We start from the raw sequence: 111,909 nt of genomic DNA on the forward strand, positions 1-111,909 counted from the left end.
TAGTTGCGCCATGTCGCCGGCGCGATCTGCATCAGGCCGATCCATTTGCCACCGCCGCCGGCGGCCTGCGGGTTGAAGGTGCTTTCATGCCGCGCGACGGCCGACAGCAGCCCCGCCCAGAACGCCTTGCGGCCGGTGGGGGCAAGCTGGCGATAGTTGGGGCAGAATTCCGCGATGTCATGAGGGACGCTGGACAGCATCGTCACGCCTTCGCGGTCAAGCGCCTCCATCGTGGCGCGGGTCCATTCGTCAGAGCCATTGCGCTCTCCCCACCGCATCGGGGGCACCTGGGCCAGGGCCATCTCCTGTGCCTCGACCTGGGCGTCGGTCGGACCCGACGGGGTCGTGGAACAGGCGGCCACCAGGGCTAGGGCGGCAAGGGAAAGCGCGGCGCGCATGGTTACCTCAAAGGGTGGTTTCGTCGTCCTCTGCCATAGCGTGTGTCGAATATGCTGCAAGAAGAACGATTTGCCTCGGCGGGAACCTGCCGCGGCGCGGACGGCGCGTGGTCGGAAATCCGCCGACGGCCATGGCCGAACGCCGCCGTTCATTCGAATTTTACGCATTGCACGGCGCCCATGATGATTCGCGCGGCAGTGGCGGGCGGGGCCGTGACAATGCCGCGGCCTTGCCCTAAAACCGCCGCCAGACAGTTTGCCGCCAAAGAGGCCCGCCATGCTTGACCTGACCTTCACCGCCCCGCAGCCGAAAGTGATCCAAGGCGCGCAAGGCGATTGGGAGCTGGTGATTGGGCTGGAGGTTCACGCCCAGGTCGCATCGAACGCCAAGCTGTTTTCCGGCGCCTCGACCCGTTTCGGGTCCGAGCCCAACAGCAACGTGGCCTTCGTCGATGCGGCCATGCCGGGCATGCTGCCGGTCATCAACGAATTCTGCGTGGCGCAGGCGGTCCGTACCGGCCTTGGCCTGAAGGCCCAGATCAACCTGCGCAGCGCATTTGACCGCAAGAACTATTTCTATCCCGACCTGCCCCAGGGCTATCAAATCAGCCAGTTGTATCACCCCATCGTGGGCGAGGGAGAGATCATCGTCGACATGGCCCCCGGCGTCGCCCGCCGCGTCCGCGTCGAGCGCATCCACCTTGAACAGGACGCGGGCAAGTCGATCCACGACATGGACCCGACCATGTCCTTTGTCGATTTGAACCGCACCGGCGTCGCCCTGATGGAGATCGTCAGCCGCCCCGACATCCGCGGCCCCGAGGAGGCCGCCGCCTATGTCGTCAAGCTGCGCCAGATCCTGCGCTATCTGGGCACCTGCGACGGCAACATGCAGAACGGCAACCTGCGCGCCGACGTCAACGTCAGTGTCTGCAAGCCCGGCGATTACGAACGGTTCCAGAAGACCGGCGATTTCGGCCATCTGGGCACGCGCTGCGAGATCAAGAACATGAACTCAATGCGCTTCATCCAGGCGGCCATCGACTATGAGGCCCGGCGCCAGATCGCGATCCTGGAGGATGGCGGAAAGATCGTCCAGGAGACGCGCCTCTATGATCCCGACAAGGGAGAGACGCGGTCGATGCGGTCGAAGGAGGAGGCGCATGATTACCGCTACTTCCCCGACCCCGACCTGCTGCCGCTGGAGATCGAGCAGGCTTGGGTGGACGACATCGCGGCATCCATGCCCGAACTGCCCGATGAGAAGAAGGCCCGCTTCGTGCAGGGCATGGGCCTGTCGGAATACGATGCGGGCGTGCTGACCGCAGAAGTCGAGAACGCCGATTACTTCGAGGCCGTGGCATCGGGCCGCGACGGGAAGATGGCCGCGAACTGGGTCATCAACGAACTGTTCGGCCGCTTGAACAAGGAAGGTCTGACCATCGCGACCTCTCCGGTGTCCGCCGCGCAGTTGGGCGGCGTGATCGACCTGATCGCATCGGACGCGATTTCCGGAAAGATCGCCAAGGACCTGTTCGAGATCCTGTGGACCGAAGGCGGCGACCCCGCCCGGATCGTCGAGGAACGCGGCATGAAGCAGGTCACCGACCTTGGCGCGATCGAGGCCGCCGTGGACCAGATCATCGCCGACAACCCCGCCCAGGTCGAAAAGGCACGCGCCAACCCCAAGCTGGCGGGCTGGTTCGTGGGCCAGGTGCTGAAGGCCACCGGCGGCAAGGCGAACCCCGCCGCCGTCAACGACATGGTCGCCCGGAAACTGGCTCTGTGACCCTTACCCCCTCGCGACAGGACGCCGACATGCGCTTTGAATATTCCGTCATCCCCGCGCCGACCAAGACGGAGAAGGCCCGCGAGGCAAAGACGCCGACCGACCGGTATGCCCTGTCGCTGACGGCAGAGCTGAACCGCATGTCGGCCGAGGGCTGGGAATACGTGCGCGCCGATGTCCTGCCAAGCGAGGAGCGCAGCGGCCTGACCGGGCGCACCACGGTCTATCATAATGTGCTGGTGTTCCGCCGCCCGCACAGCGTCGATCCTGAACTGCGCCGCCTGCCCCAGCCCGAGGCACCCGAGGCCGCGCCCGCGGCCCCCGATGCGATGACCGACCGCCCGTGAGGGTCAGGCAGCCGCGCTGAGCGGTTCGGGGCAGAACGGCACGACCTCGACCCGGCCACGCTCGAACGTGCAGAAGCTGCCGGGGGGAACCTCGGTCCAGTCCGCCTCGTCACTCTCCAGCGGTTCGGACACGACGGCCCAACCCTGACGGCTTTCCGACCACCGATGGTACAGCGACGGCGCCTGGTCGTCGCTGCTGTAGCGCAAAGCGTACAGCCGCTCTCCGTCCGACAGGGCGCAGGCGGCGCGGACATGCGGTGCGCAGCCGCGCTGACGCGCCAATGTGCCCAGCAGCCCAAGCGCCCGTTCCATCGCAACCTTGGGGTTCTGGTCCAGCCCGCATCCCAGGGCGACCAGGAACAGCGCCTCGCTGTCGGTCGCGCCCTTACGGTGGGGATAGTATTCGTCCGGGATCAGCACGTCGGCATGACGTCGGAAGGCGTCATAGCCGCCGAACTGGCCATTATGCATGAAGCTCCATCGACCGACGGCAAAGGGATGACAGTTGTTGCGGCTGGTCGCCGTCCCCGTCGACGCCCGCACATGCGCCATGAACAGGCCGGACCGCACCTGCGCCACAAGGCTGCGCAGGTTCGGGTCGGACCAGGCCGGCATGACATCGCGGTACAGCCCCGGTTCGGGACGTTCGCCGTACCACGCGATGCCGAAGCCGTCGGCATTCACCGGCGTATGGCACCGCATTGCACCCTGGCTTTGCCGGATCAGCGAATGCGCTGGCCGGCTGACGATATCCTCCAGAAAGATCGGTGCGCCCAGATAGGCGGCCCAACGACACATGCCCTGCCCCTTCACGTCTCTTTTGTGACAGGACTAGCACGAAAGTCTGAAGGTTTCACCTATTCCGTGGGGGGTGCGGCCTCTTCCACGATGACAAGATCGCGTTCGCTGGCCCCTTTGGCATGCGCAAGCGCCGCCTGGTACTCGGTGCTGTGATAACAGGCAACGGCCGCATCAAGCGACGGGAACCGCGCGACCACGTGGCGGGCGCGGTCCGCCCCCTCCAGTACGTGATAGCGGCCGGCGCGGGCCAAAAACACACCGCCATGGGCAGCGATCGCAGGGCCCGCCGCCTTGGCATAAAGGCCATAGGCGTCCGGGTCCGTCACGGTCACATGGGCAATCCAAAGCGCTGTCATTTGCTGTCCTCGATGATCTTGCGGGCGTCCTGGAACGCCGATTCCGCGGCCGCCAGAGAGGGCGCGCCACCCTGTGCCCGGTCGGGGCGGCCGCCACCACCCTTGCCGCCCAGTGCGGCGGTCGCAGCCTGCACCAGCGCCACGGCACTGATGCGACCGGTCAGATCAGGCGTGACGCCCGCGGCCACGGTGGCCTTGCCGCCATCCTCGGCCAGCACCAGAACGGCGCCGCTGCCAAGGGATGCCTTCATCTCGTCGACCAGCGCACCCAGTTCCTTGCCGCCCACGCCCTCGACCTTGCGGGCGATGAACTTGACGCCCGCGATCTCCTCGGCCTCGTCACCGCCGCCCATCGCCAGCTGCCGCTTCAGCTGCGCGACCTCGTTGGCCAGCGCCTTGCGTTCGTCGGCCAGCGCGCGGACGCGGGTCACCACCTCGGCGGACTGAGCCTTGAGGATGCCCGCGATCTCGGCCAGGCGGCTGTCCGCATCGCGCAGATGCGCCAGCGCCGCCTGTCCGGTCAGCGCCTCGATCCGCCGGACACCCGCGCTGGAGGCCGCGTCGCCCAACAGCACGAACGCTCCGATATCGCCGGTCCGCGCGACATGCGTGCCGCCGCACAGCTCCAGCGAATAGGTCGCCCCGTCGGCGCCCTTGCCGCTGCCGGGCTGCGCGCCCATCGACACGACGCGAACCTCGTCGCCGTATTTCTCGCCGAACAGGGCCTGCGCCCCTAGGGCGCGTGCATCGTCAGGCGTCATGATCCGGGTCTCGACCGGGCTGTTCTGGCGCACATAGCCGTTCACCTCGGCCTCGATCGCCGCAAGCTGCTCGGCCGTGACCGCATGGTTGTGGCTGAAGTCGAACCGCAGCCGGTCCGGCGCGTTCAGGCTGCCCCGCTGCGCGACGTGATCGCCAAGGGCCCCGCGCAGCGCCTCGTGCAGCAGGTGCGTCGCCGAGTGGTTCGCGCGGATCGCCGACCGGCGGTCGTGATCGACCGACAGCTGCGCCCCCTGGCCACGGCTGATCGTGCCCATCGTGACCTCGGCCTGATGGATAAAGACGCCGGCAACCTTCTTGGTGTCGGTGACGCGCGCCGCCCCCGTGTCGGTGCGGATCAGGCCGTGATCGCCGACCTGCCCGCCGCTTTCGGCATAGAAGGGCGACTGGTTCACCACGATGGCGACCTTGGCCCCCTCGCCCGCCTCGACCGCGTCGGCGCCGTCGATCACCAGCGCGGTGATCTGGCCCTCGGCCTCCTCGGTGTCATAGCCCAGGAACTCGGTGGCGCCGTGCTTTTCGGCCAGCTCGAACCAGATGGTCGCATCCGCGGCCTCTCCGGAACCCGACCATGCGGCACGGGCCATGCGCTTCTGCTCGGCCATCGCCGCGTCGAACCCTTCGGTCTGCACCGCGCGGCCCTTTTCGCGCAGCGCGTCCTGTGTCAGGTCCAACGGAAATCCGAACGTGTCGTACAGCTTGAACGCGGCCTCGCCCGGCAGGTCGGCCCCTTCGGGCAGGCGCGCCAGTTCGTCGTCCAGCAGGCGCAGACCCCGGTCCAGCGTCTGGCGGAACCGCGTCTCCTCGGACCGCAGGGTCTCCTCGATCATCGCCTGCGCGCGTGTCAGCTCCGGATAGGCCGCGCCCATCTGGCGCACCAATGCGGGCACCAGCTTGTGCATGACAGGGTCCTGCGCGCCCAGCATGTGCGCGTGGCGCATCGCGCGGCGCATGATCCGGCGCAGCACGTAACCGCGGCCCTCGTTCGACGGCATCACCCCGTCCGCAATCAGGAAGCTGGTCGACCGCAGGTGATCCGCGATTACCCGGTGATGCACCTTGCCCGGCCCGTCGGGATCCGCGCTGGTCGCATGGGCCGAGGCCTCGATCAGCGACCGCATCAGGTCGGTGTCATAGTTGTCGTGCTTGCCCTGCAGCAGCGCGCCGATCCGCTCCAGCCCCATGCCGGTGTCGATGGACTGCATGTCCAACGCGCGCATCGAGCCGTCCTCGAACTGCTCGTTCTGCATGAAGACCAGGTTCCAGATCTCGATGAAGCGGTCGCCATCCTCGTCCGGGCTGCCCGGAGGGCCGCCCGGGATCTTGTCGCCATGGTCGAAGAAGATCTCGGTGCAGGGGCCGCAGGGACCGGTCGGGCCCATCTGCCAGAAATTGTCCGACGTCGGGATACGGATGATGCGGTCGTCGGACAGGCCCGCGACCTTCTTCCAGATCTGAACGGCCTCATCGTCGGTGTGATAGACCGTGACCAGAAGGCGATCCTTGGGGATCGCGAAATCGCGGGTCAGCAACTCCCAGGCATGCGCGATCGCCTGGTCCTTGAAATAGTCGCCGAAGCTGAAATTGCCCAGCATCTCGAAGAACGTGTGGTGCCGCGCCGTATAGCCCACATTGTCCAGGTCGTTGTGCTTGCCGCCGGCACGAACGCATTTCTGCGCGCTGGTGGCGCGATTGTAGTCGCGCGTCTCGACCCCGGTGAACAGGTTCTTGAACTGCACCATGCCGGAATTGGCGAACATCAGCGTGGGGTCGTTGCGCGGGACCAGCGGGCTGCTGTCCACGACCCGGTGGCCGTTCCTTTCGAAATAGCCAAGGAAAGTCGAGCGGATGTCATTCAGACTGGGCATGGCGGGCCTTCATCGCAAAAGTGTCTCCGGCCAAGCCGGGCTGCCGATGGTCTATCGCCCGGCCGCTGCCCTGTCCAGCAACCGGCATGCGAAAAGGCGCAGGGTCTCCCCCGCGCCCGTCGTCGTGATGGCAGCGACCTTATTCGGTCAGCGAGTCGTCGTCGCCGCTGTCCGACCCTTCGCCGACGCCGAATTCCAGGCCATGACTGGCGCGGATCTTGTCTTCGATGGCAAAGGCCACCTCGGGGCGGTCGCGCAGGAACTGCTTGGCGTTCTCGCGGCCCTGGCCGATGCGCTCGTCACCATAGGAGTACCAGGCGCCCGACTTCTCGACCACGCCGGCCTTGACGCCAAGGTCGATCAGTTCGCCGACCTTGCTGATGCCCTCTCCGTACATGATGTCGAACTCGACCTGCCGGAAGGGGGGCGCGACCTTGTTCTTGACCACCTTGACGCGGGTGGCGTTGCCCACGACCTCGTCGCGGTCCTTGACCGCGCCGGTGCGGCGGATGTCCAGACGAACCGAGGCATAGAACTTCAGCGCGTTGCCGCCGGTTGTGGTCTCGGGGTTGCCGAACATCACGCCGATCTTCATGCGGATCTGGTTGATGAAGATCACCATACAGTTCGAACGCCCGATGCTGGCGGTCAGCTTGCGCATGGCCTGGCTCATCAGGCGGGCCTGGCTGCCCATCTGCATGTCGCCCATGTCGCCCTCGATCTCGGACTTGGGCGTCAGCGCCGCGACCGAGTCGACCACGACCAGGCTGACCGCGCCCGACCGCACCAGCGTGTCCACGATCTCCAGCGCCTGCTCGCCCGTGTCGGGCTGGCTGATCAGCAGTTCGTCCAGATTCACGCCCAGCTTGCGCGCGTAAAGCGGGTCCAGCGCGTGTTCCGCATCGACAAAGGCGCAGACGCCGCCCTTCTTCTGCTCCTCGGCAACGACATGCAGGGTCAGCGTGGTCTTGCCAGAACTTTCGGGCCCGAAGATCTCGATAATCCGGCCCTTGGGCAGGCCGCCGATGCCCAACGCGATGTCCAGGCCCAGCGACCCGGTCGATGTCGACTCGATCTCGGCCACGGGATTGTCCTTGCCCAGCTTCATGATCGAGCCCTTGCCGAACTGCCGTTCGATCTGGGCCAGGGCGCTGTCCAGCGCCTTCTGCTTGTCCGCCGCGCGTTTGTCCGTCATGTCGAAGATGCTCGCCTGTGCCATGTGATCCCCACGTTATTTCACAGCCCTCCGGGCGGGGCAATCAATTCGACCGACCGGATGTTCTTGTCTTGTTCACCACTAGATGCGTCATCCTTAACCGGTTTTCAAGGATGTTGTGGACGATTGTCGATTCGTCTGCGCCAGCATCGCGCGGACAGGGTTAACAAAGCGTTTACAGCCTTTGGCAGGCCCGCTATCCAACGCCTCCGTGCATCTGAAACACCATGATCGGACGACAGGCATGCTGATATTCTGGGACCAGAGACTGGTGTTTCTCGCCACGCCCAAGGCCGGCTCGACGGCGATCGAGGTTGCGCTCGAGTCGCTGGCCTCTGCGTCGCTGCTGCGACCGGACGCGCTCAAGCACACCGATATCGCCACCTATCGCCGTTTCGTCGGCCCCTGGCTTTCCGCGCAGACCGGTGCGGATTTCACCACGGTCGCCCTGATGAGAGAGCCGGTGGACTGGCTGCGCAGCTGGTACCGCTTCAAGCTGCGCGACGATCACGACGATCCGCGCCATGCCATGGACGGCATCAGCTTTTCCGATTTCGCAACGCGTTACGCCGCAGGCCAGCATCCCGAAATCGGCAGCCAGAGCGCCTTCCTGACGGACGGCGATCATCGCGTCGACTGCATCTTCCGCTATGAGGACATCGCCAGCTTCGTGGATTTCCTGGAGACGCGACTTGATTGCGCGATCGAGCTGCCGCGCATCAACGTGCCGCCCAGTGTCGACGTCCATCTGCCCGCACCGGCCGAGGCGCAGCTGCGCCACGCGATGGCCCGCGACCTGGACGTCTACGCGTCCTTGCACAGCCGCGGCTGATCCGCGCGTCAGTGCAGCCGGTCGCTGCCCGAGGGGCGCGTCAGCTGCATCTCGACCATCTGCGTCAGCTCGGTCAGCGTGAACGGCTTGGCCAGGAACGATGCGTCTGCAATGGGCACCTGTCCGTCCACAAAAATGTCCTCGGTATATCCGGACATGAAGATGACCTTGGCGGAAGGCAGCATCCGCCGCCCCTCGCGGACCCAGGTGGGGCCGTCCATGCCGGGCATCACGACATCGGTGACGAAAATGTCGACCGGACCGTCGCGCCCCTCCAGAAGGCTCAGCGCGGCCTCTCCCGATCCGGCCTCAAGGACGTCATACCCCTTCAGCTTCAGGGCACGCGCGGCAAACGCGCGGACCGGCGCCTCGTCCTCGACCAGCAGCACGGTCGCCTTGGGGCCGGTCTGCAGCTGCGGGGTGGGCCGGGGGGCCGAACGCGCGGCGGGAACCGCCGCGATCTGGGCGCGGGCATGGGCCGGGAAATAGAGCGAGAAGGTCGTCCCTTCGCTCAGCACGCTGTCACAGAAGATGAAGCCGCCGGTCTGCTTGACGATGCCATAGGCCGTCGACAGGCCCAGTCCCGTCCCCTCGCCCGTGCGCTTGGTGGTGAAGAACGGCTCGAAGATCTTGCCAAGATGATCCGGCGCGATGCCGCAGCCGTGGTCGCGCACGATGATGCGGACATAGTCGCCCTTGGGCAGCGTGACCTGGTCACGGGTCATCGCCTCGGACAGGTGAAGGTTTTCGGTGCGCACGGTGATGTCGCCGCCTTGCGGCATGGCATCGCGGGCGTTGACGACGAGGTTCATGATGACCTGCTCCAGTTGCCGCTTGTCGGCGCGGATGGCGCGCAGCGCCGGATCGTAGGTGATGGTCAGGCCCACCCGTTCCCCCACCAGCCGGTTCAGCAGGTGGGTCAGGTCGGCCAGCGTGTCGCGCAGGTCCAGCGTCTCCAGCCGCAGCGTCTGCTTGCGCGAGAACGCCAGCAGCTGTCCGACCAGCGCCGCAGCGCGGTTGGCGTTCTGGCTGATCTGGTCCAGGTCGGCATAATCCGGATCGCCCTTGTCGCGCTTGAGCATCAGCAGGTCGCAATGCCCGCTGATCGCGGTCAGCAGGTTGTTGAAATCATGCGCGACGCCGCCCGCCAGCTGGCCGATGGCCTGCATCTTCTGGCTTTGCACGAACTGGGCCTCCAGCGTCTTGAGGGCGCTGGCATCGGTCAGCACGGCGATCATGCGGCCAGCTTCGGCCGGATCGCGCGCCAGCGACAGCTGGAAATAGCGGTCGCGCATCTCTCCCTGGCGGCTGTCGGGGTGGCGCAGGCGCAGCATTTCCGTTCCGTTGGTGGCGCGCCCGGCGCACATGTCGGAAAGCCAGTCCGCCAGCGGGCGTCCCGGCCCTTCCAGCAGTTCGGCCAAATTCTGGCCCTCGTCCGCCAGCATGCCGTCCAGCAGATGACGGGCCGCGGCGTTGGCGCGGCAGATGCGGCCGTCGGTCGCCAGACGCAGCAGCGCGACGGGAATGGCGTCGAAATCATCGGCGGGGGGCTGGTCCTCCTCCATCGCCAGGGCCAGTTCGAACCCGTCAGGCTGGACCCCGGCGCGGTGCAGCGACCAGATCTGCAGCGGCGCGTCGGGCAGGCAGGACAGCGACAGGATCTCTCCCTCGGCCAGTTCCAGATCGGCATTGCCCACCCGCAGCGCACGGGCGGTCAGGTCGGCCAGCTGCCCTTCGGCATCGGCCCGCAGGCGCGCGATCAGCGACAGGACCGGGCGACCGGTCAGGTCCTCGAACTCGGTCCGGGCGGCCTCGTTCTGGAACAGCACCTGGCCGCGGGCATCGCACATCCAGATCGGGTCGGCGGCGGTCGCCACCTCTCCCCTGATGGCGCGCAGGGCCTTGCGGGCCGATAGTCCGCGCGCCAGATGGCCCACGGCGACCGCGCCCCCCAGCAGGTACCACGCCACCGCGACCGTCGAGGCAAGCACGGCCGCCGTCCCGGTCGCGGCGCCCGGTCGCGCCATCAGCACGGCCGCCCCCAGCACCATCGGCGCCAGCAGCAGCGGCAGCGCCGCTAGCGCCCCGCGCGGCAGGCCCGCCTGTTCGTCAAGATGCGCCATCGCGAATCGTCCCTTGTTCCGTCCGATCCTGCGCAGGGTAACGTGGCTTTGCTTAAATTTGCGTTAACCCTGTCGCAGCTGGGCCAGAAAGAACCCGTCGCCCCCGGTCAGGGGTGTCCATGCCTGCTGGTCGATGCGCCGGAAACCGGGATGGCGCGACAGGAACGCGTCCACCTGATCGCCGTTCTCGGCCTCAAGAACGGAACAGGTCATGTAGGCCAGCAGACCGCCGGGCGCGACCAGTGCCGCCACCTGATCCAGGATGCGGGCCTGCAGCGCCACGAGGTCGCTCAACTGCGCCGCGGTCAGACGCCATTTCGCGTCGGGCGTCCGCCGCCATGTCCCCGATCCTGAACAGGGAACGTCGGCGACCACCAAGTCGAATGTCCCGCGCGGCTGCGTCTGGATCTGGACCTTGGCCCCCGCGCGGGCGGCACGGGCGGGCAGATCGGCCATGCGGGCCGGGGCCACGTCATGGGCGGACACCTGCATGCCAGGCTGCCGCGCGGCCAGGGCCAGCGCCTTGCCGCCGCCCCCCGCGCAATAGTCCACGACCCGCAGGCCGGGAGCCAATGGCAGCCGCGCGCAGGCCATCTGTGGCGACAGGTCCTGCAGCTCGACCAGGCCGTCCAGATAGGCGCTGGACCGCGCGATTAGGCGGTCGCCCGACACGACCCGCAGGGCCGATGTAAGCTGGGGCGCGGCCTCGACCGTGATCCCGTCGGCGGCCAGCACCGCCGCCGCCTGCTCGGGCGTCGCGCGCGACCCGTTCACGCGCAGCCAGACCGGCGCACGCTGCGTCATGGCCAGCGCCACGGCATCGGCCTGATCGCCCAGGGCCTGCCGCCAGGCCGGGCGCAACCAGTCGGGCAGGTCGTCGGGCAGCGGGTCGGGGGGAACCACGGCGGCCTCGGCCTCCGTCAGGGGTGACGGTGCGTGGCCTTCTCCGGTAAAGATCGCGTCCAGCGACGGACCGGATTGGCGGACATGGCCGATCATCAGCCCCCGCCCCGTCAGACCCCCGCCCAAGGCGGCAAGACTGTCTCGCTGCCGCAGGGCACCGAAGACCAGATCGCGCAGGGCGGCCCGGTCGCCCGACCCCGCAAAGCGACTGGCACGCGACCAGCGCAACAGCGCCTGTTCCGCGGGGCTGCCGGCAAGGATCTGGTCCAGAACGGTGATGGCGGCGCTGATGCGGGCGGCGGGCGTCACGATGTCGCCCGTCCGAAAAGGGTGTGATGGGTCATGGGTGCCCTTGGCTGATCTGTCAGGTCATTTGCCTATCATGATGACACGGGACCGGGCCAGCCCCATCAGCATTCCTGACGGTGTCGATCAGTTAATCGAAATTTACCTGATGCGTTGACCAAGCTACTGTCTGGCAATGACGAATCGCCCGCGATGCGACCGGTCCGCGGAATGCCGCCGGACCGCCCGCATGGCCCGCAAGATGGAGATGATGATGGACGGCAACCCGATGAACAGCGCCGGCAAATGCCCGGTGATGCATGGCAGCCATACCTCGACCGCAGCGTCGAACACCGACTGGTGGCCCAGTGCGCTGAACTTCGACATCCTGCACCAGCATGACCGAAAGACGAACCCGCTTGGCCCCGATTTCAACTATCGCGAACAGCTGAAGTCGCTGGACGTCGAGGCGCTGAAGAACGACATCCGCGCCCTGATGACCGACAGCCAGGAGTGGTGGCCCGCCGACTGGGGCAGCTATGTCGGCATGTTCGCGCGCGTCACCTGGCACGCGGCGGGGTCCTATCGCCTTGGCGACGGTCGGGGCGGTGCGGGCACTGGCAACCAGCGTTTCGCGCCGCTGAACAGCTGGCCCGACAACAACAACACCGACAAGGGTCGCCGCCTGCTGTGGCCGATCAAGAAAAAGTACGGCAACAAGATCAGCTGGGCCGACCTGATCGTGCTGGCCGGGACCATCGCCTATGAGCAGGCAGGCCTGAAGACCTTCGGCTTTGCCTTTGGCCGCGAGGACATCTGGCATCCCGAGAAGGACATCTACTGGGGCGCCGAGAAGGAGTTCCTGGAGGGATCTGAAAGCCGCTATGCGGACGTGACCAAGCCCGACACGATGGAGAACCCGCTGGCCGCCGTGCAGATGGGCCTGATCTACGTGAACCCCGAGGGCGTGAACGGTCAGCCCGACCCGGCGGCCACCGCCCAGCACATCCGCGAGACCTTTGCCCGGATGGCCATGAACGACGAGGAGACCGTCGCCCTGACCGCCGGCGGCCACACCATCGGCAAGAGCCACGGCAACGGCCGGGCCGAGAACATGGGGGCCGAGCCAGAAGGCGCGGCGCTGCACGAGCAGGGCCTGGGCTGGAACGCGCAGGAAGGCCGCCGCGGCATCGGCCGCGACCAGATGGTCAGCGGCATCGAGGGCGCCTGGACCAGCAACCCCACCAAGTGGGACATGGGCTATTTCGACATGCTGTTCGGCCATGAGTGGGAGCTGCGCAAGTCGCCCGCAGGCGCCTGGCAGTGGGAGCCCGTGGACATCAAGCCCGAGGACATGCCCGCCGATGTCGAGGATCCGTCGATCCGGACCATGCCGATCATGACCGACGCGGACATGGCGATGAAGGTGGACCCCGTCTATCGCGCCATCTGCGAGAAGTTCATCGCCGATCCGGCCAGCTTCGACGACGCCTTCGCCCGCGCCTGGTTCAAGCTGACCCACCGCGACATGGGTCCCAAGGCACGCTATGTCGGGCCCGACGTGCCGTCCGAGGACCTGATCTGGCAGGACCCGGTTCCCGCCGGCCGGACCGATTACGACGTCGAAGGCCTCAAGGCGCGGATCGCGGCGACCGACCTGACCGTGGCCGATATGGTGGCGACGGCCTGGGACAGCGCGCGGACCTTCCGCGGGTCCGACCTGCGCGGCGGTGCCAACGGCGCCCGCATCCGTCTGGCCCCGCAGAAGGACTGGGCCGGCAACGAACCCGCGCGCCTGGCCCGCGTCCTGTCCGTCCTGCAGCCCATCGCCGACGAGGCCGGCGTGCCATTGGCCGATGTCATCGTGCTGGCCGGCAATGTCGGCATCGAGAAGGCCGCGCAGGCGGCAGGGCACGCGATCACCGTGCCCTTTGCCCCCGGCCGCGGCGACGCGACCGAAGAGCAGACCGACGCGGCATCCTTCGACGCGCTGGAGCCGGTGCATGACGGGTTCCGCAACTGGCTGAAGGCCGATTTCGCCGTCAACGCCGAGGAACTGCTGCTGGATCGTGCGCAGCTGCTGGGCCTGACCGCGGCCGAGATGACCGTCCTTCTGGGCGGGCTGCGGGTGATCGGCGCCAACCATGGCGGGTCCAAGCTGGGCGTGCTGACCGACCGCGAAGGCGCGCTGACGCAGGACTTCTTCGTCAACCTGACGGACATGGCCAACCGCTGGACCAAGGCCCAAGGCGACGCCGAGGTCTATGAGATCCGCGACCGCAAGACCGACGCCGTCCGCTGGCAGGCGTCGCGCGTGGACGTGACCGTGGGCTCGAACTCGATCCTGCGCAGCTATGCCGAGGTCTATGCCCAGGACGACAACGCCGAGAAGTTCGTCCGTGATTTCGTCGCCGCCTGGGTCAAGGTGATGAACGCCGACCGCTTCGACATCGCGGCGTGATCCGGCAGGGGCGCATCCGTGCGCCCCGACCGCCCATGACAAAGGCGGCCCCCTTTGCGGGGGCCGCCTTTTCGCTGTGATGCCGATGTTCAGCCCAACCGGTAGTTCGGGCTTTCGCGCGTGATCTGCACGTCGTGGACGTGGCTTTCCTTCAGCCCTGCCCCGGTGATGCGGACGAACTGGCAGTTGGTGCGCATCTCGGCGACGGTGGCGCAGCCGGTATAGCCCATCGCGGCGCGCAGGCCGCCGACCAGCTGGTGCACCACGGCGTTGGCCGTCCCCTTGTAGGGCACCTGCCCCTCGATCCCCTCGGGGACCAGCTTGTCGCTGGCCGCGTCCTTCTGGAAATAGCGGTCGGCCGATCCGCGGGCCATCGCGCCCAGCGAGCCCATCCCGCGATAGGACTTGAAGCTGCGGCCCTGGTACAGGATCACCTCACCGGGGCTTTCGTCGGTGCCGGCGATGGCGCTGCCGACCATGGCGCAGCTGGCGCCCGCGGCGATGGCCTTGGCGAAATCGCCGCTGAACTTGATCCCACCGTCAGCGATGATCGGGATGTCGCCCGCACCGGCCACGGCATCCATGATCGCGGTCAGCTGCGGCACTCCCACGCCCGCCACGATCCGCGTGGTGCAGATCGAGCCCGGCCCGATGCCGACCTTGACCGCATCCGCGCCTGCGCCGATCAGCGCGCGCGTGGCCTCGGTCGTGGCGACGTTGCCGGCAACCACCTGCACGCCCTCGCGGAACGCCTTGACCCGTTCGACCGCGCGCGCGACGCCTGCGGAATGGCCGTGGGCCGTGTCGATCACGACCATGTCCACGCCGGCCTCGATCAACGCGCAGCTGCGCTCGAAGCCCTCGTCGCCCACGGTGGAGGCTGCCGCTACGCGCAGGCGGCCCAGGTCATCCTTGCAGGCCTGCGGGTTCAGCACGGCCTTTTCGGTATCCTTCAGCGTCAGAAGGCCGGTCAGCTTGCCCGACCCGTCGGTGACCAGCAGCTTTTCGATCCGGCGCGCCTTCATCAGGCTGATCGCCTCGGCCCGGTCGGCCGGTTCGCGCAGGATGGCCAGGTTGTCCGACGACATCATGGCTCGCACCGGGGTGCGCATGTCGCTGGCGAACCGCATGTCGCGGTTGGTCACGATCCCCAGCACGCGTCCGTCCGCATCGACGACCGGAAAACCGGTGACGTTGTATCGGTCCTGCAGCGCCTTGGCATCGGCCAGGGTCTGGTCCGGCGTCAGGGTGATCGGGTTGTAGACGATACCGCTCTCAAAGCGCTTGACGCGGCGGACCTCGTCGGCCTGCTGCTCGGTCGTCAGGTTGCGGTGGATCACGCCCATGCCGCCGGCCTGCGCCATCGCAATGGCCATGCGGCTTTCGGTGACCGTGTCCATGGCGGATGACAGCAGCGGAATGTTCATCCGGATCGACCGGGTGACATGGGTGGTCACGTCAGCGGTCGAGGGAAGCACCGTCGATGCTGCCGGAACCAGAAGAACGTCGTCGAATGTGAGGGCCTCACGAATCTGCATGGGGGGTGTCCTTGCGGCAATCTCGTTTGGCAGTTTCCCCTTTCACGCCCTGTCCGCTTTGTCCAGCCCGCACGCAGGCGTTGCACGGACGACACGGCATACGAGCTGACATGACGCGGACGTCACGTCAGCGTGTTTGGGTAATTGATCGATAACGTTCGTGCGCTACGGTGGGTTCCGGGGGCGGTTCGCCCGACCGAGGGAGGATGACATGAAATTCGCAATCACGAGCATGGCCGCGCTGCTGGCGGGAACCGCGCCACTGCTGGCCGGGGGGATCGAACGCGCGCCCCAGTCACTGAACATCCTGTTCGAACAGGGCAATTACGCGGAACTCAGCTTCGGCGGCGCCGACCCGACCGTCGAAGGCCCGGACAGCCCTCCCGTGGGCGCACCGATCCCGCAGCGTGACACGGGTGACGTGGCAAACGGCTATGGGTTCGTGGGCCTGGGCTACAAGCACCAGTTCAACGACGCGCTGTCGGCCGCATTGATCATCGAACAGCCCTTCGGCGCGGACGTGACCTACACCCCTGCCGCCGATGGGGGATCGTTCCTGCTGGGCGGCACCCGAGCGCGCGTCGATTCGACGACCGTCACCGCCCTGATGCGCTACAAGCTGCCCAACAACCTGTCCTTCCATGGCGGCCTGCGCGGCTCGCGCGCCGATGCCGAAGTGACGCTGAGCGGCGCGGCCTATGGTCCGATCAGCGGCTACAACGTGCAGCTGGACCAGGACTGGGGCGTCGGCTTCGTGGTCGGTGCAGCCTATGAGATTCCCGACATCGCGGGTCGCGTCTCGCTGACCTACAACTCCAAGGTCGAACATCAGTTCGACACGGTCGAGAGCGTGAACGGCACCATCCTGGGACGTTCCACCACGACCGTCGACACCCCGGAATCGCTGACCCTCGAAGCGCAGACCGGCGTCGCTGCGGACACGCTGGTCTTCGGCAGCATCCGCTGGGTCAACTGGTCGGAGTTCACCGTGAACCCGCGCATCTTCTCCCGCGCACCCACTGCGACGGATCCACTGGGCTTCAACGTCACGGACGGCCTCGTATCGCTGGAGGACACGACGACCTATACGCTCGGCGTCGGCCGCAAGTTCAACGAGACATGGTCCGGCTCCGCAGCGCTGGTCTACGAGCCCGAGAACGACGATCTGGTCTCGCCCCTGGCGCCGACCAACGGTCGCCTCGGCCTGACATTGGCCGCCGTCTACACCATGGACAACATGAAGATCACCACGGGGATCAACTACTCCAAGCTGGGCGACGCGCGTCCCCAGACCGGCGGCGAACCCCGTGCACAGATGGAAGACAGCGACCTGCTGGGGATCGGCATCCGCATCGGCTACAGCTTCTGATCGCCGCCTGCCCGTTCTTCATCACCGATCGGCCCTGTCTCCGTGACAGGGCCGTTTTTCGTTGGACGTCAACCCTGTGGTGGTGGGCGGCGACATCGTCCAAACGCCCCTGCGCGGGGGCCAGGCCGACGATGCGCAACGAACTGGCGGAATATCGTGACGGCGGGGGGTCCGGGGGGCTGGCCCCCCGGCCTGCGCGGGACGCAGAGGGTCCTGCGCGACGCGGCGTGGTACGCCCGTGCGGTCGGCCTCTTTCCATGCCGCATGCATGCGATTACCTAGGGGCCGAGCAGGGAAAGGGCATCGGATGATCTATGGCAGCGCGGATGAATGGCGGGCCGCCGCGGGCAAGCGGGTCGTGCTTTTCGGCATGTCCGGCCTGGGCAAGACCTATCTGGCCTCGATGCTGCGGGACACGGGCGACTGGTTCCACTACAGCGTCGATTACCGGATCGGCACGCGCTACATGGGTGAATACATCGCCGACAATTTCAAGCGCGAGGCGATGAAGGTGCCGTTTCTGCGCGAATTGCTGATGTCTGACAGCGTGCATATCGCCAGCAACATCACCTTCGACAACCTGGCGCCGCTGTCCACCTATCTGGGCAAGCCCGGCAGCCCGTCGCGCGGGGGGCTGCCCTTCGACGCCTATTGCCAGCGTCAGGACCAGCATCGCCGGGCCGAGATCGCCTCGCTTCTGGACACCCGACATTTCATGGACCGCGCCGGCGACATCTATGGCACGCCGCATTTCGTCTGCGACAGCGGCGGCTCGATCTGCGAGGTTGTGGATCCGGACGATCCCGACGACCCGGTCCTGACCGCCCTGTCGCGCGACCTGCTGCTGGTCTGGATCAAGGGCAGCGACGCGCATACCGCCGAACTGGTCCGCCGCTTCGACCGCGCGCCGAAGCCGATGTATTACCAGCCGCAATTCCTGGAACGCGCCTGGATCGCCTATCGCGTGGAAAAGGGGCTGGAGGCTGACCAGGTGAACCCCGATGACTTCATCCGCTGGACCTATGCCCGGGCGCTGGCCCATCGCCAGCCGCGCTATGAGGCGATGGCCCGGCGCGGCGTCACCATCCTGGCCGAGGAGGTGGCGCAGATCCGCACCCCTGACGATTTTACCGACCTGATCGCGACCGCCATCGCGCGCAAGGATAGCTGACATGCCCATCACGTTGAACGAAAGCCTGCCCGCCTATCGCATCCTGTCCCAAGAAGGGGTGATGGTCATGTCGCCGGGCCGTGCCGCGACCCAGGACATCCGTCCCCTGCGCATCGCGCTGCTGAACCTGATGCCCAAGAAGATCCAGACCGAGAACCAGTTCGCCCGGCTGATCGGCGCCACGCCGCTGCAGATCGACTTTCAGCTGATCCGCATGTCGGACCATGAAAGCCGCAACACCGCTGCCGACCACATGGAAAGCTTCTATCGACCGTTCCGCGACGTCGAGGCCAGCGGAGAGAAGTTCGACGGCCTGGTCATCACCGGCGCTCCGATCGAGCATCTGCCGTTCGAGGACGTGACCTATTGGGACGAACTGACCCGCGTCTTTGCCTGGACGCAGACCCATGTTCATTCGACCTTCGGGGTCTGCTGGGGTGGCATGGCGATGGCGGCGCATTTCCACGGCCTGCCAAAGCACCCCCTGCCGGCCAAGGCGTTCGGCTGTTTCCGGCACACCAATCTGGCACCGGCATCGCCCTATCTGCGCGGGTTCTCGGACGAGGTGCTGGTCCCGGTCAGCCGCTGGACCGAGGTGCGTCAGGACGACGTGGACGCCCGCCCGGCGCTGACCACCCTGCTGGCCAGCGCCGATGTCGGGCCCTGCCTGCTGGCCGATCCGGGGCACCGCGCCCTCTATGTCTTCAACCATTTCGAATATGACAGCTCCACGCTCAAGGAGGAATACGACCGGGACGTGGCGGCGGGGAAACCGGTGAACGTGCCCGCCAACTATTATCCCGGCGACGACCCGACGCGGGCGCCCGCGAACCGCTGGCGCAGCCATGCGCACCTGCTCTACGGTAACTGGATCAACGAGATCTATCAGACGACATGGTACGACATGTCGCGCATCGGAGAGGGCTGAGCACATGGGCGCCGAACTGCCGGACCTGCCGCTGGTGGGGAAGATCACCGCCTATCTGCAGGACGAGGCCCCCGCGCCGATCCGCAAGGCGGTTCAGAAGGGGTCGTCCAAGGACATCCTGGACCCGGACTTCCCCTACAGCGCAGAGATGCCCAAAGCGGAATACGAACCGCAGATGGCTGCGTTGCAGATGCAGCTGGTTCGCATGATGCACGACGTGATCGACAGCGGAAAGCGGCTGGTGGTCCTGTTCGAGGGGCGCGACGCCGCCGGCAAGGGCGGCACGATCGAGCGTGTGCGCGAAAACCTGAACCCCCGGTCGGCCAGCATCGTGGCCCTGCCCAAGCCGAACGAGCGCGAGGCGGGCCAGTGGTATTTCCAGCGCTATGTCGATTGGCTGCCCGGCGCCGGAGAGATCGCCCTGTTCGACCGCAGCTGGTACAACCGCGGCGTGGTCGAACGGGTCTTCGGCTTTTCGACCGACACGCAGCGCGCGGCGTTCTTTCGCCAGCTGCCGGGGTTCGAACAGATGCTGGTCGACGACGGGATCATCCTGGTCAAGCTGTGGCTGAACGTGGGCCGCGCCGAACAGTTGCGTCGCTTTCTGGACCGCGAGAAGGACCCGCTGAAGCAGTGGAAGCTGAGCGGCATCGACGTGGACGGGCTGGCCCGGTGGGACGACTATACCGCGGCGATCCGCGACACGCTGGCGGCGTCCCATTCGCCGATCGCGCCCTGGACCGTGATCCGGTCGGACGACAAGCGCCGCGCCCGGATCGCCGCGATCCAGACCATTCTGGGCGCGGTCGATTACGCAGGCAAGGATCAGGCCGCCATCGGAACGCGCGACCCCTTGATCGCCGGCGGGCCGGAACTGCTGCGCGACTGATCTTGGCGCGCGCGCGCCCACGTGCCAGAACCCGACCGGAACATCCTGGGAGGGGATCATGGATCTGTCGAACTGCCGCGCCGTCGTGACCGGGGGCGCATCGGGCCTGGGCGCCGCCACCGCGGCGCATTTCCGCGACATGGGGGCGCAGGTCACCGTGCTGGACCGCGACCCGGCGGGGGCCGAAGCCGCATCCGCCATCGGCGCGCATTATGCCGTGACCGACGTCACCGACGAGGCCAGCGTGACGGCGGCGCTGGATCATGCCGTGGCGCGGATGGGGGGCATCGATGTCTGCGTGAACTGCGCGGGCGTGGTGGTGGGAGAAAAGACCCTGGGCCGCGACGGTCCGCACCGTCTGGACAGCTTTCGCCGCACGATCGAGGTCAACCTAATCGGCAGCTTCAACGTGCTGCGCCTGGCCGCCGAACGCATGGCCGCGAACGGGCGTGCCCAGAACGGCGTGATCGTGAACACGGCGTCCATCGCCGCCTTTGACGGGCAGAAGGGCCAGGCCGCCTATGCTGCCTCCAAGGCCGGCATTGCGGGCATGACGCTGCCGCTGGCGCGCGATCTGGCGGGACAAGGCATCCGGGTCTGCGCCATCGCACCCGGCATCTTTGGCACGCCCATGCTCAAGGGCCTGCCCGCGGACGTGCAGGACAGCCTGGCGGCCGAGGTGACCTATCCCAAGCGGCTTGGCGATCCGACCGAATTCGCGCGGACCTGCGTCTTCATCGTACAGAACGACTATCTGAACGGAGAGACGATCCGCGTCGACGGCGCATTGCGGATGCGCTAGGCACACAGGCCCATCACGGGCGCGCGAAACCCTTGCGCGCGCCCGCAGCCCGCCTTAGCGTTGTCGCAAATCCGACAACAGAGAGGCCAGTTTTCATGCGCTTGCTGACCACCACCATCCTGGCCGCGGCGGCCCTGCCCGCCTATGCCGCCGACCGCGAACTGACGGTTTTCGATTGGGCCGGGTTCGAGGAACCCTCGATCTTCCAGGCCTATGTGGACAAGCACGGCGACAGCCCGACCTATGCCTTCTACGGCGATGACGACGAAGCGTTCCAGAAGGTCGCGTCGGGTTTCAAGGCGGACGTGATCCACCCCTGCAGCCAGATGGTCGGCAAGTACCGCGATGCCGGTTTGATCGAGCCTTGGGACACGTCGCGCATCCCGAACTTCGAGCAGATCGAGGAGCGATTCTTGGACAGCGAGGTCTTCCGCGACGATCAGGGCGTGTGGTTCATCCCGACCGACTGGGGCGCGACCGCCATCGCCTACAACACCGAGACCGTCCCGGCCGAGGACGTGGCCAGCCTGAGCGTGTTCACCAACCCGAAATATCAGGGCCGCACCTCGCTGCCCGACAGTTCGGATGATGTCTGGGCGCTGGCCTATCTGGCGACCGGCGTGACCGACTGGTCCGAGGTGACCGACGAACAGTTCCAGGCCGCCGCCGCCTGGCTGCGCGAGGCGCATGTCAATGTTGCGGCCTACTGGGCCGACCCGTCCGAGCAGGCACAGCTGATGGCGTCGGGTGCGGTGGACGTGGCTTGGTCGTGGAACGACGGTGTCGTCTATCTGCAGGCCGACAATTATCCGGTGGGCTTTCAGCGTGAGCCGGCCGAAGGGTCGTCGACCTTCTTTTGCGGCTACGTGAACGTCAAGGACGGTCCGGGCAGCGAAGACAAGGCCTATGACTTCATCAACGCCTGGCTGGAGCCGTCGGCCGCCAAGGCGCTGCTGGACACGATCGGTTATGGCCATACCTCGGCCGCGGCCATGGCGACCATTGCCGACGAACCCGCCGTCGCCGAAGGTCTGGCCGAGATCGACGCACCCGTCCTGGCCCAGACCCCGAATGACCCCGAACTGCGTCAGCGCCAGTTGGCCGAGTTCGAGAAGATCAAGGCCGGCTTCTGATCCCGGTCAGGGACCGCGCATGAAATTTGTCAGGGGGCGATCACGATGTGGTCGCCCTGTTGCATGATCGGGACCGCATCCAGCCCGCATTCCGCACCGGCCACGACGCTGCCGGTCGACTTGTCGAAGCTTGCGCCATGTGCGGTGCACAGCAGCCGCAATCCATCCGCAGAAAGCAGCATATCGCCGCGGTAATCCAGCGGCAGGTACTGATGCGGACAGGCGTTCACATAGGCACGCAGCACGTCGCCGTCGCGCAGCACGATCATCGGGAACGACCCGCGGTCGGTCGTGACGGTCAGCGGATGGACGTCGGTGACCCGGGTCGCCGCGCAGACGCGCGTGCCAGGCGCCGGGGCGCTGCTGTAATCGGTCCAGGCCATGATGATCGGCGCGGCGGCCTCCCCGCCGCCGCGCCGCTCCTCCCTACTCGGCCGGGGTGGCGTCGAGAACGCCGCGCCGGATCTGGTCTTCCTCGATGGACTCGAACAGGGCGCGGAAATTGCCCTCTCCGAACCCGTCGTCGCCTTTGCGCTGGATGAACTCGAAGAAGATCGGCCCGATCACCGTCTTCGAGAAGATCTGCAGCAGGATGCGCGTCTCTCCGCCACCCACGACGCCTTCGCCGTCAATCAGGATGCCGCGCGCCTTCATGCGGTCCAGCGGTTCGTCATGGTCCTTCACGCGGCGGTGCGACATCTCGTAATAGGTGTCGGGGGGGCCGGGCATGAACTCCATCCCGGCCTCGGCAATGCGGTCGGTTCCGGCATAGATGTCGTTCGAGGCGATGGCGATGTGCTGGATGCCCTCGCCCTTGTACTCGCGCAGATATTCCTCGATCTGGCTGTGATCGTCGGTGCTCTCGTTGATCGGGATGCGGATCTTGCCGCAGGGCGATGTCAGGGCGCGGCTGACCAGACCGGTCTGCTTGCCCTTGATGTCGAAGAAGCGGATCTCGCGGAAATTGAACGTGTCGTGATAGAACTTGTACCACGTGTCCATGTTGCCGCGGATCACGTTGTGGGTCAGGTGATCCAGATAGAAGAAGCCGAACCCTTCGGGGCGCGGGTCGGCCTCGCCGATCCAATTGTAATCCGCGTCATAGGCACTGCCCGCGTTCCCATAGCGGTCGATGAAATACAAAAGCGACCCGCCGATCCCCAGGACAGCCGGTGCCTCGATCGACTTGCCGGGCCCGGTGTATTCGGTGGCGCCAAGCTCCAACGCGCGCTTCAGGGCGACCTGCGCGTCCACAACCCGCCACGCCATGGCCGGCGCGCAGGGGCCGTGTTCCGCGACAAAGCCGGCTGCATGGCTGTCCGCCTCGGCATTCAGCAGATAGTTGATGTCGCCCTGACGATAGAGCGTGATCGCCTTGGTCTTGTGGGTCGCCACGGGGTTAAACCCCATCTGCCGGAAGATGCGGTCCAGGACGGCCGGGTCCGGATGGGCGTATTCGACAAACTCGAACCCATCCGTTCCCGCGGGGTTCGCGGCACTGATCGTGGCCTTGGGGGCATCGTGGGGAAAGGGTCCCATGGCATTCCTCCTGCTTGTTGCCACCATGATGCGCGCGGGCCGCTGCAATGTGCTTGCAAAGAGGATCGCCAAGCGGTCAAAATTGCACGAAACGCGCATCGATGGCGCAAATGACGCACGGGTGACGCATGGACCGGTTCGACAGTGCAATCCTGGCTGCCCTGCAGCGCGACGGGGCCCTCAGCAACGCCGCATTGGCACAGGTCGCGGGGCTGTCTGCCAGCCAGATCTCGCGCAGGCGCGCGGCCCTGGAGGAGGCCGGCGTGATCGAGGGCTATGCCGCACGGCTTTCGGCCGCCAAGCTGGGGCACGGGTTCCGGGCGGTGATCCGCGTCAACCTGCGCGGCCATGGCCAAGGGCGCGAGGACGAATTCGCCCGCTTCGTGACGGCACAGCCGATGATCCGGCAGGCGTTCTCGGTATCCGGCGATGCCGATTACGTTCTGGACGTGCGCGCCCGCGACCTAGAGGCCTTTGCCGATTTCGTCCATCGCCACCTGCTGCCACACCCGCAGGTGGCGCAGGTCCGCTCCGAGATCGTTCTGAAGACACTCAAGGACGAAGGCGGCGTTCCGGTCTGACCATGCGCCTCGCTCATGATCTTGTCGAATACTATGAATTTGCCGATGGGACGCGGAACGCCTATATCACGGGCTGAAACCGAAAGGCCTGATCCCATGTCCCTGCCCCCATCCCCCGCCTTTGCGGCCCTGAACAAGGCCGCATCCGAACGCATCCTGATCCTGGACGGCGCGATGGGCACGCAGATCCAGGCCCTTGGCCTGGGAGAGGACGACTATACCGGCCACGGATCCGGTCATGTCTGCCGTCATCACACCGACCACCCCCAGCAGGGCAACAACGACCTGCTGATCCTGACCCAGCCCGAGGCGGTCGAGGAGATCCATTACCGCTATGCGATGGCCGGCGCCGACATCGTCGAGACCAATACATTTTCCGCGACCACCATCGCGCAGGCCGATTATGGTCTGGGCGAGGCGGTCCACGACCTGAACGTCGAGGGTGCCCGCGTCGTCCGCCGTGCCCTGGACCGCGCGACGGCCCAGGACGGGCGGCCCCGTTTCGTCGCGGGCGCCATCGGGCCGACGAACCGCACCGCATCGATGAGCCCGGACGTCAACGACCCCGGATACCGCGCCGTGACGTTCGAGGACCTGCGTGCCGCCTATCTGCAGCAGGCCAAGGGTCTGATCGCTGGCGGTACCGACATCCTGCTGATCGAGACGATCTTCGATACGCTGAACGCCAAGGCCGCGATCTTTGCCTGCATCCAGGCGATGGAGGATCACGGCCAGCGTCTTCCCATGATGATCTCGGGCACGATCACCGACGCGTCGGGGCGCACCCTGTCGGGCCAGACGCCGACTGCGTTCTGGCATTCGGTTCGCCATGCGAACCCCTGGACCATCGGCCTGAACTGCGCGCTTGGCGCCTCGGCCATGCGGCCGCATCTGGTCGAGCTGTCGGGCGTGGCCGACACGCTGATCTGTGCCTATCCCAATGCCGGCCTGCCCAACGCCTTCGGCCAGTATGACGAAGGCCCCCATGACACCGCCCCGCAGGTCGCCGAATTCGCGCGCGCGGGGCTGGTCAACGTGGTTGGCGGCTGCTGCGGCACCACGCCCGATCATATCCGCGCCATCGCCGATGCCGTGGCCCCCTTCGCCCCCAGAAAGGTGCCCGCCTATGCCTGATCGTTACCTGCGCCTGTCGGGGCTGGAGCCCTTTGTCCTGACGCCGGACATCCCCTTCGTGAACGTGGGCGAACGCACCAACGTCACCGGCTCCGCCCGTTTCCGAAAGCTGATTAAGGAGCGCGACTATGCCACCGCCCTGGAGGTCGCCCGCGATCAGGTCGAGAACGGCGCCCAGATCATCGACATCAACATGGACGAGGGCCTGATCGATTCAAAGGCCGCGATGGTCGAATACCTGAACCTGCTGGCGGCCGAGCCCGACATCGCCCGCGTGCCCATCATGATCGACAGCTCCAAATGGGAGGTGATCGAGGCCGGCCTGCAATGCGTGCAGGGCAAGCCGGTCGTCAACTCGATCAGCATGAAGGAGGGAGAGGAGCAGTTCCGCCATCAGGCGCGACTGTGCCTGGCCTATGGCGCGGCGGTCGTGGTCATGGCCTTCGACGAGCAGGGCCAGGCCGACACCGCCGCCCGCAAGATTGAGATCTGCCAGCGTGCCTACGACATCCTGGTGAACGAGGTGGGCTTTCCGCCCGAGGACATCATCTTCGACCCGAACATCTTCGCCGTGGCGACGGGCATCGAGGAGCACAACAACTACGGCGTCGACTTCATCGAGGCGACGCGATGGATCCGCCAGAACCTGCCCCATGCGCATGTGTCGGGCGGCGTGTCGAACCTGTCCTTCAGCTTCCGCGGCAACGAACCGGTGCGCGAGGCGATGCATGCCGTGTTCCTGTACCATGCCATCAAGGCGGGGATGGACATGGGCATCGTCAATGCGGGCCAGTTGGCCGTCTATGACCAGATAGACCCCGATCTGCGCGAGGCCTGCGAGGATGTCGTCCTGAACCGCCGCCCCGACGGCACCGAACGCCTGCTGGAGATCGCCGAGCGGTTCCGCGGCGACGGTCAGGGGGCCAAGCGCGAAAAGGATCTGTCCTGGCGCGAATGGCCGCTGGACAAGCGGCTGGAACATGCGCTGGTCAATGGCATCACCGAATATATCGAAGCCGACACCGAGGAAGCCCGGCAGGCCGCCGAACGTCCGCTGCACGTGATTGAAGGCCCGCTGATGGCGGGGATGAACGTGGTGGGCGACCTGTTCGGCGCGGGCAAGATGTTCCTGCCGCAGGTGGTGAAATCCGCCCGCGTGATGAAGCAGGCCGTGGCCGTCCTTCTGCCCTATATGGAGGAGGAAAAGCGCCTGTCCGGCGGGACAGAACGCGAGACCGCGGGCAAGATCCTGATGGCGACCGTCAAGGGCGACGTCCATGACATCGGCAAGAACATCGTCGGCGTCGTGCTGGCTTGCAACAACTTCGAGGTCATCGACCTGGGCGTGATGGTCCCGGCGCAGAAGATCCTGCAGGTCGCCCGCGACGAGAACGTGGACATCATCGGCCTGTCCGGCCTGATCACCCCGTCCCTGGACGAGATGGTGCACCTGGCCTCCGAGATGGAGCGCGAGGGAATGGACATTCCCCTGCTGATCGGTGGCGCGACGACATCCAAGATCCATACGGCGGTCAAGATCTCGCCCCGCTACACGCGCGGCCAGGCGGTCTATGTGACCGACGCCAGCCGGGCCGTGGGCGTCGCCTCCAACCTGCTGTCGACCGACCGCAAAGCCGCCTATGTCGACGAGATCCGGGCCGACTATGCCGCCGTCGCCGAGCGGCACGAGCGGTCCGAGGCATTGAAATCACGCCTTCCGCTGGCCAAGGCGCGCGACAATGCGCTGAAGATCGACTGGAGCGGCTATGTGCCCACCGCACCGACCTTCACCGGCGCGCGGGTGATCGAGGATTGGGACCTGGCCCAGATCGCGCGCTATATCGACTGGACGCCGTTCTTCCAGACCTGGGAGCTGAAGGGCGTCTATCCGCGCATCCTTGACGACGAAAAGCAGGGCGAGGCCGCCCGCCAGCTGTTCGCCGAGGCGCAGGAGATGCTGGCCCAGATCATCGACGGCCAATGGTTCAAGCCGCGGGCCGTGGTCGGTTTCTGGCCCGCGAACGCGGTCGGCGACGACATCCGCCTGTTCACCGGCGACGATCGGTCGGAGACGCAGGCCATGCTTCACACGTTGCGCCAGCAGGTCACCAAGCGTGGCGACCGGCCCAACGTGGCCCTGTCCGACTTCGTGGCACCCGAAGGCATCCCCGACCATGTCGGCGGTTTCGTCGTGACGGCAGGCCCCGAGGAGGCAGAGATCGCTGCACGCTATGAACGCGCCAATGACGACTACGGCGCGATCATGGTCAAGGCGCTGGCTGACCGTATCGCCGAGGCCATGGCCGAGATGCTGCACGAACGCGTGCGGCGCGACTATTGGGGCTATGCCAGGGACGAGGGCTTTGCGCCGGAGGAACTGGCGGCGGAACCCTATACCGGCATCCGTCCCGCGCCGGGCTATCCGGCCCAACCCGACCACACCGAAAAGCTGACGCTTTTCAAGTTGCTGGACGCGGAAGCTGCGACCGGCGTGACGCTGACGGAAAGCATGGCGATGTGGCCGGGATCGTCGGTTTCGGGCCTCTATATCAGCCATCCCGACAGCTATTACTTCGGCGTCGCCAAGATCGAGGAGGATCAGGCCCGCGATTACGCCGCGCGCAAGGGCTGGACCCTGGAAGAGGCCGAACGTTGGCTGGCCCCGGTCCTCAACTACACCAAGCGTCAGGCAGAGGCCGACGCGGCATAGGGAAAGGCCCGCATCGCTGCGGGCCTTTCTTTGTCAGGCGCGCAGCATCTGGCGGCCCAGGATGTGATCGGCGGCCTTTTCGCCGGTCATGATCGACGGGCCGTTCAGGTTGCCGTTGGTGATGCGCGGAAAGATCGAGCTGTCCGCGACGCGCAAGCCCTCGACCCCGATCACACGCAGTTCGGGGTCCACGACCGCGTCGGGATCGCTGGCCGCACCCATGCGGGCGGTGCTGCAGGGATGATAGGCCGATTCCGCATGTTCGCGGATGAACGCGTCGATCTGTTCATCGGTCTGCACGGCATCGCCCGGCTGGATCTCGTCGCCGCGATATTCCTTGAACGCGGGGGCGTCAAAGATGCGGCGCGTATGGCGGACGCATGCCCGGAACTCCTCCCAATCCTCGGGTTGGGACATGTAGTTGAAGCGGATTTCGGGCGCCACGGATGGGTCACCCGATGCCAGCCGGATTGTGCCGCGCGATTTCGACCGCATCGGCCCCACATGGGCCTGGAACCCATGACCCTTGGCCGCCGATTTCCCGTCATAACGGACCGCCAGCGGCAGGAAGTGATACTGGATGTCGGGATAGTCCTTCGCATCCGACGACCGGATGAAACCGCAGCTTTCGAACTGGTTCGATGCGCCAAGGCCGGTCTTCTGCAGCAGCCATTCGACACCCACGCGGCCTTTGCCCAGCAGGTTGTAATAGGTATACAGCGTCACCGGCTTCAGCGACTTGTACTGCATGTAGATCTCAAGATGGTCCTGCAGGTTGCCCCCGACGCCGGGACGATCCGCAAGTGGCGTGATGCCATGCTGGCGCAGGTGATCCGCAGGCCCGATGCCCGACAGCATCAGCAGCTTGGGCGTGTTGATCGTGCTGGCCGAGATGATGACCTCGCGGTTCGCCAGAACGGCCTCGACCTTGCCGTTGCGTTCGATTTCAACACCATAGGCGCGTTTTCCTTGAAACAGGATGCGGTTCGCCAGACCACGCACGACGGTCAGCAGGCCGGTCTTTTTCGCAGGACGCAGATAGGCATTGGCGGCGGACCAGCGGCGGCCCTTCCAGATGGTGGCCTCCATCGGGCCGAAACCCTCCTGCTGGGTGCCGTTGTAATCGTCCGTGCGTGGCCATCCTGCCTGGTGACCCGCCTCGATGAAGGTGTTGAACAACGGGTTCTTGCGCTTGCCGCGGGTGATGTGCAGCGGGCCGCTGGTGCCGCGCACCGGCGACGTGCCGCCGTGCCAGGTCTCCATCCGCTTGAAATACGGCAGGACGCCCGCATAGTCCCAGCCCGCGGCGCCGCTGTCGGCCCAATGCTGGAAATCCTTGGGGTTGCCGCGCACGAAGACCATGCCGTTGATCGACGACGATCCGCCGATGACCTTGCCGCGCGGCGTCGCCAGTTTGCGCCCGCCCAGATGCGGTTCCGGTTGGCTGGCAAAGCCCCAGTCATAGCGGCTCATGTTCATCGGATAGGACAGCGCGCCTGGCATCTGGATGAAGGGGCCGACATCGCTGCCGCCGAACTCGATCAGCGTGACGGTGCGTCCCGCCTCGGTCAGGCGATAGGCCAGGGCACAGCCGGCGCTGCCCGCGCCGATGATGACGTAATCCGCGTCCTTGGCGGCTTTCGGAAGATCAGTAGGGTGCATCGACGCCTCCCATGCCCACATAGACGGATTTCAACTGGCTATAATGCTCGATCGCGGCGGCGGAGTTCTCGCGGCCCAGACCGGACAGCTTGACGCCGCCAAAGGGCATCTCGACCGGCGTCAGGTTGTAGGTGTTGATCCAGCAGGTGCCGGCCTCCAGCGCGGCGACCACGCGATGGGCGCGGGACAGGTCCTGGGTAAAGACCCCCGCGGCCAGGCCAAAGCCGGTGCCGTTGGCACGGGCGATCACCTCGTCCTCGTCGGCAAAGCTGAGAGCAGTCAGGACGGGCCCAAAGATCTCGTCCGTCGCGATGGTCATGTCGTCGGTGGCATCGGCAAAGACCGTGGGCGGGATGAACGGCCCCTCGCCCTCTCCGCCGCAGACCAGCCGGGCACCGGCGTCACGCCCGGCGCGGATGGCGGCGCGGATCTTGTCGGCTTGGGCCGCATTGATGATCGGACCGTGATTGGTGTCCGGGTCCAGCGGATCGCCCATGCGCACGGCCTTCACACGTTCCGCCAGGCGGGCCAGGAAGTCCTCCTTGATGCCCTCCTGCAGGAAGACGCGCGTCCCGTTGGAGCAGATCTGCCCCGAGCTGTAGAAGTTCGCCAGGATCGCGGCACTGACCGCGTCCTCAAGGTTCGCGTCGTCAAAGACGATCAGGGGCGACTTGCCGCCCAGCTCCATCGTGACATGGCGCATTCCTTCGGCGGCGGCCGCATAGACGCGGCGGCCGGTGGGCACCGAACCGGTCAGGGACACCTTGGCCACGTTGGGGTCGGTGACCAGCGCGGCACCGACATCGCCCCGGCCCTGCACCACGTTGAACACGCCCGGAGGCATACCCGCCTCGATGAAGATTTCCGCCAGTTTCAGGGCCCCTAGCGGCGTTTCTTCGGACGGTTTGAAGACCATGGTGTTGCCCATGACCAAGGCCGGCGCGGCCTTCCAGCAGGCGATCTGGCTGGGATAGTTCCAGGCCCCGATGCCTGCACAGACACCCAGGGCCTCGCGGCGGGTATAGGCCCAGTCCGCCCCCAGGGGGATCATCTGGCCGGTCAGTGTCGCCGCCAGGCCCGCGAAATATTCCAGTGCCGCGGCACCCGACGGCCAGTCCGCCACCAACGTCTCCTGGATCGGCTTGCCGGTGTCCAGGGTCTCAAGGCGCGCCAGTTCGTCGTTGCGCTCAAGGATGATCGCGGCCGCGCGGCCGAGAATGCGGCCCCGCTCGACGGGCGCCATCGCGGCCCATGCGGGCTGGGCGGCCTTGGCGGCGGCGCAGGCCTGGGACACCTGGTCGGTCGACGACTCCTTCAGCGTCGCAATGGTCTCGCCGGTCAACGCATAGCGGACGGGCAGGTCGGCACCCTGCCCTTCGACCGGCTTGCCGCCGATGAACAGGGATGCGGTGGGTTGTGCGGAAAGGCTCATGCAAGGGCCTCCTTCAGATAGGTCATGATGGTGTTCAGCGCCACATCGGCATCGGTCGGACCGGGGGTCAGGACCGCGCGCAGATAAACGCCGTCGATCAGCGCACCCAACGTCTCGGCGGTGCGCTCGGGGTGGTCGGTCAGGCCGCGCAGCGCCACGATCAGGTTCGAATGCAGCCGGCGGTGATAGACCCGCAACAGGCGCGCGGCCTCGGGAGAGTTCAGCGCAAGTGCATAAAAATTGAGCCACGCACTGACCGTCTCGCGCTGAAAGTTCTGGGGCGCAAAGCTGGCGTGGATGATCGCATCCAACCGCCCCCGCGCACCCCGCCCCGGCAGGCGGTCATGGACCGATTGCCCATAACTGCGCAGGATATACCGCATCGCCGCCAGGAAGATCTGGTCCTTGGATCCGAAGTAATGGTGGGCCAACGCCGGCGACATGCCGGCACGCTTGGCGATCTGTGCGACGGTGACGTCCAGCGACCCCGCGCGCCCCACCTCGAAGATCGCGGCATTGATCAGCGCTGCTTTTCGGATAGGCTCGGCCCCGAGTTTCGGCATGATTGCACCTGCGGCGGAAGATTTCTGTTGCGTTGCCGTTTCCATGTAACGTTAATTGACTGAACAATCAAGAACAGGGAGCCCATCATGACCCTTTCCCGCATCCTCGCGGTCCTTGCGATGACGCCCGCGCTGGCGCTGCCCGCCGCCGCGCAGGAACCCGACAGCTGCCGAGAGGTGGTGTTTTCCGACGTGGGCTGGTCCGACATCACCGCGACCACGGCCATCGCGTCGACGGTCCTGCAGGCCCTGGGATACGAGACCGAAACACGCATCCTCTCGGTTCCGGTGACCTATACGGCGCTGTCCACGGACGACGTGGACGTGTTCCTGGGCAACTGGATGCCCACGATGGAGGCCGACATCGCCCCCTATCGCGACGCGGGCACGGTCGACACGGTGCGCACCAACCTGACCGGCGCGAAGTACACGCTGGCCACAAACAAGGCCGGTGCCGACCTGGGGATCGCCGATTTCGCAGACATCGCCGCGCAGAGCGAGGCGCTGGACGGCAAGATCTATGGCATCGAGCCGGGCAACGACGGCAACCGCCTGCTGCTTGAGATGGTGGCGATGGACAAGTTCGACCTGGGCACCTTCGAGGTCGTCGAATCCAGCGAACAGGGCATGCTGGCCCAGGTCCAGCGCGCGACCAACAGCGATCAGCCGGTGATCTTCCTGGGATGGGAGCCCCACCCCATGAACGCCCAGTTCGAGATGACCTATCTGACCGGCGGCGATGAGATCTTCGGCCCCGATCTTGGCGGCGCCGAGGTTCGCACCAACACCCGCGCGGGCTATGTCGCGGAATGTCCGAACGTGGGCAAGTTCCTGACCAACCTGGAGTTCACCCTGACCATGGAGAACGAGGTTATGGGCGCGATCCTGAACGACGGTCAGGATCCGATGGACGCCGCCCGCGACTGGCTTGCGGCCAACCCGGACGCGGCCACCCCCTGGCTGGTCGACGTGACCACCGCCGACGGCAACGACCCCCAGACCGCGCTGACCGAGGCGCTGGCGCAATGACCCCCCGCCCCGGCGCTGTGCCGCCGGGGCCCCCAACGTCATAGAGGGTGCAGGCATGGAACAGCTGACCGATTGGGTCACCGACACCAAGATCCCCGTGGGACGGACCGCAAAGACGGTCTTTGACTGGCTGAACGCCAATGCGGCCGGGCTGTTCGATGCGATCTCGACCGGGATGGAGGCGCTGATCGACGCCATCCTGACGGGGCTGGAGGCGCCGAACCCGTTCCTGTTCATCGCACTGGCCGTGGCGCTGACCTGGGCGCTGCAACGTCGGTTGGGCACCTGCCTGTTGGTGATGTTCGGGCTGCTGTTCGTGCTGAACCAGGGCTACTGGTCCGAAATGCTGCAGTCGCTGACGCTGGTCCTGTCGGCCTGCATCGTCTGCATGGCCGTGGGCGTGCCCATCGGCATCGCCTGCGCGCACCGGCCGCGGCTTTATGCCTGGATGCGCCCGGTCCTGGACCTGATGCAGACGCTGCCGACCTTCGTGTATCTGATCCCGGCGATCGTGTTCTTTGGCATCGGCATGGTGCCGGGCCTGCTGGCCACCGTGATCTTCGTGCTGCCCGCGCCGATCAGGCTGACGCAACTGGGCATTGCCTCGACCCCGCCCGCACTGGTCGAGGCCGCGACTGCATTCGGTGCCACCCCCCGGCAACTGCTCTGGAAGGTGGAACTGCCAAGCGCCCTGCCCCAGATCATGGCCGGGCTGAACCAGACCATCATGCTGTCGCTGTCGATGGTCGTCATCGCCGCGCTGGTCGGCGCATCGGGGCTGGGCGTGCCGGTGGTGCGGGCGCTGAACAGCGTCAACACCGCACTAGGCTTCGAATCGGGCATGGTGATCGTCGTCGTCGCCATCCTGCTGGACCGGATGCTGCGCATGGAGGGCCGCAAATGAACGCCGTCGAATTCGACCGGGTCTGCATCGTCTTCGGCGACCACCCCGACCGCGCCCTGCCCCTGATGGACGAGGGTCTGGACCGCGGCCCCATCAAGACCGAAACCGGGCAGGTGCTGGGCGTCCACGATTGCAGCCTGTCTGTCGCCGATGGAGAGATCCTGGTCCTGATGGGCCTGTCGGGATCGGGCAAGTCCACGCTGCTGCGGGCGGTGAACGCGTTGAACCCCGTCTGCCGCGGAGAGGTCCGCATCAAGCGCGGCGGTCAGATGGTCAGCGTGACCGCAGCCAGCAGCCGGGCGCTGCGCGACATCCGCCTGCGCGACGTGGCGATGGTGTTCCAGGCCTTCGGCCTGCTGCCATGGCGCACGGTGCGCGACAATGTCGGCCTTGGGCTGGAGCTGGCGGGCATGTCGCAGGCCGAACGGCGCAGCAAGATCGAGGGCCATCTGGCGACCGTAGGCCTGTCGGAATGGGCCGACCGCAAGGTCGGAGAGCTGTCCGGCGGCATGCAGCAGCGCGTCGGCCTGGCCCGCGCCTTTGCGACCGAGGCGCCGATCCTGCTGATGGACGAACCGTTCAGCGCGCTGGACCCGCTGATACGCGCCCGGCTGCAGGACGAACTGCTGGAGCTGCAGGCCAAGACCGGGCGGACCATCATCTTCGTCAGCCATGACCTGGACGAGGCCTTCAAGCTTGGCAACCGCATCGCGTTGATGGAGGGCGGACGCATCGTGCAGATCGGAACCGCCAGAGAGATCATTGCCAACCCGATCAACGACTATGTCGCCGATTTCGTGGCGCACATGAACCCGCTTGGCGTGCTGACAGCTGAAGATGTTGCCGAACCCGGCACCGCCGAGGGAGAGCCTGTGCCCCGCGACATGCCGGTGCGCGCGGTCATGGGCCTCTTGGCGGATCGCACGGCCCTGCCCGTACAGGGCGGCGGGCGCATCACACAGGCCGCGGTCCTGGCGCGCCTGATCGACCCACGGGGCTAGCTGTTCTGCAGGTCGCGGTGGTACCGGACCAGCAGCGCCAACCCCAAGGCGAACAGCCCCAGGCCAAGCCCGAAGACATAGGTATAGCTGACGTATTCGCCGGCATATTGCGGATAGAACGACCGCCGCATCTGTCCGATGACATGGATCAGCGGGTTCCACCACAGCCAGTCCTGATAGGGCTGGGGCACATCGTCGAACATGAAGAAGATGCACGAGAGCAGGAAGAACGGCTTCATGAAGATTGCCCACAGGGGCTGCCACCAACTGACCGCCTCGAACAGGAAGCAGTTCATGACGCCAATGGCGGCACCCGTCAGGATCATCATCGCCAGGCCGATCGCGATCAGGTCCATCTGCGGGTCGGTCCGGGTTTCCGACGTCATCATGATCGCGGTGAAGATCACTGTGGCCACCATAACCTGGGTGATCGCATTGAAGGCGATCCGTGCCAGCAACGCGTCCATGAAGGTCACCGCCGGATAGCTGAGGAGCGCCATCGAATAGCGCACAGAGGACGCGACCTTGTTCGAGATGTCCATGTATCCCAGGAACGGCACCATCCCGGTGGCATAGAACATCGCAAAGCTTGTCCCGATCGGCGGCAGCGCGAAGGTGACCGAGAAGATCAGTGTCAGCAACATGATCCCGCCCGCAGGTTCCGCGACCGCCCAGAAATACCCCCCCGAGGCGCGGCCGTTGCTGGTCTGGACCTCGCGCAGGATCAGCGCCGTGATGGCGCGCAGGCTGGCGAAGCTGCGGTGCTTTCGCACCTCCTTGAGGACGCGCGGGCCCTGCGCGGCGGTCTTGCGCTGCGGCAGGGGGGCGGCGGGCGGGCCGTGTCGGGGCGTGGTGGACTGGGACATGCGGATCACGGATGGCGCCGGGGGCGCGTTTGCGCTGCTCACGATCCTGGCAACGGATCGGTGCTGGAACTGTTCTGCGCGCTTATGTATGACGGCGCCAGCAAGATCAACAAGGCAGGCGGGGTAAGCGCATGTCCGCCCAGGATTCCAACTCCGGTCCCCACAGGAACACGCCCCCCGGTGCCACCGCACCGCAGGAAGGCCCCCAGGGCCCCGCACAGGGCCAAGGGGCAACCCAGGGTCAGGCAGGACAGGGTCAACCGCTGCAGCCCCAGGGACCGGGCGCAGGTCAGCCCCGTCCGCAGGGCCAGCAGGGTGGCCAGATGGTCCATCGCCCCGGTCAGGGCGCAGGCCAGCAGGTGATCCGCCCCGGCCAGCACAATCCGCAGATGCAGGCCCGCATCCAGGCCGCGATGCAGCAGCCCGTTCTGCCCCCGGCCGGTCCGGCGCGCCTGCATCGGCGCCATTACGGCATGGCCATCAGCTTTGTCCTGATGGTGATCATTCCTGTCCTCCTCAGCGCCGTGTACATCTATACGCGCGCATCGGACCAGTACGCGTCCTATGTCGGCTTCTCGGTCCGCAGCGAATCCGCGCCCAGCCCGGCGGACGTTCTGGGTGGGCTGGGGTCTCTGGTGGGGGTCACGTCCAGTTCGACCAGCGACACCGACATCCTCTACAAGTTCATCCAGAGCCGTGACCTGGTCGAACGGGTCAATGCCCGCATCGACCTGCGCGAGGTCTGGTCCAAGGCCCCGGGCGATCCGATCTTCGGTTTCAACGGCGGGCCGTCGCTGGAGGATCTGGTCGAGGAATGGGAGCGGAAGGTCCGCATCCATTACGATTCCGGGATGATCGACCTGCGCATCCTGGCCTTCGATCCTGTCGATGCCCAGACCATCGCCAACGCGATCCTGGAAGAGGGCGGCATCCTGATCAACCGTCTGAACGACATCGCCCGCGAGGATGCCCTGCGCTATGCCCGCGACGAGCTGGATCGGGCGCAGGATCGCCTGCGCGAGGCCCGCCAGGAGGTGACCGAGTTCCGCAATCGCTATCAGCTGGTGGACCCGGTGGCCGACGTGCAGGGTCAGATCGGCGTCGTCACATCGCTGCAGCAGCAACTGGCCGAACAGCTGGTCGGCCTGGGCCTGCTGCAGGCGAACGCGCAGCCCGAGGACCCGCGGATCGGCCAGGCCGAACTGCGCATCCAGGTCATCCGCGACCAGATCGAGGCCGAGCGGCAAAAGTTCGGGTCGACCGGCGGCGAGGAGGCCCTGTCCGATGTCGTCGGCCAGTTCGAGATCCTGACCGTCGACCGGCAGTTCGCCGAGGCCACCTATACCGCGGCCCTTGCCGGCTTCGAGACCGCGCGGGCCGAGGCCGTGCGCCAGTCGCGTTACCTGGCACCATATATCCGCCCGACGCTTGCACAGGAGGCCGAGTTCCCCGAACGCGCCAAGCTGCTGCTGATGATCGCCGGGTTCCTGACGGTGCTGTGGGTGATCGGCAGCCTGATCTTCTACAGCCTGCGCGACCGGCGATGATCTATCTGCAGAACCTCTGCAAGACCTACACGCTAAACGGCAAGCACAAGGTGGTGGCCGACGACATCACCGCAATCTTTCCGTCCGGCGTGTCGGTCGCGCTGCTGGGGCGCAACGGCGCGGGCAAGTCGTCGCTGCTGCGGATGATCTCGGGGGCCATGCTGCCGTCGTCGGGCAAGGTGCTGTCCACGGGGACAATCAGCTGGCCGGTGGGCTTTGCCGGTTCGTTCAGCGGAGAGCTGACGGGAGAGCAGAACTGCCGCTTTGTCGCGCGCATCTATGGCGTGGACACCGAGGAACTGCTGTACTTCGTCCAGGATTTCGCCGAACTGGGCGATCACTTCAAGCTGCCGATCCGCACCTATTCCTCGGGGATGCGGTCCCGGCTGGCCTTCGGCCTGTCGATGGCGGTGCCCTTCGACACCTACCTGGTGGACGAGGTCTCGGCCGTGGGCGACGCGGCCTTCCGCACCAAGTCCAACCGCGTCTTCAACGAACGCATGTCGAATGCCGGGGCCATCGTGGTTGCGCATTCGATGGGAATGCTGCGCGAGACCTGTCATGCAGGGGCGGTTCTGGAACAGGGCAAGCTGACCTTCTATCCCGACCTGGAAGACGCCATCGCGGCGCATATGGTCAACATGCAGCAGGCCCAGACAGGCTGATTGCCGCCGGTTTCATGACACCCGGATGACGCAACCCCTGCGGGGGTGGCGCTTGCATGTGCGCATGGATATTGATTTGAATGAATTCAGCGCATCATTCGGCAAGGCATATCATGAAGATCATCGTTCTGGGCGGAGACGGTTTCTGCGGCTGGCCCACGGCCCTGCACCTGTCCGCCCGCGGTCACGACGTCGTGATCGTCGACAACCTCTCGCGCCGCAAGATCGATGTGGAGCTTGAGGTCGCCTCCCTGACGCCGATCCGCCCCTTGGGCGAGCGCGTCCGTGCCTGGGCCGAGGTGACCGGCAACCACATCCGGACAGAGGATCTGACGGTCGGTCAGGATTACGACCGGCTGCTGGCGCTGTTGGAGCGTGAACGGCCCGATGCGATCGTGCATTTCGCCGAACAGCGCGCGGCGCCCTATTCCATGAAATCGGCCCGACACAAGCGGTACACCGTCAACAACAACCTGAACGCGACGCATGACGTACTGGCCGCGATCGTCGAATCAGGTCAGGACATCCATCTGGTGCACCTTGGCACGATGGGCGTCTATGGCTACGGCACCGCCGGCATGAAGATCCCCGAAGGTTATCTGGACGTGACCGTGCAGACCGCGCAGGGACCCCATGACCAGCAGATCCTGTACCCGGCCAATCCGGGCAGCATCTATCACATGACCAAGACCCAGGATGCGCTGTTCTTCTTCTACTACAACAAGAACGACGGCCTGCGGATCACCGACCTGCATCAGGGCATCGTCTGGGGCACGCAGACGGCCGAAACGCAGATGGACGAGCGATTGATCAACCGGTTCGATTACGATGGAGACTATGGCACGGTACTGAACCGGTTCCTGATGCAGGCGGCCATCGGCTATCCGATGACCGTGCATGGAACGGGCGGTCAGACGCGCGCCTTCATCCACATTCAGGACACCTGCCGCTGCATCGAACTGGCCATCGCGAACCCGCCCAAGCGCGGCGACCGGGTGCAGATCCTGAACCAGATGACCGAGACGCACCGCGTCCGCGACCTGGCGCAGATGATCTCGGACCGCACGGGGACCGAGGTCGCGTTCCAGAAAAACCCTCGCAACGAGGCTGACGAGAACGACCTGCATGTCGTCAACGACAGCTTTCTGGGGTTGGGCCTGCAGCCGATTACCCTGGCCGAGGGTCTGCTGTCAGAGGTCCGTGACATCGCCCGCAAATACTCCGACCGCTGCGACCGCGACAAGATCCCCTGCGTGTCTCAGTGGCGCGCGGCGCAGGCGGCAGAATAGGCGACAGGGGGCGGACGGTCCGCCCCCTGCCCCCGATCAGGCCAGAAACGCCTTGAGGTCGTCCAGCAGACGCTCGCCATGCGTGGCGGCCAGGCCGTGCGGGGCGTTGTCGTATTCGATCAGTTTTGCGGTCGGGACCATCTTGGCCATCCGGTGCGCGGTGGCGGCGATGGGCACGATCTTGTCTGCCGTGCCATGCACGACCAGCGTGGGCAGGTTGATCTGCGCCACGTCCGCGGTGAAATCGGTCATCCCGAACGCTGTCACGCATTCGATCGTGGCGCGTGGGCTGGCCATCATCGCCATGCCCTGTGTCCAGTCCAGAACGGCCTGACTGACGCCGCCCAGAAGGCCCTGGCCATAGAACTGCTTGGCGAAATCCTGCAGGAAGGCCGGACGGTCCTTGCGCAGCCCGTCGCGCATCCCCTCGAACAGGTCGGCCGGGGCACCGTCGGGATTGGCGTCGGATTTCAGCAGCCCCGGCGCGACAGACGAGATGAACCCCAACCGGCTGGCCCCCTTTGCGCCGTGGCGCGAGACATAGCGGGCGACCTCTCCGCCGCCCATGGAAAATCCGATGATGGCCGCGTCGGTCAGTTCCAGCCCGTCGATCACCGCGGCCAGATCGTCCGACAGCGTGTCGTAATCATAGCCGTTCCAAGGCTGTTCGGACCGCCCGAATCCGCGGCGGTCATAGCTGATGACGCGGTATCCGGCCTCTGCCAGGCCCAAGGCCTGCGTCTCCCAGCTGTCGGCGGTCAGGGGCCAGCCGTGGATCAGGACGACCGGGCGGCCCTGCCCCCAGTCCTTGACGTAAAGCTGCGTGCCATCTTTCGCGGAAATCATCGGCATGGTGCGTTCCTTGATTGCTGTTTCGCCCAGGGAACGCGTCGGGGCCGCGGCAGGTTCGCCCGGCCCCGATCACTGTTCTGTCGGTGCTACTGCACCCGCACCCAGGTCTGGCTGCTGCACAGCAGGCCACCGGCGATGCAGCCCGACAGGCTCATCCGGTCGCCCGCGACCGAGGCCTTGCCGGCATAGATCTTGTCGTTGGACGGCCGCCAGACGCGACCTGCATAGTTGCCGCCGCCCTGGGGCGCCATGTCGATGACGATCTGGCGGCCCAGGTTGGGCGACTGGTATTCGGCCGTGTCGCGATAGGTCCGGGTGATCGTGCCGCAGAACGCGCCGCCGCAGGGCGCGACGGTGACATGGGCGAACGCGCCCTCGTCGGGCTGGGTCTGCCAGACCCCTTCGATCGGGTCGGCGCTGGCCGCCCCTGCAGCCAGCGCGAACGTGGCGGCCAGAATGATGTGACGCATGGGTCCCTCCTCCTCAGGGTGCGACCAGATTGCGCGGGCTGCCCCCGTCCGGGCAAGCATGACGTCAGGTCCCTTGCCGTTCCCGCCCGCCCCGTGGCAAAGGGGGCGCAACCCTTGAGACCGGAGCGTGCCGCCATGATCCTCTATCCCGCCATCGACCTGAAGGACGGCAACTGCGTGCGCCTGCTGCGCGGCGACATGGAGGCCGCGACCGTCTTCGGCACCGATCCCGCGGCCCAGGCCCGTGCGTTCCAGGATGCGGGTGCCGAATGGCTGCACCTGGTCGACCTGAACGGCGCCTTCGAGGGCAAGCCCGTGAATGCCGCGGCGGTCGAGGCGATCCTTGCGGCCACCGACATTCCGACCCAGCTGGGCGGCGGCATCCGTGACATGGCGACGATCGAATCCTGGCTGGACCGCGGCCTGACCCGCGTGATCCTGGGCACCGTCGCGGTCGAGAATCCCGACCTGGTGCGCGAGGCCGCCGACGCCTTTCCCGGCCGCATCGCGGTCGGTATCGACGCCCGCGCAGGCAAGGTCGCGACGCGGGGCTGGGCCACGGAAACCGACGTGAACGCCACCGACCTGGCCCGCCGGTTCCAGGACGTGGGCGTCGCCGCAATCATCTATACCGACATCGACCGTGATGGCGCGATGGGCGGCCCCAACATCCACGCGACCGAGGCGCTGGCCCGCGCCGTCACCATTCCTGTGATCGCATCCGGCGGGGTCTCGTCGCTGGCCGACCTGAAGGCGCTTGACGACACCAAGGTGATCGCGGGCGCGATCTCCGGGCGCGCGCTTTACGACGGCGCGCTGGACCTGCGCCAGGCGCTGGCCGCGCTGGCCTGACACGGGCGGGCGCGGACCACTGGTCCCGCCGCCGCCGCTGCGCTAGAACCCAGGGCTTACCAGCCCCAGCCAAAGGCCCCGACGATGCTCAAGACCCGGATCATTCCCTGCCTGGACGTCGCCGACGGGCGCGTGGTCAAGGGCGTGAACTTCGTCGACCTGGTCGATGCCGGCGACCCGGTCGAAGCCGCACGCGCCTATGACGCCGCCGGCGCGGACGAGATCTGCTTTCTGGACATTCATGCCACCCATGAAAATCGCGGCACCATGTTCGATCTGGTGACCCGGACGGCGGAACAATGCTTTGTCCCGCTGACCGTGGGCGGTGGCGTGCGCACGCATAACGACGTTCGGGCGCTGCTGCTGGCTGGGGCCGACAAGGTCAGCTTCAACTCCGCGGCCGTGGCCGACCCGGACGTGGTGGCCGCCGCCGCCGACCGGTTCGGCAGCCAGTGCATCGTCGTGGCGATCGACGCAAAGACCGTGGAAGACGGCCGGTGGGAGATCTTCACCCATGGCGGCCGCAAGCCCACCGGCATCGACGCGGTGGAGTTCGCGCGAGTGGTCGAAGCCAAGGGCGCAGGAGAGATCTTGCTGACCTCGATGGACCGGGACGGGACGCGGTCGGGGTTCAACCTGCCGCTGACGCGGGCCATCGCCGATGCAGTGAACGTTCCGGTCATCGCATCCGGCGGCGTCGGCACGCTGGACCACCTGGTCGAGGGCGTGACCGAAGGTCATGCCAGCGCCGTTCTGGCCGCCAGCATCTTCCATTTCGGCACGCATACCATCGCCGAGGCCAAGGCCCACATGGCCGCCGCCGGCATTCCCATGAGGCTGACATGACCGCCCTGCACCGCCTGGCCGCGACCGTCCAGGACCGCAAGACCGCCGACCCCGATAGCAGCTGGACCGCCAGACTGCTGGCCAAGGGCCCCGAGAAATGTGCGGAGAAGTTCGGCGAGGAGGCCGTCGAGGCGATCATCGAGGCGGTCAAGGGCGACCGCGCCCGCCTGACCGCCGAGGCCGCCGACGTGATGTTCCACCTGCTGGTCATGCTGGCCGCGCGCGACATCACGCTGGAGGACGTCGAGGCGGAGCTGACGCGGCGCGAAGGCACCTCTGGCCTGGCAGAAAAGGCCGCGCGCCCCGGCGCCTGAGCGCGCAAAGCGCGACGGGACCCTTCCCCTTGGGCAGGCACAGGGGCTATAAGCCCTGCAATCGCCGCGCGTGGACGCGGCCCGACCAGAACACGTCAGAGGATGGCATGAGCAACGATTCCCACCACGACAAGCATCACGAGGGCGACGTGGCCTTCATCCGCTCGCTGGCCGAGCTGCTGAACTCCAGCGAGCTGAACGAGATCCAGGTCAAGCGCGAGTACGGCGAGCATGACCGCCTGACGGTCAGCCTGACCAAGCAGGGCAAGCAGGTCGTCTATGCCCAAGGCCCCGCGGCGCCCTCCGCCCCGGCACCGCAGGCATCCGCCCCGGCGCCCGCCGCGGCCACTGCGCCCGCCCCTGCCGCCGCCAGCGCCGATCCGGCCAGCCTGCCCGGCGCCGTGACATCGCCCATGGTGGGCACCGCCTATCTGTCGGCTGAACCAGGCGCCGCGGCCTTCGTCACCGTCGGTCAGACCGTGGCCGAGGGCGACACGCTGATGATCGTCGAAGCCATGAAGACGATGAACCACATTCCCGCGCCCCGCGCGGGCACGGTGCGCCGCATCCTGGTCGATGACGGCAATCCGGTCGAATTCGGCACCCCCCTGATGATCGTCGAGTAAGCCCATGTTCGACAAGATCCTCATCGCCAACCGGGGCGAGATCGCGCTGCGCGTGATCCGCGCCTGCCGCGAGATGGGCATCGCATCGGTCGCGGTCCATTCGACCGCCGATGCCGACGCGATGCATGTCCGAATGGCGGACGAATCGGTCTGCATCGGTCCGCCGTCCTCGGCGCAGTCCTATCTATCGATGCCGGCGCTGATTTCGGCCTGCGAGATCACGGGCGCGCAGGCGATCCACCCGGGCTACGGTTTCCTGTCCGAGAATGCGGGTTTCGTGCAGATGCTGGAAGATCACGGCATCACCTTCATCGGTCCGCGTGCCGAACACATCCGCATCATGGGCGACAAGATCACCGCCAAGGACACGATGAAGGCGCTTGGCGTGCCCTGCGTGCCCGGCAGCGACGGTGGCGTGAACGACGTGGAACAGGCCAAGGCGGTCGCGGCCCAGATCGGCTATCCGGTCATTATCAAGGCTACGGCGGGCGGCGGCGGTCGCGGCATGAAGGTCGCCGAGAACGAGGCGGGCCTTGAGGTCGCCTTCCGTACCGCGCGGTCCGAGGCCAAGGCTGCCTTCGGCAACCCCGACGTCTATCTGGAGAAATACCTCCAGCGTCCACGCCACATCGAGATCCAGGTCTTCGGTGACGGCAAGGGCCGCGCCGTGCATCTGGGCGAACGCGACTGCTCGCTGCAGCGCCGACACCAGAAGGTGCTGGAGGAGGCCCCCGGCCCCGCCATCACCGCCGAACAGCGCGCCCGGATCGGAAAGGTCTGCGCCGATGCCGTCGCCAAGATCGGCTATTCCGGCGCCGGCACGATCGAATTCCTGTTCGAGGACGGAGAGTTCTACTTCATCGAGATGAACACCCGCCTGCAGGTGGAACATCCGGTCACCGAAGCGATCTTCGGGGTCGATCTGGTGCGCCAGCAGATCCGCGTCGCCGCCGGCCTGCCGATGGAGTTCCACCAAGAGGACCTGGTGATCAACGGCCATTCGATCGAGGTGCGGATCAACGCCGAGAAGGTGCCCAGCTTCTCTCCCTGCCCCGGCAAGATCACCCAGTATCACGCCCCGGGCGGTCTGGGCGTGCGGATGGATTCGGCGCTGTATCAGGGCTATTCGATCCCGCCCTATTACGACAGCCTGATCGGCAAGCTGATCGTTCACGGTCGGGACCGGGACGAGGCGCTGGCCCGTCTGTCGCGCGCCTTGGGCGAACTGATCGTGGACGGGGTCGACACGACCGTGCCGCTGTTCCGTGATCTGCTGGCGGAACCTGACATCCAGTCGGGGAACTACTCGATCCACTGGCTGGGACGCTGGCTGGCCCGGCACTACGCGTAAGGGCCCGATGCTGACGCCTGCGCAGTTGCTGACCGGTTATGCGCGCGGCGTCTTTCCGATGGCCGAAAGCGCGGATGACGACCGCCTGTACTGGTTCGACCCCCCGATGCGGGGGGTCCTGCCGGTGGGGGGCGTCCATGTCGCGCGCTCTCTGCGGCGAGACCTGCGGCGTGGGGGATGGTCCGCACATCTGGACGGTGATTTCGCAACCGTGGTCGCCGCCTGTGCAGACCGCGAAACGACGTGGATCAACGCTCCGCTGGCGGACCTGTACCAGGCGCTGCACGGCGCGGGCCATGCGCATGCCATCGAGATCCGCCATGACGGGGCCTTCGCGGGCGGTCTGTTCGGCGTGACCCTTGGTGGGGCGTTCTTCGGCGAATCCATGGTTTCGGCCCGCGAGAACGGATCGCGGATGGCGCTGTGGTGGCTGTCGACGCACCTGAAGCGATGCGGCTTCACCTTGTTCGACACGCAGTTCCTGACGCCGCATCTCGCCCGGATGGGTGGGATCGAAATTCCGCGCAAGACCTATCACACGCGGCTGACCGCGGCCCTCCGCCGCAAGGCCGACATCCGTGCGGCGCCACTGCCCTCAGCCGAGATGCTGTCCGCTCAGCCCTGACAGGACATGACCCAGACATCGTAGCGCGCGTCATCCAGCGCCGACAGCGCGGGCGAGCTGGCGATCATCCAGCCGCTGAAGACCGTCGCGTTCTGCCGCAGGTCGGTGATGGTCAGTTGCGCGAAGGCGTCCGAGCTGGGATCGCCTGCAGGATAGCGGCATTCGCCCAGCCTGATCTCCAACCGCCCGTAACGGACGGCCTGACCGATCTGAAGCGGCAGGTCTGTCGTCCGCCCCGACACCTTGTCCAGACCCCGCAGCATCGCCCCCGATGCGCGCACGGTATCCTGTGCGGCCAAGGGTGTTGCCATCAGCATCAGGCAAAGCGCGGCACGAATCACGGCGCGGACTCATCGGCCGATTGGCTGTCGACGAATTTCAGCATCAGTTGCAGCAAACTGACCGCGCCCTGCACATCCTCGATCTCGTCCCCTGGGGCGAGATTGTCCATCGCTCCGCCAGGCTGCAGCTGGATATATGCGCCGCCCAGCAGTCCGTCGGACTGGATCAGTGCGGCACTGTCCGTGGGCAGCGCGATGTCGTATGGGATCGTCAGGACGGCATCGGCCAGATAGGTCTGCGGGTTCAACCGAACCTCACTGACGCGGCCAATACGAACACCGGCCAAACGGACCTCTGTCCCGACCGCGACCCCGTCGACATCCGGAAACGATGCGATCAGCGGATAACCCGATCCGCCGCCCCATTGGCCCTGCGCCGCCCAAGCAAGAAAGCCCGCGGCCACCGCAAGGACGATGCCACCGGCGATCAGTTCGGCCCGCGCCTCGGTCCCATGGGCGATGTCGGTCGACATCCTATTCCGGGCGCCACGCGTCATAATCGCTGCGCACCGCGGGTGCCGCGCGATACAGCGACCCGGCCGGCACATAGGCGCCAGGCGTGCCGGTCAGGTTGGCCTGGTGCGGCTGTTCCCACGCCTTGCGCGGGACGGCCAGTTCGGTCGGCGCCTCGTTCCAGGTGTGGTGCAGCCAGCCGTGCCATTCCGGCGAAATCTGACTGGCCTCGCATTCGGATTTATAGATGACCCAACGGCGCTTGCCGTCCTTGGTCTTGTAGAAGATGTTTCCGGCCGCATCCTCACCGACCTTGACGCCGTTTCGCCAGGTCCAGAACTGAGTGTTCAGCGTCTGGCTGTTCCACCAGGTCAGAAAGCGCAGCAGGAACGACATCGGCAGGACCCTCAACGATCAGTTTTGCCCTTGGGATATGCCCCAGTTTCCGCGCAAGGTCCAGCCTTGCGCGGACGCCCCGATCACCCTGCCGAGGCGGTTTCCTTCTTGGGATCGACATGGATCAGCAGGGGCTTGGCAGTGGGGTTGTCCACGGCCTCGTCGTTGACCACGACCTCCTGAACGCTGTCCAGTCCGGGCAGTTCAAACATGGTGTCCAGCAGGATCTCCTCCATGATCGACCGCAGACCGCGAGCACCGGTCTTGCGCTTGATCGCGCGCTTGGCGATGGCGGTCAACGCGTCGTCGGTGAAGGTCAGCTGAACGCCCTCTAGGTCGAACAGGCGCTGGTACTGCTTGACCAAGGCGTTCTTCGGCTTGGTCAGGATGATGATCAGCGCCTCTTCGTCCAGGTCGGTCAGGGTCGCGATGACCGGCAGACGTCCGACGAATTCCGGGATCAGGCCGAACTTCAGCAGATCTTCGGGCTCCAGTTCCTTGAACAGCTCGCCGACGCCCTGATCACCCGTTTCCTTGACCGACGCGCCAAAGCCCATCGCCGTGCCCTTGTTGCGCTGCGCGATGATGCGGTCCAGACCGGCAAAGGCGCCACCGCAGATGAACAGGATGTTGGTCGTGTCGACCTGCAGGAACTCCTGCTGGGGATGCTTGCGCCCGCCCTGCGGGGGAACCGAGGCGACCGTACCCTCCATGATCTTCAGCAAGGCCTGCTGCACGCCCTCGCCGGACACATCACGGGTGATGGACGGGTTGTCCGACTTGCGGGTGATCTTGTCGACCTCGTCGATATAGACGATGCCGCGCTGTGCCCGTTCGACGTTGTATTCGGACGACTGCAGCAGCTTCAGGATGATGTTTTCGACATCCTCACCGACGTAGCCCGCCTCGGTCAGCGTGGTCGCGTCCGCCATCGTGAAGGGCACGTCCAGAATGCGCGCCAAGGTCTGCGCCAGCAGCGTCTTGCCGCAGCCGGTCGGCCCGATCAGCAGAATGTTCGACTTGGCCAGTTCGATGTCGGTCTTGGAGCCGTGGTTCAGACGCTTGTAATGGTTGTGCACGGCCACGGACAGCACGCGCTTGGCATGCTCCTGCCCGATGACGTAATCATCCAGCACACCGCAGATTTCCCGCGGGGTGGGCACGCCGTCGCCGGACTTCAGACCGCTGGTCTTGGTCTCTTCGCGGATGATGTCCATGCACAGTTCGACGCATTCGTCGCAGATGAACACGGTCGGTCCCGCAATCAGCTTGCGGACCTCGTGCTGGCTCTTGCCGCAGAAGCTGCAATAGAGCGTGTTCTTGCTGTCGCTGCCGGACTGGTTCGCCATCGTCCATTTCCTTGACTGCCGTCCCGCAAGGACGCGGGGCGGGCGACGGCGGGATCGGGTTTCCGCGCGCCGCATCTTCGGGTTTCCGCGGCGGATCGGCCGCCGCGGGTCATTCACGCCATGTTACGGGCCAGTCCGGCCCGTCACAATCCCCATCAAAGCTATTTCTTTTCCGGGACGGCCTTGCCGCGCGGAGCCACGACCTCGTCGATCAGGCCCCAGTTCTTCGCCTCGTCCGCGGTCATGAAGCGGTCGCGCTCCAGCGCTTCCTCCACCTCGGTCAGGGATTTGCCGGTGTGATGGACATAGATCTCGTTCAGGCGACGCTTCAGCTTTTCGGTTTCGCGTGCGTGGATCAGGATGTCGGTGGCCTGGCCCTGGTATCCGCCCGACGGCTGGTGGACCATCACGCGGCTGTTCGGCAGCGAATAGCGCAGCCCCGGCTCTCCGGCCGCCAGAAGAAGCGAGCCCATGCTGGCCGCCTGCCCCACCACCAGCGTCGAGACGCGCGGCTTGATGTACTGCATGGTGTCATAGATCGACAGACCCGAGGTCACGACACCGCCGGGACTGTTGATATACATGCTGATATCCTTGGACGGGTTCTCCGCCTCAAGGAACAGCAACTGCGCGCAGATCAGCGTCGACATCCCGTCGTGGACGGGACCCGAGACGAAGATGATGCGCTCCTTCAGCAGACGCGAGAAGATGTCATAGGCCCGTTCCCCGCGCGAGGTCTGTTCGACCACCATCGGCACCAGGGTGTTCATGTAGAATTCTGCCGGATCGCTCATCTTCTGTCCTTGCCTGTTCGCCCCTGTCCCCGCGATTCGACCGGGCACTTGTCCCTGTCTTACCCGCGAAGTGTTGACAGAGTCTTAGTAACGGGCAAGGACAGCCGCAAGGGATGGAACGCAAATCGCCCCGGCGGGCGGACAGGAGGCAGCCGTGAAGCTGATCGTGGGGCTGGGCAATCCCGGCGCGAAATATGCGGCCAATCGTCACAACATCGGGTTTCTCGCCTTGGACCGGATCGCCGCGGACCACGATTTCACCCCTTGGCGCGCCCGGTTTCAGGGCATGGCCGCCGATGGCCGCCTTGGCGAAACGCGGGTGACGCTGCTCAAGCCTCAGACCTTCATGAACTTGTCCGGCCAGTCCGTCGGAGAGGCCGCGCGCTATCTGAAGCTGACGCCCGCCGACGTCATCGTGCTGCATGACGAACTGGACCTGGCGCCCGGCAAGTGCCGCGTCAAGCAGGGCGGCGGGCATGCGGGCCATAACGGGCTGCGCTCGATCCACCAGCATATCGGCGCGGAATACGGACGGGTGCGGTTGGGCATCGGGCATCCAGGGCACAAGGACAAGGTCGCGTCCTATGTGCTGTCCGACTTTGCCAAGGCAGAGCAGGACTGGCTGGACGACCTGTTGCGCGGCATCTCGGACGGCGCCCCGGCGCTGGCGGCCGGCGATGGCGGCCGGTTCCAGAATGCGGCGGCGAACCGCACCGCACCGGCGCGCAACAGCGGGACCGAGGCCCCGACCCCGAAACCCGCACCCCCACCGGCGCCGAAACCGGACCCCGCGCCCCAGCCCGTCACCCTGACCGACCGCCTGCGCGCGCTGAGCGACCGGTTCAAGTGACGGTCGCCGCGACCTTTGCCCATCAGGCCCGCGCCTGTGCCGCGCTTGGCTCACCGCTGACGGCACAGCTGTGCCGGACCCTGCCCCAGGTTCTGGCCGACGGACCGGTCGCCGACCGCGTGCTGGGCTGGACGGGCGATCCGTCCACCGCGGCGGATTCGCTGCCCCTGCGCCTGTGCGGGGCGCTGCATGCGCTGGTGCTGACCGGGCAGGCCCCTGACCTTGCACGCGCTTATGACGGCGGCGTTGTGGACCCGGCCCTGCTGCGCCGCGTGCTGGACGATCATGCGGAAACCATCCTGTCATGGCTGGACAGCCCCCCGCAGACGAACGAGGTCGCCCGTGCCGCGGCCCTGATCGCCGCGGCACGGTTCCTCAGCGCGGTGTCGCCCCTGCCACTGCGGCTGCTGGAGCTGGGGGCATCGGCCGGATTGAACCTGAATTTCGACCGCTATCACCTGGGTACGGGGGAAACCGGCGTGGTGCTGACACCCGAATGGCGGGGCGCGATGCCGCAAGGGTCGGTGACGGTTGCCAGCCGTCGCGGCGTCGACCTGAACCCGCTGGACCCGGATCGCGACGGGCTGCGGCTGATGGCCTATTGCTGGGCCGATCAGCATGACCGCATGGCGCGCCTGCGGGCGGCGCTGGTCCTGGCCCGGCGGGACCCGCCGCAGGTCGACCGTGGCGATGCGGGCGCCTGGCTGGCCGACCGGTTGGCCAAGCCGGTGCCGGACCGGCTGACGCTGGTCTATCACACCGTCGCGGCCCAGTATTTTCCGCCCGCGACGGCGCAGGCCTGCACTGACGCACTGTCCCACGCAGGCCGGACCGCGACCCCGTCGGCCCCCGTGGCCCATCTGCGGATGGAGGCCGATGGTGGCGAGGGCGCGGCGCTGGACCTGACGCTGTGGGACGGCACCCGGCGCGACTGGTCGCTTGGCCGCGCGGATTTTCACGGGCGCTGGATCGACTGGCAGCCGAAGCAGTTGTGACTTTCCCCGGCGCCCGGCTGGGCCTAGGCTGGGCGCAAAGGAGACCCCATGGACGCTTCGATCAATGTGCTGGGCGGCGTCTTGCAGCCCTGTTCGACCAAGCCGATGACCGGATTCTTTCGCAACGGCTGCTGCGACACCGGGCCCGAGGACCGGGGCAGCCACACGGTCTGCGTGATCCTGACCGACGAATTCCTGGCGATGTCGCGCTATCTGGGCAATGACCTGACGACCCCGCGGCCGGAATACGGCTTTGCGGGGCTGAAGACCGGCCAGCGCTGGTGCCTGTGCGCCAGCCGCTTTCTGCAGGCGGCACAGGAATTCGCCGCGCCGACCGTGGTGCTGGAATCCACGCACAAACGCGCGCTGGAGATCGTGCCGCTGGAGTTGTTGAAGCGCCATGCCGGGACCGATGCGGACTAGGACGGCGATCCTGATCGCGGCACTGGCCGCGACACCCGCCGCGGCCTTCGGCCCCGACCTTGCACCCATCATCCGCGCCGAAGACCGCATCCGGCTGGAATACGTCGATACGGTGGCCGGACGCACGCTGAGGGGCGCCCTTGCGCAGGGAACCCCGGACGATCTGGCCGTGCTGATGCAGGGTCTGGCAGGCCGCCCTCTGCCCGCCGATCAGGCCGCGGCCCTGCTGCCCGGCGACTGGTCGTGCCGGATGCTGAAGCTGGGCGGCGGGTTGCCTCTGGTTGTCTATCAGCCGTTCCGCTGTCGCATCGACACCGACGGCGGGTTCGTGAAACTGACCGGGTCACAGCGGATGCAGGGCATGATCGGCGATCTGGACGGGGCACAGGCCTATCTGGGCACAGGCTACATCGCCGGCGATACCGCCCTGCCCTATGCCGACCTGCCCGACAGCATCGACCCCGCGGCCACGCCGCAGCGCGTCCCCGAGGTCGGCATGGTCGAGGTCGTCAGCCCGACGCAGGCGCGCATCCTGATGCCCCTGCCGATGCTGGAATCGGACCTGAACATCCTGCTGCTGACGCGCTGATCAGGTCTTCAGGTCCTGGCCCAGATGCTTGGCAACGGTGAAGATGTCCTTGTCGCCGCGCCCGCACATGTTCATCACGATGATGTGGTCGGCGGGCAGGTCCGGCGCGATCTTGATGACATGCGCCAGCGCATGGCTGGGCTCCAGCGCGGGAATGATGCCTTCCAGCGCGCAGCACAGCTGGAACGCGCCAAGCGCCTCGTCGTCCGTGATGCTGACATATTCGGCGCGGCCGATGTCCTTCAGCCAGGCATGTTCCGGCCCGATCCCCGGATAGTCCAGGCCCGCGCTGATCGAATGACCCTCCAGGATCTGGCCGTCATCGTCCTGCAGCAGATAGGTGCGATTCCCGTGCAGGACGCCCGCGCGGCCGCCCGACAGGCTGGCGCAATGCTCCATCCGGTCGTCCACGCCCTTGCCTCCGGCCTCGACGCCGATGATGCGCACGTCCTTGTCATTCAGGAACGGATAGAACAGGCCCATCGCGTTCGACCCGCCGCCGATGGCCGCGATGATCGTGTCGGGGAAACGCCCCTCGCGCGGCATGATCTGCTCACGCACCTCCTTGCCGATGATCGACTGGAAATCGCGCACCATCGCCGGATAGGGATGCGGCCCCGCGACCGTGCCGATGCAATAGAACGTGTCGCGCACGTTGGTCACCCAATCGCGCAGCGCGTCGTTCATCGCGTCCTTTAGCGTGCCGCGCCCCGACGTGACCGGGATCACCTCGGCCCCCAGCAGGCGCATGCGGAAGACGTTGGGCGACTGGCGTTCCACGTCATGCGCGCCCATGTAGACCACGCATTTCAAGCCGAACCGCGCGCAGACGGTGGCCGTCGCGACCCCGTGCTGGCCCGCGCCGGTTTCCGCGATGATGCGCGTCTTGCCCATGCGGATCGCCAGCAGAATCTGGCCCAGCACGTTGTTGATCTTGTGCGCGCCGGTGTGGTTCAGCTCGTCGCGCTTCATGTAGATCTTGGCGCCGCCCAGGTGCTGGGTCATGCGTTCCGCGAAATAGAGCGGGCTGGGCCGGCCGACGTAATGCGTCCACAGGTCGTCCATCTGCGCCCAGAAGGACGGGTCGGTCTTGGCGCGTTCGTATTCCGCCTCCAGGTCCAGGATCAGCGGCATCAGCGTCTCGGACACGAAGCGGCCGCCATAGATGCCAAAGCGCCCTTGTTCGTCGGGGCCGGAGGTAAAGCTGTTCAGCAGATCGTCGGCCATGGGATGCGCCTTTGGGTTATTTGCGTGTCTGGGCAACCGGAATGCCCCTTGCCCCCGTTCTAGCCGCCATCGCGCGCAGGGTGAAGCCCGTGCAGGCAGGCGGCCCGCGAAACCGCCCGATTTGCGCGCGACGTCGTGACGCGGACAGGTTTGGCGGTTGACGCCCGGCGGATGACGGTCAAAACCTGCGCCCGACACGCCACACCGGAGGGATGATGCCCAAGGCCCGCACCCTGTCGCTGAGCGATCACCACGTCGCCAGCGTCGCCCCCGCCGAGGGGCTGCTTTACAACCCCGCCTGGCGGATGCTGGAGGATGGCGACCTGGACGCGCTGGCCCTGCGGCTGACGCAGGGGCGGACGGGCCCGATACCGATCTTCGCCTATGGGTCGCTGATCTGGAATCCGGGCTTTGCGGTTCAGGATCGCCGCCGCGCCACGGCGATCGGCTGGCACCGCGATTTTTCGCTGACGCTGGACCATTTCCGCGGAACGCCGGAACGGCCCGGCCTGATGCTGGCGCTGGCATCGGGCGGAACCTGCGAGGGGCTGGTGCTGGACATCGCCGAAGGGACCGAGGTCGAATCCATGCGCGCCATCCTGCGCCGCGAACTGGTCGCGCACGAGCTGGCCGCGAATGCCTGCTGGATCCAGGTGCGCACCGATCGCGGGGTCGAATCCGCGCTGACCTTCTATGCCGATCCGGTCGACGCCCCCGTGGCGCGCCTTCCGGTCGAGGAGCAGGCGCGGCTGCTGGCGACCGCTGCAGGCGCTGCGGGCTCGGGCGCCGAATATCTGCTGCGCACCGCGCGCGGACTCGCCGAATGGGGCATCGAGGACGATTACATCTGGACGTTGCAGCACCTGGTCGCCGAACGGATCGAGGCCGAGGCGGGCTTTGTGCCCCCGACTGGCCGCTAGCCCATCCCGCGCCCTTTGCGCAGATAGCCGTGGGGCTCTCATGATCCCCTAAAGCGGCGACAGCAGGTGGCCGCCATCGGCCACCAGGACCGATCCGGTCATGAACGCCCCCGCGTCAGAGGCAAGCAGCAGCAGCGGCCCGGCCAGATCGCCGGCCTGCCCCAACCGCCGCTGCGGAATGCGGCGGATCTGGGCCTGGCCATGGTCGGTGGCAAAGAAATCGCGGTTGATGTCGGTCTCGACATAGCCGGGGGCCAATGCGTTCACGCGGATGCCGTGGCGCGCCCATTCCAGGGCGTGCTGTTTGGTCAGCTGGATCAGTGCGGCCTTGGACGTGGCATAGGCGGAGACCCCCGCGCCCTGCCGCAGCCCCAGGATCGAGGCGACATTGACGATGGCCCCGGGCCGCCCCGCCTCGACCAGCCTTGCGGCCACCGCCACCGACATCCGCCGTGCCCCGTCCAGATTGACGCCCATCACCCGCGCCCAGTCCTGGTCGGACTGTTCCAGCGACGCACCGGGAATGGCAATGCCGCTGTTGTTCACCAGCAGGTCGACCGGGGTGCCGGCCCAGGCCTCGGCCCCGTCTAAGGCGCGACGCACGCTGTCCGGATCGGTCACGTCCAACGCGACGACATGCACATCGGTCAGCTGCCGCGCCAGCACCTGCATGGCCTCCACCCGCCGCGCGGCCAGGACCACCCGCGCGCCGGCATCGGCCAGGACGCGCGCGAATTCCGCGCCAAGCGCGCCCGATGCCCCGGTCACCAACGCCACGCGCCCGTCCAGGCGGAAACGATCCATGCTCATGCGCGCTCCTCCGCGGTGGTGGGGTCGGTGATCCAGGCGCGCAGCCGGGCGGCGGCCAGCAGGCGGGCATGCAGGTCGGCGTCATGGTCATGCGCACCCGCCCGGATCGCGGCCACGTCGGCGGCCACGTCCTGCGACGGGCGGGCCAGCTCTCGCTGCACCATGGCAAGGGCATTGGCAGCCAGCAGTGCGTGGTATCGTGCATCCGGCCCGCCAGGGGCGATGTCCCGGCGCAGGGTCGTCTCGGCCTCTGCGATCAGGTCCAGTGCGTCGCTCATGCGGCCTCCGGCGCGGTCATCTGCAGCAGGCGGTATTCCAGCGTGTCGGCGATGCGCCCCGTCAGCGCCAGGTGCAGCGAGCGTTCGGCCCCGCTGTCGTGGCGGTCGCCCTGCTGGAGGGCGATCACGGCCCACCGGATATGGGCCATGACCTCCCACCACCGCACACGGTCGGGGTCGGGGACCGTGCCCCCGGCGGCGGCATAGCCCGACAGGACGGCCGCACGGCTGGCGATGCCGCCACCCTCCAGATCGGGGCGCGAAAACCGCCAGCATTCCGCGCAGAACCACCCCAGATCGCAGGCCGGGTCCGACCAGGCGGCGAATTCCCAATCCAGAACGGCCGTCAGCCCATCGGCATCGACCAGGAAATTGCCGGTGCGGAAATCCTGATGTGTCAGGGTCACCCTGTCGGGCGCCGGCGCGTGGCGTTCGGCCCAACGCAGCGCCCATTCCAGGCCCGGTCGCGGCGCGGGCCGCGCATCCAGCCAGCCGCGCAGCCCCGCCACCGCCTGCAGGGCCGGATCGGCGGGGCGCGGCCCCAGGACCCTTGCCAGCGCCGGGTCGGGATCGATCCTGTGGATCAGCGCCAGCTGGCGACCCAGGTCGCGACCCAGGGCCTCGCGGTCGCCGCCCAGGCTGGCGTCGCGCACGACCTTGGGGCCATAGCCGGTGCCGCCCACCCAGGCCATCGCCGCGAAGGGCGCGCCGATGACCGAGGCGTCATCGCAGAAGCCTAGGGGTTCGGGCACGCGCACACCCGCGCGGTGGGCCGCGGCGATGATCGCATATTCCTCTGCCCGAGACCGGCTGGCGGCGATGGTCGCGGGGGCGTCGCGCCGGATCACCAGGCGGCGCAACATCCCGTCCGCCGTGACCGTCACCGCCCAGTTCTCCTGGATCGCGCCGCCAGACAGCTTGTCCGCGGCGGTGACCCGCGCGCCGGGCAGGTCCAGCGTCATCGCCAGCCAGGCGTCAAGTGCGGCGTTATCCGTCAGGCTCATGCGCCCCAGCCCCAGAAGTCGTCCCCTTCGCGCGCGTAGGCATCGGCCAGCACCATCCGGTGCACCTCGGAGGCGCCGTCGACCAGCCGCGCCTGCCGGGCATAGCGATAGATCCATTCCAGCACCGTGTCGCGGCTGTATCCCCGCGCGCCGTTCAGCTGGATGGCCACGTCGGCGGCCTGATGCAGCGTGTCGGCGACATGCAGCTTGGCCATCGACACCTCCTTGCGGGCATGGCTGCCCTGGTCCAGCGCCCAGGCCGCATTCATCGTCAGCAGCCGCCCGATCTGAATGTTCAGCGCCACGCCGCCCAGCATCAGCCGCACCGATTCCCGGTCGGCCAGCCGGATGCCGAAGCCCTCGCGCGCGTCGACATAGGCCTGCGCCTCGGCCACGGCGCGCTTGGCCAGGCCCAGCCAGCGCATGCAATGGGTCAGCCGCGCGGTGCCAAGCCGGATCTGCGTGACCTTCAGCCCGTCGCCCACGCCCATCAGGCGGTTCTCGTCGGGGATCTCAAGCCCGTCGAATTCCAGCTCGCAATGGCCGCCATGCTCCTCGGGGCCCATGATGGCGATGCGGCGCAGGATCTTCCAGCCGGGCTGGTCGCGGTGGAACAGGAACGCCGTCAGATGGCGGCGGCGTTCGTCGGGGTTGGGGTCGGTGCGCGCGATCAGGATGAAATGTGCCGCCCCCTCGGCCCCGGTGATGAACCACTTGCGGCCCGTCACGCGCCAGACATCGCCATGCCGCACGGCGGTCGTGCCGATCATGCCGGGGTCGGACCCGCCACCCGGCGCGGGTTCGGTCATCACGAAGCTGGACCGCACCTCACCCGCGACCAGCGGCGCCAGCCAGCGCGCCTGCTGATCGGGGGTGCCCACGCGGGCCAGGATATCCATGTTCCCGTCATCGGGGGCCGCGCAGTTGAAGACCGCAGGGCCGAAGATCGAGCGGTTCGCCTCCTCGTACATCACCGCGCGGCCGGTGACGGGCAGGCCCATGCCCCCCAGGGCCTGCGGCACCTGCGGGCACCACAACCCCGCCGCCCGCGCGCGCGCGCGCAGCGCCTGCAGGGGCGCGTCGGCAATGTTGTCATGATCGTCCCAGTTGGCGCGGTCGGCCTCGACCGGCAGGATATGGGTGTCCACGAAATCACGGGTAAGGCGGCGGATGTCCTCCAACCGGGGGTCCAGGGTGAAATCGATCATGTCAGTCATCTCCTCGCGCCATCCGCGTCCTGCCGGGGCCCACCATCCACCAGCCTCCGCGCGATGTCGATGCCGGGCGATCCAGACCCGGCGCCGCGTCAGATCAGCAGTTGCTGACCCAGGACGATCACGCGGCTGCTGGGCAGATGATAGAAGTCAGTGGCGTTCGCAGCGGATTTGGACAGGGACACGAACAGCGTCTCCTGCCAGGCGGGCAGTTCGCGCGTCTTGCCGGGGCGGAACGTGCGGCGGCTGAGGAAGAAGGACGTCGACATGATGTCGAAGCGCACGCCTTCCTTGCGGGCCAGGGTCAGCGCCTTGGGCAGGTTCGTCTCCTCCATGTAGCCGAAACACATGTCGATGCGGATGAAGCGGTCGGACAGGCGCGTCACCGTCAGGCGATCGTTGTCGGCGACATAGGGGCGCGTCGCCATGGTCACGCAGACGATGATGTTCGTCTCGTGCAGGACATGGTTGTGCTTGAGGTTGTGCAGCAGCGCGGCCGGCGCGATGTCGGGTTCCGCGGTCAGGAAGACGGCGGTGCCGGGCACCTCGACCAGCCGGTCAGACCGGGCCAGCATCTCGATCAGCGCGGCCGTGGGGGTGGCGCTGCGCCGGGCCTGGGCCTGGACGTGACGGGTGCCGCGGATCCAGGTCCACATCAGCACGATCATCACGGCGGCCATCATGATCGGCACCCAGCCCCCGTTCGGGATCTTGATCGCGTTCGATCCTAGGAACAGCAGTTCCAGCGCCAGCAGCGGCGTGACCACCACGGCGACCACCATCAGGGGCCAGCGCCAGACCCGCAGGAACACGACCGAGGCCAGGATGGTGGTGATGACCATGTCCCCCGTCACCGCGATGCCGTAGGCCGCAGCCAGGTCCGAGGACGATCCGAACACCACCACCAGCACGACCACGCCGATGGCCAGGATCGCGTTGATCTTGGGCAGGTAGATCTGCCCCTCCTGGGTCTCGGAGGTGTGCAGGATCTCCAGCCGGGGCAGCAGGTTCATGCGCACCGCCTGCTTGATCATCGAAAACGCGCCCGAGATGACCGCCTGGCTGGCGATGACCGTGGCCATCGTCGCCAGGATCACCAGGGGCAGCAGCGCCCAGGGCGGCGCCATCAGAAAGAATGGATTCGTCACCCGGTCGGGATGGGCCAGGATCATCGCCCCCTGCCCCAGATAGCTGAGCGTCAGGGCGGGCCAGACCAGCAGCACCCAGGCCATGCGGATCGGGCGACGCCCGAAATGGCCCATGTCGGCATAAAGCGCCTCTCCTCCGGTGACGGCCAGGAAGACCGATCCCAAGACGATCAGCGAGGCCAGCTTGTTCGTGACCAGGAACGCCCCGGCATGCACGGGGCTGAGCGCGCGCAGGATCGACCAGTCGTCGCCGATATGGGACAGCCCCATCACCGCCATGACGACGAACCAGGTGACCATGATCGGCCCGAACAGGATCGACACCGCCCCCGTGCCCCACCGCTGGACGATGAACAGCCCGGTGATGATGGCCAGCGTGACGGGCACCACGTAGGGGCCGAAGGCGGGGGCCACGATGGTCAGCCCCTCGACCGCGGACAGGACCGACATGGCGGGTGTGATGATCGCGTCCCCGAAAAACAGCGATATGCCGATCATCCCCAGCACCATCAGCCAGACGGGCCGCTTGCCCAGTGCCTGCTGGATCAGGGTCACCAGGCTCAGCGTGCCGCCCTCGCCCCGGTTGTCGGCGCGCATGATCAGCGCCACGTACTTGAAGCTGACGATCGAGATCAGCGTCCAGATCAGCAGCGAGATCACCCCCACCACATCATCCGGCGACAGCCCGTCGCGCGACGCGGCATGCAGCGATTCGCGCATCGCATAGATCGGAGAGGTCCCGATGTCGCCATAGACGACCCCGATCGCCCCCAGGACCAGCCCGCCCAGGTTGCTGGAACCATGCTGCCCCGCGGTGGGAAGATCGGACAGGTGCGCCGATGCGGCGGCAGGTTGCGCCGGACCGTCGGGGGTGACGTGATCGCTCATGTGTCGACAACTCTCTTGGCAGCGCCGTGGCCTGCAGGCGCTGCCGCCTCTAGCAGGCACGCGTCGCATTGAGAAGAACGGCCCGCGTTCATCTGACATCCACGAAGGCGATCACGTCAAACCCTAGCCCGGCAAGACCGGCACCATGCGTGCCGCCTGCCCATCGTTCAATCAGAACGGCACGATTCTGCCAAGCTGGATCGGGTGGCAGGTTCGATCTGTCGTTGGGTCACATCGTTAGGGGCCGAAACACGCCTGTCCCCGGCGCGACGCGTGCAGGCATAGCCGGACGTCGCCCGGCTGCCAGAGGTGCATCAACCCGTCTTCTGCGGGCGACCGGCGACATAGGTCTGGGCCACCGCGCGGTCGTCGCCCATGATCTGCAGGATGAACAGCTCCTGCGCCAGGGTCTCGGCCTTTTCCATCCGCAACGCCATGGCGGGGGTGGCACGGGCGTCGAGGACCACCAGGTCAGCGGCGCTGCCGGGGGCCAGGGTGCCGATCTCGGCCTCCATGCCCAGGGTCAGCGCGTTGCCGCGCGTGGCCCAGTGGAACGCCGCCAGCGGATGCAGTTTCTGCCCGCGCATCTGCAGGATCTTGTAGCCCTCGGCCAGGGTCTGCAGCATCGACCAGCTGGTGCCGCCGCCCACATCCGTCGCGATGCCGCTGACGATGCCCGCGGCGCGCAGCCCGTCGGCGTCGAACAGCCCGGACCCCAGGAACAGGTTCGAGGTCGGGCAGAACACCGCATGGCTGCCGGTCTCTGCCATCCGGGCGATTTCGCGGGGTTCCAGATGGATCGAATGGCCCAGCAGCAGCTTGTCGGACAGCAGGCCGTAGCCCTCGTAGATGTCCAGATAGTCGCGCGCCTTGGGATAGAGCGACAGGGTGTATTCGATTTCGTCGACGTTTTCCGACAGATGCGTCTGGACGTGGCAGTCGGGATGGGCGCGGGCCAGTGCGCCGGCCGCTTCCATCTGTTCGGGGGTCGAGGTGATCGCAAAGCGCGGCGTAATCGCATAGCGCTGGCGGCCCTTGCCGTGCCACGCCTGGATCAGCGCGGCGCTGTCGTCATAGCCCTGCTGTGGCGTGTCCAGTACGGCGGCCGGCGCATTGCGGTCCATCATCACCTTGCCCGCGATCATGGCCATGTCGCGATCATGGGCGGCAGCGAACAGCGCCTCGGCGCTGGCCTTGTGGCTGGAGCAGAAGGCAACGGCGGTGGTCGTGCCGTGCGCGGTCAGCTGGTCCAGGAACAGCCCCGCCATGCGGGTGGCATGCGCGGGGTCGGCGAATTCCGCCTCGGCCGGGAAGGTATAGGTGTTCAGCCAGTCCAGCAGCTGCGCACCCCAGCTGGCAATGACCTGCAACTGGGGAAAATGGATATGCGGGTCGATGAAGCCCGCCAGGATCAGATGTGGGCGATGGTCGATCTCCTCCAACCCGTCGCGGGTCAGTTCGGCATGATCGCCGACGGCGACGATGCGCCCGTCATCGACCAGGATGGCCCCGTCTTCCCAGAAGCGATGATTGTCGGCCGTGTCGTGGGGGTCGGCATAAAAGTCGAGGACGCGGCCCCGGATCAGCTGGTGCATGGGTATTTTTTCAAAGAAGAAGAGGTGAGGCGCGCCATCAGTTCAGCGGCGGTGAAGGCGGCGATGATTTCGGGGCGCTTGTCGCGCGAGAAGCCCGCCCCGATGGGACAGGTCAGGCCGGCGGCGTCGATCCCGCGCGAGGCGGCGAAGCGTTCGAACTGGGCCCGCTTGGTGGCGCTGCCGATCATCCCGACATAGGCCAGGTCGGTGCGGGCAAGCGCCTCGGCCGCCAGCAGGAAATCCAGTGCGTGATCGTGGGTCACGATCACCACGGACGTGCCGGGCCGGGCTGCGCGGATCTGCGCCTCGGGCAAGGGGGTCAGCAGGGTCGGGCCGCTGGCCTGCGCCAGCTCCTCTGCCCGGCTGTCGATTAGCAGGGCGTTGACCGGCAGCGGTTCCAGCGCCCGGGCCAGGGCGCGCCCGACATGGCCCGCGCCAAAGATCAGCGCGTCGGCGTATTCCTGTGGCGCAGGGCCGTGCCGGTCCAGCGTCAGCACCACCCGCCCGCCGCAGCACTGGCCGATCTGGGGGCCCAACGGCACGTCCATGGTGGCATCGGCCTCGTCCCGCGCCAGCATCTGCCGCGCGCGGTCGATCGCCATGTATTCCAGCTGTCCACCGCCGATGGTGCCGGTGACCCGGTCGGGGGTCACGAACATCTCGGCCCCCGCCTCTCGCGGGGTCGAGCCCAGGGCCCGGGTGACGCGGACGCGGATCATCCGCGCAGCCGCTCGACCGCCATCAGCACGCGTTCGGGCGTGGCGGGCGCATCCAGACGCGCGGGCGTGCGATAGTCGGCGACCGAGGCCACGGCCATGTTGATCGCCTCGAACACGCTGATGCCCAGGACGAAGGGCGGCTCTCCGACGGCCTTGGACCGTTTGATGGTCCGCTCGCTGGCCTCGGACCAGTCGGCCAGCGCGACGTTGAAGATGCGCGGGCTGTCGCTGGCAAGAGGCACCTTGTAGGTCGACGGCGCATGGGTGCGCAGACGGCCCTTGGCATCCCACCACAATTCCTCGGTCGTCAGCCAGCCGGCACCCTGGACGAACGCGCCCTCGACCTGACCGCGATCCAACACCGGGTTCAGGCTGCGGCCCACGTCGTGCAGGACGTCGGCGCGGTCGATGACGTATTCGCCGGTCAGCGTGTCCACCGACACCTCGGCCACCGCGGCGCCATAGGCGAAATAGTAGAACGGCCGCCCCTGCCCCGTCGTTCGGTCCCAGTGGATCTTGGGCGTCTTGTAGAAGCCTGCCGCCGACAGCTGGATGCGCGCCATGTAGGCCGCGCGGATCACCTGGGCAAAGGGGATCATCTGATCGCCCGCCCGCACGTGACCCGGCACGAAGGCCACCTGGTCGGGGGCGACCTGCCATTTCTCGGCCACGAAGGTTACCAGGCGCGCCTTGATCTGTTCCGCCGCATCCAGCGCCGCCATGCCGTTCAGGTCGGTCCCCGACGATGCCGCCGTGGCCGAGGTGTTCGGCACCTTTTCCGTAGTGGTCTTGGTGATCTTGATGCGGCTCAGGTCGCACTGGAACGCCTCGGCGACCACCTGGGCCACCTTGGTGTTCAGACCCTGCCCCATCTCGGTCCCGCCGTGATTCAGATGGATCGAGCCGTCGGAATAGACATGGATCAGCGCCCCTGCCTGGTTGAACCAGGTCGCGGTGAAGCTGATGCCGAACTTGACCGGGGTCAGCGCGATGCCCTTGCGGATCACCCCACCCTTGGCGTTCCAGTCCAGCACCGCCTGCCTGCGGGCGTGATAATCGCTGCTGGCCTCCAGCTCATCGAAGATGCGCGGCAGGATCTGGTCCTGCACCGTCTGGTGATAGGGCGTCAGCTGGCCGTTCTGGTACAGGTTGCGCTTGCGCACCTCCAGCGGGTCCATGCCCAAGGCATAGGCGATCTCCTCGACCATGCGTTCGGCCACGATGGCGCCCTGGGGGCCGCCGAAGCCGCGAAAGGCGGTGTTGCTGACGGTGTTCGTCTTCATCGGGTGGCTGCTGATGCGCACGTCGGGATAGAAATAGGCGTTGTCGGCGTGAAACAGCGCCCGGTCCGTCACCGGCCCCGACAGGTCCGCCGAAAATCCGCAACGGGCATAGAAATCGCCCTCCACCGACCGGATGCGGCCGTCATCGTCAAAGCCCACGGCGTAATCCACCACGAAATCGTGCCGCTTGCCCGTGGCGATCATGTCGTCGTCCCGGTCGGGGCGGATCTTGACCGTCCGGTTCCAGCGCTTGGCCGCGACGGCCGCGACACAGGCGAAAAGGTTCATCTGCGTTTCCTTGCCGCCGAAACCGCCGCCCATGCGCCGCACGTTCACCACAACCGCGTTGCTGGGCACCCCCAGGACGTGGGCCACCATGTGCTGCACCTCGGACGGGTGCTGGGTCGAGACGTGCAGGACGACCTCGTCATCCTCGCCCGGCACGGCCATCGCGATCTGGCCCTCCAGATAGAAGTGGTCCTGCCCGCCGATGGCAAAGCGACCCTCGATCCGGCGCGGCGCGGCGGCCATCGCCGCAGGCGCATCGCCGCGCTTGAGGGTCAGGGGGTCGGTCACATAGCCCATGCCCGCGTCGCGCGCCGCGATCGGGTCCAGCGTGTGGGGCAGCACGTCATAGTCGATCCGCGCCTTGTGCGCCGCGCGGCGCGCCTGGTCGCGCGTTTCGGCGATGACCGCAAAGACCGGCTGGCCCCAGAACTGCACCACGCCTTCGGCAAAGATCGGGTCGTCGTTCTTGCCGTTGGGCGACACGTCGTTGACGCCCGGCAGGTCGGCCGCCGTCAGGATGCCCAGCACGCCCGGCTGCGCCAGCGTGTCGGTGAAATCCATGCCCGTGATGCGGCCATGGGCGCAGGACGACAGGCCCAGATAGGCGTGGATCGTGCCGGTGGGCTCGACCAGATCGTCGGTGTATTCGGCACGGCCGGTGACATGCTTGGCGGCGCTGTCATGGGCGGTGTCCTGATGGGCCTGGCCCGTGATGGTCGCGGTGTCGTCCTTCATGGCCTAGACTCCTTCGCTCTGGCGCAGCCGCACGGGCAGGCCGGGTTCGGATTGCTCCAGCCAGAACCGCCGGATCAGGTTGCGTGCGACGGTCGCGCGGTATTCCGCACTGGCGCGCATGTCGGACAGCGGCTGGAAATCCTCCGCGATCGCGCGGGCGGCGGCATCGAAGCTTGCCGCCGCGAAGGGCTGCCCCTGCAGCGCGGCCTCGGCACGGCGGGCGCGCTTGGGCGTTCCGGCCATGCCGCCGAAGGCCAGCCGCGCACGGGTGATCATGCCGTCCGCAACGTCGATGCAGAACCCCGCCGCGACAGAGGTGATATCGCTGTCGCGCCGCTTGCTGACCTTGTAGGCGGCGATGCGCGCCTGGGGCTGCGTAGGGATCAGGACCTCCTCGACGAACTCGCCCTGCTGGCGGTCCTGCTTGCCGTAGTCGATGAAGAAATCCTCCAGCGGCAGTTCGCGGCGCGTGTCGCCCCGACGCAGGACGATCCGCGCGTCCAGCGCGATCAGCAAGGGCGGCGTATCCCCGATCGGAGAGCCGTTGGCGATGTTCGCCCCGATGGTGCCGGCATTGCGCACCTGCCAGCCGCCGATGCGCGACCAGTACTCGGCGGCCTGCGGAACATGGCGGGCGATCAGGGGGGCGGCCTCGCTGTAGGTCACGCCGGCACCCAGACGGATCATGCCGTCCTCGACCGTGATGTCCTTCATCAGGTGACCGATAAAGATGGCCGGGCTGATGTCGCGCATGAACTTGGTGACCCACAACCCGACATCGGTGGCACCCGCGACCAGCGTCGCCTTGGGTTCGTCCAGCAGCAACTGGGCCAGATCGTCGGTATCGGCGGGGACCAGTGCCCGGTCCGCGCCGCGCGCAAGCGAAACCCGTGCGCCACGCATCCCGGCCAGGCGCGCGGCCACCGCGTCGCGTTCGCGGGACAGCGCGTCCTGGGCCTGCCCTCCGGCCGCGCCCGCGGCCAGGGCCGCGCGGATGATCGGCGCATAGCCCGTGCAGCGGCAGATGTTGCCCTGCAGCGCGGTCTCGATCTCGGTGGCATCGGCATCGGGATTGGTCATCCATAGCCCGTAGAGCGCCATCACGATGCCCGGCGTGCAGAAGCCGCACTGGCTGCCGTGATGGTCCACCATCGCGGCCTGGACCGGGTGCAGACCGCCATCGGGGCCGCGCAGATGCTCGATCGTGACGATATGGGTGGCATGGCACGAGGCCAGCAGCCGGATGCAGGCGTTCACCGGCTCATAGACCAGCCCCGTGGCGGTCAGGCGTCCCGCAAGCACCGTGCAGGCGCCGCAATCGCCCTCGGCGCAGCCCTCCTTGGTGCCGGTCATCCGGCGCGCAAGGCGCAGATGATCCAGCAGCGTGTCCGAAGCGCCGACCTCTGTCAGGGCGATCTCGGTGTCGTTCAGAAGAAACCGCAGCTGGGTCATGATAGCCTTTCCTTGCCTTGGTCCAAGTCTACGGCCTGGCGGTGCGTTTCGAAATCGGCTGTGATCTAGAAGACTTTACACGTTCCGTTGAAAGCGGGCCACCGTCACATGGCGTCAGGCGCGAAAGCCGCGCCATCTGCGACAATCTTCGGCAGCCCTTTCCCACGGTGGCCGGACCTTGCCGGGGGCGCAGAAAGGCGCAGCGGCCCCCCATCGAGGGGGACCGCCGCGCCCGGGGGACTGCGCCCCCGTGTCCCGCCGTTGCGCGAGCCGTTGTCACTCAGTGGGGAACGGCCCTACAGGCCCGCAACCCCCAGGGGTCCGACCTCGCGGAACCAGCGCAGGATCGCGTCGCGTTCGGCGTCCTCCATCCCGGTGACGTTCGCAGGGGGCATCGCGTCGGTCAGTCCCGCCTGTACATAGACCTGATGCGCGGCGCGGGCGATGTCGGCGGGCGTCTCCAGCAGGACGCCCTTGGGCGCGGTGCGGATACCGTCCCAGACCGGTTCGCGCGCATGGCACATCGAACAGCGGCCGATGACGGCCTGGCTGGCATCCTCGAACCCCTCGGCCTCGGCGAAGCGCGTCTCGACCGGGGTCAGGGGCCGGGCCATCGCCTCGTCATAGCTGTCCTGGTTCACGCCGATCGACGCCAGCCACATCACCCCGATGAACAGCATCGTCGTGACCGCCCAGGTCCACCACTGGTATCCCTTGCGGGCGTGCATGGTGTTGAAGAAGTGCCGGATGGTCACACCCATCAGGAAGATCAGCGCCGCGATCAGCCAGTTGTACTGGCTGGCGAAGGCCAGCGGGTAGTGGTTCGACAGCATCAGGAAGATGACCGGCAGCGTCAGGTAGTTGTTGTGTGTCGACCGCAGCTTGGCGATCTTGCCGTATTTCGGGTCGGCGGGGCGCCCGGCCTTCAGGTCGGCGACCACGATGCGCTGGTTCGGCATGATGATCAGGAACACGTTCGCGGTCATGATCGTCGCGGTGAAGGCGCCCAGATGCAGCAGCGCCGCGCGGCCCGTGAAGATCTGGTCATAGGCCCAGCCCATCGCCACCAGCGCCGCGAAAAGCAGCAGCATCAGCACCGTGGGACGGTTGCCCAGGGGCGACTTGCACAGCCCGTCATAGATCAGCCAGCCCACCGCCAGCGACCCGCCCGAGATCAGGATCGCCTGCCAGATCGCCAGGTCGGCCTTGGCGGGCTCGATCAGATACAGGTTGGCGCCGGCCCAATAGGTGACCATCAGCAGCGCAGCCCCAGACAGCCAGGTCGCATAGCTTTCCCATTTGAACCAGGTCAGATGCTCGGGCATTCGCTCGGGCGCGACCAAGTACTTGCGGATGTGATAGAATCCCCCGCCGTGGACCTGCCATTCCTCGCCATGCGCGCCCTTGGGAAGGTCGGGTGCCTTCTGCAGGCCCAGGTCCAGCGCGATGAAGTAGAACGACGACCCGATCCACGCGATGGCGGTGATCACGTGCAGCCAACGGACAGCAAAGGAGAGGAACTCCCACAGGATGGCGATTTCCGGGATCATCTCAGCTGCCCCGATAGGTGGAATAGCCGAACGGAGAGACCAGCAGCGGCACGTGGTAATGGTCGTTCTGCGACATGCCGAAGCGGATCGGGATCACGTCCAGAAAGCGGGGGCTTTCGGGAGCCACGCCCGACGCGTCCATCCAGGCGCCGGCGTGGAATTCCAGCTCGTAGGTGCCGGTGGCGAAATCGCCTGCCGGCAGGATGTGCGCATCGGTGCGCCCGTCGTCATTGGTCACCATGCGCGCGATCTCCTCGCGCGCGGGCGACAGCCGGAACAGCACGACCTGCATCCCGCGCGCAGGCAGCCCGCGCGCCGTGTCCAGAACATGCGTTGTCAGAAAACCCGACATGAAATCCCCCCGTCTTGATGGTTCCTGCGCCGTGATACCCGATTTGCCCAAGGGCGGCAGGGGCTTGATGGACAAGGCAGTCTTAAGAAACCGTGCATAATCGACCCTCAGTGATCGGCCAGCCGACCGGCCTCGGCCAGTTCAGCCTCGTCCGCGGGGGCTGCACCGTTGTAGAACCAGTTCAGCGCCACCGCGCTGACCGCGGCCAGCAGGATGCCCGAATGGATCAGCGGATGGATCGCGTGGGGCAGCCACTGCTTGAAGTTCGGCGCGACCAGCGGGATCATCGCCATGCCGATGCTGATGGCCACGACGAACAGATTGTGGCGGTTGGCGGTGAAGTCGACACGGCTCAGGATGCGGATGCCGGTGGCGGCGACCATCCCGAACATCACCAGCCCGGCCCCGCCCAGGACGGTGGTCGGCAGGCTTTCGACCAGCGCGCCCATCTTGGGGATCAGGCCCAGCACGATCATGATGATGCCGCCTGCCACGCAGACGAACCGCGACCGGATGCCCGTGACCCCCACCAGCCCGACGTTCTGCGAGAACGAGGTATAGGGGAAGGTGTTGAAGATGCCGCCCAGCATCGTGCCCAGACCGTCGGCACGCAGGCCCGCGGCCAGGCCGCGCGAATTGATCGGACGGCGGCACATGTCCGACAGCGCCAGGAACATGCCCGTCGATTCGATCATCACCACGATCATCACCAGGACCATCGTGACGATCATCACCGGGTCAAAGGTCGGGAGACCGAAATGGAACGGCTTGATGACGGCGAACCAGGCGGCCTCTCCGACCTTGTCGAACTGCATCAGCCCCATCGCCGCCGCGGCGACGCCGCCCACGGCGATGCCCAGCAGCACGGCGATGTTGGCCATGAAGCCGCGGGCAAAGCGCGACACCAGCAGGATCGTGCCCAGCACCAGCACCGCGATCAGGATGTTCGTCCCCGAAGCATAGGCGGGGTTCGGCACGGCGGGCGCCAGGCGCAGCCCCTCGGGCACGCCGCCCGCGGCGATGGCGCCGTCCAGCCAGGCCTGCTGCGCGGGATCGACCAGCAACGGTGCGGTCGGACCGACCGGCAGGCCGAAGATCCAGTTGATCCCGATGGGCATCAGGCTGATGCCGATGGCCAGGATGACCGTGCCGGTGACGACGGGCGGAAAGAACCGCAGGACCCGCCCGATCAACGGCGCCAGCAGGATAGCGATGAGGCCCGCCGCGATGATCGCCCCGAACAGCGCGCGCGCCCCGTCGGTGCCCGGCGTCTGGCCCGCGATGGCGACCATCGGCCCCACGGCCGCAAAGGTCACGCCCATCATCACCGGCAGGCGGATGCCGAAATACTGGGTCATGCCCAGGCTTTGGATCAGGGTCGCCAGTCCGCAGACGAACAGGTCGGCCGAGATCAGGAAGGCCACCTCCTCGGGCGGCAGCTGCAGGGCGCGGCCGACGATCAGCGGCACCGCGATGGCGCCCGCATACATGACCAGCACGTGCTGGAACCCCAGCGTGATCAATCGCCCCGTGGGCAGTATCTGGTCGACGGGATGGACCTGGGTCCGGGAAAGGCTGTCTGTCATGGCGGGCTCCCCTTCTGATGTCGCGTCGTGGTTGCGCGACTGACCCAGACCTAGCTTGGCCCGTCATTTTCCCGAAACGGATTTTCAGGGCGACGTCGGCCCCCTACCCCCGGCTGCCCGAAATCCCGGCACCGAATCCGCCCCTGCCCAGCCCGTGCCGGGAGCCCGCAGCGACCTAAAATGGAAATGTTTTCTAAGCGTTGGCTTTTTGGCTTGCGAGACGTCATTTTCGCCCGCATCTAAAGGCAGCATTAACAAGGGACGCATAATGGCCGACCCGACCCGCAAGCGGGGGCGCCCCCGCAAGACCCTGCCCGACGCGCCGGGCACCGTGCAGTCGCTGGACCGGGCGCTGGACCTTCTGGACCTGCTGGCGGCCCATCCCGGCCTGACCTTGTCCGAGGTGGCGGACCGATCGGCGCAGCCGCCCTCGACCGTGCACCGGGTGCTGCACACGCTGGCCGCGCGCGGCATGGCCGAAAGCGACCCCGCGACGCAGGCCTGGAACATCGGGCCGCAGGCGTTCCGCCTGGGGTCGGCCTTCATGCGCCGGTCGGGCCTTGTGGAACGCGCCCGCCCGATCATGCGCGCGCTGATGGAACATACCGGCGAAACCGCGAACCTGGGCATCCTGCAGGGCGACAGCGTGCTGTTCCTGTCCCAGGTCGAGACGTCCGAGACGATCCGCGCGTTCTTTCCCCCCGGCACCCGGTCGCCCCTGCACGCATCGGGAATCGGCAAGGCGCTGCTGGCGTTCCGGCCCGACAGCGTCGCGGCACTGGGTCCCCTGGCGCGGTTCACCGACACAACGCTGACCGACCCCGCGGCGCTGGAGGCGGACCTGGCCCGCATCCGGCACCGCGGCTTTTCCTTCGACGACGAGGAACGCAGCCGGGGCATGCGCTGCATCGCGGCCCCCGTCTTCGATCTGTCCGGAGAGGCGATCGCCGGGATAAGCGTCAGCGGCCCCACGCACCGCATCGGGGCCGAACACGTCAAGACCCTGGGCGCGGTGGTGGCCGCCGCGGCGGCCAACCTGTCCGATGCTCTGGGCGGCCCGACCCGCTGACCGGGGTCAGTGCGCGCCGAACAGCGCGAACTTTGCCACGAACAGGGCCGCGATGATCCAGGTCGCGGCATGCACCTCGCGCGCGCGGCCGGTCAGCAGCTTGATCACGGCATAGCTGATGAAGCCGAAGGCCAGGCCGTTGGCGATGGAATAGGTCAGCGGCATGGCGATGGCGGTCAGCACCGAAGGCGCGGCCTCGGTCACGTCGTCCCAGCTGACCTCGGCCAGCTCGCGCACCATCAGCGTCGCGACATACAGAAGGGCGGGCGCGGTCGCATAGGCGGGCACCGACCCGGCCAGCGGCGCAAAGAACATCGCGGCCAGGAACAGCAGGCCCACGACCACCGCGGTCAGGCCGGTCCGGCCCCCCGCCTGCACGCCTGACGCGCTTTCCACATAGGCGGTCGTCGAGGACGTGCCCAGCAGCGCACCGGCCGTGATCGCGGTCGAATCCGCCATCAGCGCGCGGCCCAGGTTCTTGTTCTTGTGGGTCGGCCCCTCGGTCAGCAGGCCCGCGCGCTTGGCCACGCCGATCAGCGTGCCGGTGGCGTCGAAGACCTCGACCAGGACCATGACCAGAACGACCTGGAAGATGCCGAAGGTCAGCGCGCCCATCAGGTCCATCTGCAGGAAGGTCGGCGCGATCGACGGCGGCATGGACATGACGCCCGAAAACTGGCTGACGCCAAGAACGATCGCCGCGACCGTCACCACCAGAATGCCGATCAGGATCGCCCCCGTGACGCGCAGCGCGTCCAGCGTCACGATCAGGAAGAACCCGCAGATCGTCAGCAGCGTGCCCGTGGCGGTCAGATCGCCCAGCGCGACCAGCGTTGCGGGGTTGCCCACCACGATGCCCGACGACTGCAGCGCGATGATCGCCAGGAACAGCCCGATGCCCGCCGCGATGGCGCTGCGCATCGACGCGGGGATGCCCGCGATCAGCCAGCGCCGGATGCCCGTCAACGACAGGAACAGGAAGATCATCCCGCTGATGAACACCGCGCCCAGCGCCTGCTGCCAGGTAAAGCCCATGACGCCCACGACGGTGAACGCAAAGAAGGCGTTCAGCCCCATGCCCGGCGCCATGCCGATGGGCCAGTTGGCCCACATCCCCATGATCAGCGAGCCCAGCGCCGCGGCAAGGCAGGTCGCGACGAAGACCGCGTCGCGGTCCATCCCGGTTGTGGACAGGATGTCCGGATTGACGAAGATGATATATGCCATCGTCAGGAAGGTGGTGATCCCGGCGATCACCTCCGTCCTGACGCTGCTGCCTTTTTCGGCAAGTCCAAAATAGCGTTCCATGCGTCCCCCCTTGGCGGACCCCCCGTCCGCCGTTGGGCCGGACAGTGGGCGGCGCGGCCTCATGCCGCAATTGTCCCCGGCGCGTAAGTCTTTCAACGCGATTTTGAAAGACCCGACCATTGTCGCGCATTCCTTGATACAGAATTCCGCCCCTGACCGCTTGTCCTTGGGCGGCCGCCGCGCTTTGCTGACGCAACGACAGGCACAAGGGGAGACAGATGCGCTACAGCCGAGACCTGACCGGATATGGCCGGACCACCCCCGATCCCCGCTGGCCGGGCGGTGCCCGCATCGCGGTCCAGATCGTCCTCAACTATGAGGAAGGCGGAGAGAACAGCATCGAGCATGGCGATCCCGCCTCGGAGGCGTTCCTGTCCGAGATCATCGGCGCCCAGCCCTGGCCCGGCCAGCGGCACTGGAACATGGAATCGATCTATGACTATGGCGCGCGGTCCGGGTTCTGGCGGATGCACCGCATGCTTTGCGACCTGCCGATCACCGTCTATGGCGTCGCCACCGCGCTGGAGCGCAGCCCCGAACAGGTGGCCGCCATGCAGGAGGCCGGGTGGGAGATCGCGACCCATGGCCTGAAATGGATCGACTATCGCAACGTCCCACGCGAGGTCGAGGCCGACCACATCGCCCAGGCCGTGGCCCTGCACACCGCCATCACCGGCGAACGCCCGCACGGTTTTTATCAGGGGCGCACGTCGATGAACACGGTGGCCTTGGGCTGCGAGGAAGGCGGGTTCGCCTATCTGGCCGACACCATCGCGGACGAACTGCCTTATTGGCACGTCCACAACGGCCGGCCGCAGCTGATGGTGCCCTATACGATGGACGCCAACGACATGCGCTTTTCCAGCGGACAAGGGTTCGGAACGGGGACCGACTTCTTCGACTATCTGCGCGACAGCTTCGACATCCTCTATGCCGAAGGGGCCGCCGGCGCGCCCAAGATGATGTCCATCGGCCTGCATTGCCGTCTGGCCGGGCGCCCCGGTCGGGCGATGGCGATCCAGCGGTTCCTGGACCACGCCCGTAGCCATGAGGGCGTCTGGTTCGCCAGCCGCCTGGACATCGCCCGCCATTGGGCGGCCGAACATCCGTTCCAGCCCCGCACGCGCCCGTCGCAGATGGACCGCGACGCCTTTGTCGCACGGTTCGGCGGCGTCTATGAACATTCGCCCTTCATCGCCGAACGCGTCTGGGATGCCGAGATGGGTGCCGTCCACGACACGCCCGGCGGCCTTGCCGGACGCATGGCACAGATGTTCCGCGCGTCAGGCGACGACGAACGCCTTAGCGTGCTGCAGGCCCACCCCGATCTGGCGGGCAAGCTGGCGCAAGCCAAGCGTCTGACCGCCGACAGCACTGCCGAACAGGCCAGTGCCGGCCTGGACGCGCTGACCGATGCGGAACGGGCCGAATTCACGCGCCTGAACGACGCCTATGTCGCCAAGCACGGCTTTCCGTTCATCATCGCGGTCCGTGACCACGACAAGGCGGGCATCCTGTCCGCCATGCAGGCGCGCGTCGACAACGACACCGCCACCGAACGCGCCACAGCCGAGGCGCAGGTCACCCGCATCGCCACCCTTCGCCTGAAAGAGATCCTGAAATGACCCAGACCGGCCCCGCGGGCGCCCCCACCGGCGACATCGCACAGCTTCCCACCGATGATGCCACCGCGCCGCGCATCCGCTATGCCGGCCCCGTGGCGGGCCTGCCGCCCCAGACGGGGATGACCACCGACACGGCGATCTTCACCGAGGCCTATGCCGTCATCCCGCGCACCGTGATGCGTGACATCGTCACCAGCTATCTGCCCGGCTGGCAGGGGATGCGGTTCTGGATGCTGGCCCGCCCGCTGACCGGATTTGCGGAAACCTTCAGCCAGTACATCGTCGAACTGGCCGAAGGCGGCGGCAGCGACACGCCTGACGACGACCCCGAGGTCCAGCACGCGATCTTCGTCACCGGCGGCGACATGCAGGTGGTGATCGACGGGACCGAGCATCTGCTGTCACCGGGCGGCTTTGCCTATATCCCGGCTGGCACGCCGTGGCGGGTCCGGAACCGCACCGCAGGCCCCGCGGGCTTTCACTGGTGGCGCAAGCGCTGGCAGCCCTTTGCCGGCACGGACAAGCCCAACCCCATCGTGGTGCAGGAACAGGACATCGCCCCGTCCATGATGCCCGACACGGACGGGGCATGGGGCACCACGCGCTTCATGGACCCGGCCGATCTGCGCCATGACATGCACATCACCGTCGTGACGTTCAAACCCGGCGGCTCGATCCCCTTCGCGGAAACGCACGTGATGGAACACGGCCTGTTCGTGCTGGAAGGAAAGGCCGTCTATCGCCTGAACCGGGATTGGGTCGAGGTTGGTCCGGGCGATTACATGTGGCTGCGCGCCTTCTGCCCGCAAGCCTGCTACGCCGGCGGCCCGGGGCCGTTCCGTTATCTTCTGTACAAGGACGTCAACCGCCACGCGACGCTGTGGCCGAACCGCTAATTCGCCGGGGCCGCGATCACTTCAGCGGATCGTGGCCCCAGTTCATCAGGGAATAGCGCCAGTCGCTGTGTTCCTTGTCCTTTTCGGGGCCACCCTGTGCCAAGTGGCGCTTGATGTAGCCCGCGACCTTGGCCATGTGCGACCAGTCGTCGTCGGTCAGGTCGGCCTTCTTCTTGTCCTTGATGCGCAGGATGTGGCGGCCTGACTTGTGGCCGGTGCTTTCGCCCTGCCCGCCGGTGTCGCCCACCGACTTGCTGTCGTCAGTGTCCAGCCAATCCTTCAGCTGGGACGGCGTCATGTTCACCAGCTTCTGCCAGTCGTCCCAAACCTGTTCATGCGATGCCATTGAATCCTCCTGCGATCGGCGGAAAAACTCTTGGCGCCAATGCGCGGTTCCAATCGGGCGGCATTCTGCTATGACCCCGCGTTGCACAGAATGCAAACTAATAACGTGGTAAACAGATGCGGATCATTGGCCTTGATGCGGCGCGAAGCCTGGCGATCGTGCTGGCGATGTCGTCGCATGTCTTTGCGGATGTGGGCCTTTACGCCCACATGTCCGAACCGCTGACCCGCGTTGCGGGATTTGCCTTCCAGATCGCCACACCGACCTTCATCCTGCTGTTCGGCACGATGCTGGAGGTGGTCTATCGCCCACGCTGGACCACGCGTCAGGCGCGCCATGGGGTTGCCATGCGGCTTTTGTCGCGGGCGTTCCAGTGCTGGGTTCTCTATGCGCTGACGATCCTGACATTGACCTTGACCGATGACGGCTACTCGGTGCCCTACAGCACCGCGACGATCCTGTTCATGGGAAATTCACCCTATACGGAAATTCTGAAGTTCTATGCCATCGTCCTCGCCATCGCGCCGATCCTGTTGTGGATCCGGGCGCGGACCGGGCTGCTGCCGCTGGCGGTCGCCGCGCTGGCCTGTCACGCGGCGTGGCCCCTACTCAGCGGCCTTCCGGACGTCCAGAACGATCTGGGCGCGCCCACCCCCGTGGCCAGCCTCATGCAGTTTCTGACCGGTTTCGGCGACCTGCCGCTTGCAGGTCCGTCCGTGCTGCACGGACTGACGCTGGTCATCGCCGGACAATGCCTGGGCCGCTATCTGACCGGCCGGTCGCCGGCGGGATCGACAGACCCCTTGGCCGATCCGGGCTTTGGCCGCCGGGTGCGTGCGCTGCTGGTCGGGGGCGCGGGGGTCGCGCTGATCGGCGGGCTGTTCGTTAGCGTCGACGTGATCGACGGCCTGGCAGATGGCAGCCTGCGCCGGGACAGCAATCCGCTCTATTTCGCAACTGGCATCCTGTCGGCCACGCTGATGACGCTGTTCTTCGTCTGGATGATCGACATCCGAAAAGTCGGAAGCATCGGGGCATGGTCCCGCGCCACCTTCTTTGGCCGCACCAGCATGTTCACCTTCGCCTGGGGCAATGTCCTGCTGTATCTGGTCGCCCCCCAGCCCACCGACGTGACCGGGGCAGTGGCATGGACCGCCGCCCTGCTGGCCGCGCTGTGCGTGATGAGCCTTGGTTTCGACCGCGCCGCGCGCCGCTCGACGACGGTGGCGACCACGCTGACGCGGCTCAGATGGCCCGCCGACTGGCTGGCCGAACGGCTGCTATGGGGGATGGGCCGACTGCGCGCGGCCTAGCTCAAACCTTGGTGGCGCTGACCGGTGGCGTGACGGTGCGGGCGCGGATGCGCGCCTCGCGCCAAGTGATATAGCTGATCGCCCCGATCATCAGACCGCCGCCCAGGATCACCCATGGGTCCAGCGGCTCATGAAAGACCAGCACGCCGATTAGGCTGGCCCAGATCAGCTGCAGGAACGTCACCGGCTGCGTGACCGTCAGCGGCGCAGCCGCAAAGGCCCGCGTCATCGTGTAATGGCCAAGCGTCGCAAAGACCGCGACCAGCGCCAGCCAGCCCAGCTGGCCCATCGTCGGCGGCACCCACTGCGCGATGGCCAGCGGTGCCAGGCCGACTGATACCGTCAGCGACATCATCGCCACGACTACCGCCGCGGGCACGCGATCCGACAGCTGCTTGGCGATCAGATAGGACAGACCGAAGGCGACAGCGGCCAGAACCTGGCTAAGATGCCCGGGGTCCAGCTCCCGCAACCCCGGCCGCAGTACGACCAGCGCGCCCATAAGCGCCACCGCCACCGCCGCGATCCGCCGCGAGGCCAGCTTTTCACCCAGGAAAAGCGCGGCGCAGATCGTCACGATGATGGGGTTCAGAAAGCCGATGGCCGTCACCTCGGCCACGGTGATGCGCGACATCGCATAGAACCACGCGACCACCGCCACCACGTGCAGCGCGCCACGCAGCGCGAACAGCCCCCAGATCCCCCGCGAAAACCCGCCCCGCAAGGCGCTGGTGATGACCGGGGCCAGAAACACCAATCCGAACAGAAAGCGGATGAACGCTGCCTGTGCCGCGGGCAGCGCGCCGTCCAGCCCGCGCACGATGGTGTTGACCGCGACAAAGCACAGCCCTGTCGCCAGCATCCATCCGATGCCGATCAGGTCGCGGCGTGTCTCGCTTTGCATCTGCATGATCTGCAATTGCCGCCTTTCCCGGCGGCGCGCAAGGCGCAAAACGCAAGACGGGCCGCCCCCGATGGGAACGGCCCGCCCGCGCGATCGACGGCGATTACAGTTGCGCCGCGATCTCTTCCGAGATGTCGAAATTGCCGGTGACGGTCTGGACGTCGTCGTCATCCTCCAGCGTGTCGATCAGGCGCATCAGCTTTTGCGCGGTCTCAAGGTCGGTGACCTCGGTGGGCGCCTGCGGCTTCCAGATCAGCTTGGCGGTGTCGGATTCGCCCAAGGACGCCTCCAATGCGCTGGACACCTCGTTCAGCGCGGTGTCGGCGCAATAGATCCAGTGGCCCTCCTCGTCGGATTCGACGTCGTCGGCCCCGGCCTCCAGCGCGGCCAGCATGACCGTATCGGCATCGCCAGCGGATGCGGGATAGACGATCTCTCCGACCCGGTCGAACATGAAGCTGACCGAACCGGTCTGGCCCATGTCGCCGCCCGACTTGGTGAAATAGCTGCGCACGTTCGACGCGGTGCGGTTGCGGTTGTCCGTCATCGCCTCGACCACCAGCGCGATCCCGTTCGGGCCGTAACCCTCATAGCGGATCTCGTCATAGGTCTCGGCGTCGCCGCCCTGCGATTTCTTGATAGCGCGGTCGATCACGTCCTTGGGGACGGACTTCGACTTGGCCTCCTTGACGGCCAGGCGCAGGCGCGGGTTCTTTTCAGGATCGGGGTCGCCCATCTTGGCGGCCACGGTGATCTCTTTCGCCAGCTTGGAGAACAGCTTGGACCGCAGCTTGTCCTGCCGGCCCTTGCGGTGCTGGATGTTGGCCCATTTGGAATGCCCTGCCATGTCGGGTCGTCCTTCGTGCGGAAACTGGAATATGGCCCGCTTCTAGTCCAGCGGGCACCCCCATCGCAATGCGAAACGCGGCCCCAGGGGGCCGCGCGGTGGTCGTCCGGTGATCGGGCGCGCCTTACAGCGCGGCGGAACCGCCCAGGATGCGGCGGACTTCGCCGTCGCGGGTCAGACCCTTGGCCGACAGTTCGGCATCGGACATCTGGCTCAGGCGGTTCAGCGCGCGCATCTGCGGGCTTGCCTCGGCCAGAGCGATCATGAAGCGGCCCACGGCACGGAACGGCGCCAACAGCGAGCCGGCCGAGAAACCGGTGGATTTGTGATCGACAGAAGCGATGGTCGCCATGTGGAAACTCCTTGCATAGGACAAAGTCGTTTCCTCCCCTGCGCCCTAGATCGGGGTTTTGCCCCCCGATCGCAACCGCCGATGCTGCATGGCAGCATTGCAGTCGCGGCAAGCGCAAGGCGTCAGGGGACCAGCGGCCACAGGATGGGGATGATCAGGCACGCCACGATGCCGCAGATGATGTCCAGCGGCACGCCCACCTTGACGAAGTCAGAGAACCGATACCCCCCCGGTCCATAGACCATCATGTGCGTCTGATAGCCGATGGGCGTCGCAAAGGCGACGGTCGCCGCGAACATGACGGCCACGACATAGGGCCGCGGGTCATGGCCAAGGGTCGTGGCCAGAGCGATGGCAATGGGCGTCAGCAGGACGGCGACCGCGTTGTTCGACAGGACCTCGGTCAGGATCAGGCCCAGGAAATAGACCGCGATCAGGGTCAGGAACGGCGGCAGGTCCATCAGGTGCGGCGCCAGGAAGTCGACGATCAGGTTGACCGTCCCCGTATGTTCCAACGCCTCGCCCACGGCCAGCATGGCGAAGATCATCGCCATCAGGCGGCCGTCCACGAAAGAGAACGCCTCTTCGGCGTCGACGCAGCGGGTGATCAGGATCACCGCGGCCGCCAGAAAGGACAGCGCCAGGATCGGGGCGACGTTCAGGGCCGCCAGCGTCACCACGGCCAGCAGGCAGATGATCGCGATGGGGGCGCGATTGCGCCGATAGGCCCTCGCCGAGGGGCGCGAGACGTCGACCATCTCCATGTCGGTGGCCAGGCGGCCGATATCCTCGGGCGCGCCCTCCAGCAGCAGGGTGTCGCCCACGCGCACCACCAGGTCGTCCAGCTGGCGACCGATGTTCTGGTTCCGCCGGTGCGCCGCCAGGACATAGATGCCATAGCGGCGGCGCAGGCGCAGGTCGCCAAGGCGTCGACCGATCAGATGGCAGCCCGGCGAGATCAGGACCTCGACGGTCTCGGTTGCGACCGAGCCCAGTTTGTCCAGCATCTGCAGGTTCTTGTTGTCCAGCATCTCCAGCAGGTCGGACATCTCCGACCGCAGGACGACGCGGTCGCCGGGGGCCAGCACGACCTCGGGCAGGTTGCGGCGCAGCGACGCGTCGCCCCGCAGCACATCGATCAGGCGCACCGCGTCGCGCTTGAACAGCGCCACCTCGGTCACGGTCTGGCCGACAAGGGACGAATCCTCGGGGATCGCGACTTCGGTGAAGTACTTCATCTCGCGGCGCGACCCCAGGAAGCCGGCCAGCGAGGTGCGTTCGGGCAGAAGCTTGCGCCCGATCAGCAGGAAATAGGCGATCCCGGCAAGGGTGATGGCGATGCCCACCGGGGCGATCTCGAAGATCGTGAAGGGCTCCATCCCGCGTTCGCGCGCCACCCCGTCGACCAGCAGGTTTGTCGAGGTGCCGATCAACGAGATCATGCCCCCCATCAACGTGAAATAGCTAAGCGGCATCAACAATTTGGACGGCGTTGTTCCAAGCCGCAGCGCCAGCTGGATGCAGATCGGGATCATCACCGCGACGACCGGCGTGTTGTTCATTACCGCCGATGCAACGATCACGAAGCCGAACAGGCTGGCCACCGCCAGCATCGGATTGGTGTCGGCGCGGGCCGACACGATGCTGGACATCAGGTCCAGCGCGCCCGTCCGCATCAGGCCGCCCATCAGCAGGTACATGAAGGCGATCGTCCAGGGTGCGGCATTCGAAAGCACCCCCGCCGCATCCTCGACCGGCAGCAGCCCCAGCACCATCATGGTCGCCGCCGAGGCGATGGCGATGACCTCGGGCGGGTGCTTTTCGCGGATGAAGAGGACAAAGGTGATGCTGACGATGATCAGCATGGCAACGGAAGCGGTCGTACCGGTCAGTTCAAAGCCAAGCATGAAGATCCTGTCTCGTCACACGGCCCGGATGCGGCCCCGACATCGGGGTGTAGAGCAGTTTTCTGCGCTGCCGCAAGCGAAAGTTGAAACGGTGCCGGCGGGTCAGGCCGGATGCGTGGCCGCCAGCCGACCGCCGTCGCGCACCGGCTGGACGCTGCGCGCCTGCCCCGTGCGGTCGTCCGTCTCGACCAGCACGCCGGACAGCGTCGCCTCGCCATCGGCGGGCACGAAGCGGTCGCGAACCATGCCGGTGATGAAGCGGCGCAGCGGCTCTGCCTTGTCCATACCGATCACGCTGTCATAGTCGCCGCACATTCCCGCATCGGTCAGATAGGCCGTGCCGCGCGGCAGGACCTGCGCATCGGCCGTGGGGACGTGGGTGTGGGTGCCCACCACCAGGCTGGCGCGCCCGTCGCAGAAATGACCCACGGCCATCTTCTCGCTGGTCGCTTCGGCATGGATGTCGACCAGGGCGGCCTGCACCATGCCGCCCGGCGGATGGGCGCGCAGCACGCCGTCCAGCGCCGAGAACGGATCGTCATAGGGACGCGACATGAACACTTGGCCCAGGGCCTGCACGATCAGCGCCTTGCGCCCGCGCTGGTCGCTGATGATCGTGTGACCGCGGCCCGGCGCCTCGCGCGCGAAGTTCAGCGGGCGCACGATCCGCGGTTCGCGGTCGATGAAGGCCAGCATGTCCTTTTGATCAAAGGCGTGGTCGCCGAGCGTCAGGCAATCGGCCCCCGCCTCCAGCAGCAGCTGCGCGTGACCCGCGGTCAGGCCCCGCCCGCCGCTTGCGTTCTCCGAATTGACCACGACAAGATCGGCCTTCAGCCGGGCGCGCAGCCCCGCCAGCCGTTCGGTGATCGCCCGACGGCCCGAACGGCCCATCACATCGCCAAGAAACAGAATTTTCATGGGGGTCTGCTATGCCAATCTGCGTGCGGCCTCAAGCGCGCACATGCAAAAAGGGCTGCCTTGCGGCAGCCCTTTCATATCGTCGCCGTAAGGCGTCGGATCAGACGAACTGAACGTTCGTTGCCGATTCGCGACCGTCGCGGCCACGCTCCAGCTCGAACGTCACCTTCTGGCCGTCGGCCGGAGCCGACAGGCCCGCGCGCTCGAGAGCCGAGATGTGCAGGAAAACGTCCTGGCGGCCGCCTTCCGGTTGAATGAAGCCGAAGCCTTTGGTGCTGTTGAACCACTTCACGGTGCCGTTGGCCATCGTGAGATCTCCTGTCTTAGTGTTCCACCCGCAGTATGCGGTGGCTTGGCCGTCAGATTAACAAAGCAGACTGAAGGCAGAAGCAGACAGGATGCAGAGAATTTAACGTAGCCATGCCTAGATAGGGCGGACAGGGCCTTAATGCAAGGGAAACTTGGTGCCGGCTGAGGGATTTGAACCCCCGACCCCCTGATTACAAATCAGACGCTCTACCACTGAGCTAAGCCGGCATCGTCGTCCGATTACCAAGCCGCCCGATGTTACGCAAGCGGCGGCTTCGTGTGCCTTGCACCGCCCAGGTTGGTGCGCGCCAGAAGCGCGACCGCGGCCAGCCCTACGGCCATCACCAGCAGTGCCGCGGGCGCGGCGTTGCCCAGATCCTCCAGGCTGGCGCGTTCGTGGGTGCGGGTGGCCAGCGTCTCGAAGTTGAACGGGCGCAGCAGCAGCGTTGCGGGCAGTTCCTTGACGCAATCGACGAAGACCAGCAGCAGCGCCGCCCCCACCGACCCGCGCATCATCGGCAAATAAACCGCGCGCAGCACTCCGGCATTGTCGCGCCCCAGCGACCGCGCCGCCATCGGCAGCGACGGCGGCACCCGCGTGAAGGCCGCGTCGATCGCCCCCTGCCCGATCGCGAAGAAACGGACCAGATAGGCCAGCACGATGGCCGTGCCCGTGCCCGTCAGGATCAGCCCCGGATCGGTGCCCGTCACCGCCAGCCAGCCATCCGCGACCCAGTGGTCCAGCGCGGCCAGCGGGATCAGCAGGCCCACCGCCAGCACCGCCCCCGGCGCGGCATAGCCGATGGTCGTGACCGGCATCAGCAGGCGCGGCAGCGCCCGCCCCGACAGGCGCGTGCCATAGACCATGATCAGCGCCATCAGCACCGTCAGCACCGCGGCGATACCGCCCAATGACACCGTGTGCCACGCGGCCCGCACCAGCCCCGGCGACACCCAACCCTGCGGATAGGCCAGCGCATAGGTCGCGATCACCCCCACCGGCAGGACGAACCCCATCGCGAAGGGCAGCGTGCAGGCCAGCGTCGCCAGGACCCCCGGTAGGGCACGCAGGCGCTGGCGCTGGATCGGCCGCGGCTGCCGGGCGCTTTGGTGATAGCGCGCATTGCGGCGGGCAAAGCGTTCCCACAGCGACAGAAGCACGATGATGGCAAGCATCGCGCAGGCGATCTGGGCGGCACCGCCGGCGTTCCGACGCTCCAGCCAGGTGGTGAAGATGCCGGTGTTCAGGGTCTGGACCCCGAAATAGCTGACGACGCCGTAATCGGCGACCGCCTCCATCATCGCGATGGCCGATCCCGCCACGATGGCCGGGCGCGCCAGCGGCAGGCCAACGCGGGCGAACAGGCCCCAGGGGCCGGTGCCCAGGGCGCGTGCGACCTCGTATGCGCTGCCCGACTGTTCGTGCAGCGCGGCGCGCGTCAGCAGATAGACATAGGGATAGAGCGCGGAGGCCAGCACCACGATCGCCGCCTCCAGCGAGCGGATGCGGGGGAACCAGTAGTCGCGGGCCGTCTCCCACCCGAACCAGCCGCGCAAGGCGATCTGGACCGGGCCGGAATAATCCAGGAAATCGGCCAGTGCATAGGCGCCGATATAGGCGGGCACCGCCAGCGGCAGCAGCAGCAGCCACTGCAGCACGCCGCGGCCCGGAAAGTCGTACATGCTGACCAGCCAGGCCGCCCCGGTGCCCATCGCCGCGGCCAGCAGTCCCGTCCCCACCGCCAGCGCGACCGTGTTGCCGAAATAGCGGGGCATGACGCTGGACAGCAGATGCGGCCAGATGTTGTCGGTGGGATTCAGCGCCAACCAGACGACCGACAGGACCGGCATCAGCACCAGCCCCGCGACCAGGACCGCGGCGACCGACCATCCGCGTCCGCCCCCCTGGCGCAGGGCATGATCGTGACGGCGGCTGCGGGTCGGTTCTGGGGCTGTCCGGGTCATGCCCAAGGGCGATATGCCAAAGCGGTTTGACTGTCCACGCCGGACGGTTAATCTGCGCGCCACAACCAGGGTGGGCTTGCCCGCCGCAAGGCCAAGAAAAGACGGGACAGTTCAGATGCAGATGGTTTTCCACCTGGGGGTGCACGGCACCGACCGCGACCGCCTGCTCAAGACGCTGCTGAACAACCGCGCCGCCCTGCAGGGCATCGGCACCGAGGTGGTCACCCCGAACCGCCACCGTGGGCTGTTCGACGAGGCGCTGGCATCGCTGAACGGCGGCACGGCCACGCCCGAGATGGAACAGATCATGATGGACGCGATGCTGGAAAGCGACGATCCCAAGCGGATTGTGATGTCCACCTCGACCTTCATGGGTGCGCCGGGCCGGGCCGTGGGGCGCGACGGGCTCTATCCGCAGATAGGCATGCGCGCGGCCGCGCTGTCGCGGCTGTTCCCGTCGGCGCAGACCGAGTTCTTTTTGGCGATGCGCAATCCAGCCACCCTGCTGGCCGAGGTCCTGCCCCAGTTCAGCGGCGGCGGCTATGACGACCTGATGCAGGGCAACCACCCGCTGCAGCTGCGCTGGCGGCTGGCCATCCAGAAGCTGGTCCGATCGGTTCAGGGCCGCCGCCTGGTCCTGTGGTGCCACGAGGATGTGCCGCTGATCTGGCCCGAGGTGGTGCGGCTGATCGGCGCATTGCCCGACGGCGTGCCGCTGGCGGGAAACATGCCCTACATGTTCGACCTGCTGGGCCCGTCCGGGATGGAGAAGCTGCGCGCAGCGATGGCGGGCCGCGACCAGACCAATGTCGCGCAGCGCCGCCAGATCTATTCCGACGTCCTGGCCGCCCATGCCCTGCCCGAGGTGCTGGAGCAGACCGTCGACCTGCCGGGCTGGACGCAGGAGCTGGTCGATCAGGTGACGGAAAACTATCGCGCCGACGTGGCCGAGATCGCGGTCCTGCCGGGCGTCGAGTTCATCCTGCCCTAGGGCCGCGCGGGCGGCCCCGGGACGGGTGCGTCAGACCATGCCCAAGGCGGCCTTGTACATGTCCAGGATCGCCTCTTCCTCGGCGATGTCGTCCTTGTCGCGGCGGCGCAGGGCGATGATCTGCTTCATCACCTTGGTGTCGTATCCGCGGGCCTTGGCCTCGGCCATCACCTCTTTCTGGCGTTCGGCGATGTCCTTCTTTTCGGCCTCAAGCTGCTCGAACTGTTCGATGAACTGGCGCAGCTCGTCCGCGGCCACCCCATAGGCTTGATCGTCCTGCATCGGATTCGTCCCTTCTTGCGCGTTTGCACCGGGTGTTAGGCGGTCTTGTTGCGGGGTGCAATCGCCGCTAGGGGACGGTCGCGAAACCCCGCTTTGCGCAAGGAGACGACCATGACCCTGTTCGACTGGATCATCTGGAGCGGCGCGGCCCTGACCCTGTTCGGGCTGGGCGCCCTTGTCTGGTGCATCTGGACCGTCAGCCGCGCCCGCGCGCGGGGCCTGGACGACGCGGCGCTGCGCGAGAAGATGCGCGGCGTGCTGGCCGTGAACATGGGCGCGCTGGCGGCATCGGTCATCGGCCTGATGATGGTCGTGATCGGCATCGTGCTAGCCCGGTGACCCGACGATGAGGGTCCTGATCCAGCGCGTCACCGAAGCCCGCGTCACCGTCGACGCCCAGATCGTGGGGCAGACGGGGCCGGGCCTGCTGATCCTGGCCTGCGCCATGCGGGGCGACGACGACGCGACCGCCGCGGCGCTGGCCGGGCGGGTAGCGCGGCTGCGCATCTTCCGCGACGATCAGGGGCGGATGAACCGGTCGGTGCTGGACACGGGCGGCACGGCGCTGGTCGTCAGCCAGTTCACCTTGGCCGCCGACACCCGCAGCGGCAACCGCCCCGGCTTCTCCTCGGCCGCCGCGCCTGACGATGGCCGGCGCCTGTACGAACGCTTCGCTCAGGCGCTGTGCGACCTGGGGGTCGCCACCGAAACCGGGCGCTTTGGCGCGGATATGCAGGTGGCTTTGGTCAATGACGGGCCCGTGACGATCTGGATGGACAGCGCCGACCGCGCCTGACCATCCAAGGGCCGTGCCTGACGGGGCTTGACTTTCACGTCATTTCCGCCCATCTGACCCCCATCGCCGTCCGCTGCCGCGTGAGCAGCCTTGGGCCCCTGCCCGACGACGCCGACACCCAATCCAGTTTCCCATTCACGCGGGGAGGCAGCAGGCATCCTCGTATCGCGCCTGCACCCCTGCCACTGGCCGCGCCTTGCGCGGGGCCCCTGCCTTTGCGTCCGATACGGGGGACGGAAGGGACGAAAGATCCTGATGGAACAGAACAACACCCGCCGCCGCCCCAACCGTGGCGGCAAGTCCACCCCCGCCCGCCCGCCGATCCAGGCCAACGAAGGCCGCCGCGCCCCCGCCCGCGAACCCGTCATCACCGGTCCCTTCGCGGATATGGGGATCGACCACCGCATCAACGCCAACATCATCGCGATGGGCCTGACCACGCCCACCCCGATCCAGGAACAGGGCATCCCCGCCATCGTGCAGGGCCGCGACGTGCTGGGCCTGGCCCAGACCGGCACCGGCAAGACGGCGGCCTTCGGCCTGCCGATGCTGACCCGCCTGATCAACTATGGCAAGAAGCCCGACCCCAAGACCTGCCGCGCGCTGATCCTGGCACCGACCCGCGAACTGGCCACCCAGATTGCGACGAACATCGACGCCTATGCCGAGGGCACGCCGATCCGGTCGTTCCGCGTCGTGGGCGGCGCCTCGATCAACACCCAGACCGAGCGGTTGTCGCGCGGCGTGGACGTGCTGATCGCCACCCCGGGCCGCCTGATGGACCTGATCGAGCGTCGCGCGATCAGCCTGGAGGCCACCACCTATCTGGTGCTGGACGAGGCCGACCAGATGCTGGACATCGGCTTCATCCACACGTTGCGCAAGATCGCGCGGATGCTGCCCCGTGAACGCCAGACGCTGATGTTCTCGGCCACCATGCCCAAGCTGATGTCGGAGCTGTCGGACACCTACCTGACCAACCCGGTCAAGGTCGCCGTGAACCCGCCGGGCCAGGCCGCCAAGAAGATCGAACAGGGTGTCCACTTCGTCAGCCAGGGCGACAAGGCCACCCTTCTGGCCGAATACATGTCCAAGCACACCAACGAGCTGGCCATGGTGTTCGGCCGCACCAAGCACGGCTGCGAAAAGCTGGCCAAGCTGCTGGAAAAGTGGGGCTTTGCCGTCGCCGCGATCCACGGCAACAAGAGCCAGGGCCAGCGCGAGCGTGCGCTGGAGGCCTTCCGCAAGGGAGAGACCAAGGTGCTGGTCGCCACCGACGTGGCCGCCCGCGGCCTGGACATCCCCGAGGTGGCGCATGTCTACAACTACGACCTGCCGAACGTCCCCGAGAACTATGTCCATCGCATCGGCCGGACGGCGCGTGCGGGCCGTGACGGTCGCGCCGTGGCCTTCTGCTCGCCCGCCGAACTGGGAGAGCTGCGCGCCATCGAGAAGGCCATGAAGAACGCCATTCCGGTGATCGGCGGCGACGTGCCCTCGGCCGCCGCGGCCGCAGCGGCGGGTCCTGCCGGCGGTGCACAGCGCGGACGCGGCAAGCCGATGGACGGGGGCGCCCACAAGCGTCCGGCACGCCGCCCGTCGCGCGCGCCCAAGAGCCGCACCGCCTGATCGCTGCCGCAAGGCGGAATGGGTATCTGGACAACGAACAGGCCGCCGGGGCGCAATCTCCGGCGGCTTTCGCTTGTCGCGCGTCATGCGCGCGGGTATGGGCCGGGCACCATGGCAAAGCTGTATTTCAACTATTCGACGATGAACGCGGGCAAGAGCACGCTGCTGCTGCAGGCGTCCTACAACTATCGCGAACGCGGGATGGAGACGCTGCTGCTGACCGCGGCGCTGGACGACCGCGCCGGCAGGGGGCGCATCGCCAGCCGGATCGGCATCGCCGACGAGGCGCTGTCCTTTGACAGCGGGTCCGACCTGCTGACGCTGGTGGCGCAGACCGCGCCGCGCCCCGCCTGCGTGTTCGTCGACGAGGCGCAGTTCCTGACCGCGGACCAGGTCTGGCAGCTGGCCCGCGTGGCCGACGACCTGGGCATTCCGGTCATGTGCTATGGGCTGCGGGTCGATTTCCGGGGCATGCTGTTTCCGGGATCCGCTGCCCTGCTGGCGCTGGCCGACGACATGCGCGAGGTGCGCACCATCTGTCACTGCGGCAAGAAGGCCACCATGGTCATCCGCCGCAACGAGGCGGGACAGGCGATCACCGAGGGCGCACAGGTGCAGGTTGGCGGGAACGAGACCTATGTCTCGCTCTGCCGCAGGCACTGGCGCGAGGCCACGGGAAACTGATCACGATTGCCCCGCCCCGGCCATGGCGCGTTGCGGGGCGGATTGGGTTGATGTAACCATCATGGAAAACAACCTAGGGGGACTTATCATGCGCGGATTCCTGATCTGGGTGGCGGCCGTGCTGGCCATGACGGCCCCCGCCAGGGCCTTTGACACGACAGCATCGGCCGCGTGGGTCTATGACGTCCAGACCGGCACCGTGCTGATGGAGAAAAACGCCGAGACGCCGCTTCCCCCGGCCTCGATGTCCAAGCTGATGACCCTGACCATGCTGTTCGAGGCGCTGCGCGACGGGCGCGTAAGCATGGACACGACCTTTCCGGTGTCCGAGAAGGCCTGGCGCATGGGCGGGTCCAAGATGTTCGTGGAACCAGCCGACCGCCCCTCGGTCGAGGATCTGATCCACGGCATCATCATCAATTCCGGCAACGACGCCTGCGTCGTCGTGGCCGAGGGCCTGGCCGGGACCGAAGAGGCCTTTGCCCGCCAGATGAACGAACGAGCGGCGCAGCTGGGACTGACCCACACGACGCTGACGAACGCCTCGGGCTGGCCCGATCCGGGACATCGCATGTCGATGGAGGATCTGGGTCTGCTGGCCACCTACATCATCACGGAATTCCCGGATCTCTATCCGAACTTCGCCATGACCTCGTTCAACTACAAGGGCCGTGTGCCGTCGAACGCGGGCAACCGCAACCCGCTGCTGTCCATCGGCACGGGCGAATGGACCGCCGACGGGCTGAAGACCGGCCACACCCAGGAGGCTGGATACGGCCTGGTCGGGTCGGCCATCCAGGACGGGCGTCGCATCATCTTCGTCATCACCGGCCTGACAAGCGACCGTGCCCGGGCCGAGGAATCCGAACGCCTGGTCAACTGGGCATTCCGCGAATTCAGCATGCGCACCCTGGTCCCCGCCGGAGAGGACGTGGCGCAGGCGCCCGTCTGGCTGGGCACCCTGTCGCGCGTCGGCCTGACCACCCAGAACGGCGTCAACGTCCTGGTTCCCGCCGGCGTCCAGGACCAGGTCAAGGTCGAGGTCGTCTACGACTCTCCCGTTCCAGCGCCCATCGCGCGGGGGGACCGCCTTGGCCAGTTGGTCGTGACCATCCCAGGCACGCGCGACACCGTCACGCCCCTGATCGCCACGCAGGACGTCCCCGAGGCCGGGCTGGTGGGCCGCATGAAGGGGGCCGTGATGCAGCTTGGCCAGCGTGCCATCACCGCCGTCACCGGCTGATGCTGATCAGCCTGGAAGGCATCGACGGCTGCGGCAAGTCCACCCAGTCCCGCCTGCTGGCCGACGCGCTGCGGGCGCAGGGCCGCGAGGTTGTGCTGACCCGAGAGCCGGGCGGCAGCCCCGGCGCCGAGGAGATCCGCCGCCTGCTGGTCGAGGGGGCGGGCGAACGCTGGTCGCCCGAGACGGAATGCCTGCTGTTCACCGCCGCCCGGCGCGATCATCTGGAACGCACGATCCGACCCGCGCTGCAGGCCGGGCAGGTCGTCGTGACCGACCGGTTCGCCGACAGCACCCGCGTCTATCAGGGTGCGGCGCGGGGCGACCTGCGGGACATGGTGGACCGGCTGCACGCGCTGATGATCGGGGTCGAGCCGGATCGGACCTTCGTCATCGACATCGACCCAGAAACGGGGCTTGCCCGTGGCACTGCGCGCGGCGGGGCCGAGGACCGCTTTGAAAGCCTGGGGCTGGCCTTCCAGCAGCGGCTGGCGACAGGCTTTCGCGCGCTGGCCGACGAATATCCCGACCGCGTGCGGCTGATCGACGGCAAAGGCAGCGCCGCGGACGTGTCCGCCCGCATCATGGCCGCGTTGTGAAGACCGAGGCCGCCGACATTCCCGAACCCGACCGGGTCCCGGGCGCACCCCATCCGCGTCACACGACGCGCGTGATCGGTCAGGACGCGGCTGCGGCGGCGTTCCTGCAGGCCGCGCAGGGCGACCGGCTGCATCACGCCTGGCTGCTGACCGGGCCACGCGGGGTCGGCAAGGCGACGCTGGCCTGGGCCATCGCGCGCTGGCTGCTGGCCGAGAGCGGGCGGGCCGACCTGGCCGTCGACCCCGACATGCCCGAGGCCCGCCGCATCGCCGCCCTGTCCGAGCCGCGCCTGGCCCTGATCCGCCGCCCCTGGGACGATAAGACCGGCCGCCTGCGCGCCGAGATCACCGTGGACGAGATCCGCAAGCTGCTGTCCTTCTTCCACCTCTCGGCTGCCGAAGGCGGTCGCCGCGTGGCGATCATCGATGCCGCCGATGATATGAACATTCCTGCCGCCAACGCCCTTCTGAAAGTGCTGGAGGAGCCGCCGTCGGATGCGCTGATCCTGCTGATTGCGCATCAGCCCGCACGCCTGCTGCCCACGATCCGGTCACGCTGCCGCACGCTGCGCCTGTCGCCGCTGCCGCCGCGACAGATGTCGGCGATCCTGTCCGACATGGGCCTGAACGAGGATGCCGAGGCGCTGTCGGCCCTGTCCGACGGATCGGTCGGAGAGGCGCTGCGGCTGGCCGGCCAGGGGGGGCTTGACCGCTATCAGGACCTGGTCGACCTGTTCGCCACCCTGCCCCGGCTGGACCGGCTGGCGGCATCCAAATTCGCCGATGGCGCGGCGGGGCGCGCGGGCGCCGATGGCGACCCGTTCGATCTGACCATCACCGTGCTGGACCGCTTCGTTACCCGGCTGGCGCGGGCGGGGCTGATGGGCGCGCCGCTGCCCCAGGCCGCGCGCGGCGAAGGGGCTTTGATGGCGCGGCTGTCACCCGACGACCACGCCGCCCGCATCTGGGCCGAGGCGCAGGCCCGCCTGTCGGCGCGTGCCCGCACGGGACGGGCGGTCAACCTTGACCCTGCCGCGCTGGTCATGGATATGGTGCTGGAACTGGCGCAGCTGCCGCCCGCGCAAGCGTCCCTGACCAAGGCCTGACCGATGACCGATGCGGCCCTCCGGCTGACCGACAGCCATTGCCACCTGGATTTTCCCGATTTCGACGGCGAACACGCAGCCCTGATCGATCGTGCCCGTGCCGCGGGCGTCGGGCGGATGGTCACCATCTGCACCCGCCTGCGCCAGGAACCCGCCGTGCGCGCCCTGACCGAGGCCCATGACGGCGTCTTCTACGCCGCCGGCACCCACCCGATGAGCGTCGCGGACGAACCGATGGTCACCGTCAATCAGCTGGTGGCCTTGGCCGATCACCCGAAATTCGTGGCCATCGGCGAGACCGGGCTGGATTACCACTACACCGCCCAAAGCGCGCAGGCGCAACAGGACAGCCTGCGTATTCATATCGAAGCCGCGCGGCGGACGCGCCTGCCCTTGATCATTCACGCCCGCGACGCCGATGACGACATGGCGCGCATCCTGGCCGAGGAACACCGCACCGGCGAATATACCTGCGTCATGCACTGCTTCAGCTCGACCCCCGCGCTGGCGCAGGCGGCGCTGGACCTGGGGTTCTACCTTTCGATGTCGGGCATCGCGGCCTTTCCGCGGTCGTCCGATCTGCGCGACATCTTCAAGGCCGCGCCGCTGGACCGCATCCTGGTCGAGACCGACAGCCCCTATCTGGCCCCGCCCCCGCATCGCGGGCGCCGGAACGAACCCGCCTATGTCGCCCATACCGCCGCGGTGGGCGCGGACCTGTTCGGCCTGTCCCTGCCCGATTTCGCCGCGCGGACCGAGGCCAATTTCGAACGCCTGTTCTGGAAGGCCGCCCGATGAGCGACACGATCCGCGCCACGATCCTGGGCTGCGGATCGTCCGGCGGGGTGCCGCGCCTTGGCAACCGATGGGGCGCCTGCGACCCGGAAAACCCGCGAAACCGCCGCCGCCGCTGTTCGCTGCTGGTCGAACGCGACGGGCCGGACGGCACCACCCAGGTGCTGATCGACACCGGCCCCGACCTGGTCCCGCAGATGCTGGACGCGGGCGTGGCGACGCTGGACGCCGTGGTCTATACCCATGCCCATGCCGATCATGTCCACGGCATCGACGACCTGCGCCAGCTGGTCTTCAACGCGCGCCGCATCCTGCCGGTCTGGGCCGATCAGCCCACGGCCGAAGCGCTGACGACCCGCTTCGGCTATGTGTTCGAGACGCCCGAGGGCAGCCTCTATCCGCCGATCTGCGCGCTGCATGCGATCGACGGCCCGATCACCATCGACGGCCCCGGCGGCCCAATGACGCTGACCCCGTTCCGCGTCCAGCACGGAGAGATCAGCGCCCTGGGCTTCCGCATCGGCGGTCTGGTCTATCTGCCCGACGTCTCGGACATTCCCGACGCCGCATGGCCGCTGATCGAGGATGCGCCGGTCTTCGTCATCGACGCCCTGCGCCATGAACCCCATCCCAGCCATGCCCACCTGGCCCTTTCGCTGGACTGGATCGCCCGCGCGCGCAGCCCCCGCGCGGTGCTGACGAACATGCATATCGACATGGACTATGCCGCAGTCGCAGCCCAGACCCCGGACCATGTCGAGCCCGCCTTCGACGGCATGCAGATCACCGTGCCCGCCGCGACATGACGGCGCTGTTCACGATCATCCTGCCCGTCTTCCTGATCGTGGGCTTCGGCTATCTGGTGGCATGGCGGGGCTGGTTCTCGGCCAGCGGTGTCGACGGGCTGATGAATTTCGCGCAGAACTTCGCGGTCCCCACGCTGCTCTTCGTGTCGATGGCGCGCCTGGACCTGGGCACCGAGTTTCGCGCCCAGTTGCTGATCCCCTTCTATGCCGGCGCCTTCGCGGCCTTTGCGGCGGGTTGGGGGGGCGCCCGGTTCCTGTTCGGCAGGGCGCCGGTGGACTGCGTGGCGATCGGGTTCGTGTGCCTCTTCTCGAACACGCTGCTGCTGGGTGTGCCGATCACGGAACGCGCCTACGGCCCGGATGCGCTGGCCGGGAACTGGGCGATCATCGCGATCCATTCGCCGATGCTCTACACCTTCGGGATCACGGTGATGGAGTTCACGCGCGCCCGCGGCAGTGGCCTGTCGGTCGGGCGCGTGGCCCTGCGTGCGCTGACGGGGGTGCTGCGCACCTCGCTGGTCATCGGCATCATCGCGGGCCTGTCGGTGAACCTGCTGTCGCAGGCGGGGCTGGCCCTGCCACAGGGGTTCTGGGACGCTGCCGACATGATCGCGCGCGCTGCCCTGCCCGCCGCACTGTTCGGTCTTGGCGGCGTCCTTTATCGCTATCGTCCCGAAGGCGACATGGCGACCATCGCCTTGTGCTGCGCCGCATCGCTGATCCTGCATCCGGCGATCACCTTCGGCACAGCCTGGGCGCTGGATCTCGACCGCGACGGCATGCGCTCGGCCGTGCTGACGGCGTCGATGGCCCCGGGCGTGAACGCCTATCTGTTCGCCAATGTCTACGGCGTGGCCAAGCGTGTCGCAGCCTCCAGCGTGCTGATCGCCACGGCGCTGTCCACGCTGACGATCTGGATGTGGCTGGCGTTGCTGCCCTGAGGCGTCGCGGGGGTCCGGGGGGCCGCAGGCTCCCCGGCGGGGGGTGCGGGGGGCCGGCCCCCCGCCGTCGCGGGACGCAACCTGCCTCAGATGGGTACGCGAAGCGCCCCCAAAGGCTCCTCCAGCGCCCGCTCCTCGTACCCGAAATGCGACCGGATCGCCCGGTCCAGCGCCGCGAACCGCTCCGCACACAGATCGAGCGCCGCTGGCCCCCGATCCGCGACAAGCGCCTGTGCCGCCTCGTTCAACGCGCCGATCAACCTGTGGATCACCTCATGCTCGGCCTTCAGCCGACGGATCACCGGGGCCAGTGCCGACCCGCCCCGCTCCGCAAGGGCCGGAAACATCCACTGCTCCTCGATGTCGTGATGGTTCTGCAAAAGCGCGCAGTCGCGGCCGCAGGCAGTGCCGAACTGCGCCATGTTGCGCGCCAGCGCCGTCCCGGCCACCGCCGGTGCGACCAAGGACGGATCGGCCTGCGCGGCCCGGACCTGAACCAGCAGCCGCTGCACGCCGTCCAGTTCGGCCCGGTACATGTCATGGATGGCGGCCAGGCGCCGGCCATGTGCGCGCTCGGCCCGCGTGATGGCGGGATAGGACGGGGGCGCAGGACGCGCGCCCTCGTCCTCCAGCTCTTCGGGCGTCATCGGGGCGTGACGCCCCGGATACGCTCGGACCGCCGGCGCAGCAGTTCCACCGTGGTCAGCAGCGCGATCGAGAAGATCACCAGCAGCGTCGCCACCGCCAGGATGGCCGGGCTGATCTGTTCGCGAATGCCGTTCCACATCTGGCGCGGAATGGTCTGCTGATCGGGACCGGCGATGAACAGCACCGCCACGACCTCGTCGAACGAGGTGACGAAGGCGAACAAGGCACCCGACACCACGCCTGGAAGGATCAGCGGCATCGTCACCTTGAAGAAGGTCGTGCGCGGATTGGCCCCCAGGCTGGCCGCCGCGCGGTTCAGCGACTGATCGAACCCCACCAGTGTCGCGGTGACGGTGATGATCACGAAGGGAATACCCAGGGTCGCGTGGGCCAGGATGACCCCCAGATAGGTTCCCGCCAGCCGTCCGCATTCCGGCGACAGCCCGACCAGCGCCAGCAGCTCGCAGGGGTTCGAGTAGAAGAAGAACATCCCCGTCGCCGTGATGATCAGCGGCACGATCATCGGAGAGATCAGGATCGCCATGATCGCCCGGCGGAACGGCATCTCGGGCCGCGACAGGCCCAGGGCCGCCAGCGTCCCCAGAACCGTCGCCACGATGGTCGAACATACCCCGATGATGATCGAGTTCTTGGCCGCCTGCACCCATTTCGCATTCGCCCAAGCATCCGACCAGAAGGCCCAGCCCGTCGAATCCGGGTTCTGCATCCCGAAGGTCAGCAGGCTGGAATACCATCGCATGCTGTAGCCGTCGGGGTCGAGCGACAGCATCCGGTCGGTGAAGGTGAAATATGGCTCGGCGTTGAACGACAGCGGGATGATCACGATGATCGGCGCGATCAGGAACACGAAGATCAGCGCGCAGACCGTCAGGTAGGTATAGTGCCAGACACGCTCCAGCGGGCTTGCATAGGTCGGAACAGCCATTCGCTTACCCCAGTTTCAGGTTGTCGACGCCGACAAGGCGGTCGTAGAGCCAATAGAGGATCAGCACCGACCCCAGCAGCAGGGCCGCCAGCGCCGCCGCCATCGACCAGTTCAGCGTGCCGGTCATGTGCTGTGCGATCATGTTCGAGATCAGCTGCCCCGACGATCCGCCGACCAGCGCGGGCGTGATGTAGTATCCGACCGCCAGGATGAAGACCAGCATCGCCCCCGCCCCCAGGCCCGGCAGGGTCTGCGGGAAATAGACCCGGCGGAACGCGGTCCAGCTTGTCGCGCCCAGGCTGCGCGCGGCGCGGACATAGGCGGGGTTGATGGTCCGCATCACCGAATACAGCGGCAGGATCATGAAGGGCAGCAGGATATGCGTCATCGCGATGATCGTGCCGGTCTGGTTATAGATCATCTGCAACCGCTGCCCGCCGCCGATCACGCCCAGCCAGACCAGGATGTCGTTCACCACGCCCTGCTGCTGCAGCAGCACCATCCAGGATGTCGTGCGCACCAGAAGCGACGTCCAGAACGGCAGCAGCACCAGGATCATCAGCAGGTTCGACTTGCGCATGGGCAGCGTCGCCAGCAGATGCGCGATGGGAAAGCCCAGGATGAAGGTCAGGCCGGTGATCACCGCCGACAGCCAGAAGGTGCGCCAGAACAGGGTCAGATAGATCCGCTGCTGTTCCGCGACCTGCTGGATGTTGCCGGCCTCGTCCCGGGTGCGGTCGACTGCTGCCAGATAAAAGTTCGCCGTGACCGGCGTCGATGCCGATCGCATGACGGACCAAAGGCGCGGGTCGCCCCAGTCCTCGTTGATCTCCAGCAGGGCCTGTTGATAGGGCGGCTCCAGCCCGCGACGGACCTGGCGCCCGGTCGCAGTGAACAGCGACCGCGTTCCTGGCATGTCATAGTTGATCCGCGTGCCCACCACCCCGATGCTGCGCGCATCGGCGCTGGCGATCAGGTCCTGGGCCAATGCGGTCCAGGCCGCGTCGTCGGGCGCGGTGCCGGGCTCCGTCGATGCGAACCAGGCCGAGACCTGCGGCATGTTGGCGGAAAAGCCGTCATTGTGGAACGACCGCGCCAGCATCTGCCCGATCGGGACCACAAAGGTGATCAGGATGAAGGCCAACAGCGGCAGAACCAGCAGAAAGGCCCGCCGTCGCGCCCGGCGCTGGCTGTGCGCCAGGGCGCGGGCCAGCGGCATTCCGTCGGCGGTCGTCAGCGTGCCAGACCCCACACCGGATGCGGTGGTGGCGATGGCGGCATGTGGATCAAGTGCGGCGTCGGCCATGTCGTCCCCCGGGCAGTCAGGTCCGCCGCCCCCGGATGCGGGGGCGACAGGGTGTCAGTTCAGGACGCGGCCAGCCAGCTGTTGAAGCGTTCGGTCAGTTCCGCGGAATGGTCGGCCCAGAATTCCGGATCGTCCGTCACCGCATTGGCCAGCGCTTCGGGGCTGGTCGGCATGTGCGGCGCCATCTCGGTCACGCCGTCCTGGTACAGCCCGACCAGTTCGTTCGACGATTTCCGCGCCGGGCCATAGGCGATGTATTTCGCCTGATCGGCCAGACGCTGCGTGTCGGTCGCGAATTTCAGGTATTCCATCGCCGCGTCCGGGTTGGGCGCATCGACCGGGATCACGAACATGTCCATGTCCAGGTACTGGCCGTCCCAGATGATCTCGAAGGGCTGCTTTTCGGCCACCATCGCGTCAAAGGCGCGACCGTTATAGACGGTGGTCATGCTGACCTCTCCGTCAGCCAGCAACTGCACGGGCTGGGCGCCGGCCTCCCACCAGACGGTGTCGGCCTTGATCGTGTCCAGCTTGGCAAAGGCGCGGTCCACGCCCTCGGGGGTGGACAGCACGTCATAGACCTCGGCCGCGGGCACGCCGTCGGCGATCAGCGCCAGATACAGGGTGCGCTTGGGGTTCTTGGGCAGGCCGCGCTTGCCCGGGAAGGTCTCGGTGTCGAAGAAATCGGCCGCCGTGCTGGGGGTCTCTCCCTCGAACTTGGTCGTGTTGAACGAAATGACCGTGCCCCAGACGATGTTGGCGACCGCGCAATCCTGCAGCGCGCCGGGCACGAAATCATCTGCCGCAGCGGTGCCGTCGGGCGCACTGGGCAGGTCGGCGGGGTCGATCTCGACCAGCGCACCCTCGTCGCACAGGCGGATCGCGTCGCTGACCTCGACGTCGAAAACGTCGCCCGTGACGTTGCCGGCCTCGACCTGCGCGCGCAGCGGCGTCGCGGGGTTGTCGGCGGCGATCATGTTGACGGTGATGCCGGTCTCAGCGGTGAAGGGCTTGTTATAGGCCTCGACCTGGCTGACCTCGTAGGCGCCGCCCCAGGACACGACGTTGACCTCTTGCGCCATCGCGCCAAAGGCCACGCCGCACAGGGCGGTCGAAAGGATCAGGGTGGATTTCACGTTGGTTCTCCCGGTTGGTTGGTCTCGGGCATTTTCGCCCGTTGTCATTGGCCCCGTTGGCGGGGCGCAGACCGGGCGGGACGAATCCCTCCCGGTCCGAACTGGATCAGCTGGCCAGCCAGCTGTTGAAACGCTCGATCAGCTCGGCGTCGCGGTCGACCCAGAAATCCAGGTCCGATGCCAGCGCCCCGGCCATGTTCGCGTCGAAGGTGGGCAGGTTGGGGCCCATCGGCTCCTCGGTGCCGTCGATGTTGCCGACCATCGCGGCGGCGGACCGGCGCGGCGGACCATAGCTGATGAATTCGGCGGCGCGGGCCTGGGGCGCGGGCGCGGTGGTCCAGGCCACGAATTCCATCGCCTGCTCCAGGTTCGGCGCGCCCTTCGGCACGACCCAGCCCTCCATCTCATAGATCTGGGCGTCCCAGATGATCTCGAAGGGCTGTCCGTCGGCCTGCGCCGCGTTGAAGATGCGGCCGTTGAAGGCATAGGCCATGCTGACCTCACCATCGGCAAGCAGCTGCGGAGGCTGGGCGCCCGCCTCCCACCAGATCACCTCGGACTTGATCGTGTCCAGCTTCGCAAAGGCGCGGTCCACGCCCTCCGGGGTGGACAGCACGTCATAGACCTCGGCGGCGGGCACGCCATCGGCCATTAGCGCCAGCTCAAGATTGAACTTGGCGCCCTTGCGCATGGTCCGCTTGCCCGGAAACGCTTCCAGATCGAAGAAATCGGCAGGGGTCGCGGGCTTGGCCTCCGGGAACGCGGTCTCGTTGAACGCCAGGACCATCGAATAGACGTCGGTCGCCACGAAGCATTCGGTCACCGCGCCATCGATGAAATCGTCGGCCGCGGCCGTCCCGTCCTCGGCCGGCAGCAGGATGGCGGGGTCGATCATCTCCAGCGCGCCCTCGTCGCACAGGCGCACCGCATCGGCATATTCGACCGACGCGACGTCGACGCTGACATTGCCTGCCTCGACCTGCGCCTTGATCGGGGTCGCGGGGTTGTCGGCGTCCGACATGACGACGTTGATGCCCGTTTCCGCCGTGAACGGCTTGGCATAGGCCTCCAGGTGGCTGTTGCCATAGGCGCCGCCCCAGGACAGCAGGTTCACATCGGCCAGGGCCGGCCCGGCGACCAGGCCCATCGCGGTGCTGAGTGCAAGAAAACGCTTCATCGAAGTCTCCGGTTGGGAAAAGGGATCAGATCGGGTCCAGCGCGCGGGCATCCTGGGGATGCCAGCCGATGCGGATGACCTGGCCGGCGTCCAGACGGGTCTGGCCGATCGTGTTGCGCATTTTCATGACGAAATTGTCGCTGCCGGCGACCTTCAGCCGGGCGCGCAGGATGTCGCCCATATAGATGACCTCCATCACCTGCGCCTCGATCGTGTGGGCGCCCTGGGACATCATCTCGGGCTTGAACTCGACCCGTTCGGGGCGGATCGACACGGTCGTGCGCTGACCCCTCTCGCGGATGTTCACGGCGGTGGCGTCGATCACCCCGCCCCCGTCCAGCCGCACCAGCGCCTTGTCTCCATCCAGCTGCTCGATCGTGCCGGCCAGGGCGTTGTTCTCTCCGATAAAGCTTGCGACGAAGCTGTTCTCGGGGCGCTCGTAGAGGTCGGACGGCGGGGCCAGCTGCTGGATGCGCCCGTCGTTGAAGACCGCGATGCGGTCCGACATGGTCAGGGCCTCGCCCTGGTCATGGGTCACATAGACGACGGTGATTCCAAGTTTCTCGTGCAGATGCTTGATCTCGAACTGCATATGCTCGCGAAGCTGCTTGTCCAAGGCGCCAAGCGGCTCGTCCATCAGCACCAGTTCGGGGTCGAACACCAGGGCGCGGGCCAGGGCGATCCGCTGCTGCTGCCCGCCGGACAGCTGCGCCGGACGCCGGTTCGCGAACTTGCCCATCTGGACCATGTCCAGCGCGCGGGCGATGCGCGTCTGGCGTTCGTCCTTGCCCATCCCGCGGACCTCCAGCGGAAAGGACAGGTTCTCTCCGACGGTCATGTGCGGAAACAGCGCATAGTTCTGGAACACCATGCCGATCCCGCGCTTGTGCGGCGGCACCTGGTTGATCGGACGCCCGCCAAGACGGATCTCTCCGTTCGTCGCAGTCTCGAAGCCCGCCAGCATCATCAGGCAGGTCGTCTTGCCGGAACCGGACGGCCCCAGCATCGTCAGAAATTCACCCCGTCCAATCGACAGATTCAAGTCTTTGACGACAAGTGTCTGTCCATCATAGCTTTTTTGCACATGCTCGAAGGCGACGAATGCGTCGCCGTGGCGGTCGTCCAGCAAAAGCGCTCTCCCTGTTATGTCGTTGGTTATTCAGCGCAAGGATCAGGTTAAGCGTCGCCCTGCCCGACTGGCAATATCAATTGCGACATTCCATGCCCCGAACGCGTCGCGCCCGAAACCCCGCAAGGGAGCTTCGGGCGCGAGGGCCATGTGGATTGCAGAGCGTGCAGGGCACACTGCCTGTTTGTCAGGCAGTTGCTTGGCCCCGCGGGCAGTTGCCGGTCAGGCGGGCCGCTTGGGTCCCTTGCGATGCGCCTTGGGGGCGCCCGCCTTGTCGCCGGCGGGCCTAGACTTGGCCCAGGCCGGCTTGGGGCCCTTGCCAGCGTCGGCCGACGACTTCTTCTTCCACGACTTCACGGCCGCATGCGGTCCGGTCTCGCGCGGTTCGGCGGGGGCATCATCGGGCAGCCAGCCGCCGCGGGCGGACTTGACGCGGGCGTGGTGACCCTCGTCCGACGCGGCGTGCTTGGCACGCGGCGCGGGCTTGCGACCCTCGGAACGGTTGTCGGTGCGCGGGGCGCGGGGCGCCCGCTCGATCGGCGCGTCCAGGTCGGGGGCGCCGTCCATGCGGCGCATGGTGACCTCCGGGGTGATCTCGATGAAATCGCCGAACTTGGCGGCGACTTCCGACGCGATCTGGATATAGGACAGGTCCTGCTTGACGCGGATCGCGCCGATGCTGTCGCGGGTGATCCCGCCCGCATCGCAGACCTTGGGCAGCAGCCAGCGCGCCTCGGCCCGACCGGAATGACCGACCGACAGCGTGAACCAGACCGAAGGGCCGAACTCGCGCTGCGCACGGGGGGCCATCGGCGCGGGGGGCGCATGCGCCTCGGACAGTTCCTCGGCGGCGGGGCGGCCTTCGCGCCACAGGCGCAGGAAGGCGGCGGCGACCTGTTCGGCGCTGAACTGCTCCAGCAGCTGCGCGGCCAGGGCGGCGTCGTCGCCCACGGGTTCATGCAGGCCGGGATGGTCCAGCATGCGCTGATCATCGCGCGCCCGCACCTCGTCCGCGGTCGGCGCGTCCAGCCATTCGGCCGAGACCTTGGCGTTCTGCAGCAGACGCTGTGCCCGACGATAATCGGCCGACGGCACGATCAGCGCGGACACGCCCTTGGAGCCCGCGCGCCCGGTGCGGCCCGACCGGTGCAGCATCGTGTCGGGGTTGGTCGGCAGGTCCGCGTGGATCACCAGCTCCAGCCCCGGCAGGTCGATGCCGCGCGCGGCCACGTCGGTGGCGATGCAGACGCGGGCGCGCCCGTCGCGCAGCGCCTGCAGGGCGTGAGTCCGCTCCTGCTGGGACAGCTCGCCCGACAGGGCCACGCATTTGAAGCCCCGGTTCGACATGCGCGCCAGCAGGTGGTTCACGTTGGCCCGCGTCTTGCAGAAGACGATGGCGGTCTGCGCCTCGTGGATGCGCAGCAGGTTGAAGATCGCGGGCTCGCGGTCGCGCGCGGTCACGGTATAGGCGCGATAGGCGATGTCGCCGTGCTGGCGCGCCTCGCCCATGGCAGCGATGCGCAGGGCGTCGCGCTGGAAATCACGGGCCAGCTTCTCGATCGCCGACGGCACCGTGGCCGAGAACATCAGCGTGCGGCGCTCGACCGGGGCGGCGCCCAGGATGAACTCCAGGTCCTCGCGGAAGCCCAGGTCCAGCATCTCGTCGGCCTCGTCCAGGACGGCCGCGCGCAGGTCCGACAGGTCCAGGCTGCCGCGGTCGATATGGTCGCGCAGGCGGCCGGGCGTGCCGACCACGATCTGCGCGCCGCGCTGCAGGGCGCGCTTTTCGTTGCGATAGTCCATGCCGCCGACGCAGGTCGCGATCTGCGCGCCGGTCCCGGCATAAAGCCATTCCAGCTCGCGTGCGACCTGCAGCGCCAGTTCGCGCGTGGGCGCGATGGCCAGGGCCAGCGGCAGCTCGCCCGCGATGATGCGGTCGCCGTCCAAGAGGTCCGCGCCCATCGCCAGGCCAAAGGCCACGGTCTTGCCCGACCCGGTCTGGGCCGAGACCAGCACGTCGCGGCCCGCGGCTTCGGGCGCCAGTACCGCCGACTGCACGGCAGTCAACGTCTCATAGCCCTTGTCGGCCAACGCCGCCTGAAGCGGCGCGGGGAAATTCAGTTCAGTCATGTGATTCGCCAAAATGCGGGGGCCGTGAGCGACCCGATGAGCGGCACCTATCGTCGCTGCGACCGGCCCACCCTGCACCCGCCGCCCCGGACTAGCAGGGCCAAAGGCGGTTCCCTACGCGGTTTGGATCGCAAAGTCCACGCCCAATCAGGGGGTGTTCGACGCGGCCTCCTGGCGGGCCGCGATCTCGCGCCGCATGGTGCGCCTGACCTCGGCCGACCGCCAGCGCTGGCGGTCGATGTCGTCCTCAAGCTCGGGCTTGGGGACCGGCACAGGATGGCCGCGTTCGTCGACCGCGACCATGGTGAAATAGCAGGAATTGGTATGCCTGCGGGTGCCGCGGCGGATGTTCTCGGCCTCGACCCGGATGCCGACCTCCATCGAGGTGCGGCCGGTATGGTTCACCCGCGCGCGAAAGGTCACCAGCTCTCCCACGTGGATGGCCTCCTTGAAGGTCACCTGGTCGACGGACAGGGTCACCGCATATTCTCCCGACCAGCGCGACGCGCAGGCATAGGCCACCCGGTCCAGGCAGGCCAACAGCGCGCCGCCATGCACCTTGCCGCTGAAATTCGCCATGTCCGGCGACATCAGCACCGTCATCTCCAGCCCGCGCCTGTCCATCTGTCCCCCGTCCGCTGCCCCGCCATCCTGCGACAATCGCGCGGGCGCGAAAAGCCCCCCTTGCGCCCCGCGTCCGCCGCGCCTAGCCTTGGGGGGCAAACCGTTGGGGTGTCCCGTCACAGGGGCTGAGAGGCGACAGCCAACCCATCGAACCTGATCCGGGTCATACCGGCGGAGGGAACGGTGCAGATATCCGCGCGGCCATCGGCCCGCCCTGTGTCCCCACCCCTTTGCCCGGTCACGACCCGCCACATTACGGGGGACGACGTGACAGCACCCATTGCCCTGACCATCGCCGGGTCCGATTCGGGCGGCGGCGCCGGCATTCAGGCGGATCTGAAGACCTTTTCGGCCCTTGGCTGCTATGGCGCCAGCGTGGTGACCGCGCTGACGGCGCAGAACACCCGCACCGTGGCCTTGGTCGAACCCGCCAGCCCCGCGATGATCGCGGGGCAGATGCGTGCCGTTCTGGACGATCTGGACGTCCGGGCGGTCAAGCTGGGCATGCTGGGCGGGGCCCAGGCCATCGCCACGGTGGCCGGCGGCCTGGACGGCTGCGGCCTGCCCATCGTGCTGGACCCGGTGATGGTGGCGAAATCGGGCGACCGCCTGTTGCCGCCCGATGCCATCGACGCGCTGCGTGCCCTGCTGTCATGCGCAACGCTGCTGACCCCGAACCTGCCCGAGGCCGCCTGCCTGCTGGGTTGTGCCCCGGCCACCACCCCGGCCCAGATGGCCGAACAGGGCGCCGCGCTGCGTGCCATGGGCGCGGGGGCCGTGCTGATGAAGGGTGGGCATGGCGACGGCGCGATCTGCACCGACCTTCTGGTGACCGCGCAGGGGGCGACGCCCTTCAGCGCCCGACGCCTGTCCACCCGCAACACGCATGGCACCGGCTGCACGCTGTCGGCGGCCATCGCAGCCGGCCTGGCACACGGCCTGCCGCTGGAGCAGGCGGTCGGGGTCGCACACCGCTATCTGCAACGTGCGATCGCGGCGGCGGACGATCTGTGCGTGGGGTCGGGGCACGGGCCGGTGCATCATTTCCATGCGGTCTGGTCGCATGGCTGACGTCACCATCATCGGCGCCGGCGTGGCCGGGCTGTTCGCGGCCCATGTGCTGGTGCAGCGCGGGCTGACACCGCGCATCCTGGACCGCAACGGCGCGCCTGGCCCACACGGCTGCTCATGGTGGGCCGGCGGCATGCTGGCCCCGCAGTGCGAGGGCGTGACCGCCGACCCCGTGATCACCCGCCTTGGCGCAGAAGCCGCCGATGCCTGGTCAGTCGTTACGCCCGTCACGCGGCGCGGCACGCTGGTCCTGGCGCTGGACCGCGATCGGGCGGAACTGGCCCGCTTTGCGCGCCGTGCCACGGCGCATCACCCCTGCGACAGCGCCGATCTGGAACCAGACCTGCAGCCCCGGCCCGGCCTGATCTTTCCAACCGAGGCGCATCTGGACCCCCGACGTGCCTTGGCGGATCTGGCCGCGTGGCTGGCCGCGCGCGGCATCGGCATCGAATGCGCGACCGCCGAGCCCGGCGACGTCGCAGGCCCGGTGATCGATGCCCGCGGACTGTCCGCCGCCCTGCCCGACCTCCGCGGCGTGCGCGGCGAGATGGTCGTTCTGCACGCGCCCGACATCGCCCTGACGCGGCCGGTCCGCCTGCTGCATCCGCGTCATCCGCTGTACGTCGTGCCGCGCGCGGGCGGCCTGTTCATGCTGGGCGCGACCCAGATCGAAAGCGCATCCCGTGCGCGGCCCACCGCCCGGTCGGTGCTGGAACTGCTGTCGGCGGCCTATGCGCTGGATCCCCGCTTTGCAGAGAGCGCCATCGTCGAGATGGGTGCCGATCTGCGCCCGGCATTTCCCGACAACGTCCCGCGCGTGACCGTCCAAGGTCGGGTGCTGCACCTGAACGGGCTGTTCCGTCACGGATACCTGATGGCGCCCGCGCTGGCGCGCCAGGCGGCCGATTACATGATCACCGAAACCCAGGGAGAACTGGTCCATGAGGATTGAGGTCAACGGAACCCCCCGCGACATCGCAGCCGCCACCGTGGCCGACGCGCTGTCCGAACTGGGCTGGGGCGAGGCCCGCGTGGCCACGGCGCTGAACGGTGTTTTCCTGCCCGCCGCGTCCCGCCCGACGCAGGCGCTGCGCGACGGCGACCGGCTGGAGGTCCTGGCACCCATGCAGGGAGGATAGGCGATGCGTGATTTCTATGGCGTCACCCTGCCCAACGCGCTGATGCTGGGCACCGCGCAATACCCGTCCCCGTCGATCCTGCAGGAAGCGTTCCGCGCCAGCGGTGCGGGCGTGGCCACCGTGTCGCTGCGCCGCGAGGCCGGCCAGGGCCAGGCCTTCTGGTCGCTGATCCGAGACATGGGCGTGCGCGTTTTGCCCAACACCGCCGGCTGTCACAGCGCGCGAGAGGCCGTGACCACGGCCCGCATGGCGCGCGAAGTCTTTGAGACCGACTGGATCAAGCTGGAGGTGATCGGCCATGCCGACACGCTGCAGCCCGACCCCTTCGGCCTGCTGGAGGCCGCGACGACGCTTTGCGCCGAGGGATTCCAGGTGTTCCCCTATACGACCGAGGATCAGGTTCTGGCCGCCCGCCTGCTGGATGCGGGGTGCCGGGTGCTGATGCCCTGGGGCGCGCCCATCGGGTCTGGCCTTGGGCTGAACAACCGCCACGGGCTGCGCATGCTGCGCGCGGCCTTTCCCGACGTGCCGATGGTGATCGACGCGGGCCTTGGCCTGCCCAGCCATGCGGCGGAGGCGATGGAGATGGGGTTCGACGCGGTCCTTCTGAACAGCGCGGTGGCACAGGCGGGCGATCCGGTCGCGATGGCCCGCGCCTTTGCACTGGCCGTGCAGGCGGGCGCCTTGGCGCGCGACGCCGATCCCATGGGGGTGCGCGACATGGGCGCGCCCTCCACCCCCCTGATCGGGAGGGCCTGGCTGTGACGCTGCCGCGCTTCTATCCGATCTTCGATGATGCCGCGTGGCTGGGCCGCGTTCTGCCCCTGGGCGTCCGGCTGGTCCAGCTGCGGCTGAAGGACCGCGACCCCGCCGACGTCCTCGACCAGATTGACCGCGGGCTGCGCCTGGCGCGCGCACATGGCGCGACGCTGGTCGTCAACGACCACTGGCAGGCGGCGATCGATCTGGGCGCCGACTGGCTGCACCTGGGGCAGGAGGACCTGGACGACGCCGACCTGCCCGCCATCCGCCGCGCCGGGCTGCGGCTTGGCGTCTCGACCCATGACCGGGCGGAACTGGACCGTGCGCTGGCGCTGGCCCCCGACTACGTGGCCCTTGGGCCCGTCTGGCCCACGATCCTGAAACAGATGCGCTGGCATGAACAGGGGCTGGACCGGGTCACCGAATGGAAGGCGCTGGTGGGCGACATTCCGTTGGTCGCGATCGGCGGGCTGACCCCCGATCGCGGTGCGCAGGCGCTGGCGGCGGGGGCGGACATCGTATCGGCCGTGACCGACATCACGCTGAACCCCGACCCCGAGGCGCGGATCGCCGACTGGCTGGCGGTGACGGCATGAACCGCTATGCCCGCCAGATGGTGCTTCCGGGCATCGGCGCCGCGGGCCAGGATCGGCTGACGCAGGCCCACGTGCTGGTCGTGGGCGCAGGCGGGCTGGGATGCCCCGTGCTGCAATACCTGGCCGCCGCGGGAGTGGGTCGGATCATGCTGGTCGATCCCGACCGCGTGGAGGAGACGAACCTGCATCGCCAGCCCCTGTACCGCATGGACCAGGTCGGCCGACCCAAGGCCCAGGCCGCGGCGGCCGCATTGGCGGTATTGAACCCCGACTGTCAGGTGGTGCCACGTGTGGAATGGCTGACCCCGGCCAACGCGGGCGATCTGGTGCAGGCAGCCGACGTGACGCTGGATTGCGCCGACAGTTTTGCGGTCAGCCTGACGCTGTCGGATGCCTGCATGGCGGCGGGCAGGCCGATGATCACCGCCTCTGCGCTTGGCCTGTCGGGCTATGCCGCAGGCTGCTGCGGCGGGGCGCCCAGCCTGCGCGCGATCTTTCCCGACCTGCCCGCGCAGGCCGCCAGCTGTGCCAGCGCGGGCGTGCTGGGCCCCGTCGTCGGCATGATCGGCGCGCTGCAGGCGCAGATGGCGCTGGCCGTGCTGCTGGGCTTGGAGCCTCGGCCATTGGGGCGGCTGATCAGCTGGGACGCAGGCGGATGGCGGATGGGCGGGTTCCGCTTCGACATCGCGCCCGAACCCGCCAACCCCCTGCCCTTCATCGCCCACGCCCAGATCTCCCCCGGCGACCTGCTGATCGACCTGCGGACCGAGGCCGCGCCCATCGCCGGCGCCCGCCACCTGCCCCCCGACCGCATTGCGCATCTGGACCCCGGCCCTGCCACGCGGGTGGTGCTGGCCTGTCGCACCGGCCTGCGCGCGCACAATGCCGGGCAGGTGCTGCAATCACGCTGGCCGGGGCGCATCGCCCTGCTGGCCCTGACCGATGACGACCTGAAAGGACGCCCATGAAGACGCTGACCCTGGCGCTGGCCGTGCTGGCCCTGCCCGCCCATGCCGAAACCCGCCTGACGGTGATGCTGGACTGGTTCGTGAACCCCGACCACGCGCCCATCGTGCTGGCTCAGGAACTGGGCTATTTCGCGGATGCCGGCCTGGCGGTTCAGACCGTGGCCCCGTCCGACCCCAACGATCCGCCGCGCATGGTCGCCGCCGGGCGCGTCGATCTGGCCGTCAGCTATCAACCGCAGCTGCACCTGTCGCGCCACCAGGGCCTGCCGGTGACCCGCGTCGGCACGTTGGTGGAAACGCCGCTGACCTGTCTGGTCGTGCTGGCCGACAGCGGTATCACCACCCCTGCCGACCTGTCCGGCCGCAAGGTCGGCTTTGCCGTGGCGGGCGTGCAGGAGGTGATGCTGGACGCCATGCTGACCGATGGCGGGCTGGCCCCCGAGGATGTCGAACAGATCAACATCGGCTGGTCCATCGCGCCTGCGCTGATGTCGGGACAGGTGGACGGCGTCATCGGCGCCTTCCGAAACTTCGAGCTGAACCAGCTGCGGCTGGAGGGGTTCGAGGGCCGCTGCCTGAACCCCGAGGATCACGGCATCCCCGCCTATGACGAGCTGATCTATCTGGCCGATCCCGCCCGCATGGACCGCGCCGCCGTCGCGGCCTTCCTGGAGGCCACGGAACGTGCGACGGCCTTCATCAAGAACGACCCCGACGCGGCGTGGCGGATGTTCGCGGAGACCGCGGCCGAACTGCGCACCCCCCTGAACGAGGCCGCATGGGCCGACACCTGGCCCCGCTTTGCCGGGCGTCCCGCGGCACTGGACGCGGGCCGCTATCTGCGGTTCGAGGCGTTCCTGGCCGACCAAGGCGCCACGCCGGGCGGACAGTCGCTGTCCGATCTGGCCATCGACGTGACCGCACCATGAGTGCGCCCGACTATGGCCGCGCCTTCGCGCTGTGGCGGGACGCGGCGGGGCATCACTGGGACGCCTATGTGAACCATGCCTTCGTCAGGCAGCTGGCGGCGGGCAGCCTGCCCCGCGACAGCTTCCTGCACTATCTGCGGCAGGATTACGTCTTTCTGCTGCATTTCGCGCGGTCCTGGGCGCTGGTCTTTGCCAAATCGGACCGCATGTCCGAGATGGCGCTGGCCTCCTCCATCGCCCACGGGTTGCTGCACGGAGAGATGCCGCTGCATGTCGCGATCTGCGGCCGCGAGGGCATCACCGAGGCGATGCTGCAGGACACCCCGGAATCGCCTGCGAACATGGCCTATACGCGCTTCGTGCAGGCCACGGGCTATGCGGGCGACATGCTGGACCTGCTGGCGGCGCTGGCGCCTTGCGTTTTCGGCTATGGCCAGATCGGGCTGGCGCATGCGGACAGCGGCGGCCCCTATGGCGAATGGACCGCGACCTATGGCGGCGCCGACTATCAGCGCGTCTGCCATGATGTCGGCGCGCTGATCGACGCGGCGCTGGAGGCGCGGTTGGGCCCCGACTGGCCCGCCCTGCCCCGCGCGCAGACGCTGGCGCGCCACTTTACCCAGGCCACCCAACTGGAGGTCGGGTTCTGGCAGATGGGGCTGGACCGGACATGATCCGCATCACGGGCGATCTGATCATGGACGGGCGGGTGCTGCTGCCGCATCTGGCGCTGGACTGTCCTCCGGGGCGCTGGACGGCGCTGATGGGGCCGTCCGGGGTGGGCAAGTCGACCCTGGGCCGGATCGTGGCGGGCCTGCCCGTGGCCGCGCGACTGGCCGGGGCGGCGGATGTCGCGGGCCCGGTCACCCTGATGGGCCAGCAGGATCAGCTGCTGCCCTGGGCCGATGCGCTGGCCAATGTCACCATCGGCGCGCGGCTGCGCGGGCAGGCCCCCGACCGGGCCCGCGCCCGTGCCCTGCTGGCCGATCTGGGCCTGGCGGGTTTGGAGGCGCGCCGCCCCGCCCAGCTGTCGGGCGGCCAGCGTCAGCGCGTGGCCCTGGCCCGCACCCTGATCGAGGATCGGCCGGTCGTCGTCCTGGACGAGCCCTTCTCGGCGCTGGACGCCGCCACGCGGGCGCAGATGCAGGAGCTGGCGGCGCGGCACCTGGCCGGGCGCACGGTGATCCTGATCACCCACGACCCGCTGGAGGCGGCGCGGCTGTGCCACGCGGCCTTCCTGCTGGATGCCCAAGGAATCCGCCCGCTGGCCCTGCCCGCGACGCCCACGCCTCGCGCGCTGGAGGATCCGCAGGTTCTGGCGGCCCAGGCCGCGCTGTTCCGCAGCCTGATGCCATGCGCGGCCTGATCGCCGTCCTGGTCGCGCTGTCGGTCTGGCAGGGCGTGGTCTGGGCCAGCGGCGTGCCGCCCTTCATCCTGCCCGGTCCCGCGCGGGTGGCGCAGGCGCTGATGGATCACGCCGCGATGCTGGCGGTGAATGCGCGTTTTACGCTGGCCAATCTGGCGGCGGGGCTGGCCTTGGGGGTCGCGCTTGGGGTCGGGACGGCGGTCAATCTGGCGCTGTCGCCCGCGGCGCGGTGGCTGCTGCGGCCGATGCTGATCGCGGCGCAGGCGGTGCCGGTCTTTGCGCTGGCCCCCATCCTGACGCTGTGGCTGGGCTACGGCGCGCCCAGCAAGGTCGTGATGGTGGCGCTGGTGGTCTATTTCCCGGTGGCGTCGGTGCTGTTCGACGCGCTGATGCGCCCGCCCGCGGCGCTGGACGATCTGGCGCGGTCAATGGGCGCGCGGCCTTTGCGGCGGTTGACGCTGATCCAGCTGCCCGCCGCCCTGCCCGCGCTTGGGTCGGGGCTGCGGCTGGCGGCGGTGCAGGCGCCGCTGGCGGTGATCGTGGGCGAATGGGTCGGCTCCAGCCGGGGCCTGGGCCATGTGATGCTGATGGCGAACGGGCGGGGTCAGACCGACCTGATGTTCGCAGCCCTGGCCATGCTGACGGCGATGGGACTGGCGCTGTTCGCCGCGGCGGGCGCGGTCCAGCGTCTGACGGAAAAGGGCCGCCCCGAAGGACGGCCCCAGGCGATCACCACGAGGTGATGACGGCCCCGTCGTATTTCTCGTCGATGAAGGCCTTGACCTCGGGCGACTGATAGGCCTCGACCATGGTTTTGACCCAAGGCTCTGCCTCGCGGCCCTGCTGGACGACCAGGATGTTCACATAGGGGCTGTCGGCCTTTTCCATGGCGATGGCATCCTCGCGCGGGGACAGGCCCGAGGCCAGCGCATAGTTGGTGTTGATCACCGCGATGTCGGCATCGGCCAGCGCGCGGGGCAGCTGCGCCGCATCCAGCTCCAGGAACTGCAGGCCCTTGGGGTTGTCGCTGACATCCAGCGGGCTGGGGACCAGGCCCGTGTCCTCGGCCAGGGTGATCAGGCCCAGATCCTGCAGGATCAGCAGCGCGCGGCCGCCATTGGTCGGATCGTTCGGGATCGCGACCTGCGCGCCCTCGGGCAGGTCGGCGATGTCCTCGACCTTGTCAGAATAGATCCCCATCGGCGTGGTGATGGTGGTGCCGACCTCGACCAGCTCAAAGCCGCGGTCCTTCATCTGGTTCTCCAGATAGGGGCGATGCTGGAAGCTGTTGGCATCCAGATCACCATCCGCCAGCGCCTGGTTCGGCACGACGTAATCGGAGAACTCGATGACCTCGATGGTCAGGCCCAGGGGTTCGGCGACCTCGGCCACCTTCTCCATGATCTCGCCATGTTCGCCGGGGGACACGCCGACCTTGATGTCTTCGGCCATGGCGACGGAGGCCATGGCGGCGGTGGAGAGGGCGATGGCGGATACGAAGGTTGTCAGACGCAGCATGGGATTCGTCCTTTCTTGTCTGCGGGAAATTCAGGCGCCGCGGTTGCGGGGCGCGCGGCGGTCGACGCGGGCCGCGATCCATTCGCCAAGCGATTGGACCAGCTGCACCAGCACGATCAGGATGACGACGACGGCGGCCATGACCTCGGGCATGAAGCGCTGGTATCCATAGCGGATGCCCAGATCGCCCAGGCCCTGCCCGCCGACCGCGCCGACCATCGCGGAATAACCGATCAGGCTGACCACGGCCAGGGTCAGGCCCAGAGTGATGCCGGGCAGCGCCTCGGGGATCAGCACCTTGCGGATGATCTGGAACGGCGTCGCACCCATGGCGCGCGCGGCCTCGATCAGGCCGGCATCGACCTCGCGGATGGCGTTTTCCACCAGCCGCGCGATGAAGGGGATGGCGGCCAGGGTCAGCGGCACGATGGCCGCGTCCGTGCCGATCGACGTGCCGACCACGGCCCGCGTGAAGGGGATGATCGCCACCACCAGGATGATGAACGGGACCGAGCGCGTGGCGTTCACCACCAGCCCCAGCACCTTGTTGATCCACGGCGCGCTCAGCAGTTCGCCCCGCTGAGAGCAGGCCAGGAACACGCCCAAAGGCAGCCCGCCTAACGTGCCCAGGATCGCCGAGATGGCGACCATGTAGAGCGTCTGCAGCGTCGCGTCCCACAGGATCGGGATCAGGTTAGCGGACATGGCCCAGCACCTCCGTGGTCAGACCGTGTTGCTCAAGAAAGGCGCGGGCCTGATCGCCGCGGTCCTGGGGGACCGAGATCAGCAGGTTGCCGAAGGGGCGCGTGCCGATCTCCTCGATGGTGCCGCCCAGGATGTTGGCGCTGATGCCCAGATCGGTCGCCAGACGCGCCAGCATCGGGTCGGTCGCATGCGTACCCGCAAACGTCACGCGGATCACCTGGTCGCCCGGCGGATCGGTCTGCAGCCGCGCCGCGACGAAGGCCGGCAGCGTGGCCCCGGTGACGCCGGACAGGAACCGCCGCGTCGTCGCGTGCTGCGGCCGGGCAAAGATGTCGTAGGTCGGACCGGCCTCGACGATGCGGCCCGCCTCGATCACCGCCATGTGGCTGGCGATGTCGCGTAGCACGGCCATCTCATGCGTGATCAGCAGGACGCTGACGCCCAGGTCGCGGTTGATCTGCGCCAGCAGGTCCAGGACCGTCTGCGTGGTCTCGGGGTCCAGCGCGCTGGTCGCCTCGTCCGACAGGAGGACCTTGGGGCCAGTGGCCAGCGCGCGCGCGATGCCCACGCGCTGCTTCTGCCCGCCCGACAGTTCCGCAGGATAGCGGTCGGCCAGCGCGCCCAGGCCCACCTGTTCGATCAGCTGATCGACGCGGGCGCGGATCTGACCGCGCGGCGTGCCCGCAACCTCCAGCGGCAGGGCGATGTTGCCCCGCACCGTGCGCGAGGCCAGCAGGTTGAAGTGCTGGAAGATCATGCCGACATCGCGCCGGATCGCGCGCAGCGCGGATCCGGTGGCGGTGCCCACGTCGCGACCAGAGACGGTGACGCGGCCCGTCGTCGGCCGCTCCAGCCCGTTCACCATGCGGAGCAGCGTGGATTTGCCCGCGCCGGACCGGCCGATGATGCCGGTGATGCTGCCCTCAGGGACCGACAGGGTGATGTCGGCCAGCGCCGTCACCTGCCCTTCCGCCTTGGGAAAGGACTTGCCCAGCCCCTCGAATGTGATCGCCGCGCCGGTCATCCGCATCCTGCATGCTTGCCAAAAGTCAGGGCGCGGTCCTGCCCGAAACGGCCGCCGGGCGCAAGCCGTGCCACAGCCGCACCGTGATCCCGCCCGGAACGGCCGTTCGCGCGCCGCGCAGCCTGCCAGAACGCAGGCCCTGCCCCGGCCGATGCGCACGGACCGCGGCGGTCGGGACGCGCATCGGGCAGGACGGCGTCCTTATTCCGCGGCGTCCTTATTCCGCGGCGTCCGGCACCCCGCGCGCCAGAAGCGCGGTCAGGATCGTGCGCAGCGTGTCGGGGCGGAACGGCTTTTCGATCAGCGGCGCATGGTCGAACCCCTGCGGCAGGTTCTCACGGCCATAGCCCGACACGAAGCAGAACGGCACCGAAAGGCTGTCGAACAGGGCCGCGACCTCGTCCACCGGCTCTCCCTTCAGGTTGCCGTCCAGCAGGGCCAGGTCGATGGGCCCGTTTCGGGCAGCGGCCATCGCCTCGGGGACGCTGCGGGCGACGCCGGTGACGGTGGCTCCGGCATCCTCCAGCTCATAGCGCAGGTCCAGCGCGACCAGCGGCTCGTCCTCGACCAGCAGGACGCGCGCGCCCTCCAGCGTCGATGCGCGGATGACGGGTTGGCCGATCAGCGCCTCGGCGGCGGCTGCCTGGCCCGCCAGCCGGGTCACGCCGTCTGTCAGGCGGATGGTCCAAACGACCCCGTCGGGGTTCCAGTCGGCGCTGACCGCGGCCGCATCGCCGCCGCCGGCCGCCCCGATCAGCGTCATACCGAAGCCCATGCGCGACGGCGCGGTGACGGCCGGGCCGCCCGTCTCGCGCCAGGTCAGGACCAGGCGCTGCCCCTCAAGGCGCCAGGCGATGTGCACGATCCCGCCCGGAACCGACAACGCACCGTATTTCGCCGCATTCGTGCCCAGTTCGTGCAGCGTCAGCGCAAGGCGCAGCATGGTGTCGGGGGCCAGTTCCACCGGTGGGCCGTCGCGGCGCAGCCGGTCGCCGTCCAGCGTACCCGAACTGATCTGGTC

At 67.4% G+C, this 111,909-nt stretch carries 111 protein-coding genes, 1 tRNA gene and 1 riboswitch (2 of these 113 cut by a window edge); of the genes, 55 read left to right on the forward strand and 57 right to left on the reverse strand.

The annotated features are described in order from the left end of the window. Window positions 1-398, reverse strand: partial view of a transglycosylase SLT domain-containing protein gene (locus LZ686_RS01425; RefSeq protein ID WP_045981225.1) — the 5' portion only. It extends 214 nt beyond the left edge of the window; 398 of the gene's 612 nt are visible here — the first part of the coding sequence; its start codon is at window positions 396-398; its stop codon lies off the left edge, out of view. A 277-nt stretch (window positions 399-675) separates the two neighbouring features. On the opposite strand from LZ686_RS01425, the gene gatB reads away from it, so the two are divergent. Together gatB and LZ686_RS01435 are read left to right on the forward strand one after the other, a co-directional pair. Continuing rightward, the gene (gene gatB, locus LZ686_RS01430) at window positions 676-2,187 is read left to right on the forward strand and encodes an Asp-tRNA(Asn)/Glu-tRNA(Gln) amidotransferase subunit GatB (RefSeq protein WP_349546774.1); all 1,512 of its coding nucleotides are present in this window, start codon (window positions 676-678) and stop codon (window positions 2,185-2,187) included. Between the two features lie 29 nt (window positions 2,188-2,216). Then, window positions 2,217-2,534: a DUF4177 domain-containing protein gene (locus LZ686_RS01435; RefSeq protein ID WP_252926404.1), complete on the forward strand. Its 318-nt coding sequence runs from the start codon at window positions 2,217-2,219 to the stop codon at window positions 2,532-2,534. Between the two features lie 3 nt (window positions 2,535-2,537). Here the strand turns inward: LZ686_RS01435 and LZ686_RS01440 are convergent, their stop codons facing one another. From LZ686_RS01440 to recA, 4 genes are all read right to left on the reverse strand, one after another. Further along, a complete protein-coding gene (locus LZ686_RS01440) occupies window positions 2,538-3,332 on the reverse strand; it encodes a class II glutamine amidotransferase (RefSeq protein WP_045981228.1) in 795 nt (264 codons plus the stop codon). A 59-nt stretch (window positions 3,333-3,391) separates the two neighbouring features. Further along, window positions 3,392-3,691 (reverse strand): DUF1330 domain-containing protein, encoded by a 300-nt coding sequence (locus LZ686_RS01445; protein WP_045981229.1) that lies wholly within the window; start codon window positions 3,689-3,691, stop codon window positions 3,392-3,394. After that, window positions 3,688-6,339 carry an alanine--tRNA ligase gene (gene alaS / locus LZ686_RS01450; protein ID WP_349546775.1) on the reverse strand — a complete coding sequence of 884 codons (2,652 nt, stop codon included), beginning with the start codon at window positions 6,337-6,339 and terminating at the stop codon, window positions 3,688-3,690. The genes LZ686_RS01445 and alaS overlap by 4 nt, the downstream gene beginning before the upstream one ends. Before the next feature lie 139 nt (window positions 6,340-6,478). After that, a complete protein-coding gene (gene recA, locus LZ686_RS01455; protein WP_349546776.1) occupies window positions 6,479-7,558 on the reverse strand; it encodes a recombinase RecA in 1,080 nt (359 codons plus the stop codon). A 241-nt stretch (window positions 7,559-7,799) separates the two neighbouring features. Here recA and LZ686_RS01460 point away from each other — a divergent pair, with 241 nt between their 5' ends. Continuing rightward, entirely contained in the window at window positions 7,800-8,387 is a 588-nt protein-coding gene (locus tag LZ686_RS01460) for a hypothetical protein (protein WP_349546777.1), read from the forward strand. An 8-nt stretch (window positions 8,388-8,395) separates the two neighbouring features. On the opposite strand, the gene LZ686_RS01465 is transcribed toward LZ686_RS01460, so the two are convergent. After that, a complete protein-coding gene (locus tag LZ686_RS01465) occupies window positions 8,396-10,510 on the reverse strand; it encodes an ATP-binding protein (protein WP_349546778.1) in 2,115 nt (704 codons plus the stop codon). A gap of 63 nt (window positions 10,511-10,573) precedes the next feature. Further along, window positions 10,574-11,722 (reverse strand): RsmB/NOP family class I SAM-dependent RNA methyltransferase, encoded by a 1,149-nt coding sequence (locus tag LZ686_RS01470; RefSeq protein WP_349546779.1) that lies wholly within the window; start codon window positions 11,720-11,722, stop codon window positions 10,574-10,576. Window positions 11,723-11,972: 250 nt separating this feature from the next. On the opposite strand from LZ686_RS01470, the gene katG reads away from it, so the two are divergent. Further along, window positions 11,973-14,159 (forward strand): catalase/peroxidase HPI, encoded by a 2,187-nt coding sequence (katG, locus tag LZ686_RS01475; protein WP_349547113.1) that lies wholly within the window; start codon window positions 11,973-11,975, stop codon window positions 14,157-14,159. Window positions 14,160-14,248: 89 nt separating this feature from the next. Here the strand turns inward: katG and guaB are convergent, their stop codons facing one another. Continuing rightward, on the reverse strand, window positions 14,249-15,697 hold the full coding sequence (gene guaB / locus LZ686_RS01480) for an IMP dehydrogenase (RefSeq protein WP_045981235.1): 1,449 nt from the start codon (window positions 15,695-15,697) through the stop codon (window positions 14,249-14,251). Between the two features lie 211 nt (window positions 15,698-15,908). Between guaB and LZ686_RS01485 the strand changes: the two genes are divergently transcribed. The 6 genes from LZ686_RS01485 to LZ686_RS01510 all read left to right on the forward strand — a co-directional run bounded on the left by LZ686_RS01485 (window position 15,909) and on the right by LZ686_RS01510 (window position 21,989). Beyond that, a complete protein-coding gene (locus LZ686_RS01485) occupies window positions 15,909-17,066 on the forward strand; it encodes an outer membrane protein transport protein (RefSeq protein WP_045981236.1) in 1,158 nt (385 codons plus the stop codon). Between the two features lie 307 nt (window positions 17,067-17,373). Beyond that, entirely contained in the window at window positions 17,374-18,237 is an 864-nt protein-coding gene (locus LZ686_RS01490; protein ID WP_045981237.1) for a hypothetical protein, read from the forward strand. A 1-nt stretch (window position 18,238) separates the two neighbouring features. Then, window positions 18,239-19,165 (forward strand): homoserine O-succinyltransferase, encoded by a 927-nt coding sequence (locus LZ686_RS01495; protein WP_349546780.1) that lies wholly within the window; start codon window positions 18,239-18,241, stop codon window positions 19,163-19,165. A 4-nt stretch (window positions 19,166-19,169) separates the two neighbouring features. Then, window positions 19,170-20,054 (forward strand): polyphosphate kinase 2, encoded by an 885-nt coding sequence (gene ppk2 / locus LZ686_RS01500; RefSeq protein ID WP_148912295.1) that lies wholly within the window; start codon window positions 19,170-19,172, stop codon window positions 20,052-20,054. A 58-nt stretch (window positions 20,055-20,112) separates the two neighbouring features. Continuing rightward, entirely contained in the window at window positions 20,113-20,856 is a 744-nt protein-coding gene (locus tag LZ686_RS01505; RefSeq protein ID WP_349546781.1) for an SDR family NAD(P)-dependent oxidoreductase, read from the forward strand. A 95-nt stretch (window positions 20,857-20,951) separates the two neighbouring features. Then, window positions 20,952-21,989, forward strand: coding sequence for an ABC transporter substrate-binding protein (locus LZ686_RS01510; protein ID WP_252926423.1), 1,038 nt, complete (start codon window positions 20,952-20,954; stop codon window positions 21,987-21,989). Window positions 21,990-22,018: 29 nt separating this feature from the next. Here the strand turns inward: LZ686_RS01510 and LZ686_RS01515 are convergent, their stop codons facing one another. Next, window positions 22,019-22,372, reverse strand: coding sequence for a Rieske (2Fe-2S) protein (locus tag LZ686_RS01515; RefSeq protein WP_349546782.1), 354 nt, complete (start codon window positions 22,370-22,372; stop codon window positions 22,019-22,021). 43 nt (window positions 22,373-22,415) lie between these two features. Next, on the reverse strand, window positions 22,416-23,528 hold the full coding sequence (gene hppD / locus LZ686_RS01520) for a 4-hydroxyphenylpyruvate dioxygenase (protein WP_349546783.1): 1,113 nt from the start codon (window positions 23,526-23,528) through the stop codon (window positions 22,416-22,418). A 128-nt stretch (window positions 23,529-23,656) separates the two neighbouring features. On the opposite strand from hppD, the gene LZ686_RS01525 reads away from it, so the two are divergent. The 3 genes from LZ686_RS01525 (at window position 23,657) to metH (ending at window position 27,953) form a co-directional block, all read left to right on the forward strand. Next, window positions 23,657-24,109, forward strand: a complete 453-nt coding sequence (locus tag LZ686_RS01525) for an Lrp/AsnC family transcriptional regulator (protein WP_349546784.1) — start codon at window positions 23,657-23,659, stop codon at window positions 24,107-24,109. Between the two features lie 96 nt (window positions 24,110-24,205). Then, window positions 24,206-25,243 (forward strand): homocysteine S-methyltransferase family protein, encoded by a 1,038-nt coding sequence (locus LZ686_RS01530; protein WP_349546785.1) that lies wholly within the window; start codon window positions 24,206-24,208, stop codon window positions 25,241-25,243. Then, window positions 25,236-27,953 (forward strand): methionine synthase, encoded by a 2,718-nt coding sequence (gene metH, locus LZ686_RS01535; RefSeq protein ID WP_349546786.1) that lies wholly within the window; start codon window positions 25,236-25,238, stop codon window positions 27,951-27,953. The genes LZ686_RS01530 and metH overlap by 8 nt, the downstream gene beginning before the upstream one ends. A gap of 33 nt (window positions 27,954-27,986) precedes the next feature. Here the strand turns inward: metH and betA are convergent, their stop codons facing one another. Genes betA through betI form a run of 3 tightly spaced genes read right to left on the reverse strand, consistent with a single transcriptional unit; the run spans window position 27,987 to window position 31,610 of the window. Continuing rightward, complete coding sequence (gene betA / locus LZ686_RS01540; protein ID WP_349546787.1) at window positions 27,987-29,615, reverse strand: choline dehydrogenase; 1,629 nt, start codon at window positions 29,613-29,615, stop codon at window positions 27,987-27,989. Next, window positions 29,602-31,047, reverse strand: coding sequence for a betaine-aldehyde dehydrogenase (gene betB, locus LZ686_RS01545; RefSeq protein ID WP_349546788.1), 1,446 nt, complete (start codon window positions 31,045-31,047; stop codon window positions 29,602-29,604). Before betB ends, betA begins: the two co-directional genes overlap by 14 nt. Next, entirely contained in the window at window positions 31,044-31,610 is a 567-nt protein-coding gene (gene betI / locus LZ686_RS01550) for a transcriptional regulator BetI (protein ID WP_045981248.1), read from the reverse strand. The genes betB and betI overlap by 4 nt, the downstream gene beginning before the upstream one ends. 87 nt (window positions 31,611-31,697) lie before the next feature. Between betI and choX the strand changes: the two genes are divergently transcribed. Genes choX through choV form a run of 3 tightly spaced genes read left to right on the forward strand, consistent with a single transcriptional unit; the run spans window position 31,698 to window position 34,544 of the window. Next, window positions 31,698-32,639: a choline ABC transporter substrate-binding protein gene (choX, locus tag LZ686_RS01555; RefSeq protein ID WP_045981249.1), complete on the forward strand. Its 942-nt coding sequence runs from the start codon at window positions 31,698-31,700 to the stop codon at window positions 32,637-32,639. Between the two features lie 55 nt (window positions 32,640-32,694). Beyond that, window positions 32,695-33,543, forward strand: coding sequence for a choline ABC transporter permease subunit (choW, locus tag LZ686_RS01560; protein ID WP_045999052.1), 849 nt, complete (start codon window positions 32,695-32,697; stop codon window positions 33,541-33,543). Next, on the forward strand, window positions 33,540-34,544 hold the full coding sequence (gene choV / locus LZ686_RS01565) for a choline ABC transporter ATP-binding protein (RefSeq protein ID WP_349546789.1): 1,005 nt from the start codon (window positions 33,540-33,542) through the stop codon (window positions 34,542-34,544). The genes choW and choV overlap by 4 nt, the downstream gene beginning before the upstream one ends. Here the strand turns inward: choV and LZ686_RS01570 are convergent. Then, the gene (locus LZ686_RS01570; protein ID WP_052714598.1) at window positions 34,541-35,452 is read right to left on the reverse strand and encodes an ABC transporter permease; all 912 of its coding nucleotides are present in this window, start codon (window positions 35,450-35,452) and stop codon (window positions 34,541-34,543) included. The two genes, choV and LZ686_RS01570, sit on opposite strands and share 4 nt — an antisense overlap. A 281-nt stretch (window positions 35,453-35,733) precedes the next feature. Here LZ686_RS01570 and LZ686_RS01575 point away from each other — a divergent pair, with 281 nt between their 5' ends. The 3 genes from LZ686_RS01575 to LZ686_RS01585 all read left to right on the forward strand — a co-directional run bounded on the left by LZ686_RS01575 (window position 35,734) and on the right by LZ686_RS01585 (window position 38,911). Then, a complete protein-coding gene (locus tag LZ686_RS01575; RefSeq protein WP_246071247.1) occupies window positions 35,734-36,957 on the forward strand; it encodes a KpsE/RkpR family capsule polysaccharide export protein in 1,224 nt (407 codons plus the stop codon). Then, window positions 36,954-37,622 (forward strand): ABC transporter ATP-binding protein, encoded by a 669-nt coding sequence (locus LZ686_RS01580; RefSeq protein WP_045981253.1) that lies wholly within the window; start codon window positions 36,954-36,956, stop codon window positions 37,620-37,622. The genes LZ686_RS01575 and LZ686_RS01580 overlap by 4 nt, the downstream gene beginning before the upstream one ends. 113 nt (window positions 37,623-37,735) lie before the next feature. Beyond that, the gene (locus LZ686_RS01585) at window positions 37,736-38,911 is read left to right on the forward strand and encodes an NAD-dependent epimerase/dehydratase family protein (RefSeq protein WP_045981254.1); all 1,176 of its coding nucleotides are present in this window, start codon (window positions 37,736-37,738) and stop codon (window positions 38,909-38,911) included. Between the two features lie 36 nt (window positions 38,912-38,947). Here LZ686_RS01585 and LZ686_RS01590 read toward each other — a convergent pair whose 3' ends face one another. Both LZ686_RS01590 and LZ686_RS01595 read right to left on the reverse strand, forming a co-directional pair. Next, on the reverse strand, window positions 38,948-39,763 hold the full coding sequence (locus LZ686_RS01590; protein ID WP_349546790.1) for an alpha/beta fold hydrolase: 816 nt from the start codon (window positions 39,761-39,763) through the stop codon (window positions 38,948-38,950). 86 nt (window positions 39,764-39,849) lie between these two features. Further along, complete coding sequence (locus LZ686_RS01595) at window positions 39,850-40,233, reverse strand: DUF2147 domain-containing protein (protein WP_045999046.1); 384 nt, start codon at window positions 40,231-40,233, stop codon at window positions 39,850-39,852. Between the two features lie 135 nt (window positions 40,234-40,368). Here LZ686_RS01595 and hisA point away from each other — a divergent pair, with 135 nt between their 5' ends. The 6 genes from hisA to aat all read left to right on the forward strand — a co-directional run bounded on the left by hisA (window position 40,369) and on the right by aat (window position 44,847). Further along, complete coding sequence (gene hisA, locus LZ686_RS01600) at window positions 40,369-41,085, forward strand: 1-(5-phosphoribosyl)-5-[(5-phosphoribosylamino)methylideneamino]imidazole-4-carboxamide isomerase (RefSeq protein ID WP_045999045.1); 717 nt, start codon at window positions 40,369-40,371, stop codon at window positions 41,083-41,085. Window positions 41,086-41,169: 84 nt separating this feature from the next. After that, on the forward strand, window positions 41,170-41,931 hold the full coding sequence (gene hisF / locus LZ686_RS01605) for an imidazole glycerol phosphate synthase subunit HisF (RefSeq protein WP_349546791.1): 762 nt from the start codon (window positions 41,170-41,172) through the stop codon (window positions 41,929-41,931). Beyond that, window positions 41,928-42,245 carry a phosphoribosyl-ATP diphosphatase gene (locus LZ686_RS01610; protein ID WP_045981259.1) on the forward strand — a complete coding sequence of 106 codons (318 nt, stop codon included), beginning with the start codon at window positions 41,928-41,930 and terminating at the stop codon, window positions 42,243-42,245. Before hisF ends, LZ686_RS01610 begins: the two co-directional genes overlap by 4 nt. Window positions 42,246-42,352: 107 nt before the next feature. Further along, a complete protein-coding gene (accB, locus tag LZ686_RS01615; protein WP_349374444.1) occupies window positions 42,353-42,871 on the forward strand; it encodes an acetyl-CoA carboxylase biotin carboxyl carrier protein in 519 nt (172 codons plus the stop codon). Between the two features lie 4 nt (window positions 42,872-42,875). After that, window positions 42,876-44,222 carry an acetyl-CoA carboxylase biotin carboxylase subunit gene (gene accC / locus LZ686_RS01620; protein ID WP_349546792.1) on the forward strand — a complete coding sequence of 449 codons (1,347 nt, stop codon included), beginning with the start codon at window positions 42,876-42,878 and terminating at the stop codon, window positions 44,220-44,222. Window positions 44,223-44,229: 7 nt separating this feature from the next. Next, window positions 44,230-44,847, forward strand: coding sequence for a leucyl/phenylalanyl-tRNA--protein transferase (gene aat / locus LZ686_RS01625; protein ID WP_349546793.1), 618 nt, complete (start codon window positions 44,230-44,232; stop codon window positions 44,845-44,847). Here the strand turns inward: aat and LZ686_RS01630 are convergent. The 5 genes from LZ686_RS01630 to LZ686_RS01650 all read right to left on the reverse strand — a co-directional run bounded on the left by LZ686_RS01630 (window position 44,838) and on the right by LZ686_RS01650 (window position 48,180). Beyond that, on the reverse strand, window positions 44,838-45,158 hold the full coding sequence (locus LZ686_RS01630; RefSeq protein ID WP_232303241.1) for a DUF2155 domain-containing protein: 321 nt from the start codon (window positions 45,156-45,158) through the stop codon (window positions 44,838-44,840). The two genes, aat and LZ686_RS01630, sit on opposite strands and share 10 nt — an antisense overlap. 26 nt (window positions 45,159-45,184) lie before the next feature. Then, window positions 45,185-45,661 carry an outer membrane lipid asymmetry maintenance protein MlaD gene (gene mlaD, locus LZ686_RS01635; RefSeq protein WP_349546794.1) on the reverse strand — a complete coding sequence of 159 codons (477 nt, stop codon included), beginning with the start codon at window positions 45,659-45,661 and terminating at the stop codon, window positions 45,185-45,187. Window position 45,662: 1 nt separating this feature from the next. After that, window positions 45,663-46,037: an NADH:ubiquinone oxidoreductase subunit NDUFA12 gene (locus LZ686_RS01640; RefSeq protein WP_349546795.1), complete on the reverse strand. Its 375-nt coding sequence runs from the start codon at window positions 46,035-46,037 to the stop codon at window positions 45,663-45,665. Window positions 46,038-46,120: 83 nt separating this feature from the next. After that, the gene (gene clpX, locus LZ686_RS01645; RefSeq protein WP_045981266.1) at window positions 46,121-47,386 is read right to left on the reverse strand and encodes an ATP-dependent Clp protease ATP-binding subunit ClpX; all 1,266 of its coding nucleotides are present in this window, start codon (window positions 47,384-47,386) and stop codon (window positions 46,121-46,123) included. Window positions 47,387-47,547: 161 nt separating this feature from the next. Then, window positions 47,548-48,180 carry an ATP-dependent Clp protease proteolytic subunit gene (locus LZ686_RS01650; protein ID WP_349546796.1) on the reverse strand — a complete coding sequence of 211 codons (633 nt, stop codon included), beginning with the start codon at window positions 48,178-48,180 and terminating at the stop codon, window positions 47,548-47,550. A gap of 154 nt (window positions 48,181-48,334) precedes the next feature. On the opposite strand from LZ686_RS01650, the gene pth reads away from it, so the two are divergent. The 4 genes from pth to LZ686_RS01670 are packed head-to-tail and all read left to right on the forward strand — an operon-like array spanning window position 48,335 to window position 51,037. Beyond that, window positions 48,335-49,030: an aminoacyl-tRNA hydrolase gene (gene pth, locus LZ686_RS01655; protein WP_349546797.1), complete on the forward strand. Its 696-nt coding sequence runs from the start codon at window positions 48,335-48,337 to the stop codon at window positions 49,028-49,030. Next, window positions 49,027-50,025 (forward strand): DUF2332 domain-containing protein, encoded by a 999-nt coding sequence (locus tag LZ686_RS01660; protein WP_349546798.1) that lies wholly within the window; start codon window positions 49,027-49,029, stop codon window positions 50,023-50,025. The genes pth and LZ686_RS01660 overlap by 4 nt, the downstream gene beginning before the upstream one ends. 48 nt (window positions 50,026-50,073) lie before the next feature. Beyond that, on the forward strand, window positions 50,074-50,448 hold the full coding sequence (locus LZ686_RS01665) for a DUF2237 family protein (RefSeq protein WP_349546799.1): 375 nt from the start codon (window positions 50,074-50,076) through the stop codon (window positions 50,446-50,448). Next, window positions 50,438-51,037 carry a DUF4893 domain-containing protein gene (locus tag LZ686_RS01670; RefSeq protein WP_295166036.1) on the forward strand — a complete coding sequence of 200 codons (600 nt, stop codon included), beginning with the start codon at window positions 50,438-50,440 and terminating at the stop codon, window positions 51,035-51,037. Before LZ686_RS01665 ends, LZ686_RS01670 begins: the two co-directional genes overlap by 11 nt. Here the strand turns inward: LZ686_RS01670 and trpB are convergent, their stop codons facing one another. After that, window positions 51,038-52,264 carry a tryptophan synthase subunit beta gene (trpB, locus tag LZ686_RS01675; protein WP_127898664.1) on the reverse strand — a complete coding sequence of 409 codons (1,227 nt, stop codon included), beginning with the start codon at window positions 52,262-52,264 and terminating at the stop codon, window positions 51,038-51,040. 215 nt (window positions 52,265-52,479) lie between these two features. On the opposite strand from trpB, the gene LZ686_RS01680 reads away from it, so the two are divergent. After that, the gene (locus LZ686_RS01680) at window positions 52,480-53,184 is read left to right on the forward strand and encodes a gamma-glutamylcyclotransferase (RefSeq protein WP_052715079.1); all 705 of its coding nucleotides are present in this window, start codon (window positions 52,480-52,482) and stop codon (window positions 53,182-53,184) included. A 48-nt stretch (window positions 53,185-53,232) separates the two neighbouring features. Here LZ686_RS01680 and LZ686_RS01685 read toward each other — a convergent pair whose 3' ends face one another. The 12 genes from LZ686_RS01685 to LZ686_RS01740 all read right to left on the reverse strand — a co-directional run bounded on the left by LZ686_RS01685 (window position 53,233) and on the right by LZ686_RS01740 (window position 68,086). Further along, window positions 53,233-53,994, reverse strand: a complete 762-nt coding sequence (locus tag LZ686_RS01685) for an SDR family NAD(P)-dependent oxidoreductase (protein ID WP_349546800.1) — start codon at window positions 53,992-53,994, stop codon at window positions 53,233-53,235. Next, window positions 53,991-54,272, reverse strand: coding sequence for a DUF6285 domain-containing protein (locus LZ686_RS01690; protein ID WP_349546801.1), 282 nt, complete (start codon window positions 54,270-54,272; stop codon window positions 53,991-53,993). The genes LZ686_RS01685 and LZ686_RS01690 overlap by 4 nt, the downstream gene beginning before the upstream one ends. Continuing rightward, the gene (locus LZ686_RS01695) at window positions 54,269-55,276 is read right to left on the reverse strand and encodes a phosphotransferase family protein (RefSeq protein WP_349546802.1); all 1,008 of its coding nucleotides are present in this window, start codon (window positions 55,274-55,276) and stop codon (window positions 54,269-54,271) included. Before LZ686_RS01695 ends, LZ686_RS01690 begins: the two co-directional genes overlap by 4 nt. Next, on the reverse strand, window positions 55,273-56,484 hold the full coding sequence (locus tag LZ686_RS01700; protein WP_349546803.1) for an acyl-CoA dehydrogenase family protein: 1,212 nt from the start codon (window positions 56,482-56,484) through the stop codon (window positions 55,273-55,275). Before LZ686_RS01700 ends, LZ686_RS01695 begins: the two co-directional genes overlap by 4 nt. A gap of 98 nt (window positions 56,485-56,582) precedes the next feature. Continuing rightward, window positions 56,583-58,526 (reverse strand): potassium transporter Kup, encoded by a 1,944-nt coding sequence (locus LZ686_RS01705; RefSeq protein WP_349546804.1) that lies wholly within the window; start codon window positions 58,524-58,526, stop codon window positions 56,583-56,585. Window positions 58,527-58,840: 314 nt separating this feature from the next. Beyond that, window positions 58,841-60,121, reverse strand: coding sequence for a guanine deaminase (gene guaD / locus LZ686_RS01710; RefSeq protein WP_349546805.1), 1,281 nt, complete (start codon window positions 60,119-60,121; stop codon window positions 58,841-58,843). After that, window positions 60,109-60,840, reverse strand: coding sequence for a xanthine dehydrogenase accessory protein XdhC (xdhC, locus tag LZ686_RS01715; RefSeq protein WP_349546806.1), 732 nt, complete (start codon window positions 60,838-60,840; stop codon window positions 60,109-60,111). Before xdhC ends, guaD begins: the two co-directional genes overlap by 13 nt. Further along, the gene (xdhB, locus tag LZ686_RS01720) at window positions 60,837-63,146 is read right to left on the reverse strand and encodes a xanthine dehydrogenase molybdopterin binding subunit (RefSeq protein ID WP_349546807.1); all 2,310 of its coding nucleotides are present in this window, start codon (window positions 63,144-63,146) and stop codon (window positions 60,837-60,839) included. The genes xdhC and xdhB overlap by 4 nt, the downstream gene beginning before the upstream one ends. A 3-nt stretch (window positions 63,147-63,149) precedes the next feature. After that, the gene (gene xdhA / locus LZ686_RS01725) at window positions 63,150-64,598 is read right to left on the reverse strand and encodes a xanthine dehydrogenase small subunit (protein WP_045981278.1); all 1,449 of its coding nucleotides are present in this window, start codon (window positions 64,596-64,598) and stop codon (window positions 63,150-63,152) included. Window positions 64,599-64,894: 296 nt separating this feature from the next. Continuing rightward, window positions 64,895-66,148, reverse strand: coding sequence for a urate hydroxylase PuuD (locus LZ686_RS01730; RefSeq protein WP_502921980.1), 1,254 nt, complete (start codon window positions 66,146-66,148; stop codon window positions 64,895-64,897). Window position 66,149: 1 nt separating this feature from the next. Continuing rightward, entirely contained in the window at window positions 66,150-66,500 is a 351-nt protein-coding gene (gene uraH / locus LZ686_RS01735; protein WP_045981279.1) for a hydroxyisourate hydrolase, read from the reverse strand. A 107-nt stretch (window positions 66,501-66,607) separates the two neighbouring features. Next, window positions 66,608-68,086: a nucleobase:cation symporter-2 family protein gene (locus LZ686_RS01740; RefSeq protein WP_349546808.1), complete on the reverse strand. Its 1,479-nt coding sequence runs from the start codon at window positions 68,084-68,086 to the stop codon at window positions 66,608-66,610. A gap of 268 nt (window positions 68,087-68,354) precedes the next feature. Between LZ686_RS01740 and bhcR the strand changes: the two genes are divergently transcribed. Continuing rightward, window positions 68,355-69,155, forward strand: a complete 801-nt coding sequence (gene bhcR / locus LZ686_RS01745) for an HTH-type transcriptional regulator BhcR (RefSeq protein ID WP_045981281.1) — start codon at window positions 68,355-68,357, stop codon at window positions 69,153-69,155. A 6-nt stretch (window positions 69,156-69,161) separates the two neighbouring features. Here bhcR and LZ686_RS01750 read toward each other — a convergent pair whose 3' ends face one another. Next, on the reverse strand, window positions 69,162-70,463 hold the full coding sequence (locus LZ686_RS01750) for an NCS2 family permease (RefSeq protein ID WP_045999024.1): 1,302 nt from the start codon (window positions 70,461-70,463) through the stop codon (window positions 69,162-69,164). A 218-nt stretch (window positions 70,464-70,681) separates the two neighbouring features. Here LZ686_RS01750 and puuE point away from each other — a divergent pair, with 218 nt between their 5' ends. Then, window positions 70,682-72,088, forward strand: coding sequence for an allantoinase PuuE (gene puuE, locus LZ686_RS01755; RefSeq protein WP_349546809.1), 1,407 nt, complete (start codon window positions 70,682-70,684; stop codon window positions 72,086-72,088). Next, window positions 72,085-72,984, forward strand: coding sequence for a bifunctional allantoicase/(S)-ureidoglycine aminohydrolase (locus tag LZ686_RS01760; RefSeq protein WP_349546810.1), 900 nt, complete (start codon window positions 72,085-72,087; stop codon window positions 72,982-72,984). The genes puuE and LZ686_RS01760 overlap by 4 nt, the downstream gene beginning before the upstream one ends. Before the next feature lie 16 nt (window positions 72,985-73,000). Here the strand turns inward: LZ686_RS01760 and LZ686_RS01765 are convergent, their stop codons facing one another. Next, on the reverse strand, window positions 73,001-73,330 hold the full coding sequence (locus tag LZ686_RS01765) for a DUF3140 domain-containing protein (protein ID WP_045981284.1): 330 nt from the start codon (window positions 73,328-73,330) through the stop codon (window positions 73,001-73,003). A gap of 116 nt (window positions 73,331-73,446) precedes the next feature. On the opposite strand from LZ686_RS01765, the gene LZ686_RS01770 reads away from it, so the two are divergent. Then, entirely contained in the window at window positions 73,447-74,643 is a 1,197-nt protein-coding gene (locus LZ686_RS01770; protein WP_349546811.1) for a heparan-alpha-glucosaminide N-acetyltransferase domain-containing protein, read from the forward strand. Window position 74,644: 1 nt separating this feature from the next. Here the strand turns inward: LZ686_RS01770 and LZ686_RS01775 are convergent, their stop codons facing one another. The 8 genes from LZ686_RS01775 to LZ686_RS01810 all read right to left on the reverse strand — a co-directional run bounded on the left by LZ686_RS01775 (window position 74,645) and on the right by LZ686_RS01810 (window position 81,731). Continuing rightward, on the reverse strand, window positions 74,645-75,553 hold the full coding sequence (locus LZ686_RS01775) for a DMT family transporter (protein WP_349546812.1): 909 nt from the start codon (window positions 75,551-75,553) through the stop codon (window positions 74,645-74,647). Between the two features lie 97 nt (window positions 75,554-75,650). Further along, window positions 75,651-76,394 (reverse strand): YebC/PmpR family DNA-binding transcriptional regulator, encoded by a 744-nt coding sequence (locus LZ686_RS01780; protein ID WP_045981286.1) that lies wholly within the window; start codon window positions 76,392-76,394, stop codon window positions 75,651-75,653. A 124-nt stretch (window positions 76,395-76,518) separates the two neighbouring features. After that, on the reverse strand, window positions 76,519-76,746 hold the full coding sequence (locus LZ686_RS01785; protein ID WP_045981287.1) for a hypothetical protein: 228 nt from the start codon (window positions 76,744-76,746) through the stop codon (window positions 76,519-76,521). A gap of 122 nt (window positions 76,747-76,868) precedes the next feature. Next, complete coding sequence (locus LZ686_RS01790; protein WP_045999020.1) at window positions 76,869-78,653, reverse strand: SLC13 family permease; 1,785 nt, start codon at window positions 78,651-78,653, stop codon at window positions 76,869-76,871. Window positions 78,654-78,755: 102 nt separating this feature from the next. Next, a complete protein-coding gene (locus tag LZ686_RS01795) occupies window positions 78,756-79,571 on the reverse strand; it encodes a TIGR00282 family metallophosphoesterase (RefSeq protein WP_349546813.1) in 816 nt (271 codons plus the stop codon). Window positions 79,572-79,671: 100 nt separating this feature from the next. Next, window positions 79,672-79,878 carry a cold-shock protein gene (locus LZ686_RS01800; protein WP_042248736.1) on the reverse strand — a complete coding sequence of 69 codons (207 nt, stop codon included), beginning with the start codon at window positions 79,876-79,878 and terminating at the stop codon, window positions 79,672-79,674. Between the two features lie 155 nt (window positions 79,879-80,033). Beyond that, window positions 80,034-80,108, reverse strand: a tRNA-Thr gene (locus LZ686_RS01805). A 30-nt stretch (window positions 80,109-80,138) separates the two neighbouring features. Further along, on the reverse strand, window positions 80,139-81,731 hold the full coding sequence (locus LZ686_RS01810) for an ABC transporter permease (RefSeq protein WP_349547115.1): 1,593 nt from the start codon (window positions 81,729-81,731) through the stop codon (window positions 80,139-80,141). Between the two features lie 229 nt (window positions 81,732-81,960). On the opposite strand from LZ686_RS01810, the gene LZ686_RS01815 reads away from it, so the two are divergent. Next, window positions 81,961-82,836, forward strand: coding sequence for a hypothetical protein (locus LZ686_RS01815; RefSeq protein ID WP_273743338.1), 876 nt, complete (start codon window positions 81,961-81,963; stop codon window positions 82,834-82,836). Between the two features lie 30 nt (window positions 82,837-82,866). On the opposite strand, the gene LZ686_RS01820 is transcribed toward LZ686_RS01815, so the two are convergent. Next, a complete protein-coding gene (locus tag LZ686_RS01820) occupies window positions 82,867-83,118 on the reverse strand; it encodes a DUF2312 domain-containing protein (RefSeq protein WP_042248738.1) in 252 nt (83 codons plus the stop codon). A 111-nt stretch (window positions 83,119-83,229) separates the two neighbouring features. Between LZ686_RS01820 and LZ686_RS01825 the strand changes: the two genes are divergently transcribed. The 10 genes from LZ686_RS01825 to LZ686_RS01870 all read left to right on the forward strand — a co-directional run bounded on the left by LZ686_RS01825 (window position 83,230) and on the right by LZ686_RS01870 (window position 91,714). After that, window positions 83,230-83,457, forward strand: a complete 228-nt coding sequence (locus LZ686_RS01825; protein WP_295165982.1) for a hypothetical protein — start codon at window positions 83,230-83,232, stop codon at window positions 83,455-83,457. A gap of 7 nt (window positions 83,458-83,464) precedes the next feature. Then, the gene (gene dtd, locus LZ686_RS01830) at window positions 83,465-83,914 is read left to right on the forward strand and encodes a D-aminoacyl-tRNA deacylase (protein WP_045981292.1); all 450 of its coding nucleotides are present in this window, start codon (window positions 83,465-83,467) and stop codon (window positions 83,912-83,914) included. A gap of 387 nt (window positions 83,915-84,301) precedes the next feature. Then, window positions 84,302-85,543, forward strand: a complete 1,242-nt coding sequence (locus LZ686_RS01835; protein WP_045981350.1) for a DEAD/DEAH box helicase — start codon at window positions 84,302-84,304, stop codon at window positions 85,541-85,543. A 111-nt stretch (window positions 85,544-85,654) separates the two neighbouring features. Next, on the forward strand, window positions 85,655-86,227 hold the full coding sequence (locus LZ686_RS01840) for a thymidine kinase (RefSeq protein ID WP_349546814.1): 573 nt from the start codon (window positions 85,655-85,657) through the stop codon (window positions 86,225-86,227). Between the two features lie 88 nt (window positions 86,228-86,315). Further along, window positions 86,316-87,470, forward strand: coding sequence for a D-alanyl-D-alanine carboxypeptidase family protein (locus LZ686_RS01845; protein WP_045981294.1), 1,155 nt, complete (start codon window positions 86,316-86,318; stop codon window positions 87,468-87,470). Continuing rightward, a complete protein-coding gene (gene tmk, locus LZ686_RS01850; protein ID WP_349546815.1) occupies window positions 87,470-88,066 on the forward strand; it encodes a dTMP kinase in 597 nt (198 codons plus the stop codon). The genes LZ686_RS01845 and tmk overlap by 1 nt, the downstream gene beginning before the upstream one ends. Continuing rightward, entirely contained in the window at window positions 88,063-89,172 is a 1,110-nt protein-coding gene (locus LZ686_RS01855) for a DNA polymerase III subunit delta' (RefSeq protein WP_349546816.1), read from the forward strand. The genes tmk and LZ686_RS01855 overlap by 4 nt, the downstream gene beginning before the upstream one ends. Window positions 89,173-89,175: 3 nt before the next feature. Further along, on the forward strand, window positions 89,176-89,970 hold the full coding sequence (locus LZ686_RS01860) for a TatD family hydrolase (RefSeq protein ID WP_349546817.1): 795 nt from the start codon (window positions 89,176-89,178) through the stop codon (window positions 89,968-89,970). Then, window positions 89,967-90,773, forward strand: a complete 807-nt coding sequence (locus tag LZ686_RS01865; RefSeq protein WP_349546818.1) for an MBL fold metallo-hydrolase — start codon at window positions 89,967-89,969, stop codon at window positions 90,771-90,773. The genes LZ686_RS01860 and LZ686_RS01865 overlap by 4 nt, the downstream gene beginning before the upstream one ends. Then, complete coding sequence (locus LZ686_RS01870) at window positions 90,770-91,714, forward strand: AEC family transporter (protein ID WP_304614422.1); 945 nt, start codon at window positions 90,770-90,772, stop codon at window positions 91,712-91,714. The genes LZ686_RS01865 and LZ686_RS01870 overlap by 4 nt, the downstream gene beginning before the upstream one ends. Before the next feature lie 86 nt (window positions 91,715-91,800). Here the strand turns inward: LZ686_RS01870 and LZ686_RS01875 are convergent, their stop codons facing one another. The 8 genes from LZ686_RS01875 to LZ686_RS01910 all read right to left on the reverse strand — a co-directional run bounded on the left by LZ686_RS01875 (window position 91,801) and on the right by LZ686_RS01910 (window position 100,810). Further along, window positions 91,801-92,361: a hemerythrin domain-containing protein gene (locus LZ686_RS01875; RefSeq protein ID WP_349546819.1), complete on the reverse strand. Its 561-nt coding sequence runs from the start codon at window positions 92,359-92,361 to the stop codon at window positions 91,801-91,803. Next, complete coding sequence (locus LZ686_RS01880) at window positions 92,358-93,308, reverse strand: ABC transporter permease (protein ID WP_045981301.1); 951 nt, start codon at window positions 93,306-93,308, stop codon at window positions 92,358-92,360. The genes LZ686_RS01875 and LZ686_RS01880 overlap by 4 nt, the downstream gene beginning before the upstream one ends. Window positions 93,309-93,312: 4 nt before the next feature. Further along, window positions 93,313-94,614: an ABC transporter permease gene (locus tag LZ686_RS01885; protein ID WP_295169467.1), complete on the reverse strand. Its 1,302-nt coding sequence runs from the start codon at window positions 94,612-94,614 to the stop codon at window positions 93,313-93,315. Window positions 94,615-94,673: 59 nt separating this feature from the next. Beyond that, entirely contained in the window at window positions 94,674-95,750 is a 1,077-nt protein-coding gene (locus LZ686_RS01890) for an ABC transporter substrate-binding protein (protein ID WP_139598157.1), read from the reverse strand. Window positions 95,751-95,856: 106 nt separating this feature from the next. Continuing rightward, on the reverse strand, window positions 95,857-96,927 hold the full coding sequence (locus LZ686_RS01895) for an ABC transporter substrate-binding protein (RefSeq protein WP_349546820.1): 1,071 nt from the start codon (window positions 96,925-96,927) through the stop codon (window positions 95,857-95,859). A 25-nt stretch (window positions 96,928-96,952) separates the two neighbouring features. Next, window positions 96,953-98,056, reverse strand: a complete 1,104-nt coding sequence (locus tag LZ686_RS01900) for an ABC transporter ATP-binding protein (protein WP_349546821.1) — start codon at window positions 98,054-98,056, stop codon at window positions 96,953-96,955. Between the two features lie 222 nt (window positions 98,057-98,278). Continuing rightward, window positions 98,279-100,186: a DEAD/DEAH box helicase gene (locus LZ686_RS01905; protein ID WP_194885573.1), complete on the reverse strand. Its 1,908-nt coding sequence runs from the start codon at window positions 100,184-100,186 to the stop codon at window positions 98,279-98,281. Between the two features lie 147 nt (window positions 100,187-100,333). Beyond that, window positions 100,334-100,810, reverse strand: coding sequence for an acyl-CoA thioesterase (locus LZ686_RS01910; protein WP_045999004.1), 477 nt, complete (start codon window positions 100,808-100,810; stop codon window positions 100,334-100,336). A 94-nt stretch (window positions 100,811-100,904) separates the two neighbouring features. Then, window positions 100,905-101,007, forward strand: a riboswitch (TPP riboswitch). A gap of 70 nt (window positions 101,008-101,077) precedes the next feature. Between LZ686_RS01910 and thiD the strand changes: the two genes are divergently transcribed. From thiD to LZ686_RS01960, 10 genes are read left to right on the forward strand one after another with little or no spacing between them, the layout of a single operon-like run. Next, window positions 101,078-101,881, forward strand: coding sequence for a bifunctional hydroxymethylpyrimidine kinase/phosphomethylpyrimidine kinase (thiD, locus tag LZ686_RS01915; RefSeq protein ID WP_349546822.1), 804 nt, complete (start codon window positions 101,078-101,080; stop codon window positions 101,879-101,881). Continuing rightward, window positions 101,874-102,833 carry an FAD-dependent oxidoreductase gene (locus tag LZ686_RS01920; protein ID WP_349546823.1) on the forward strand — a complete coding sequence of 320 codons (960 nt, stop codon included), beginning with the start codon at window positions 101,874-101,876 and terminating at the stop codon, window positions 102,831-102,833. The genes thiD and LZ686_RS01920 overlap by 8 nt, the downstream gene beginning before the upstream one ends. Continuing rightward, the gene (gene thiS, locus LZ686_RS01925) at window positions 102,823-103,020 is read left to right on the forward strand and encodes a sulfur carrier protein ThiS (RefSeq protein ID WP_349546824.1); all 198 of its coding nucleotides are present in this window, start codon (window positions 102,823-102,825) and stop codon (window positions 103,018-103,020) included. The genes LZ686_RS01920 and thiS overlap by 11 nt, the downstream gene beginning before the upstream one ends. 3 nt (window positions 103,021-103,023) lie before the next feature. Beyond that, window positions 103,024-103,785: a thiazole synthase gene (locus tag LZ686_RS01930; protein WP_349546825.1), complete on the forward strand. Its 762-nt coding sequence runs from the start codon at window positions 103,024-103,026 to the stop codon at window positions 103,783-103,785. Beyond that, complete coding sequence (locus tag LZ686_RS01935) at window positions 103,782-104,378, forward strand: thiamine phosphate synthase (protein ID WP_349546826.1); 597 nt, start codon at window positions 103,782-103,784, stop codon at window positions 104,376-104,378. Before LZ686_RS01930 ends, LZ686_RS01935 begins: the two co-directional genes overlap by 4 nt. Next, the gene (locus LZ686_RS01940) at window positions 104,375-105,346 is read left to right on the forward strand and encodes a ThiF family adenylyltransferase (protein WP_349546827.1); all 972 of its coding nucleotides are present in this window, start codon (window positions 104,375-104,377) and stop codon (window positions 105,344-105,346) included. Before LZ686_RS01935 ends, LZ686_RS01940 begins: the two co-directional genes overlap by 4 nt. Beyond that, window positions 105,343-106,275 carry an ABC transporter substrate-binding protein gene (locus LZ686_RS01945; protein WP_349546828.1) on the forward strand — a complete coding sequence of 311 codons (933 nt, stop codon included), beginning with the start codon at window positions 105,343-105,345 and terminating at the stop codon, window positions 106,273-106,275. Before LZ686_RS01940 ends, LZ686_RS01945 begins: the two co-directional genes overlap by 4 nt. Continuing rightward, window positions 106,272-106,949 (forward strand): TenA family protein, encoded by a 678-nt coding sequence (locus LZ686_RS01950; protein ID WP_349546830.1) that lies wholly within the window; start codon window positions 106,272-106,274, stop codon window positions 106,947-106,949. The genes LZ686_RS01945 and LZ686_RS01950 overlap by 4 nt, the downstream gene beginning before the upstream one ends. Continuing rightward, on the forward strand, window positions 106,946-107,641 hold the full coding sequence (locus LZ686_RS01955) for an ATP-binding cassette domain-containing protein (RefSeq protein ID WP_349546831.1): 696 nt from the start codon (window positions 106,946-106,948) through the stop codon (window positions 107,639-107,641). Before LZ686_RS01950 ends, LZ686_RS01955 begins: the two co-directional genes overlap by 4 nt. Continuing rightward, the gene (locus LZ686_RS01960) at window positions 107,629-108,384 is read left to right on the forward strand and encodes an ABC transporter permease (RefSeq protein WP_252929269.1); all 756 of its coding nucleotides are present in this window, start codon (window positions 107,629-107,631) and stop codon (window positions 108,382-108,384) included. Before LZ686_RS01955 ends, LZ686_RS01960 begins: the two co-directional genes overlap by 13 nt. Here LZ686_RS01960 and LZ686_RS01965 read toward each other — a convergent pair. From LZ686_RS01965 to LZ686_RS01980, 4 genes are all read right to left on the reverse strand, one after another. Then, the gene (locus tag LZ686_RS01965; RefSeq protein WP_349546832.1) at window positions 108,371-109,159 is read right to left on the reverse strand and encodes a MetQ/NlpA family ABC transporter substrate-binding protein; all 789 of its coding nucleotides are present in this window, start codon (window positions 109,157-109,159) and stop codon (window positions 108,371-108,373) included. The genes LZ686_RS01960 and LZ686_RS01965 overlap by 14 nt on opposite strands. Before the next feature lie 30 nt (window positions 109,160-109,189). Next, entirely contained in the window at window positions 109,190-109,864 is a 675-nt protein-coding gene (locus tag LZ686_RS01970) for a methionine ABC transporter permease (protein WP_045981317.1), read from the reverse strand. Further along, window positions 109,854-110,888 carry a methionine ABC transporter ATP-binding protein gene (locus tag LZ686_RS01975; RefSeq protein WP_502921981.1) on the reverse strand — a complete coding sequence of 345 codons (1,035 nt, stop codon included), beginning with the start codon at window positions 110,886-110,888 and terminating at the stop codon, window positions 109,854-109,856. Before LZ686_RS01975 ends, LZ686_RS01970 begins: the two co-directional genes overlap by 11 nt. 217 nt (window positions 110,889-111,105) lie before the next feature. Next, window positions 111,106-111,909, reverse strand: the 3' portion of a protein-coding gene (locus tag LZ686_RS01980; RefSeq protein ID WP_349546834.1) for a response regulator. Its footprint extends 1,026 nt past the window's final position; the window shows 804 of its 1,830 coding nt (coding positions 1,027-1,830); the start codon falls outside the window, past its right edge; it ends in the stop codon at window positions 111,106-111,108.

Origin of the sequence: Paracoccus sp. NFXS7, from assembly GCF_040148865.1 — a bacterium.
Lineage (GTDB): Bacteria > Pseudomonadota > Alphaproteobacteria > Rhodobacterales > Rhodobacteraceae > Paracoccus > Paracoccus marcusii.

Coding starts and splice junctions, on each gene's coding strand:
- guaD (WP_349546805.1), bottom strand. CDS start 60,121: ATGCACCAGCTGATCCGGGGCCGCGTCCTCGACTTTTATGCCGACCCC.
- LZ686_RS01780 (WP_045981286.1), bottom strand. CDS start 76,394: ATGGCAGGGCATTCCAAATGGGCCAACATCCAGCACCGCAAGGGCCGG.
- gatB (WP_349546774.1), top strand. CDS start 676: ATGCTTGACCTGACCTTCACCGCCCCGCAGCCGAAAGTGATCCAAGGC.
- LZ686_RS01895 (WP_349546820.1), bottom strand. CDS start 96,927: ATGAAGCGTTTTCTTGCACTCAGCACCGCGATGGGCCTGGTCGCCGGG.
- LZ686_RS01650 (WP_349546796.1), bottom strand. CDS start 48,180: ATGAGCGATCCGGCAGAATTCTACATGAACACCCTGGTGCCGATGGTG.
- LZ686_RS01800 (WP_042248736.1), bottom strand. CDS start 79,878: ATGGCCAACGGCACCGTGAAGTGGTTCAACAGCACCAAAGGCTTCGGC.
- LZ686_RS01905 (WP_194885573.1), bottom strand. CDS start 100,186: ATGACTGAACTGAATTTCCCCGCGCCGCTTCAGGCGGCGTTGGCCGAC.
- LZ686_RS01575 (WP_246071247.1), top strand. CDS start 35,734: ATGGTCCATCGCCCCGGTCAGGGCGCAGGCCAGCAGGTGATCCGCCCC.
- LZ686_RS01955 (WP_349546831.1), top strand. CDS start 106,946: ATGATCCGCATCACGGGCGATCTGATCATGGACGGGCGGGTGCTGCTG.
- LZ686_RS01630 (WP_232303241.1), bottom strand. CDS start 45,158: ATGGCAACACCCTTGGCCGCACAGGATACCGTGCGCGCATCGGGGGCG.
- accB (WP_349374444.1), top strand. CDS start 42,353: ATGAGCAACGATTCCCACCACGACAAGCATCACGAGGGCGACGTGGCC.
- LZ686_RS01610 (WP_045981259.1), top strand. CDS start 41,928: ATGACCGCCCTGCACCGCCTGGCCGCGACCGTCCAGGACCGCAAGACC.
- LZ686_RS01690 (WP_349546801.1), bottom strand. CDS start 54,272: ATGAGCGACGCACTGGACCTGATCGCAGAGGCCGAGACGACCCTGCGC.
- LZ686_RS01815 (WP_273743338.1), top strand. CDS start 81,961: ATGCAGATGGTTTTCCACCTGGGGGTGCACGGCACCGACCGCGACCGC.
- LZ686_RS01840 (WP_349546814.1), top strand. CDS start 85,655: ATGGCAAAGCTGTATTTCAACTATTCGACGATGAACGCGGGCAAGAGC.
- LZ686_RS01910 (WP_045999004.1), bottom strand. CDS start 100,810: ATGGACAGGCGCGGGCTGGAGATGACGGTGCTGATGTCGCCGGACATG.
- LZ686_RS01765 (WP_045981284.1), bottom strand. CDS start 73,330: ATGGCATCGCATGAACAGGTTTGGGACGACTGGCAGAAGCTGGTGAAC.
- LZ686_RS01960 (WP_252929269.1), top strand. CDS start 107,629: ATGCGCGGCCTGATCGCCGTCCTGGTCGCGCTGTCGGTCTGGCAGGGC.
- LZ686_RS01435 (WP_252926404.1), top strand. CDS start 2,217: ATGCGCTTTGAATATTCCGTCATCCCCGCGCCGACCAAGACGGAGAAG.
- LZ686_RS01930 (WP_349546825.1), top strand. CDS start 103,024: ATGCGTGATTTCTATGGCGTCACCCTGCCCAACGCGCTGATGCTGGGC.
- xdhC (WP_349546806.1), bottom strand. CDS start 60,840: ATGATCCGCGTCCGCGTCACCCGGGCCCTGGGCTCGACCCCGCGAGAG.
- LZ686_RS01785 (WP_045981287.1), bottom strand. CDS start 76,746: ATGGCGACCATCGCTTCTGTCGATCACAAATCCACCGGTTTCTCGGCC.
- LZ686_RS01585 (WP_045981254.1), top strand. CDS start 37,736: ATGAAGATCATCGTTCTGGGCGGAGACGGTTTCTGCGGCTGGCCCACG.
- LZ686_RS01835 (WP_045981350.1), top strand. CDS start 84,302: ATGGGGATCGACCACCGCATCAACGCCAACATCATCGCGATGGGCCTG.
- recA (WP_349546776.1), bottom strand. CDS start 7,558: ATGGCACAGGCGAGCATCTTCGACATGACGGACAAACGCGCGGCGGAC.
- LZ686_RS01680 (WP_052715079.1), top strand. CDS start 52,480: ATGCCCAAGGCCCGCACCCTGTCGCTGAGCGATCACCACGTCGCCAGC.
- xdhB (WP_349546807.1), bottom strand. CDS start 63,146: ATGAAGGACGACACCGCGACCATCACGGGCCAGGCCCATCAGGACACC.
- thiS (WP_349546824.1), top strand. CDS start 102,823: ATGAGGATTGAGGTCAACGGAACCCCCCGCGACATCGCAGCCGCCACC.
- LZ686_RS01865 (WP_349546818.1), top strand. CDS start 89,967: ATGAGCGACACGATCCGCGCCACGATCCTGGGCTGCGGATCGTCCGGC.
- LZ686_RS01665 (WP_349546799.1), top strand. CDS start 50,074: ATGGACGCTTCGATCAATGTGCTGGGCGGCGTCTTGCAGCCCTGTTCG.
- accC (WP_349546792.1), top strand. CDS start 42,876: ATGTTCGACAAGATCCTCATCGCCAACCGGGGCGAGATCGCGCTGCGC.
- LZ686_RS01685 (WP_349546800.1), bottom strand. CDS start 53,994: ATGAGCATGGATCGTTTCCGCCTGGACGGGCGCGTGGCGTTGGTGACC.
- LZ686_RS01465 (WP_349546778.1), bottom strand. CDS start 10,510: ATGGCGCATCTTGACGAACAGGCGGGCCTGCCGCGCGGGGCGCTAGCG.
- LZ686_RS01695 (WP_349546802.1), bottom strand. CDS start 55,276: ATGAGCCTGACGGATAACGCCGCACTTGACGCCTGGCTGGCGATGACG.
- trpB (WP_127898664.1), bottom strand. CDS start 52,264: ATGGCCGACGATCTGCTGAACAGCTTTACCTCCGGCCCCGACGAACAA.
- hisF (WP_349546791.1), top strand. CDS start 41,170: ATGCTCAAGACCCGGATCATTCCCTGCCTGGACGTCGCCGACGGGCGC.
- LZ686_RS01490 (WP_045981237.1), top strand. CDS start 17,374: ATGATCTATGGCAGCGCGGATGAATGGCGGGCCGCCGCGGGCAAGCGG.
- hppD (WP_349546783.1), bottom strand. CDS start 23,528: ATGGGACCCTTTCCCCACGATGCCCCCAAGGCCACGATCAGTGCCGCG.
- LZ686_RS01590 (WP_349546790.1), bottom strand. CDS start 39,763: ATGCCGATGATTTCCGCGAAAGATGGCACGCAGCTTTACGTCAAGGAC.
- betA (WP_349546787.1), bottom strand. CDS start 29,615: ATGCACCCTACTGATCTTCCGAAAGCCGCCAAGGACGCGGATTACGTC.
- LZ686_RS01740 (WP_349546808.1), bottom strand. CDS start 68,086: ATGACAGACAGCCTTTCCCGGACCCAGGTCCATCCCGTCGACCAGATA.
- LZ686_RS01640 (WP_349546795.1), bottom strand. CDS start 46,037: ATGTCGTTCCTGCTGCGCTTTCTGACCTGGTGGAACAGCCAGACGCTG.
- LZ686_RS01870 (WP_304614422.1), top strand. CDS start 90,770: ATGACGGCGCTGTTCACGATCATCCTGCCCGTCTTCCTGATCGTGGGC.
- tmk (WP_349546815.1), top strand. CDS start 87,470: ATGCTGATCAGCCTGGAAGGCATCGACGGCTGCGGCAAGTCCACCCAG.
- LZ686_RS01510 (WP_252926423.1), top strand. CDS start 20,952: ATGCGCTTGCTGACCACCACCATCCTGGCCGCGGCGGCCCTGCCCGCC.
- LZ686_RS01770 (WP_349546811.1), top strand. CDS start 73,447: ATGCGGATCATTGGCCTTGATGCGGCGCGAAGCCTGGCGATCGTGCTG.
- metH (WP_349546786.1), top strand. CDS start 25,236: ATGCCTGATCGTTACCTGCGCCTGTCGGGGCTGGAGCCCTTTGTCCTG.
- alaS (WP_349546775.1), bottom strand. CDS start 6,339: ATGCCCAGTCTGAATGACATCCGCTCGACTTTCCTTGGCTATTTCGAA.
- LZ686_RS01750 (WP_045999024.1), bottom strand. CDS start 70,463: ATGGAACGCTATTTTGGACTTGCCGAAAAAGGCAGCAGCGTCAGGACG.
- LZ686_RS01485 (WP_045981236.1), top strand. CDS start 15,909: ATGAAATTCGCAATCACGAGCATGGCCGCGCTGCTGGCGGGAACCGCG.
- betI (WP_045981248.1), bottom strand. CDS start 31,610: ATGCCGAAACTCGGGGCCGAGCCTATCCGAAAAGCAGCGCTGATCAAT.
- LZ686_RS01760 (WP_349546810.1), top strand. CDS start 72,085: ATGACCCAGACCGGCCCCGCGGGCGCCCCCACCGGCGACATCGCACAG.
- LZ686_RS01965 (WP_349546832.1), bottom strand. CDS start 109,159: ATGCTGCGTCTGACAACCTTCGTATCCGCCATCGCCCTCTCCACCGCC.
- choX (WP_045981249.1), top strand. CDS start 31,698: ATGACCCTTTCCCGCATCCTCGCGGTCCTTGCGATGACGCCCGCGCTG.
- LZ686_RS01730 (WP_502921980.1), bottom strand. CDS start 66,148: ATGATCCCGGAAATCGCCATCCTGTGGGAGTTCCTCTCCTTTGCTGTC.
- bhcR (WP_045981281.1), top strand. CDS start 68,355: ATGGCCGACCCGACCCGCAAGCGGGGGCGCCCCCGCAAGACCCTGCCC.
- guaB (WP_045981235.1), bottom strand. CDS start 15,697: ATGCAGATTCGTGAGGCCCTCACATTCGACGACGTTCTTCTGGTTCCG.
- dtd (WP_045981292.1), top strand. CDS start 83,465: ATGAGGGTCCTGATCCAGCGCGTCACCGAAGCCCGCGTCACCGTCGAC.
- LZ686_RS01820 (WP_042248738.1), bottom strand. CDS start 83,118: ATGCAGGACGATCAAGCCTATGGGGTGGCCGCGGACGAGCTGCGCCAG.
- LZ686_RS01525 (WP_349546784.1), top strand. CDS start 23,657: ATGGACCGGTTCGACAGTGCAATCCTGGCTGCCCTGCAGCGCGACGGG.
- LZ686_RS01875 (WP_349546819.1), bottom strand. CDS start 92,361: ATGACGCCCGAAGAGCTGGAGGACGAGGGCGCGCGTCCTGCGCCCCCG.
- clpX (WP_045981266.1), bottom strand. CDS start 47,386: ATGGCGAACCAGTCCGGCAGCGACAGCAAGAACACGCTCTATTGCAGC.
- LZ686_RS01445 (WP_045981229.1), bottom strand. CDS start 3,691: ATGACAGCGCTTTGGATTGCCCATGTGACCGTGACGGACCCGGACGCC.
- betB (WP_349546788.1), bottom strand. CDS start 31,047: ATGAGCCTTTCCGCACAACCCACCGCATCCCTGTTCATCGGCGGCAAG.
- uraH (WP_045981279.1), bottom strand. CDS start 66,500: ATGTCGGGTTTTCTGACAACGCATGTTCTGGACACGGCGCGCGGGCTG.
- LZ686_RS01700 (WP_349546803.1), bottom strand. CDS start 56,484: ATGATCGATTTCACCCTGGACCCCCGGTTGGAGGACATCCGCCGCCTT.
- LZ686_RS01795 (WP_349546813.1), bottom strand. CDS start 79,571: ATGAAAATTCTGTTTCTTGGCGATGTGATGGGCCGTTCGGGCCGTCGG.
- LZ686_RS01880 (WP_045981301.1), bottom strand. CDS start 93,308: ATGGCTGTTCCGACCTATGCAAGCCCGCTGGAGCGTGTCTGGCACTAT.
- LZ686_RS01950 (WP_349546830.1), top strand. CDS start 106,272: ATGAGTGCGCCCGACTATGGCCGCGCCTTCGCGCTGTGGCGGGACGCG.
- LZ686_RS01440 (WP_045981228.1), bottom strand. CDS start 3,332: ATGTGTCGTTGGGCCGCCTATCTGGGCGCACCGATCTTTCTGGAGGAT.
- choV (WP_349546789.1), top strand. CDS start 33,540: ATGAACGCCGTCGAATTCGACCGGGTCTGCATCGTCTTCGGCGACCAC.
- hisA (WP_045999045.1), top strand. CDS start 40,369: ATGATCCTCTATCCCGCCATCGACCTGAAGGACGGCAACTGCGTGCGC.
- LZ686_RS01810 (WP_349547115.1), bottom strand. CDS start 81,731: ATGCCGGTCCTGTCGGTCGTCTGGTTGGCGCTGAATCCCACCGACAAC.
- LZ686_RS01705 (WP_349546804.1), bottom strand. CDS start 58,526: ATGAGCGATCACGTCACCCCCGACGGTCCGGCGCAACCTGCCGCCGCA.
- LZ686_RS01920 (WP_349546823.1), top strand. CDS start 101,874: ATGGCTGACGTCACCATCATCGGCGCCGGCGTGGCCGGGCTGTTCGCG.
- LZ686_RS01825 (WP_295165982.1), top strand. CDS start 83,230: ATGACCCTGTTCGACTGGATCATCTGGAGCGGCGCGGCCCTGACCCTG.
- LZ686_RS01975 (WP_502921981.1), bottom strand. CDS start 110,888: ATGACCGGCGCGGCGATCACATTCGAGGGGCTGGGCAAGTCCTTTCCC.
- mlaD (WP_349546794.1), bottom strand. CDS start 45,661: ATGTCGACCGACATCGCCCATGGGACCGAGGCGCGGGCCGAACTGATC.
- LZ686_RS01580 (WP_045981253.1), top strand. CDS start 36,954: ATGATCTATCTGCAGAACCTCTGCAAGACCTACACGCTAAACGGCAAG.
- LZ686_RS01515 (WP_349546782.1), bottom strand. CDS start 22,372: ATGGCCTGGACCGATTACAGCAGCGCCCCGGCGCCTGGCACGCGCGTC.
- LZ686_RS01670 (WP_295166036.1), top strand. CDS start 50,438: ATGCGGACTAGGACGGCGATCCTGATCGCGGCACTGGCCGCGACACCC.
- aat (WP_349546793.1), top strand. CDS start 44,230: ATGCTGACGCCTGCGCAGTTGCTGACCGGTTATGCGCGCGGCGTCTTT.
- ppk2 (WP_148912295.1), top strand. CDS start 19,170: ATGGGCGCCGAACTGCCGGACCTGCCGCTGGTGGGGAAGATCACCGCC.
- LZ686_RS01945 (WP_349546828.1), top strand. CDS start 105,343: ATGAAGACGCTGACCCTGGCGCTGGCCGTGCTGGCCCTGCCCGCCCAT.
- LZ686_RS01885 (WP_295169467.1), bottom strand. CDS start 94,614: ATGGCCGACGCCGCACTTGATCCACATGCCGCCATCGCCACCACCGCA.
- katG (WP_349547113.1), top strand. CDS start 11,973: ATGGACGGCAACCCGATGAACAGCGCCGGCAAATGCCCGGTGATGCAT.
- choW (WP_045999052.1), top strand. CDS start 32,695: ATGGAACAGCTGACCGATTGGGTCACCGACACCAAGATCCCCGTGGGA.
- LZ686_RS01790 (WP_045999020.1), bottom strand. CDS start 78,653: ATGCTTGGCTTTGAACTGACCGGTACGACCGCTTCCGTTGCCATGCTG.
- LZ686_RS01595 (WP_045999046.1), bottom strand. CDS start 40,233: ATGCGTCACATCATTCTGGCCGCCACGTTCGCGCTGGCTGCAGGGGCG.
- LZ686_RS01775 (WP_349546812.1), bottom strand. CDS start 75,553: ATGCAGATGCAAAGCGAGACACGCCGCGACCTGATCGGCATCGGATGG.
- LZ686_RS01495 (WP_349546780.1), top strand. CDS start 18,239: ATGCCCATCACGTTGAACGAAAGCCTGCCCGCCTATCGCATCCTGTCC.
- LZ686_RS01860 (WP_349546817.1), top strand. CDS start 89,176: ATGACCGATGCGGCCCTCCGGCTGACCGACAGCCATTGCCACCTGGAT.
- puuE (WP_349546809.1), top strand. CDS start 70,682: ATGCGCTACAGCCGAGACCTGACCGGATATGGCCGGACCACCCCCGAT.
- LZ686_RS01530 (WP_349546785.1), top strand. CDS start 24,206: ATGTCCCTGCCCCCATCCCCCGCCTTTGCGGCCCTGAACAAGGCCGCA.
- LZ686_RS01505 (WP_349546781.1), top strand. CDS start 20,113: ATGGATCTGTCGAACTGCCGCGCCGTCGTGACCGGGGGCGCATCGGGC.
- xdhA (WP_045981278.1), bottom strand. CDS start 64,598: ATGACCCAGCTGCGGTTTCTTCTGAACGACACCGAGATCGCCCTGACA.
- LZ686_RS01845 (WP_045981294.1), top strand. CDS start 86,316: ATGCGCGGATTCCTGATCTGGGTGGCGGCCGTGCTGGCCATGACGGCC.
- LZ686_RS01940 (WP_349546827.1), top strand. CDS start 104,375: ATGAACCGCTATGCCCGCCAGATGGTGCTTCCGGGCATCGGCGCCGCG.
- LZ686_RS01460 (WP_349546777.1), top strand. CDS start 7,800: ATGCTGATATTCTGGGACCAGAGACTGGTGTTTCTCGCCACGCCCAAG.
- LZ686_RS01970 (WP_045981317.1), bottom strand. CDS start 109,864: ATGTCCGCTAACCTGATCCCGATCCTGTGGGACGCGACGCTGCAGACG.